The sequence below is a fragment of the Halomonas profundus genome, from assembly GCF_020865425.1.
Lineage (GTDB): Bacteria > Pseudomonadota > Gammaproteobacteria > Pseudomonadales > Halomonadaceae > Vreelandella > Vreelandella titanicae.
The window spans coordinates 4990776-5106118 of the sequence record NZ_CP086344.1 but is presented as its reverse complement, the minus strand read 5'-3'; the positions used below and the strand labels follow the sequence as shown (position 1 = coordinate 5106118).

The following is a 115343-nucleotide window of genomic DNA, read 5'->3' as shown; positions in this document are numbered from 1 at the left end:
TTAGTGATAGGCGAATCATTTGGGGAATGTGGTGTTTATCAATTGAGTAGGTAAGAACAATGGGCAGCCTGATATGGCTGCCCTTTTGTTATAGCGTCAAATCTAAACCTGACAGCTTTGCTGTAAATCCATCGCAGCTTTGTAGATGTCATTGGCGGAGCCACCAACCTCCTCCAAGTAATCATCAATGGTTTGCTGCAACACAGGGCCCCATTCAGGATCTTCGAGCGCGTCTTCGATGACGACAAACTCATGTCTGGCTTCGACGGCTTCTTCACGCCCTTGGCGTATCATCTCGTCATAAACCTCCGCCGCGCGCAGTGACCACTCCAAGCCGCTGTGGTCATCGATTACTTGCTGCAAATCGGCCGGCAGGCTGTCGTAACTGCGCTGGCTCATGGTGGCGAACAGGGAAAGGTCATACAGGGGGACTTCGGTGTGGTACTGCGCCAGTTCGTTCAGCCGGAAGGTCTTCATGCCTTCCCAGTTGAAACTGAGGCCGTCGACGACACCACGCTGCATGGAGGTAAACACATCCGGCGCTGGCATACCCACCGCTTGAGCGCCTAGGCGTTCGAACATATCACCCACCACTGGCGTGGGGCGGCGTAGGCGAAGCCCCTCTAGGTCAGCCGGTGTTTCAATCAGCTGATCCTTGGTATGCAGATAGCCTGGGCCGGTAGTGAACAAGAACAGAGGGCGCGTGTCGGCGTACTCCTGTTCAAAGTATCCCTGATCGTAAAGCGACTGGAGTATGCAGGCTCCTTGGCGGGCGCTTGATGAGACCCCCGGCAGCTCGACGACTTGCGTGAGTGGAAAGCGGCCCGCCGTATAACCTTGGGCAGAGGCGCCAATATCGGCGATACCGCTGACAGCGCTTTCGTAGGTTTGAGCCGATTTCGCTAGTGTCTGGCTGGGGAAAACTTCTACTGTCAGTTGCCCATCTGACGCCTCCTCGACGCTTTCAGCCCAGGCTTGAAACAGCTCACGGTCTATCATTGAGCCACCCGGCCAAACGTGCGCCACTCGAAGTGTGGTACTGGCTTCCACGGCAGGGACAGTGAATGAAACGGCGAGCACGCCAAACAGGGTTGCCTTGGCTAGGTGGGTGGGTATTTTATTCATTGTCGTTATCCTGATTGCTAGTCAACGGGGTACGTTTTTGTAACTGTTTTTATGTTTATTTAAAGATCCAACACAAGGGTTTTGCTCTTGGCTCTGGAGCAGCAGGGCGTGAACTGGTCGTTGGCCGCGTGCTCATCGTCATCCAGGTATAAATCCCGGTGGTCGGGTTCGCCTTCAAGTACACGGGTTAGGCAGGTGCCGCAGACTCCCTGCTCGCAGGACACCATAATGTCGATACCATTTTCAGCCAGCACTTGGTAAACCGTTTTGTCGGCGGGCACGGTAAAGGCAGCGCCGCTGCTGGCGATACGCACCTCGAAACTGCCGTCGTCTTCGCTGGTTGTTTCCGCGCCTGCAAAGTACTCGGTGTGCAGTTGATCGGCTGGCCAGCCACACTGCTTGCCTGTGGATATGACGGCGTTAATGAAACCGCTAGGGCCGCAGACGTAGACCTGGGCGTCAGCCTCTGGCTCATTAAGCAGTTTTTCCAGGTCGAGGGTTGGGGCCGCGGTGTCGTCGTCCAGGTAGAAGTGCGCTCTATTGGCAAAACTTGATGTGTTGATACGCTCGCGAAAGGCCATGCGCTCGGCAGAACGCGCGCAGTAGTGCAGCTCGAAGTCTGCCTCGGTGCGCGCTAAACGCTCCGCCATACACAGCAGCGGGGTGATGCCAATCCCGCCCGCCAGCAGGTAAGTGCGCTTTGCGGGTTTAAGCGGGAAGTGGTTTTTGGGCGCGCTGATGAGTAGCAGGTTGCCCACTTTAATTTCATCGTGCATGGCGATGGAGCCTCCTCTGGAGGCTTCATCACGCAATACGCCGATCAAGTAGCGATCCCGCTCCTCTGAGTGGTTGCACAGCGAGTATTGCCGGATTACCCCTTCTTTCACCTGCACGTCGATATGGGCGCCTGCGCTAAAGGGAGGAAGCGGACGGCCATGAGGGTCAGCAAGCTCAAAGGTGGCGATGCCAAGTGCCTCCTCATGGCGAGCTTTTACCTCGACAATAAGCGATAGAGAGGGGTGGCTCATGCCGTTGCCTCCTGGGGTTGCTCGGCCTGCTCCTCTTTTAAGATGCGATCAATAATGCGGCGCGCTTGTACGCCCCCGCCGTCAATATTGAGCTTCAGCAGTTGGCGGTCGGGGTAGAGAAGTAGGTTGCGTTGCTGTGCCTCGAGCATCTCAAGATCCTCTTCGAAGATCTTGCCCTGGCCCTCACGGATCTTGTCGGTGAGCGCCTGATCTTCCGGCTTGAAGTTGCGGGCCATTCCCCAGAAGTACCAGATAGAGGTGTCTGATTCTGGGGTGATAAAGTCGACTACGATACTTGAAGCTTTTACATTGGCCGGTGCGTTGGCCCCGCCATTGCCCGCATGGGCCACGCCGACTTCAATTAACACATGGCTGGGCGGGGTAAAGCGGCAAATCTGCCAGCGATCAACGGGTACGTCGTCGGCAAGCCCGTTACCCCTTAGGGCGGCCTGCCAGAAAGGCGGTGCAGGGATATTCTCCATCTCGCGGCTGGTGATCACTTCGCTACCGTTAACCGCCGTTTCCGGTGCGGCTTCCTCTATTTCTGGCTGGCCAATGCTGGAGGCATGCACATAGGTCTCATGGGTAAGATCCATGAGGTTGTCGATCATCAGGCGATATTCACACTGAATATGGTAGAGGCCGCCGCCATAAGCCCAGTCGGGGTTGTTGGCCCAGTGCAGCTCGGGAATCAAGTCGGCGTCAGCTTTATCGGGGTCGCCGGGCCAGATCCAGATAAAGCCGTGGCGTTCTTCAACAGGATAGGCACGATTGCTTGGGAAGCCGCGAACCCGCTGACCGGGCATGCTGTCGCATTTGCCGCTGCAGTTCATTTCAAGGCCGTGGTAGCCGCAAACCAGCTTGCCATCACGTACAAAGCCCAAGGAGAGTGGCGCGCCACGGTGGGGGCAGAAATCCTCTACGGCGGCCACGCGGTTTTCGTCACCACGGAAGAAAACTAGTTGCTTGTTGCAAATAGTTCGCCCGAGTGGCTTTTCGGTAAGCTCATCAGGGGTGCAGGCGACGTACCAAGTGTTCATTGGAAAGGGGGCTTGTTGAGTCACGGTTAACTCCTTTTTGGTTTAGTGTTGTAATTATGATTATTGGATCCAAAGTAAAGGCTAGGAAGGTTTTTGCAGTCAACCTATACTTTCGTAGAGCTCGCCAATGAATAGCAACACAGTGTTGATATGAGAGGAAAAATAAATGAGTAACAACGATAAAAGTGTCGTCAGTCGGCTGCGAAAATTGATCAGTGAGGGTGCATACGCTCCAGGGGAGCGCCTTGGTGAAGTCGCGGTTGCGGAGCAATTGGGTGTTTCGAGAACGCCGGTAAGGCTGGCTTTTCGCACTCTGGAGCAGGAGGGGTTGCTGCAGCAGGCGGGCAAGCGCGGGTTTATGGTGCGTGAATTTACCCAAGCAGATGTGCACTGCGCGGTTGAGGTTCGTGGGGTGCTGGAGGGGCTGGCCGCTCGGCATCTGGCGGAGCAAGGGCTGCCGTCTAGTGTCGATAAGGAATTGAAGTTTTGGATCCAAAAAGGAAAAAAGCTAATCGCCAAAGGATACCTTGTAGAGTCCGATATCAATCAATGGAGTGAGCTTAATGCTCATTTCCACGGCATTATCATTCATTCCATCGGCAGCGGTGTCGTAGCAGATGCCATTGCAAGAAATAATCACCTTCCCTTTGCTGCCGCCGACTCAATCATTATTGATGGCGATGACTTGGGGCGTGAATTTAAAAAATTGCAGTTAGCTCAGTTTCATCATGAGCTTATATTTCAGTCACTTAAGAGAGGAGAGGGGGCCAGGGCCGAAATGCTGATGCGCGAGCATGCGCTGATCGGGCTGCGGTACCCTGAACTACTGGCCGATTCTGAATAAAAATACCTAATAATTTAGTTATAGAGTGTAATTAAACCAAAGTATTAATTATATAAAATCATTTTTATTCAAAGGCTTATTAAATACAAAAGGTGTATGGCCTCCATTGTAATTGACAGATGGAGGTTTTTTTTGCAGCTTTGGTACGTAATGCGGATCAGAGTTCGCATTGAGAACAACTACAACTAGCCACTACGACCAAAAGCAGAGACAAACAATGAAAATTAACCACTTTGTTGCATGCGCCCTTCTCGCTCCCTGTGCGCTTGCTGCCCAGGCCCATGCGTTTGATGTTGTAGAAGCCGGACAACCTGTCGTTACCGGTGAGCCAAGCCGTGTAGGTCCGCCCTGGAATCATCGATCAACGATTAATATTCCAGGCACCAAAACAGATATTGCCTTTGGGGGGTACGTTAAGCTCGATGCGTTTTACGACTTCGACTACGACCTGGGAACATCAACTAATCCTTACGCCGTTATGAACCCAGGTAATAGAACCGATGGTCGAACCAGCTTTACGGCCTATGAGTCCCGCCTGAATTTCCGCACCCACACCGCAACTGACTATGGGCGGTTATCAACTTACTTCGAAGGGCATTTTGTTCCTGATGGTAAGTTCGGGCTACGCCATGCGTATGGCGAACTGAACGGTTTTCTCGCCGGGCAAACGTGGTCAAATTTTATGAGCTTCGTGGGCGGGACACGCACCCTGGCACTAGGAGACCCTAAGGGCTACGCCTTCGAGCGGCAGGCTCAGTTGCGCTATACGCAGCCTGTTGGGGAAGGGAGTTTCTCGGTTGCATTGGAAAACCCCACTACGGTTATTGCCCGCAATGATGCTTCAGTGGCCGATGGGGAGAGTCAGCTTCCAGATTTGACGCTGCGCTACGAATATAAGCGTTTATTTGCGCTATCGGGGATAGCGCGTCAACTTTCGACCAATAACATCACCAATACCATTGATGACGAAGTCACTGGCTATGGGGTGCAGGCGCAGTTTAATTTGCCATTTAATGCGTCAACCAGCTTGCGAGGCAGTGCCACCTACGGTGAAGGTATCGGTAACTATATGGGTAACCCTGGCAACGTAGGTCACCGTAACGCACCTGACGTCTATGTGAACGGTAACAATCTTGAGGCTATTGAAACCCGGGCATTTGGTCTCTCACTTAATCACTACTGGACGGATAGCTGGTTCAGTTCTGTGGGCGTTTCGCGTCTTGAGCAAGACCTACCCGCAGGCTATGGCGATCATTTCGAAACGCTCGACTATGGGTTTGCCAATGTGATTTGGGATGTTACCGAGCGCATGTCAGTCGGTCTTGAGTACCAGCATGCGGATATCGAACAGGTGAATGGGGTCTCCAATGATGCGAGTCGCCTTCAGGCGAGTGCCACCTTCCAGTTCTAGCGATCTACGTTTTGCAGTGACGTGAAGGTGTAAGTGATTTACTGCTGTTTCGATCACGTTTTAGGCTGGCGCTTTGCCAGCCTTTTTTGGGTCACGGATGGAAGAGAGTGCTTTCTCAAGCTGGCACAAAAGGGCGTAGATTAAAGACGTGAACGAGCGGTTTATTCGGCTGAGTGCTCAAGCAGAATGGCCATGCCTTGACCTCCGCCAATGCAAGCTGCTGCTATGCCATAGCGCAAGCCATCTCGCTTGAGTTGTCGGGCCAAGGACATTGCTAGCCGCAAGCCAGTTGCGGCCAATGGGTGGCCGATGGCGATAGCTCCGCCATGAACGTTGAGCTTGGTTGGGTCGAGATCCAACTCGCGGGCGACGGCGAGCACCTGCGCACCCTGAGCCTCGTTGATTTCTATTCGGTCGATATCATCGAGTGTGAGGCCGCTGCGTTCCAGCAGTAGCCGAATGGCGGGTGCTGGCCCAATACCCATGATCTCGGGGGCTACGCCAACCACGGCCGTGGCGCATAGGCGTGCGAGAGATGACTTGGCCGTGTGAGTACCTGCCATCACCAGTGCCGCTGCTGCGCCGTCGACAACGGCGGCGCTGTTACCTGCCGTTTGTACGCCATCGTCGTATACCGGTGGCAATTGGTTCAATACCTTCCGAGGCGAAGGCCGAATATGCGTATCCTGGTCTACGTGGGGAATTTTACGAGGTAGACGAATACCCCTATCACTATAACCGGGGAGGGAGAAGGTATCGTTTTCAACAGCAATAATATCCGCGGAGAGAATCCCTTGCGCTTGGGCTTCGACCGCCCGTGAGAAGCTGCGCTCGGCATAGGCGTCTACCTGCTCACGAGTGATGGCATAGCGCTGCGTCAGTGTGTCGGCGGTCTGAATCATCGATACATTGGGTGCCGGATCCATTAGCGCCTCCCATAGGAAGTCTTTGAAGGCCACCGGTGCGCCAAGCCCGAATCCGCCGCGATGCGTGTAGGCTGCAATCGGGTTGCGGGTCATGGATTCCGTGCCGACACACAGCACGCACCTGGCTTGTCCGAGCGCAATCTGTTCCGCGGCTTGTTTCAACAGTTCAAAGCCGGTGCCGCAGACGCGCTGCGCGTGCAGGGCAGGAACCTCCTGGGGGACGCCCGCATACAACCCAATATGACGAGGAAGTAAATAGGCATCGAAACTCGCTTGGGCCACGGATCCAGCGATCACTGAATCAACGTCTGTCGGTGCCACACCGCTCACGTTGAGCACTTCCTTGGCGACCTTGATGCCCAGGTCAGTGGGCGAGATCGCCCCCAGTGCACCGTTCAGGTCGGTGAACGGTGTGCGTACAGCGGCAACTAAATGGGTATCCTCAAATGCCGTGTAGTGCCCGCGTGTCATAGTTATTCTCCCAGATTAGCGTAGCGAGCGGCATAGGGCCGCCCATGCGCTCCAGTGGTAATGGCTGCCGTCTTGATGTTCAAAAGTCCCGCTATTAAGACGCTGAGTTAGTCGAGGGTAGGATGATGCGTGGATCCTGGGGTGGCTCAGCGTATAGGCACGCCACGAGTTCCGAGTAGCGCTCGCGCACGAGTCGTTGATTCACCGAGCCCTTGTCGGTCAGTTCGCCACGGTCAACGGAAAGCGGTTGGTCGAGTAGCAATAGGCGCTCTAAACGCATGGAGCTTGACTGGCCGCGGCAGTGGGTAGCCAGGCGCTGCGCGAACCACTGGTGCAGGCTGGCGTTGGTGGCCAGAGCATCAAGAGAGATATCCGCTGAGCCAAGCTGCTGCTCACAGGCGGGAAGGTTCAACACGACGATTCCCGTCAGGTAGTCACGCCCTTCGCCGATCACCACTATGTCCTGTACCAACGGGGCAAAGTGTTCGACAAGGTGCAGGCGCAGGGTGCCCACATTGACCCAGGTGCCGGTCACCAGTTTGAAATTCTCGCTTAGTCGGCCATCAAAGATTAGCCCCCGTTCGGGGTGGTCGGGGTCAAGAAGGCGCATGGCATCCCCGGTACAGTAGTAGCCTTCGTGATCAAACGCCTCGCTGGTTCGCTGTGTATCGCGCCAGTAGCCCGGCGTGATGTTAAGGCCCTTGAGGCGCGCCTCCCACTTATCATCCGTCGCTACCAGTTTCAGCGCCATGCCAGGTACAGGCTGCCCGATTAGTCCCGGTGTATCGCTGGGCTCTTCGGTGCAAAATGCCATGCATGCTTCGGTGGAGCCCAGGCCCGTTAACATGGGGACGGGGGTGCCGCGAGTCTGTTCGCCTAACGCTTCCAGAGCAGCGCGCACATGGGCGGGTAGCACGGCACCACCGAAGTGCAGCATTTCCAGGTCACGGAAAAAGGCTTCACGCAGGGTGTCATCATTACGCAAATGCTCGACTAGCGCTTCAAACCCTTTGGGAACATTGCAGTAAAACGTCGGCGACACTTCGCGCAGGTTCTCGATGGTTCGCTGAACCCCCTGAGCGGTGGGGTTACCGTCATCAATGTATAACGAGCCTCCGTTATGAATCGTCATCCCCAGAATCGTATTGCCGCCGAAGGTGTGATGCCAGGGTAGCCAATCGACTAGCACGGGTTTGCGCTGCTCCAAAAAGCCCAGTCGTTTCGCCAGCATGGCTTGGTTGCTACATAGCATGCGATGGGTGTTAATCACCGCCTTCGGCATGCCCGTCGACCCTGAGGTAAAGAGTAGTTTGGCGATACTGTCAGGCGTTACACGGGCGTAGGCATCGTCAACCTCAGCGCTTGCCGGCGTCGCTGCCAGTGAGTCAAACGCCAGGGCTCGCTGAGCAGGTACCTTGGCCACACAGATGACGTTATTATCGCAAATGGCCGCCAGCGCCCGACTAAAGCGCGCCTCCTCATCGACAAACAGTATCCCCGGGGTCACCAGTTCCACCACATGTCGTAGCTTAACGAAGTCCTCGGATAACAGCGCGTAAGAGGGTGACACCGGCACGTAGGGAATGCCCACATGCATGGCGGCACAGGCAAGCAGTGCGTGATCGATGCTGTTTCCCGACAGCACCATCAGCGGCCGCTCCGTCGACAGGCCATGATTAATCAGTGCTTGTGCCAGGCGGTTCACTTGTGGCATTGCTTCACCAAAGGTTAGCGTTCGCCACCCGTGCTGGCCCTTTTCGCGCTCGGCCAAAAAGGTATTCATGGGTGTTTCGCTTGCCCAATGGGTTAGGCGCTGGGTCATGCTGCTGGGATAACTGGGAACATCGCCCCCGTGTAGCCGGTACTCATGGAAGGTGGTGTTAGTAAGCGGAGGGGGGAGTGACATGAATAGCTCCATAGCGAAAAATCTTGGATTTGTTGTGTGCTGTCATCTTGGCGAATATAGTTATAGTTTTTAACTAGATGATTAGCTAGGATGCTGATTTAAGACCTTGGTTGTAATTGTTTAAATGAGATGGGAATTAACGCATGACCATATCTAAAAAAAGTACTTCTGTTCAGCAAGTTGAGCCCGACGAAAAAGAGCCGACTTCTGTCGCGGGGCTGGTTCTTGAAAATCGCCTTGGGTACGCCTTGAGAAGGGCCCAGCTTGCTGTTTTCAAACATTTTAATGAGGCCATGCAGGAGTATGAAATACGCCCTGCCCAGTTCTCTTCGCTCGTGGTGATTGAAGGCTATCCCGGTATCACCCAAACCAATTTAGCCAAGATACTGGATATTGATCCGCCCAGAATCGTTAGCCTAATTAATAATCTAGAGGAAAGAGGGCTGGCTCTGCGGGTGCGATGTAAGCGAGATAAGCGCTCCCACGGGATTTTTCTTAGCAAAAAAGGCGAAGCCTTAACCGAACAGCTAAAAGAACTGGCTGAACAGAGTGATATCAATGCAACTCAAACACTTAGCGAGATTGAACGGCGTCAGCTTCTATCTCTGTTAGTGAAAATATACGCAGCGGACACCATCGAGGAATAAAACTTTAGGCGTATTTTTGTCGGCAACGCTTGCATGCTCTCTCAAAGACAATTACTTATATTAAGTAACTAGTTTGGTTGTGACGGTCTCGCGGTGTATAGCGCAAGGTTGGTTTCAGCCATACAGCGAATTCCAAAAACAAAGAGACGAAACGATGAGCAGCTTAGCGACGGTACCGACACTCGGCACTGCATTGATGCGCCGTAGTCTTGAGACACCCTGTAGGGTTGCCGCGATAAGCGGCGGCTTGCTGGTCGCAGCACTCGCGATCATCACCGTCGTCAGCATTCTTGGCCGGTGGGTAGCCAGTGCGCCAGTATTAAGCGATATGACGATGCTGGAGTGGGTGGGCCCAATCACTGGCGATTACGAGCTGGTGGAAATGGGGACTGCCATTGCCGTTTTTCTGTTTTTACCTTACTGCCATCTTCGCGGTGGGCATGTCACGGTGGATTTACTGGTCATGCATGCGCCGCCCATTGTTCAGCGGCTGCTCGCCGTTGTCGCCGAAACGCTCTTTTTGGTGGTGGCAGGGTTAATGACCTGGCGCCTCTTTCATGGCTTGCTCGATAAACGACGCTATATGGAAACCAGCATGCTGCTGGATATACCGCTCTGGTGGGGGTACGTCGGCGGCCTGGTGGGGTTCACGCTGTTGACGCTGGTTTGTCTCTATCGCACCTGCGATGCGTTTACTTACGATCCGCTACAGCCAGGTTCTAAACAAAATAGTTCGACTCAAAGCAGCTCGGCTGAGGTTCAAGAAAGCTCCGCCCAGGGAGACCTGTGATGACACCACTCACTTTGGGCGCTAGCGGCTTTGTGGTTCTGCTATTCATGATGGCTACGCGTATTCCCATCGGCTTGGCCATGCTGGTTGTTGGTGCCGTAGGGATGATGCTGATCACCGGGCCGATGGGAATTTTAAATGGTTTAAAGACGCTCCCTTACGAACACTTTTCCAGCCATACGCTATCCATTATTCCGCTTTTTCTGCTCATGGGGCAGTTTGCGGCGAGAGCGGGTCTCTCCCGGGCCATGTTTCAGGCGGCCAACGACTGGCTGGGGCACCGCCGCGGTGGGCTGGCGATGTCCACCATAGGCGCCTGCGGTGCTTTTGGCGCTATTTGCGGCTCTTCGCTGGCTACCGCTGCCACGATGACCCAAGTGGCGCTGCCCGAAATGGAGCGGCAAGGCTACCGTGGGAGTCTGGCGACCGGCGCACTGGCTGCTGGCGGCACCCTGGGCATTTTGATTCCCCCTTCTGTGGTGTTGGTTATCTACGCAATCCTGGCCGAGAAAAACATTAATGAAATGTTTGCTGCCGCCCTGGTGCCGGGATTGTTAGCAGTGTTCAGCTATATGCTGGCCATCTCGCTCTACGTGCGCTTTTTTCCTGATAGTGCGCCGAGTAAGGCGAAAGCATCCCGGAGCGAGCGTTGGCGCTCACTGCTGGAGGTCTGGCCAGGAGCGGCGATCTTTATCGTGGTGATTGGGGGCATCTATACCGGCATTTTTACGCCTACCGAAGCTGCTGCCGTCGGTGCGGTCTCCACCGGTGCTCTGGCAATAACAAAAGGCGGATTGCGTTGGAACGGCCTGCGGGACTGCGTCCTTGAAACCGCGGTGACCTCGGCGATGATCTTCTTCATCGTGCTCGGCGCCAGTGTCTTCAATAGCTTCCTTGCCCTGACCCAGCTTCCGCAAATGACCGCCGGTTGGATAGTGGGGCTCGAGATCAGCCCCTGGGTGGTTCTGGCCGGCATTCTGTTCTGCTATTTGGTGCTTGGCTGCTTTATGGACAGCCTCTCGATGATCTTGTTAACCGTGCCTATCTTCCTGCCTATCGTCACGGGGATGGACTTCGGCATGCCCGCAACGGATGTGGCGATATGGTTCGGTATTTTAGCGCTGGTGGTCGTCGAGGTTGGCATGATCACGCCGCCGGTGGGGCTGAACATTTTCATTATCCACTCCATGGCTCCCCGCATTCCCTTAACGGAGACCTTTAAAGGCATCCTGCCTTTTTTAGCGGCCGATCTTATTCGCATTATTTTGCTGGTGCTCTTCCCCGCCATCTCGCTGGGCTTCGTCTACTTAATCAATTGATCAAGGTGGACACATGTCCCATGACGCGAGCCAGCGAAGGCTAACGCCCACCTTGATGGCGAGGAGATAGCTAATCGAAAAGTTCAGCGCTGAACAGATTGTTAAACAGTCGTTTTTGATAAGTAACGTTGTAAGTCGTTTGATAAAACCCAAGGAGCAAGAGATGAGTAACTACCAAGATCGCTGGCAAACCGTAAAAGTTAACGTTGAAGAGGGCATTGCCTGGGTGACGTTGAATCGCCCTGAAAAGCGCAACGCCATGAGCCCGACGCTCAATCGTGAAATGATTGATGTGCTGGAGACTATCGAGCTGGATCAAGAGGCCCATGTGCTGGTGTTGACCGGCGAAGGCGAATCCTTTTCGGCCGGTATGGATCTTAAAGAGTACTTCCGCGAGATCGATGCCAGCCCCGAGATTGTGCAGGTCAAGGTGCGCCGCGACGCCTCTACCTGGCAATGGAAGCTACTGCGTCACTACGCCAAGCCCACCATCGCCATGGTCAATGGCTGGTGCTTTGGTGGGGCCTTCTCACCGCTGGTTGCCTGCGATTTGGCGATTGCCGCCGATGAGTCGGTATTCGGCCTCTCAGAAATCAACTGGGGTATTCCCCCAGGCAACCTGGTCAGCAAAGCCATGGCCGATACCGTGGGCCACCGGGAAGCGCTCTACTACATCATGACCGGGGAAACATTTACCGGCCCCCAGGCAGCCAAAATGGGGCTGGTTAATAAAAGTGTACCGCTGACCGAGCTACGCGAAGCCACCCGCGAGTTGGCCGCTACGCTGCGTGACAAGAACCCCGTTGTGCTGCGTGCTGCCAAGATCGGCTTCAAAATGTGCCGCGAACTGACCTGGGAGCAGAACGAAGAGTACCTCTACGCCAAGCTCGATCAGGCGCAGCAGCTTGATCCTGAGCAGGGTCGCGCCCAAGGGCTTAAACAGTTCCTCGATGAAAAGAGCATCAAGCCGGGGTTGGAGAGCTACCAGCGGTAAGGGCTTTATACCAATATTCGACCACCCTTTTGAGGAGAGTCAGATCATGGATCTTAATCTTTTAATTGGTAGTGAGCAGTGTGCTGCTCACCAAGACGCGACCTTTACTCGAACCAACCCTCTCACCGGTGATGTCGTCACCCAGGCCGCGGCGGCATCCGCTGGGGATGCGATCCGGGCGGTTGAAGCAGCTGCGAAGGCGTTTCCAGCCTGGTCAGCGAAGGGCCCCGGCGAAAAGCGCGCCAAGCTACTCAAGGCTGCAGAGGTCATGGAAACGCGACAGGCTGAGTTTATCGAACGCATGGTAGATGAAACCGGCGCTACGCCAGGCTGGGCAGGCTTTAACGTCATGGTCGCTGCCAGCATTCTGCGCGAGGCGGCGTCGCTGACTACGCAGGTAGGTGGTGAGGTAATACCCTCCAACGTGCCCGGAAGTTTGGCGATGGGCGTGCGGGTACCCTGCGGAGTGGTGGTGGGGATCGCCCCCTGGAACGCGCCTATCATTCTTGGCACGCGTGCCATTGCGACGCCGCTGACGTGTGGCAACACGGTGATTCTTAAGGCCTCTGAACAGTGCCCTGCGACACATCACCTGATTGGGGAGGTACTGATTGAGGCGGGCCTGGGCGAAGGCATCGTTAACGTGGTGACCAATGCACCACCTCAGGCCGCCGAGGTGGTCGAGGCCTTGATTGAGCATCAAGCCGTGCGTCGTATTAATTTCACTGGCTCTACTCAGGTGGGGCGCATTATTGCCGAAAAAGCGGCGCGCCATCTTAAGCCGGTCTTGCTGGAACTTGGCGGAAAGGCGCCGTTCGTGGTGCTTGAAGATGCCGACCTGGATGCTGCCGTTGAGGCCGCCGCCTTTGGCGCCTTCTTCAATCAGGGCCAGATCTGTATGTCCACTGAGCGGCTGATTGTGGTGGATGCGGTCGCTGATGCCTTCGTCGAAAAACTGGCTCGCAAAGCACAAACGCTTCGCGCGGGCGATCCCCGAGGTGAAGGTAACGCGCTGGGTACGCTGATCAATCGCGAATCGGGCGAGAAGCTCAACGCCCTGCTTGACGACGCCCAGCAGCATGGCGCTCGTTTAGCCTGTGGCGGCAAGGCCGAAGGCGTCATTATGCAGCCGACCGTGGTGGATGGTGTTACCCAGGCAATGCGCCTCTATGGCGAAGAGTCGTTTGGCCCGGTAGTGGCGATGATGCGTGTTAAAGATGAAGAGGAAGCCCTGCGTGTGGCGAACGATAGTGAGTATGGCCTTTCTGCCGCCGTCTTCAGCCGCGACACCGCCCGGGCGATGCAGTTTGCGCAGCGCATTGAGTCGGGTATTTGCCATATCAATGCACCCACCGTTCACGATGAGCCGCAGATGCCCTTTGGCGGCGTTAAATCGAGCGGCTACGGACGCTTTGGCGATTGATGAGTTCACCGATCTGCGCTGGATGACCATGCAGCTTGGCCCGCGCCATTATCCCATTTAGCTAGTGCAAGAAGGATGTCTGGTAAGAAAGCGACGTCAATAAGAAATCCTTATGGTGGGGCGACTCGCTCGGTAGAGAAATATATCGATCTGACAAGGTAATCGTATTTTTCACACTGAAGCCGCCTTGGTGTGTTTAAAGGTGGCTTTTTTTTGGTGCTTCAGGCGATCGTTAATTGCGCTACTAGTCGCTGCTTCGACCATAGTCGTGAAGTAATATTGGAAAAGTCCAATTTTTTGTTGTCATTGTGCCTTTTGCGCTGGGGGTGTTGGCCGGAACACTGAGGATCTGAGATCGTGCGGGTGTAAAGGCTTGCTGCGGTGCTTAAACATAGACGAATGTCGATTAGCCCTACGCCTGATAGTGGACTAATGTGGTCGCATAAGGCGAACTAGTATTCGCTATGCGAACTTACAATAATCCAAAAAAGTCCTGGAGGCTCCTATGAAAATGTCCCTATCCCGTTGTGTTTTGGCAGCGGCAATTACTGGCCTGGCGGTTAGCTCGGCCCAGGCAGAGACCACCTTGCGTATGGCCCACTTTTGGCCTGGCCCTTCAGGCGTTAATGAAGATGTTTTGCAGGCATGGGCCGATACGATCGCCGAAGAATCCAATGGCGATCTAACCATTCAAATGTTTCCCGCCGGTACTTTAGCCAAACCGGATTCCATTTATGAAGCTGCTGCCAACGGTATTGCCGATATTGGTGCCACTGCCCAGGGCTATACTGCCGGTCGATTCCCTCTCTCCCAGATCGTTGAGCTACCTGGGGTAGCGAGCACGGCAACGCAAGGTGCTTGCGTACTGCAAACGCTCTATGACGACGGCCATTTGGACAGCGAATACGCAGATACCCGCCCGCTGTTTATGTTTACCACGGGCCCGGGCGGCATCCACACCATCGACACCGATGTGCAAACGCCTGCCGATCTGGAAGGGCTGCGTATACGCCGCCCCACCGCTGTGGCGGGTGAGATGCTGGAAAATATGGGCGCAAGCCCCGTGGGTATGCCAGCCCCCGATATTTACACCTCCATGCAGCGCGGTGTCATTGATGGCCTGAGTTTCCCTTGGGAAGGTTTAAAAGGCTTCCGCATCAACGAGCTGGTGAGCTACCACACCGAAGTACCGTTTTACACTTTGATCTTTGTCGCCACCATGAATCAGCGCGCGTACGATAATTTGACGCCTGAACAGCAGGCGGTAATCGATAATAACTCAGGCATGAAATGGGCTGAAAACGCCGGTGCAGTGTTTGACCGCCTAGACGTAGAAGGCAAGCAAGAAGCGACTGATGCTGGCCATACCATTCGTGAAATTGAAAATCCGCTAGCGCATCCTGATTGGCAAGAACCGCTCGAAACCGGTATTGAAAACTACCTAACGCAGCTGGAAGAGCGCGGTTTGGATCAGGCTCGAGATGTATATCAAGCAGCACTGGCAGCCAGTGAGTCTTGTGGTACCCAATAGGGGTAAGGTTTTATGAAGTCTACTCTCCGCTCTCAACAAGTTCTCTACAAGGCCAGCCACTGGCTGGCCCTCATTTGTCGCTTGATGGCTGGCATCGCACTGATTGGGTTGCTGGCAGTGACTATTGCCGATGTAAGTACGCGTTATCTATCGCGTGTAACGGAAGGTGCGATTGCACTGCGCGTTTCCGGTAGCGTAGAGCTGGTCAGCTATTTGATGCTGTTTGCGCTATTGGCCGCCATGGCCGCTAATGTGGAGAAAAGCCAAGTGGTGGTAGAGGCGTTCTCTCACGGCTTGCCGCAAGCGATAAAAAATCGCCTGCAAGGGCTCTTTTTCCTCGGCTTTATGGCGCTGGGACTGATTCTTTTTGTGGGCTTGCTGGATTCAGCCGCAGCGGCCAGTCGGCACGGTGAAATAACCCAAGACCTGCGACTGCCCATGGGGCCGATTTACCAGTTGGCAGCGGTGCTCAGTTTGCTGCTGGGAATACGTAGTTTTATTCACGCCTTGCTCGGCGTTATTTATGCAGTGGGTGAGGAGGCAGCGCATGGGGAGTGAAGCGATTGGTGCCATTGGGTTAGGGCTTTTATTGGTATTGATGATTCTGCGCGTGCCGGTTGCTCTCACGATGCTGATCGTGGGAGTGGTGGGCTTTGCCCAGATCATTAGCTGGGATGCGGCTGTCGCTCAGTTAAAAACCGTGCCGGTGGAAGTACTCTCTAACTACAGTTTCAGCGCCGTGCCCATGTTTATCTTAATGGGCGTGCTGGCTGCTCATTCGGGGATGGCCGGTAAGCTGTTTGATTCAACCCGTATTATTTGCGGTGGCTGGAAGGGTGGCCTGGCGATTGCGGCCGTGGGTTCTTGCGGCATCTTCTCCGCTATCTCCGGCTCTTCGTTAGCGACTGCGAGCACCATGACCCGGGTAGCGTTGCCGGAGATGGAGCGCTATGGCTATAACCGTGGTTTAGCAACCGGCGCGCTAGCCGCAGGCGGCACGCTGGGCATTATGATTCCACCCAGTATCGCGCTGCTTATCTACGCCATTCTTACCGAACAGTCCGTTGGCGATATGTTCATGGCGGGGCTGATTCCCGGTCTGCTGGGGCTGGTGATGTATTCACTGACCATTACGATAGTCATGTATCTGCGTCCTTCCCTTGCCGTGGCAGGTGAACCCACTGCCTGGAAAGAGAAGCTGCTCTCGCTGACCGGCTTAGTGCCCTTCTTTGGCGTTTTCCTGGTGATGATTTTAGGTATCTATTTTGGTGCCTTTACACCGACGGAAGGCGCTAGCGTCGGGGCGTTCGCCACGCTGCTTTACGCCCTGGTGAAAGGCATGCGCGGTGCGCAGCTATGGCACAGCGTACAAGAGACTTTGGCGCTCTCTGCGGTGGTGTTCTTTATGCTGGTGGGGGCTGAGACGCTGGGTTACTTCATCTCGGTGTCGCGTATTTCATTTTCCATTACTGACCTGCTCTACGGCATGGATCTAACTCCTATCGTCGTGGTGCTGTGCATCCTGGCGCTCTACTTTGTGTTGGGTATGTTTATGGATTCCATCGCGATGCTGGTAATCACCGTACCGGTGGTTTATCCGATTATTCAGGCGATGGGTATCGACCCGGTATGGTTCGGTATTTTGACCGTACTGACCGTTGAGCTGGGACTAATGACCCCGCCGGTGGGGATGAACGTGTTTGTGATTAAAGCAATGGCGCCGCACGTGGGGCTAGGGGAGATTTTCAAGGGCGTGACCCCCTTTGTTGTCTCTGATTTGCTCCGCTTGACGCTCTTAATCCTCTTCCCGGTGCTATCTACCTTTTTCTTGCTCTAACGGTATTAACGCTCTCGCGACTGACGAATTCTGAAGTCGCGAGGTGATAACGTTGTATTGCGCTTAAAAAAGCGCGTGAAGTAAGCCGGTTCAGAGAAGCCTAAGCTGTCAGAGACTTGGCCAATGGTCATATTGGTATAGGTGAGCTGGCGCTTGGCTTCCAGCAGCAAACGTTCATGCAGCAATTGCAGGGCGCTGCGCCCGGCGAGTTGGCGGCAGAGCATATTCAAGTGCGCGCTACTCACCCCAATCTGCTCGGCTAACTGTTCAATACTCGGCTGCTCGCGATAGTTCGCTTCGATTAGCGCTTGATAGTGCTCTAAATGCTGCCGACCTTTGTCACTTTGGCGGGGGCCGTAGCGCTTTGCCGTGTTGCCTGTATAAGCACAAAGGCGTGAGAGCTCTACCACCAAAGCTTGAATAAGTGCTTCGAGTAGGCTGTTCCGTCCGGGGGCGGGTTGGCGGTACTCCTGGTCGACCTGAGACACCAGCGTGGCAATTCGCTCTGCCCGGTTGGGCTGAAGTAGAGGGTAGAAGTTTGCTTTTTTTAGCGTACTGTTCTCACCCATTAACGCATGTAAGTGGTCTGCCAATGGCTTGGCCAGGGTAATGATGTGCCCCTGCACATCCGGTGAGAAGTGAAAGCCATGAATGGTCATGGCGGGCACCACGATAGCGCTGGCGCTCTGCAGCTGATGGTTCGTTCCCTCCAGTTCTAACTCAACGCTACCTTGAGAAATAAACAGAATATGCACTAGATCGGCGTGGCGATGCGGGCGTATACGCCAGTCATGTAACTGGCTGCGCTCAGGAATGGATTCGCAGTGGAGCAAGTCTGGCGTGGGCCAATGCTGCGTCTCGCCATAGAGCTTAAATACGGGCACGGACGTTGCCGACGAGGCTGGCATCACCGGTATCTCCTATACGACTAAGGTGGGGTGAAAAAGCGCTAAATGTCCAATAATTGATATAGATCATGCCTTATTATGCGACGTGTTTCATTGAAAAATACAAGTCATAAGTTTTAGATAATGACAATGATGAGGCATCCCCTATGAAAACACAGGTCGCGATTATTGGCGCTGGCCCTTCTGGCCTACTGCTGGGGCAGCTACTCCATCGCCAAGGCATTGATAATGTGATTGTTGAGCGGCGTAGCGGTGAGTATGTATTGAGCCGTATCCGTGCCGGTGTGCTTGAGCAAGGTATGGTGGACTTGCTGCGCGAAGCGGGTGTTGACCAGCGCATGGATGAAGAGGGCTTACCCCATGACGGTTTTGAGCTTGTTTTCGACAACCGCCGCGTGCGAGTCGCACTGGATGAACTGACCGGCGGCAGTAAAGTCATGGTTTACGGCCAAACCGAGGTGACGAGGGATCTGATGGAAGCCCGCGCCGCCGCTGGCGCGACAACGCTTTACGAGGCGGAAAACGTGCAGCCCCACGACCTGGAGAGCGACAGCCCCTACCTCACCTTTGAACATAACGGTGAAACGGTCAGGCTTGAGTGCGACTACATCGCCGGGTGCGATGGCTATCATGGTGTCTCCCGCCAAGCGATCCCTCAAGAGCGCATTAAAGAGTTTGAAAAGGTTTACCCGTTTGGCTGGTTGGGGGTGCTCTCGGACACGCCCCCGGTCTCTGATGAGCTGATTTACGCAAGCCACGAGCGTGGTTTCAGTCTGTGTAGCATGCGCTCTGCCACCCGCAGCCGTTACTACCTTCAAGTACCCTTGGATGAAAAGGTAGAAGATTGGTCGGACGAGCGTTTTTGGGAGGAGCTGAAGCGCCGCCTGCCTGATGACGTTGCCGCAAAGCTGGTGACTGGGCCTTCGATTGAGAAGAGCATCGCACCGCTGCGCAGCTATGTGGTCGAACCAATGCAGTACGGGCGGCTGTTCCTGGTCGGCGATGCGGCGCATATTGTACCGCCCACCGGTGCCAAAGGGCTTAATCTGGCCGCCAGTGATGTGAATACGCTCTATCGACTAATGGTGAAGGTCTACCAAGAGGGGCGCACAGATTTGATCGAGCGCTACTCGCAAACGTGCCTGAAGCGCATCTGGAAGGCGGAGCGCTTCTCCTGGTGGATGACCTCCATGCTGCATAACTTCTCTGACCAAGAGGATTTTAACAGCCGCATGCAGCTGGCCGAACTTGACTACGTCACTAGCTCAGAGGCGGGGCTGACAACCATCGCGGAAAACTATGTGGGTTTGCCCTACGAACCACTCGAGTAGCGCCTACCCGTTGTGCATTTATCCTCCTTGCCCAGGCTGACGCTTGGGCTTTTTTGTGCTTTTGGGTTCGGTTAGAAAGGTGTTTTCGGAGCCCTAAGCTAGTAATGGAGGCTGTGTTTATAACTTATGGAAGGCTTACTCTTGAATGATTGAGTCAAAAGCGAGCAGATCCACTCTAATACGCACAGCATTGGTGCTCGGTCGCTGATTTAGCAGTCTTTTTGTTATTTAGCAGGCTAGTTAATTTCCTAGATAATATTTATCTATATGATAACTGTTGTTTTAATTTTAATAGGCGAGTTTTTTGCTTATTAAGAGACGTTTCATATCTGGGCATTTACTTTACTTTTCATGTGATGTTGAATGTTTATGTCAGGCTTTTGCTGACATTCAACATAACAACAAATGGAGATAACAACGGATGACTAATATAAAGCAGCTGCGGCCCACGGCGACACAGTGGCAGAAGATGCCAACCCATCTAGGGGCTCTGTGTATCGGTGTATTATTGAGTACATCTGCAATCGCTGATGAAGTCTTGCGATTTAGCCACTCCTATACAGAAAATGATGCTCGCCATGAATGGGCGCAATTTATTGCTGACAATGTTTCGGAGAAGACGGATGGCCAAGTGACTATCAATATTTTCCCCAACCAGGAAATTTCCCGTGCTCAAGCTCAGCACAGTGCACTACGTCAAGGAAGAATTGATCTGACCATTTATCCACTGCCGTGGCTGGCTGGGATGATACCTTTAGCCGAAATTGGTGCACTCCCCGGTTTAGTTACTGCCCCCACCGATGGACTAGTATGGCGTGACAGAGCCATCTGGCCCATGTTAACCGAGGCTGTCGAAAGCACAGGAGCGATACTGGCGGGTTCAGGCTGGGCAATGGCCACCATTGGCAGCACTGGCGAAGCTGTAATATTGCCAAAGGATGTTGACGGCTTGCGAATGCGAGGGTTGGGAGCTGCTTCTGAGCAAATGTTGAATTCCAATGGAGCAACAATTACATCTTTGCCAGCGTCTGAGCTTTACCAGGCCCTTCAGACAGGGGTGCTAACCGGAGTGCTAACTCAGTTTGCCTCTTTTGAGGGTTACAACCTGGAAGAAGTTATTGAGCATCTGCAGGTCGGGCCTGGCTACATCGGTGGCATGCATACCATCTTGCTTTCTACAGATATGGAACAGCAGATTGGCAGTGAGCACTTTGACCTAGTGATGGAAGCTATCCAGGAATCAGAAGTTTGGTTTGCAGAAAAGATGATTGAGGATAGCCAGCGTATCGCCGAGGAGTTTGAGAGTGCCGGAGTACAGGTGCACGAACTTTCAGACGAGGAGGTGGCTGCCTGGGTTTCGAATGCTCGCGATACGGCGTGGCCCTACTTCATAGAGCGAGTCCCCGAGGGAAAAGCAGCCTTGGAGGCTGTAGAGACTCCCCTCTGACACTAGCCCCACTTTTATCATAATAAGGAAGAAATCTTCGGGATACTTCCAAGATCAGGACTTGTGCTTAACGAGGTAAGAATGCTTATTTTACTTAATCGGCTAAGAGTCTGGCTTGATAGGCTGAACTTCCTGATTGGCGGTATAGCAGCATGCGGCATTTTATTTGCCTGTGGTGCCATTACCTGGGCGGTGGTCGGACGAGGCTTGTTCGGTATGAATACGATCTGGGAGTTGGAAGCCAGTGTCTATCTACTGATCTATGCCGCTTTTTTGGGGCTTGCCTACTCTGATCGTGCTGGAAGCCAGATTGCTATTGATATCCTGCGTGTGCGCTTCACAGGCAAGGCTCGATTGGCGCATCGGATTGTTTTAGATTCAATAGCTTTGGTTCTGTTCAGCTTGCTGTTCTGGTCGTCGCTAGAGATGGTGCTTAATGCTTGGCATACGCAGTGGCGCTCCATGAGCCTATGGGGCCCACCTCTTTGGATCCCGTATCTGGCTATCCCGATTGGGACTGCCATTTTAATCATCAATCTCGTTTTGGACATCCTGATTCGACTACACGGTCAGGCTGTGCCTGCCGACGCCCTACAGGGAGAGCATTGATGGATCCGATACTGTTGAGCATCTTGACGGTCAGCCTGTTATTGCTGCTAATTTTCTTTGGCTTACCAATTGCCTATTCACTTGCAGTATCGACCTTAATAATGATGGTGGTCTCCGGGTCGGGAAGTGATGCATGGTACATCGCTGAATATACCTTTCAGTCACTGGACTCCATTGATCTTATAGCCGTGCCCATGTTCATCTTCATGGGCACGATCATTGCTGTTAGTCCGGCAGGAAAGGATATCTACCGAGCTCTCAGCCTAGTATTGCCCATTCCTGGGGGATTGGGGGTGGCTTCAGTGGGGGGCTGTACTGTCTTTTCGGCTATGTCCGGCTCGTCACCTGCGACTGCCGCAGCTATTGGTTCTTCCGCCATTCCTGAAATGATCTCTCGGGGCTACCCACCAGCGCTGGCTTGTGGTCTGGTGGTGGGTGGAGGAACGTTGGGCATTCTTACTCCCCCATCCATTGTGTTGTTGCTCTATGGCGTGGTAACAGGAACCTCTATTGGTAAGCTGTTCATGGGGGGAGTGGTGCCAGCGATCATGGTGGCCATCATGTTCTCCATGTACGTGATATGGCGCATGTGGCGTTATCAAAAGACCAATCCTGAAGTACTCGAAATATCGCGACGTTATGATGAGCAGGAGGGTAAGACCAAGTATCCGTTGTTACGGGTACTGCCATTTTTCCTGATGGTCGTGATGATCATGGTTGCGCTCTATGGCGGATGGGCGACGCCATCGGAACTGGCCTCTGTGGGGGCAATTGCTTCAATACTGCTTGTGTTGGTGATTTACCGTGTTACCTCCTTTGAGATTTGGTCGCGTTTGTTGCTTAAGACAGTGCGTGATACTTCCATGGTGTTGATCATTGCTGCCTTTGCTTACTATCTCGGTTCCTTCCTTTCCTATAATGGTGCTGTGACGGCGATTTCTTCCGGCCTGCTCGATCTGTTCGGCAATAAATGGCTAACACTGCTAGCGGTATGGCTAATGATGTTGGTGCTGGGCACTTTCCTGCCACCTTTTGCCATTGTCGTCATTGTGGCACCCATGTTTTTACCGTTTGCCCTGGATGCTGGTTTTGACCCCGTATGGTTTGGTGTGCTTATCACGCTGAACATGGAGCTGGGCTGCATTACCCCCCCATTGGGAATCAATTTGTTTGTCGTGAAGAGCATTGTCAATAATGTCTCCATGAAAGAGATTATGAAGGGCTCCTTGCCTTTCTTCATCATCATAGTGTTTGCATCGCTGTTACTAGTGGTGTTTCCACAGATTGTCCTGTGGTTGCCGGAAACCATGTGGCGAAACTGATTGCCTGGAGATACTAATGAACAAAAACGACCATGAGTTTATACAGCTTCGGCCGCAACGGATCGTCAAGGCCAAGGCTTGGCCGATGAATATTCCTGTCAAAGTTGAGGTGGTAGGCGTAAGCCGCACCATGCCTTTATCAGCCTGTCTGTGTGAAGTTGAGACTGAAGATGGCATCAAGGGTTATGGGTTCACCGCCATTACGGAAGAGGATGTGGTCGCTTCAGCGATCAACAATGTAATTGCACCCACAGTGATGGGGCGTGACGCTATAGCTACTGAAGCAATATGGGAAGAGCTGAACTGGGTGCTAACACCCAGGGGGCAGTCTGGGTATGCTTCCCATGCTATTGCTGCCCTCGATATTGCCCTGTGGGATATAAAAGCCCAGGCGATGGGGGTGCCGTTATGGAGGCTACTGGGAGGAGCGCGCGAGGAAGTTCCTGTCTATACCACTTTTGGTTTCGGCTTTCTCAGCCAGGAGGAACTAGTTGCCGCCGCTAAACATTGGGTGGCACAGGGCAATCGCCGACTGAAGATGACGGTGGCAGGTGAGGCCATGCGACATCGACATCGGCGAGACTTAGAAGCTGTGATTCGAGAAGACGCTGCACGCGTGATGGCTGTACGTGACGCGGTAGGCGATGAAGTCGATATCTATATTGATGCTAACTGTAATCTTGACCCCGTTCACGCCTTCAAACTGGCGAAAATGTTGGAGCCGGTTAACCTTGGTTTTTTCGAAGAACCAGTATTGCAGAATGATGTACGCCACCTGAGTGAGTTACGACGTCGCACAACTGTACGTATCGCGGCAGGCCAAAACGAAGGGCAGGCTTTTCGTTTCCGTGATTTGTTAGTAGAGCAGGCCGTTGACATTATACAGCCGAATGTAGCTATTACCGGGGGATTTACCCAATGTGTACGGATTGCTGGTATGGCTGCAGCCTTTAATACCAGCATCGCCAATGGGGGGGCCTGGCCTTTCCACAATATGCATTTACATGCTGGTCTTGCAAATGGTGGGTTGGTGGAATACCACCATCCGGCGGTACTGTTGTGTGAACAGATTTTTACTGGACTACCTGTACCAGAGAACGGAGTGCTTGCTTTGCCCAAAAGCCCAGGCTTGGGCTTTTCGCCCAATATGGATGCTGTAGAGGAATTTAGCAGAAATCCATCGGCGTGCGGGAATGGTAAAGGATAATCAGTAAAATGAAATGGGGAGGAATGATCTATGAGTACACTAAAGCCTAAGGTAGGGCTGATTGTGCCACCAGCATCCGGCGAAGTACCGCCTGAGCCGCTAGCGTTATATGGTGATAAGGTAGATTTTGTGGCAGTGGGGCTGGGTTTGGGAAAGCTTACTCCTGAAGGCTACGATGGTGTGATCGAGAGAGTTGGTGAGCTGAGTCGTTTACTTGCGGCTGACGGGGTGCAGGCTGTCTCGCTTATGGGAACCTCGCTCAGTTTTTATCGTGGCCCTAAGTATAATGCGCAGCTTGTTGAGATCATGCAGTCGGAAAGCGGGCTACCCGCTACTACTATGAGTGATTCGGTAACGAAGGCTTTTGACGCATTTGGCGCCAAAAGATTGGTAGTGGCAACGCCATATGTGTCGAGTGTGAACCGATTACTGGAGGAGTTCCTTGTTGAAAGTGGGTTCGAGGTTGTGCATCTGCATGGGCTGGGGCTTGAGCGGGTAGAGGATATCCTTGCTGTGTCACAAGATGAGCTGCGCCAATTGGGGCTTGAGGCTATGAAGAGTGCAAAAAGGGAGGCTGACGCATTATTTATTTCTTGCGGTGGCCTACGTACGGAAGTAGTGACCAGTGAGTTGGAGAGTGAACTGAATATCCCTGTTATTTCAAGTGCATTAGCCGGTGCTTGGGGGGCAGTGCGTTTATTAGGACTGTCAGGCCGGGCAGATACAGGCGGGAAACTTTTTATGTTAGATGATTAACCGCTACCTAAAGGTTTGAGTGTTAACGAAAATGCACGGTTTAGTTTCATGGTACACGTTGCTGATAGAGGTAAAACGTGACCCTGAGGGCATGCTTTGCGGCATATTGCTGCACTTTTTTGGTGCTACTCAGCCCCCTAAACGTTTACTGCAGCAGTTCGAGAGAATTGAGAGATGTAGCGTATGTTCTTAATTGATTGAAAATTAAAGATAATACGGAAGACGGTACTTATTTTGCATTTATTACTGAAGTGCATTTAAGTATTTACTTTACTTTTCATGTGATGTTGAATGTTTTCTGCTAGGCTTACCTAACATTCAACACAAAAACAAATAGGGCTAATGACCAATGACCAGCCAAAAAAAGCTGTGGCTCGAAACTTCTCGCCGACTGACACGCTTGAGCGGCGTATGCGCTGGGGTGTTACTCAGCACCAGTGCGTTAGCGGATAATATCAACCTCAGCTATGCCTTCTTTGCGCCTTCCCAAACCTTTCCTGCCGTGCAGATGGAACACTGGGCGAAAGAGCTTAACGAAAGAACCGATGGCCAGGTAAACGTCAACACCTTCCCAGGCGGAACGCTGCTGACGGCTGCCAATATGTTCGATGGCGTCTTAAACGGTGTTGCCGATATCGGTCTCTCTGCCACCTCATACGAGCCGGGACGTTTTCCGTTACTCAATTTGGCCGGAAATCTAACGGGTATCGACGTGAATTCGCAGACAGCCAGCCAGGCAGTGTACGAACTGATCAAAGAGTTCCCTGCAGAAACGCTGGGCTTGGAAGAGTTTAAAGTCATTACGGCGTTCACCTCAGAGCCAGGCTACCTACATACGCAAGAATCAGTGACTTCGCTGGAGGATCTTGAGGGCCAAGAGATCAGGGTGCCAGGCGACAGTACAGCCGTTGTTCAAGCCCTTGGTGGCGTGCCTGTGGGTCTCACCCAATCGGAAACGGGGGAAGCCCTTCAGGCGGGTATCGTTAATGGCTATGTAGGTTCACGTGAGACGCTGATGGATCTGCAGTATGCCCGCAATGTGAGCTATATCACTGACTATCCTCTGACCAACGTTGTCTTCGTTGCGGTGATGAATCAGCAGCGGTGGGACGCTTTACCTGAAAACGTTCAGCAGGAGATCGATGCATTGGGTGCCGAAATGGCCTCCTATGCAGGTAAGTATCTAGATGAACACATCCAGGAATCCTTGACGTGGGCTGCTGAGAACCATGATCTTGAGCAGCTCTCCTTGTCCGAGGAGGAGGCAGAGCGATGGTCGACCTTGCTGGAGCCCATCAATGAGCAACGGCTGGAAGAGGTGGCTGCTCAAGGGCTTCCTGCCTTTGAGTTGCGCGATCGGTTTATTGAGCTGATCGAACAAAACCAATAGTGCCGACGCTTTTTGTCTGGGCGCATGTATTTGCGCCCAGTAAGCGCCATGCTGATAGACCTAGGTAGTTACCATGAATAAATTTAATTGGGTAATTAGCCGTCTCTTACTCTATGTAGCCGGCTCGGCATTACTAATGATGGTATTTTTGGTGGTCGGTAACATCATAATGCGCCAAGTTAGCTCTTCATTTGGTGGTACCACCGAAATGGTGGGCTGGCTAACAGCAGTGGTAGTGTCGCTATCACTCGCTTACTCCCAGCTTACTAAAGCCCATATTGAGCTGGACTTGCTGGTCGAACATTTGCCCACCCGTCTGCAAAGCGTTCTCTATGTCTTGGTCTCAGGTGCAAGTTTTTTATTCTTCTCCATGGTGGCTTGGAAGCTTTGGGAGTATGGCTTTAGCGCTATGCAAAGAGGCTCTTTATCGCAAACACTGCGTATTGCGTTTTACCCCATTGTTTATCTAGTGGCACTAGGGTTTTCTGCTTTTTGCTTGGTTCTTTTAGCAGACTTTTTGAGTAGTCTAAAAAAGGTGGTAACACAATGAGTATGACGCTGGTAGCTTTGTTAGGCGTGCTCTGTTTGTTTCTTCTTATTTTGTTAAAAATGCCGATTAGCTTCGCTATGTTCATGGTGGGGTTTTTTGGCATGCTTTACATGACTAGCCCTATTGCCGCGTATAACGTTATTAGCTCAGGAATCTGGGAGCAGTTATCGGGTTACTCTCTTAGTGTCATACCCCTATTTATTTTTATGGGGGAATTACTGTTTCGCTCGGGGATAACGGAAAAGATATTTGCAGCTGCCTATGCCTGGATAGGCCATTTCCGTGGCTCCATGGCCACAACGACGATCCTTAGCAGCGCAGGTTTTGCAGCGGTTAGCGGTTCGAACACCGCCACAGCAGCCACTGTCGGCACCATTGCTCTCCCCGAAATGAAGAAATTTGGCTATAGCCGCGCGCTCAGTGCTGGCAGTGTAGCAGCGGGGGGCACCCTGGGGGTCATCATTCCACCAAGCTCTGTGCTGATTGTTATTGCGCTGCAAGCCGAGCTGGCCATTCGCGACCTGTTTCTAGCCAGTATTGTCCCTGGGCTTATCCTGGTCGTGCTGTTCATCGCGACGATTGGACTACTCTGTCGGCGTCGCCCGGATATGGGGCCAGCAGGTGTGCGTTCGAGCTGGTCTGCAAGGTGGCGTTCGCTGAAAGGTGTTATCGAAATTGGTGCCCTCTTTACACTGGTACTGGGGGGGCTATTTGCGGGCTGGTTCACCTCAACAGAAGCTGCTGCGGTGGGCTGCATTGGTGCAATGCTGATTACCTTGATACAAGGAAAGCTCTCTTGGGCAGTCTTGAGTGAGGCCATCGCTAATGCACTCAAATCATCGGCCATGATCTTGATGTTGGTTGCTGGAGCGGTCATTTTCGGGCGTTTTCTTACCATCACAAGGCTGCCTTACATGGTGGGCGAGTGGGCGGCGGCATTGCCCTTGCCAGCCATAATGGTAATGGCCTGTATTCTGCTGATCTATGTGATCGGCGGAGCGCTAATGGATGCGATGGGATTTTTAATTATCTCAATCCCGATTTTCTTTCCCGTAGCGCTTGCCTTGGGTTACGACCCAATCTGGTTCGGCGTGGTGGTATGTATCGTTACCAGTATGGGGGCGATTACACCGCCGGTGGGGGTGAACGCTTTCATTGTAAAGAGCTTGGATGCAGAGTTACGAATGGGAGAGACATTCCGTGGAGTGGGTTACTTCATACCCCCTTATCTGCTGTGCATTGCCTTGCTGTTGGTTATTCCTCAACTTGTATTGTTCGTCCTTTAGCGTTTACCCGATTATATAAATGGTTATAAATTTTATGCCTATTTACTTGAAATTTCATGTGATAAGTCTAGCGAGGTGGCTGAGGTGACTATATTGACATCGAGGTTAAGCCTGGGGCAGGGGCCACGCAAAGTGGTCGTCAAAGATACGATCGATATCGCCGGTTTCCCCACCTGCGCAGGATCCGCTGCCCTTGCTGACACACCGCCAGCCGTGGCCCATGCAGAGATCGTCGAGCGGACGCTCAAAGCGGGATACCACATCGTGGGGAAGGCCAATCTGCATGAGCTGGCGTTTGGTATGACGGGCATCAATGACTGGGCTGGCACGCCAGAGAATCCGCGCTACCCCAGCCTTATCCCTGGTGGTTCTTCCAGTGGGTCGGCCGCCGCGGTGGCCGCTGGTCTTGCCGATATTGGCATTGGTACAGACACCGGTGGCTCTATTCGCGTCCCCGCTGCTTGCTGTGGTGTCTACGGTCTTAAGCCCACCTTCGGGCGCTTGAGTCGCCAAGGTGTTATGCCAGCGGAAAGTAGCCTCGATTGCGTAGGCCCCTTGGCTTGTGACCTTCACGTACTGATAGCTTTCATGGCGGCGATTGACCCTCACTTTCAGTCGTCAATGGAGGGGGCTGCGCCTGTACTGGGGTGTATCGGCGTGAGTGCCGAGCAGGCCATTTGGGCAAGCATCGAGGAGCAGCTTAGCCTTTCTGGCTTGGCGCGTGGGGATATCGCGTTGCCGCTTATGGCCGAGGCGTTCGAGGCTGCCATGGTGATCATTAATCGTGAAACTTTCCGTGCCTGCGAAGCGTTGCTTGCCACTGGCAAGGTGGGCGCGGATGTCGATCAGCGTTTGCAGGCCGCTGCCGCGACGACCGATGCCGAGCTAAAGGAGGCAGAGTGCATACGTCGTGCCTTTACCGCCGAAGTAGATGCAGTGCTAGAGCGGCATGATGTCCTGGTGCTGCCAACGTTGCCGCATTTTCCCATGACCGTTCAGGATGCGTTTTCGGGCCACCAGGATTTGAAAATATCGTCCCTTGCGCGGCCCTTCAACCTTTCTGGGCATCCCGCCTTATCGATCCCTCTTGAGTCTCAGCAAACATTGCCTGTCTCCATGCAACTGATTGGACGTCGTGGCGATGACGCGGGTGTGTGCAGGGCTGCTTTGCAACTCATGGGCCGGGTTTCGTCAGCGGGAGAGGAACAAAAAAAGGAGTGAATCATGCAACAACACATTGATAAATCACAGTGGGGAGGCGAGGAGCGTTTTGATGCGCTGCTGGAGTCAATCCGATCCCGGCGCAAAGAGCTCGAGGAGTTGCGCCATATCCCCATGGACATCATTGACGAGTTCAAAGCCATTGGTGTCTATCGCGCCATGGTACCTGCCACCTACGGCGGTGATGAGAAGTCGCCCGCCGAGTTCCTGAAAATGGTCGAAGCGATCTCGGCGGCGGATGGCTCCTCTGGCTGGGTAGCGAGTTTTGGCATGAACCCCGCCTACTTGGCCGCGTTACCCGAGGAGACCCTAAAGAAAGTTTGGGGGGATTCCCCTGACATCGTCTTCGCTGGAGGGATTTTTCCGCCCCAACCCGCTGAGCGGGTCGATAACGGTTTCCGTATCAAAGGGAGATGGAAATTTGCCAGCGGTTGTATGGGGGCATCGCTATGTGGCGTGGGCATTCTCCCCGCCGAAGAGGGTGCTCTGCCGCGCATGGCAGTGCTGCCCCGCGACCAGGTGAAGATCGACCCGACCTGGGATATGTTGGGCATGGTAGCCACCGGCAGCCACGACCTCGTGGTCGAGGACGCCTATGTTCCAGAGGCCTGGACCTTCGTGCGCGGCGGCAAGCCCAACGTCGATACCGCCTTCTTCCGCTACCCATCACTCTCCTTCGCCGCTCAGGTACTGGCAGTGACTACCCTGGGCTTGGCCCGGGAGGCACTGGATATCGTCCGCGCCATGGCTGGTGGGCGTAAATCAGTCACCGGCGCCCCCAATCTGGGTGAGCGTGAGTATGCCCAGATTGCCCTCGGCAAGGCCGAGGCCAAAGTTCGCGCCGCCCGCGCCTTCTTCTATGAGAGTACCGACGCCGCCTGGGCAAGCATTCAGGCCGGTGGCGAGCCAAGCCGTGAGCAGGTCAACCTGCTGCGCCTCTCCACCACCCATTTGACCCACGAGTGCGCGGAGTCGATTCGCAGCGTATATCAGATCAGCGGCATGACAGGGGCCGACAACGGCCACCCCCTGTCGCGAATCCTGCGCGACTCGCAGCTGTGCACCCAACACGCCTTTATGGGCGAGATCACTTGGAAGAATGCCGGCGCCATATTCTTCGGCCACGATCCTTTACCGGGCTACCTATAACCGCCCTACGTAGTTTAACCAACGGAGATCAACACTATGCATCGCGTACTTTTCTGCATCGGTATCAATCAAAATTTCATGAATGCTACGGCCGAGGAAGGCAAACAAGTCTGGCAAGCCTTCAGCCAGATGATGCAAGGCATCGATGAACTTCCTGGCGTCACTATCCTGGGGATCATGGATGACGACCGCATCATGGTCGGCCCTTCCACCACCGCCCCCTGGACCGCCTACATCATGGCCGATGTCCCTGATTACGAGACTGTTGTAGCCGCCTGCAACTTCTTCCGCACCATCCCGGTGGGGGATGGCACCTATAAGCTCTGGAAATACGCCCGTGTCGAAGCGCGTATCGGCCGTGAGTTGGTGGTACCTGAATAAAGACAGCATTAGCTGGCTAGGCATGAGGAGAACAAAATGAACCAATTAATCGACGTCAAAAACATCGCGCTCGAACCAGATCAACTGGTCAATAACGATAAGATTGCGACCCCGATGTACACCAGCTCGGCGCTGTTTGAGCAAGAGCAAGAGAAGATTTTCCGTAACACTTGGGTATGGGTAGCGCATACCAGCGAGATCCCCGATAAGGGGTCTTTTAAGCTGTCCAAAGTAGGTCGTGAACCGGTCATCGTGGTACGTGACCGTAAGGACAATATCCATGTAATGGTTAATCGCTGCCGCCACAGGGCAGCGACGGTGTGCGAGGTTCACAAGGGCAAGACCTCATCTTTCCAATGCCCTTATCACGGTTGGGGCTATGGACTCGATGGCAGTCTGCGTGCTTTGCCGAATCCCGAACAGTATGGCGATGATTTCGATAAGTCACAGCATGGGATGCTCAAGCTACGCGTTGAAAGCTATCAGGGTATGGTCTTCGCCACTTTCAACGAGGGCATTGAGCCATTGGAAGACTTCCTGGGGGCTGCCAAGAAGTGGATCGATCTGTTTATGAAACAGGGTGGTGGATACCCCGTAAAAACCCTTGGTGAACATCAGTTTTCGGTGCCAATGAACTGGAAGGTTCAGCTCGAGAACACCACCGACGCCTATCACTTTCCGATCGTGCATAAATCCTTCCTGCAATCCCTCGATGAGGAAGCTGAAAAGACGTTCACCTTCCTTGATGGCGAAGGCTTCGTTGAAGACCTGGGTAACGGTCACTCCGTCATGGTCATGATTCCCGAACTCGTCGATCTAGAGGAGGACCTCGATCGCAAGATTCCAGAGCGTTTTGCAGAGCTGGCGCAGGAACTGCGCGACGAAGGCTACCCGGAAGATCAAGTCCGCCGCATTGTGCGCGCGGTAGGTGGCTCCGGGTTCAATCTTAATCTGTTCCCCAACGTGGCGTGCTCAATGGCCTTCTTCCGGGTATTGACGCCCGTTGCTGTCGATAAAACTGATATTCGCCACATTGCCATTGGTATGGAGGGAGGTCCCGACATCGCCAATCGCGTACGCCTACGCTTGCATGAACACTTTCAGGGTCCCATGGGTTTTGGTTCTCCCGACGATGCCGAGGTCTGGGAGCGAATCCAGCGGGGGGTCGATGGCGGTGCCGAACTGCCGATTCTGGTCAATCGTGGCATCGAGAAGGAAGTGCCGGGCGAGGCAGGGCCACGTGGTCATGTATCGGATGAAACGGGCATGCGTGCCGCCTATGCGATGTGGAAACGGATGATGCAGGAGTGAACGAAATGAACGCAATCGACAATGAAAACCTGCTCTGGCAGGTCACGCAGTTTATCTGGCACGAAGCGGCGATTCTGGACGCAAAAGAGTACGACGCTTGGCTCGATCTGTGGCAGCCAGAGGGCTTGTACATCATTCCTATCGAAGACGCCGACGATTACGCGGCAGTGCTCAACCTCTGTTACGACGATGACAAGATGCGCCGGGATCGTATTAAACGCTTCCAGGATGGTTTCTCGATCTCTTCGGCACCCCCTGCCGTCACCGTACGCACCTTGTCTCGTTTTGTGATAGATGCCGTCGATGGCAATACGGTTGTCGTTTCATGCGCGGAGCACCTGGTTGAAGACAAGTTTGGGCGTCAGCGCATTTGGGCCGCCAATGTGCGCTACACCCTCACGTCCTCCGATACCGGCTTCCGTCTTCAGGAGAAGGTGGTTCGTCTACTCAACTCTGATGGAGTGCTGAATTCGTTCAGCTATTTGTTCTGATGAGCGTACCACTACCCGACAAAATTCAGACCGCAGTGGTGACCGGCGGCGCACGTGGACTCGGGGTTCACATCGTACGCGCACTGCATAAGGCGGGGTTTCGTGTCGTTATCACCGATATCGACACCGGGCCCGCCGAAGCGCTGGCATCCGAACTCGACCTGGCCGGGGAAACCGCGGTGACCGCGACCCTCGATGTCGCCAAGCCAGAGGATTTTCAGTGCGTGCTGGACAAGATTGTCGCGCGCTGGGGAAGTTGCGAAGTGCTGGTCAATAACGCAGCCCGAACCGCTGTACAGGGAGTGTTTGATATTGACCCAGCCCACTTTAACGAAGTGATGACCACCAACGCTGGCAGTGTCTTTGCCGGTTGCCAGATCTTTGGTCGCCACTTCAGAGAGCGGGGCTATGGCCGCATCGTCAACCTGGCGTCGCTGGCAGGACAGAACGGCGGTACCGCCACTGGCGCTCATTATGCCGCCTCCAAGGGCGCCATTCTGACCTTGACCAAGATTTTCGCCCGCGATCTGGCGGCGGACGGGGTGACCTGCAACGCCATTGCGCCGGGGCCACTGGATACCCCGATGGTGCGTGAGGTACTCGGTGACAATCTGGATAAAGCGCTTGCCAATATCCCCGTAGGCCAGCTGGGCTCCCCTGAGCTGGTCGCGCAAATGGTGAGCTTTCTTGCCAGCCCTCAGGCGGCTTTTGTAAACGGTGCCTGCTGGGACGTCAATGGCGGCATTTACATGCGCTGAGCATCTGGAGATGACAATGCAAGATGACATCATGACCCTGCACGTTGTGCGCCGCGATATTCATACCAATGAGATCGCAGTGATCGATCTGGCTGCTGAGAGTGGCGCTGATCTGCCTGCCTTTGAAGCAGGCGCCCACATTGATATTCACCTTGATGAAGGGTTGGTGCGCCAATACTCGCTGAGTAACCCCCCAGGAGAGCGCCACCGGTATCGGCTCGGGGTGCTGCTTGACCCCGCTTCCAGGGGAGGGTCCAAGGCAGTACACGAACGCCTACACGAAGGTGTCCAGGTGAAGGTTGGCGTGCCACGCAATCTATTCCCACTGGATGGATCGGCACCGCATAGCCTGTTGGTGGGCGGTGGCATCGGTATTACGCCAATGATTGCCATGGCGTACGAGCTGCGCGATGCCGGACGCTCCTTCGAGTTGCATTACTGCTGCCGTGGGCGTGAAAAGGCAGCTTTTATTGATGAGCTTGAGTCTGCCTTTGGCGATGCGTTAGTGATGCACTTCGATGATGGGGAGGCCTCCCAGCGGCTGGAAATAGAGACGTTGCTGGCGTCACAACCCGCCCATACCCACCTCTATGTATGTGGCCCCACCGGTTTTATGGACTGGGTGATTAATGCTGCCCGTCAGGCGGAGTGGCCACAGAATCGTGTGCATTCAGAGTACTTCTCTGCAGAAGTGGATACCAGCGGTGCCGCATTTGAAGTTGAAGCGGTTGCCAGCGGCGTCACCGTTCAGGTGGAAGAGGGCATGTCCATCGCCCAGGCGCTCAAGGCGGCGGGCGTCAAGGTCAATGTTTCCTGTGAAGAGGGGGTTTGCGGCACCTGTATCTGCGAGGTGCTGGAGGGCACTCCCGATCACCGTGACCACTTTCTCAGCGAAGAAGAAAAGGAAGATAACGACCAGATTGCCGTGTGCTGCTCCAGGGCCAAAAGCGCACGCCTAGTCATTGACCTTTGATCCGCCAGCGTAAAGGGAAACCGCATGCATGCCGTCAAAACAAGACTATGTGAGCCGATTCTAAACCTGTGTGGCCTCTGCCTGTTACTGATCGCCTTTGTCATCGGTGCGGGGGTGTTGATGCATTTGTTTGGAGTGTCGCAACTCATTGCGTTTGAAACGCCCCATTGGCTGGTGGGGGGAGCAATTACGTTCAACTCTTTGATGGGGTTACAGGTACTGCTTTTTGCAGTGGCCATCATGATGGCCATCGCCCCGGTCTTACTGCTGGACCGGCACGTTAGGGTTGATGTGTTCCACTCCCGTTTATCGGCACGCTATCGGCATGCGATCGATATTGTCGGGCATGCACTGTTCGGTATTCCTTTCTTTGCGTTGCTACTTCTGCCCGCTTATCGATTTGTCGAGCGCGCCTACCTGACCAGTGAGCGCTCGACAGATGGGGGGCTGACGGACATATACGTTATCAAGGCCACCCTGCCTATTGGTATCACCCTGTTTTTGGCGGTGCTGGTATATCTGTTAGTGAAACGAACTTGGTTATTTATGTCAGGGAGCTCGGATCATGCTTGAACTCTGGCTGCCTCTTTCTATGGTGCTGCTGCTATTTGCGGGTATTTTGTCGGGCTATCCGGTGGCACTGGTGTTGGGTGGGGTGTCGGCCATTTTTCTGCTGTTTTCAGATCTCCCCTTGGCCTTCTCCAATCTCATGTTGACGCGCGTGTATGCGAACGCGCTGAGCAACTGGCTCTACGTTGCCATCCCGATGTTCATCATGATGGGGTTGCTGTTGGAGCGAACCGGCTTGGCCCGTGATGCTTTCCGCGTCAGCGAACGCTTGCTGCGCAGGCTCCCTGGCCATCTCGCGCTGACGGTGCTGTTCATCGGCGGGTTGATGGCAGCAACCACAGGTGTTGTTGGCGCTTCCGTTGTCCTGCTGGCGGTACTGGCGCTGCCTCGAATGCTCGATGCTGGCTACTCAGCATCGGCGTCGGCGGGGCTCATTTCAGCCTCGGGCACGCTCGCCATCCTGATGCCGCCTTCCGTTATGCTGATCATTCTATCCAGCCTGGTGTCGGTACCCGTCGGCCATCTGTTTAAGGCTGCCTTGATCCCGAGTGCTTTGTTGCTACTGCTCTACACCCTCTATTCGCTTGCCCTTGCATGGGGGCAGCGGCGTTCGCCTTTAACGGATATCAAATGCCCAGATGAGCAGCAAGGTGGCGGCGTTGGGCGCAACCTGCTGGCGTTGTTCCCTTTCCTCGTACTGATCCCCATCGTGCTTGGCACCATCGTCTATGGGGTGGCGACGCCTACGGAGGCCAGCGGTGTTGGCGTGCTGGCGGTGTTGGGGTTTGCCGGTGTCATGCAGAAAATCGATGTGGAATCGGTAATGACAGCGGCGAGAGAGACAGTTGTCTCCACTGCCATGATTATGATGTTGGTCATTACGGCGACCTGCTTCTCGCTAATTTTTAAAGGGGTCGGCGGTGATGGCTTAATTCGCAGTAGCTTGGGGCTGATGGGGGGCGGCAGCTGGAGCGTGTTAATCCTCATCCTATTGCTGGTCTTCGTGCTGGGGTTCTTCCTGGACTGGCTGGAAATATCCTTGATTCTGATGCCTATCTTTGTGCCTATCATCACCCAGCTGGAACTGTCGAATGGGCTTACCGGTGGGGCGCTACTGGTGTGGTTTGCCATTCTGTTTGCTATCAATTTGCAGACTTCCTTTCTCACTCCACCGTTCGGCGTATCGCTCTTCTATTTGAAAGGGGCCGTAGGTGATCGCGTTGCCACCCTGGATATTTATCGAGGCGTACTGCCCTTCATCGCCATCCAACTGTTCGTCTTGCTACTAATCCTGCTGTTCCCGGGGCTGCTCATGCTGTAAGCCGTTACAACCATCACCGCACAGAACTTAAGACATAGAACTTAAGACATAGAACTTAGGAAATAGAACTTAGGAAATAGAACTTACTAAACAAATAGAACAGGAGTTAACACCATGAAATTGTCTTTGAAGAGCACCATTATCGGTACAGGAGCGTCGCTACTCGCCTCTACCGCGATGGCCCAGAATTTGACCCTGCAATCCGCTTTTCCCTTCAGTCTTGAGGTCATCGATACCTCAATACATCGCTTTGTCGAGGATGTGGCCACGGCGACCAACGGGGAGCTGACCTTCACCCCTTATGATGCTGGGTCCTTTTCACCCCCGTTCGAAATTCTGGAGAACGTCGGTAACGGCAGCCTGGACGCAGGTTGGTCGGCCGCCAGCTACTGGGCAGGTCAGATTCCGGCCGCCGCGCTGTTTCAAAGCATTCCCTTCGGCCCCGATGTGCCGAAGTACCTGTCCTGGCTATATGGCGGCGGCGGTCTCGAACTGTGGGAGGCGCTGTACGCACCCCATAATGTCGTACCGATTCCCTGCGGCAGCATGATCTCTGAAGCGGGCGGATGGTTCACCGAGGAAATCACCAGTGTTGAAGACCTCAATGGCATGAGCATGCGCATTAGTGGTCTGGGTGGCGAGGTGATTAGTCGCTTGGGAGTGTCGCCGGTTTCCATTCCTGCTGGCGAGACATTTCTCGGGCTTGATACGGGGCGCATTGGCGCCGCTGAACTCAGCTTTCCCACCATTGATACCAGTGCGGGCTTCTTTGAAGTTGCCAAGCACTACTACTTCCCTGGCTGGCATCAGCCCGGCAGCCTCAATGAACTGCTGGTTAACGCTGACGTATGGGCCGGATTGGCAGAAAGCCAGCGCTTGGCCGTGCGCAATGCCTGCAGTGATTTGAGCATTCGTATGTTTGCCCACGATATGCAGGCTCAATCCGCCGCCCTGGAAGAGTTTCGCAGCGCTGGAGTAACCGTTGAACGCTTCCCTGAAGAGGTGTTGGCTGCCTTGCAGTTGGCCACAGAGGAGGTGCTGGAAGAAGCGGCTCAGCGTGATAACGACTTTGCCGACGTCATTGCGTCGTATCAAAACTTTAGCGAGCGCTATGACGAGTACCGCGAGCTGACTGCTTTTTAACAGCCGCCAGCACATCAATCTAGTGCGGATGATGAGGATAGCTATGCCTACCGTTCACGTATACATGATGTCAGGAAGAACCTCGCAGCAAAAAGAAGCGCTGATCAGCGAGGTAACCGATGCCGTAGTGTCATCGATAAGCGCACCTAAAGAGAACGTTCGGGTGATTATCAGCGAGGTGCCCAAAAGTGAGTATGGGATAGGTGGCGTCACCGGTGAAAAACTAGGCCGCTGATACTTCTCTGCAAAAATAGTACAAGAGAGACAGTTCATGAGTATTGATACCAGAGATTTTAGAAACGCCCTGGGAAAGTTCGCCACTGGCGTAACAGTGATAACCACCCGTGATACGGGAGGTGAGCACTATGGCGTAACGGCAAGCAGCTTCAATGCCGTCTCCATGACACCGCCGCTGATTCTATGGAGCATCGATAAAAGCGCCTATAGCCTGGATGCCTACTGCCAGGCAGAGCACTTTGTGGTCAATGTACTGGGCAGTGATCAGGTGCCCATCTCTAACCGTTTCGCCCAGCGGGGTGAGAACAAGTTCCAGGGGATCGACCTTGAAGAGGGGGTTGGAGGCGGCGCACGAATAGTGGGCGCTGTGGCCCATTTTGAGTGCCGCACTTGGCAGGTATACGAAGGCGGAGACCACTTCATCATCGTCGGGGAGGTGCTGAAGTATGACTACCAGGATGGTCGTGGCGCTTTAGTCTTCCACAATGGGCGCTATGCCCTGCCTGAGCCTCATCCGATGACGATTCCTCAAGAGGAGGTCGAGACGGGAGAGGGGCTTCTGGGGCATCACTTTCTCTATCTGTTGCGTCAGTCCCTGTCTGCCTATCGTAAGGATTTCTATCCTCGCCTCGAGCACATGGGGGTGGACGAGAAGGAGTGGCGAGTGCTGACCCTGCTGCTTGATCGAGGAGCGCTGCCCCTTGAAACCATTGCCCAACGTGTTGCTCAGCCCATCGAAGACCTGAAGGACACTTTAAGCGGTCTGACCCGCCGGGGGCTGGTAAGTGACCGTGATGATAACGCCGCTACCGTTGCCCTGACGAATGAGGGAGGCGAGTTGGCGCGCAAGCTGCTGCAAATGGCGCGGGAGTATGAGCAGAAGGTATTTGAAGGCGTGAGCGAGGAGGAGATGAGCATTCTGAAAGGGGGACTTGAGCGTGTTATTGAGCAGCTAGGAACCCCCTGACGAGTCACGGCGAAGAGTAGAAAATAGCGCTACCACCGGAGGAAAATGATATGACGGAAGTGTCTGCAGCAGCGTTTCAACGACTTATGGATCGCGTCGATACCCTAGAGGCCGAGTCCGAAATTCGTCGGATTCAAACCCGATATATGTTTCTTTGTGACACCCCTATGCCGGAGTACGGTATCGAGAGCGACGAGCAGCGCATTAATCAAATCATGGCGCTCTATACTGAGGATGCGGTTTGGGAGGGGGTCGGTGAGTATTACGACGGTCAGTTTGGACGTCTAGTGGGCGCTACAGCTATTCGACGCCACTTCGAGAATTTCTGGGGGCAGAAAAAAGATCCTCAATTACTCCTGAATGTGCACTACCTGACCTCTGAACAGATTCACGTCAAGGGCAATACAGCGACTGGGCAGTGGGTGCACTGCCAGCCGTGGATTTTTTCTGATGGTAGCTCGCTTCTGCGTTCATCACGGCTTAATAACGCCTTTAGAAAGCAGGATGACGGACGCTGGTTAATTACCCGTACACGGACGGAAAATGTGTTTGTAGCCCCCTTGAAAGAGGGCTGGGCAACGGACTTTCCTGCTGCGTCGGTGTTAATGAAACCCTAAGGAGGAACCTAATGCTAGCCTCCATTGCTTCTCCAAGAATAGCCATCGTGGGTGCCGGCGCCATCGGTACTACCCTGGCGGCACGCCTTGCAGTGGCAGGGTATACCGTCAGCGTGTTGGCTCGGGGTGGCACGCTGGCGGCCATCAAGCGAAAGGGTGTCTGTCTCATTGATCAGCAGGGGCAACACACCGCCAACGTCATTACTGCGGATAATTGCGGCTCACTCGGTGAGCAAGACATCGTCTTTCTATGTACTAAAGCTCACTCTATACCCTCCCTGTTGCCACAACTACAACCGCTGTTCGGCCAACATACATGCTTGGTGCCCATGGTGAACGGTACGCCGTGGTGGTTACTCATGGATGCCGTGGAGCCTTGTGCCGCCAACACAGCCCCTATGGAAACCGTCCATATAAAAGCGGTAGACCCAGAAGGTGAGCTGGTTCGCTGCCTTCCTGCCAGCGCCATCATCGGATGCGTTGTCTATATTTCGGCACATCTGCAGGCTCCGGGCATTGCGATTTCAAATACCCCGCCCCGGCTGATTGTTGGCGATATAGTCGCCACGCCCGACGCCGCGAATAGTCGTATGGAAACACTTGTTAAGGTATTGGAAAACAGTGGCATCATGACGCGCCATACAGAGAGTATTAGAGATGCCGTATGGAACAAAATCGCTGCGAATTTGACGTCCAACCCCCTCTCGGTGATGACCGGTACCACGCTGGCACAGCTGTATAGCCACCCCTCGCTGCAAAAGGTCGTAAGCCAACTTTTTGAAGAAACGCGTCTTACTGCAAAAGCCTACGGCAGTCGCCTTGATATGAAGTTACAAGAACTTCTGGATCTTGGCGCCAGCATGGGCGCTGTCAAAACTTCCATGCTACAGGACTATCAACAGGGGCGAGCCCTTGAACTCGCGGCGATCGTCGAGGGAGTGATCGAACTGGCGGACAGGAGAAGTATTCCCGTCCCCACTATCAAGTCCATTCTCCACCTTACGCGATACTTTGAAGACAGCGCTCTTCGTCAGTCCCATGCCCACGGTGGCAAGGAGAATTCTTAGATGACTATCAAGCCGTTACCCATGCCGAACAACGTTCTCAAACCTGATCACTGCAGCGACGAGGAGTGGCAGCAGCGCCTTAAACTCGCCTACTGTTATCATCTCGTCGATTTCTTCGGCTGGACCGAAACCATTTTCAACCATATCTCTGCCCGAGTGCCGGGCTCAGACAATCACTATCTGGTTAATCCCTTCGGCCTTAACTACACGGAAGTGACACCGCTTAATCTGTTGAAGGTTGACCTGGACGGCAACAAGGTCGAGGCCTCTGAGTACAACGCCAATCCCGCTGGCTTTGCTCTGCATAGCGCTGTGCACGGGGCGCGGGAGGATATCCACTGCCTGCTACATACTCATACCATACCCATCTCGGCCATCGTGCAGAAGAAAAAGGGCTTTACCCACCACGATTTCTACGGTGCCCAGCTCTATGGCCGCGTGGGGTACCATGATTTCGAAGGCATCACGCTCTTCGCCGACGAGAAAACGCGCATGCTGGAGAGCCTGGGTAACAAGCACGTGCTGGTACTACGTAACCATGGGATCGCTGTGGGCGAGTCCTCGATTGAGAAGGCGCTGTTCCTACTGTGGACCGTCCAGCGGGCGGCGGAAAACCAGTGCGCAGCAGGAGCTTTGGGTGGCGAGGATGTGGAAATCGATACCTCAATTAGTCAGAAGTGTGCAGACCTCACTGCCGAGCTGATTCGCGAAAGCGGCTTCGCCAACGAGTTCTTTGTTGCCATGGTGCGCAAGCTTAAGTCCGAGCGTCCACTCCCTTTCTAATCCACGCCCTTTCTAAAAAAGACATGCAGATGGGCTGCCTGTTTGCCTCAGGGCTGACGATGGGCGGCCCACCGATCTATGCATGTTACTGCTGGTATTGCTCGATTAACGCCAACATGCGGTCGTAAAGTTCCTCTGCCGGTAGGCCCTGCGCCGCAACCTGCTCGATACGCTGCTCATTTAGCGGTTCGATACGCCCCGCCCAGCGCTTCTGCTCTTCTTCACTCAGGGTGACAACCTCCAAATCGTGGTTATCCTGCGCCCAGATGATGGCTTCGCGAACATGATTATCAAGATAGTGCCCGGCGTACTGAGAGGCTTCAGCGCCTAGCTCATCAATGACCTGTTGGACATCTTCCGGCAGCGACTCCCAGCGTTGGCGGCTCATTACTGCCAGCATCACAACATTGGAGAGAGGGTAGTCCACTATATAGTCGAGATAGCGGGCATACTGAAGATCCATCAGGGTTTCGCGGGAGGACGCTACCCCTTGAACAATGCCGGCCTGGAGCGCTTCGCCGGTTTCAGCTTGAGACATGCCAATCGGCACGGCCCCGAGTGTGCGCAGGGAGTCGGACTCGCCCGGCACACGAATTTCCAGGCCGGATAGATCCTCAAGCGTGCTCACCTGCTCTCGCGTCTGGAGATACCCCGGCTCGGAAGTAAATACAGTAATCACTTTGAAATCCTCAAGACCGAACTGCTCTTGGGGAAACTCGCGTACCAATTGGTAGGCAACTTGGCTGGCCACTTCAGAGTTAACATCGATACCGCTGAAGTCACCGATCAGGTTCAGTAACGGAAAGCGTGCAGGCTCGTAGGAGGTTGTCGTGAGGCCAATATCAGCGACGCCATTAAGTACGCCATCCAGCATGTTGCTGGCGGTGAGTAGGGTGCCACCTGGAAAGGTGTTGACGGCGACCTTCCCCTCAGTGCGTTTTTCAAGCTCATCGGCCCAGAACTGCATCTGTACACCGGGAAACGTCTGAGCGGGAGCAAAGAAAGCGTAATTGAGGTTGATATCACTAGCCAGGGTCGCTGAACTTAGCATCACACCCGCCACGAGACTGCTTAAACGCAGCAGTGAGGGTCGGTGCTGCAAAAGCGCGTTTTTTTTGTGCATGTTGATCGTCATGGGGAACATCCTCTCTTTTGTTGTTTGTTGAATGCCGGTCATGAAGGAGCGTATAAACATTCAGCATCACATGAAAAGTAAAGTAAATTGTTAAGTGAACCACTTCCATTTGAAAGCAATGCAAGTTGAGTTCCAGTCGTTTAAAAACACCTAAATTATTATTTACTTAACGCGAGTCGAAGGTTGCTATGTTGAGTCACGGTAACCCCGCATTTCGTCACTTCTTACTGGCAAAGCACCACTCAAGCGCACCTTGGTGAATAAAGTACATACCCTTGGTGCATTCACACTCACTACCCATTAGTTCGACGCCTCGAATAGTGGCTAATTACGCATATTCCCATAAATAAGGGGGGCTTTATCGACAGACGACCAGTTTTAGCGAGCCGCTATTAGTTAGTTGCGTTTTTTGAATATCGGTTGCGTATTGTGGATATCCGTCAGTAACCCGATGGCTATACCGTTTAACGACCCTGAAGGCGTTAACAAGAAACGGAGATAAGCATGAAAGTCAGCGTTATTGGCGGTGGACATGGCTGCTACGCCGCAGCAATCGAGATGGTGGAGAAAGGTTTCGACGTAACGTTGTGGCGGCGGGATGGCAATGCTCTGCAAGAGTTGCGTCAATTGGGCCATTTGGACCTTAAGGATGCGCAGGGTGAACGGCGTATTCAGATTGGTACTCACAAGGACCAACTATCTCTAACAGATAGCCTGGAGGAGGCGACGCAACAGGCGGAGCTGCTGATTGTGCCGTTACCCGCCACCTCCCATGACACTCTAGCCGACCAACTGGGGCCGTTACTACGGGATGATCAGGTGGTTTTTCTACCCCCAGGTACATTCGGCAGCTACCTGTTCCACCGAGCGATGCGAAAAGCAGGCAACGATAGTCAAGTGGCCTTCTGTGAAACGGGAACGCTGCCCTATTTGGCGCGTAAGCACGGTGCTAATAAGGTAGTCATTAGCGTTTATGCAACCCGGCTCCCTACCGGCGTCTTCCCCAGCGAACTGTCAGCACACGCCTTCTCTGTATTGCGGGAGGCCTACCCCAGCGTTGAACCCATCGAAGATGGCCTTAGTGGCGCCTTAATGAACGCTGGCCCTATTATCCATCCGCCTTTAATTATGATGAATGCGGGGCCGCTAGAGCATTTTGATGCCTGGGATATTCACAATGAAGGAACCCAGCCCTCTATCCGCAGCGTAACCACCGCGCTAGACAATGAACGTATCGCGGTACGCGAGAGGCTAGGTTATAAGCCCTCCCATTTTCCTCTTGCTAACCACTATGCCTACGAAGGAGAGGAGTGGATGTATGGTCGTGGCGCCCACGGCAAACTGACCGATAGTGGCGATTGGCGAGAAAACATCAATCTTCATAGCCATCGTTACATGCTGGAGGACACCCGAATGGGGCTCTCCTTCATCGTGTCGGTTGGCCGCTGGGCGGGGCAGCCCACGCCAGTGGCGGAGGGGCTTTTGAGCATTGCTTCGGCGATCACAGGCCAAAATCTCTATGCCCAAGGCCGAACGCTGGAAATGCTGGGATTGGATTCGCTTTCCCAGGGGCAGATGCACTCTTTATTGACGTATGGCATTCAGGCCTGACCTATCGATAGAGGAGACCGCATCATGCAGGACAACATTATCGTCTTGGGAGCAGGAAGAATGGGAGAAGGTATTGCCCTCTCATTCATTCTGGCTGGGAAGGAGGTCGTGCTGATCGACTTCAAGTCGCGCAGCCCTGAAGAGCGTCAGCACTATTATGAGCAGGCTCGCAGTCGGCTAGTGACGGAGCTCAAGTATCTTCAGGAGAAGCGGCTCATTCAGGAAGAGCAGATCGCTTCAATGGTGAAGCAGCTTCGTATCGTGGATGACCAGCAGGTGCAGATGTTGGCGGGAAGCCGTCTGGTTTTCGAGGCGCTGCCTGAAGTCAGCGAGATTAAGCAGCAAGGGCTGGCCTGGGCAAGCCGACATTTGGATAAAGAGGCTGTTATCGCCTCAACGACGTCCACTTTTCTGGTCACCGAACTTGCCTGCATGGTTAGCCATCCGGCCCGTTTTATGAACGCCCACTGGCTTAATCCTGCCCATTTGATGCCCTTAGTGGAGGTAAGCCGGGGCAAGGATACCGAGCAGCGTTATGTCGATGCGCTGTTCACGGTGCTTAAAGGGATAGGAAAAGTACCGGTGCTGTGCGAGGCGGCGCCGGGCTACATCATTCCCCGCCTGCAGGTGCTGCTCATGAATGAAGCCGCGCGTATGGTCGAGGAGGGCGTTGCCAGTGCCGAGGATATCGATGTGGCTATTCGAGTCGGGCTGGGGTTGCGCTATTCGGTGCTGGGAGTGCTGGAGTTCATCGATTGGGGCGGTGGCGATACGCTTTTCTACGCCTCCAACTACCTGTGCGACAAGCTGGATAACCGATTCAAGTCACCTGAGGTTATTACCCGGAATATGCAAGAGAAGCGTCGAGGCTTCCAAGATGGCGTGGGCTTCTTCGACTACTCAGGGGTCGATCTGTCGAACTACCGAAAGCAGCGCTCCGACGCTTTTCTAAAGCGTCTCGAGCTGCTTGACCTGATGCCAGCAGTCACTACCCGTTATTAATCCTTCACAGCCTATAAAGCGCCTATTGGAAACCATGCTGTTCCTGTAGGCCTTCGCCGAGGATAGTCATAATGAAAACGAGTACACAGGTGGGAACGTTAACGGTACTAATAGCTGCAATGGCGTTGGTGGGGTGTAGCGATGCACAGGAGGAGGTAGTCGATGAGCCTAGCGACGAGTCCCAAGTGATTACCCTCAGCTACGCTTTCTTTGCCCCTGCGCAGAGCTTTCCGGCCATTCAGATGGAGCACTGGGCGAAAGAGCTCAATGAACGTACCGATGGTCGTGTCGAGGTCGACCTCTTCCCCGGGGGCTCCTTACTCACGGCCAGCAATATGTACGATGGGGTGTTGAATGGTGTTGCGGATATAGGGCTTTCCGCCACCTCTTACGAGCCGGGCCGTTTTCCTCTGATCAACTTGGCCGGGAGTCTGACCGGCCAGGACGTCAATTCAGAAGTCGCCAGCCGCATGACTTACCAACTGATTCAAGAGTTTGGTGACCAGATGCCCGAACTCGAAGAGTTCAAGGTCATCACGGCCTTTACATCGGAGCCTGCTTATTTTCAAACCATTGAACCGATTCATCAACTGGAAGACCTGGAGGGGCTGGAAATAAGAATTTCCGGCGATAACTCCAGGGCGCTGGACGCACTGGGAGTAACAGCAGTAGGTATGTCGCAAGCCGATGCCGGTGAGGCACTTCAATCTGGCATTATCGATGGGTATGCGGCTTCCCGGGAAGTGCTAATGGATATGCAGTTCGCGCGTTTGGCTAAGTACGTGACCGACTATCCCTTAACTAACACCATTTTTGCGGCGCTGATGTCGCGAGAGAAGTGGGAGGCGCTCCCTGCTGATATACAGGCGGTGATCGAGGAGTTGGCGCCGGAGATGGCAACCTTCACCGGCCAATATCTCGATGAGCATATACAGCGTTCACTCGAGTGGGCGCAGCAGGAAGAGGGCGTTGAAGTAATAGCGCTTGACGATGATGAGGCTAGCCGTTGGGATGACCAGCTCGCGCCGGTCAATGAAACTATCTTGTCGGATGCAGAGCAACAGGGCCTGCCCGCGTACGCCTTTGCAGAAAGAATGCAGGAGCTGATCGAGGAATATCGTACCGAGGCTGAATAAAAAGAGCAGAGGTGACAGTAAGCTCAGGGCCAGACGTTGGCCAATTCGTTACCAGTAGTATGTTCGCGGTTTGACTGCAGTGTTTGCACTGGGGTCACCCCATAGACCTCCTTGTACTGTGCGGAGAAGTGGCCAGGGCTGTTGATGCCATGTTGCATGATGACATCGGTGACGCGATGACCGCGAGGGGCATCAAGCAGCGCCTGGTGCACACTCTTCATGCGTTGCTGAGTAAAATAGGCTTTGGGCGAGAGCCCAATAAATTGTTGGAAGCCGTACTGAAGCGTGCGCTTTGATACCCCCATCATCGAGGCCAGAGTATCGAGCTCGATACCCTGCTTGAGGTTCTGGTCTATATGGGTTTTGGCGTTTTTTACATAGTGTGGCAGAGGAGAGGGGGTGCCACTCAAGCGCTGACTGTAGTTATTCATGAACAGCCCCAGCAGGCTGTCATATAAGTAGTCTTCCATCAGCTTGATCTGCTGGCGCGGAGCATTTTGCTGGTGAAGAGAGTCGGTGAGACGGGCAAAATACTTGATGGTATCCAGAAGAAAGACCGTGCCGGGGTAATGCTCGGGAAAGTAGTGGTCAAAGATGATCGGAAGATCAATGCGCTGTTCAAGTCGACACGAAAGGCGTTGTTCCAACCGGTGGCGCGGTACTCGAACGATGATGTTATGGCAGTTCGGAGAAGTTTGAATGAGAGCGCGTTGACAGGGGGATGTGACAGTAACACCTCCCTGAATCATACTGACCTGACGGTCAGCGTATACGATGGTTCCCTGGCCTTCGAGAGTGATACGAAACAGGTAAACGTTTGACTCTTCGACGGGATCAATTTCGACATTGGCACCATATTGCAATTCGATAATGGCCAATTGGTCGAAGCTGACGGCACTCAAACGTGAGGCAAGTCGCGGGCCGTCAAATAAACGCATGCGATGTGGGCAGAGGTAGTGGGTGACATGCTCACGAATGACCTCTTGTGAATCGGTGCGCAGAATAGCGTGCTTCTGCAGCAGAAACGGTGTTGTACCCATGGTTCACCTCAACAATGCACCAAGCAGGTGATGGTTTTGGGGTGTGAAGCCGAGGCAATAGCGGCTGGGCCAGTAGATGGCACGCTCTATCTCTAGAAGCTCCCAGGCGCTTACACTCGAATGGATATATGCTAGAATAATCCACTATTTTTTTGGATGGCGCGCTTCTTATGGTCGACAAGGATGAATTATCGTCTTCCTTTTTTCCTCTTGCCGATGAATTTCGCTCGCGTGATTTTCCTTTTTATTGGGTCGCGAGGCTGAATGCTAAATACAGCGCTGATGTCGATACACTACTGAAACCACTCGGGCTCAGTTCGTCTAAGTGGCGCATTCTCATGATCCTACATGAACATGGGCGCCTTAGCATGTCGGATATATCAGTACACGCTGTTGCAAAATTGTCAACTATCACCAAAATTGTATACCGAATGCAAGAGTCGGGTTTGCTTAAAACAGAGGCCAGCCCGCAGGATGGTCGCGTCACTGAAGTAGAGCTTACCGAGGCGGGTGAGGCAAAGCTGGATATTGCGCGGCAAGTTACTAGCCGTCTGGTGGAAAAAGCCTTTGCCGATTTCAGTAAACAGGACATTGTGTATATCAATCAGTGCTTGAGTAGGATGTTTCATAACTTAAACGCGCTTTAAGGTCTAGAGGGACGCTGGAATTACTGCCATCGCGGCCAAAGTGCTTACATTTGCCCTATGGGCTATCTAATAGCCCTGCCCTTTCCTGAACTACTCCTTTTTATTCAAACTTCCGCTTAGCGCTTTTGCTTAAACGTCACGCGGGTAGTGAAATTGCCACGCTTTTCGCAGTAGCCCATCCATTAGTCGTAAACTATACGTCGTAATTAAGCAGGATATTCCCTATCCCTTGTGAAAGTCACGAATAGGTCAAGTACGAAAATAGCAGCTATTTTATAGTTAAATAACTGATTTTATTGACTATATAGAGTTCTCTGTATTCATGTCAATTTACTCAGTTAGGTATGTGCATCAACCTGAGAGGTATTGGCGACTCGGCCCATCAGTCGTAACACTCACCTGCACTGTTATTGCTATGCGGGTAAAACGATCATGTCGCAAACCACAGGGGCCGTTGAACAAGCGCCCTACGCTGAAACCTCTGCTTTCAAGCCAATCTCACTTGTAATGGGTATCGTCATTGGCTTGGGTGTTTTCTTCCTTTTGCCTGAAACGCTGGCCTTCAATGCTCGTCTAGTGGCGGGCATTGCTATGCTGATGGCCACCTGGTGGATGACAGAAGCGATACCTATTCCTGCCACGTCGCTGTTGCCGCTTGTACTGTTCCCTTTTTTCGATATTGCCTCGGTCGGTGAGACCGCCTCGCCCTATGCTCACAGCATTGTCTTTCTAGTATTGGGTGGCGTACTGCTGGGCTTGGCAACGCAACGCTGGAATTTACACCGCCGCTTCGCGCTACTGACGGTGCTCACCGTGGGTACTAAGCCGGCTCAAATCGTCTTCGGTTTGATGTTCGCTAGCTGGTTTATCACCATGTGGGTCAGCAATACCGCCACCGCAGTGATCATGGTGCCCATTGGAGGCTCGATCATTGCGCTAGTGAAGTCACTGGGTAACGGTGATGACACGCCCAAGTTTTCTGCCTCTGTGCTACTGGGCATTGCCTATGCCATCACCATTGGCTCCATGGCCACATTGATCGGCCAGCCGCCGATGGCGCTAATGCGCGCCTACATGGAAGACACCCACGGGCTTAGCATCGGATTTGGTCACTGGATGCTGGTGGGTGTGCCGTTCTCATTCACTATGCTAATGCTGGCTTGGTTTGTGCTTAACAAACTGGTGTTCCGCTCGGAAGTCGAGAGCATCCAGGGTGGCCGGGCGATGATTGAGGCAGAGCTCAAGGGGATGGGCCGACTATCGCCTGAGGAGTCACGTGTATTGATGGTTTTTGCCGGGGCAGTGTTCTGCTGGGTATTCCTGCCGTTAATCGCGAGAATTCCTGTCGTGCAGAGTGCACTGCCTTGGTTGGGTAACATCAACGATACCAGTGTGGCGATTCTCTCGGCGATTCTGATGTTTGTGATTCCTGCCTCTAATGGAAAAGGGGCGTTGCTGGATTGGTCGGCTACTCGTGACGTGCCCTGGGGGGTGCTGATTTTGTTTGGCGGTGGCCTAACACTCTCAGCCCAATTCACCGCCACTGGCTTGAGTGCGTGGGTTGGCGAGAGCGTCTCGGGATTATCGGGGTTACCTCCAATCCTGATCCTAGCCATCACGGCTATCGTCATTATCCTATTGACCGAGCTAACCAGTAACACGGCGACGGCGGCTGCCTTCTTCCCGATTATGGGATCTATTGCCGTGGGGCTGGGTATTGAACCTTTCCTGATGACCATCGTGGTTACCTTTGCCGTGAGCTGCGCCTTTATGTTGCCCGTGGCGACACCTTCCAATGCAGTGGCTTTCGCAACAGGGGATCTTCCAATCAAGAGCATGATCCGAGCAGGTATCTGGCTCAACGTCATCGGTTTGCTGGTGATTATGGTCGCGCTCTACACCATTGTCCCTTTGGTATTCGATGTCTCTTTCTAAAATGTGGTTGTCAACGTCATTGGTAGCGATTCGGATTTGACGCTGGTAACGATTCGCTCTATTTTGTTCGTAATACAAATTAGTGTTCGCAATATGAACAAAGAAAGGTTTCCATGTCTCAGCCCTGTATTATTTGTGTCGCTATCACCGGCAGCCTGCCGCGCAAAGAGAACAATCCTGCCGTGCCGATTACGGTTGAAGAGCAAATTGAAAGTACTCAGGCGGCGTTCGAGGCGGGAGCTAGCATTGCCCACTGCCATGTGCGCAACGATGACCAAACGCCTTCATCCGACCCGGAGAAGTTTGGTCGCCTAATGGAAGGGCTTAAGAAGCACTGCCCTGGCATGATTATTCAGCTCTCAACCGGCGGGCGCTCCGGCGCCGGTGAGGTGCGCGGCGGGATGCTGTCGCTGAAGCCTGATATGGCCAGTCTCTCGGTGGGCTCCAATAACTTCCCCAATCGTGTTTACGAGAATCCGCCGCAACTGGTGGAGTGGCTGGCCGATGAGATGCTCACGTATGGCATTAAGCCTGAAATTGAAGCGTTTGATCTGTCGCATATCCATCAGGCGGTGAGCCTTTCCAAGCAAGGTAAGCTAAAGACGCCGCTCTATGTTCAATTTGTGATGGGGGTTAAAAACGCGATGCCAGCGGACAAACCTACCTTTGATTTCTATATCGAGACGCTCAAGCGGCTAGCGCCGGATGCGCAGTGGTGCGGCGCAGGCGTCGGCGCCAATCAATACCTGCTTAACGAGTGGTCTATTGCTGCTGGTGGTCATACTCGGACTGGGCTTGAGGATAACGTTCGCCTGGACAGTAATACGCTGGCGCCCTCCAACGCCGCGCTGGTCGAGCGCACCGTAGCTCTCTGCGAAAGGTATGAGCGCCCAGTGGCAACCTGGCAGCAGGCCCGTGAGATGCTTGGGTTATAAACACTACAAAACCGGCAATAAAACCGCAGGAGTAAAGAGATGACCAATGTTACTGTCGTAGGTGAGGCACCTGAGATCGAGGAGATCAAACGCGTTGTGCAGCTATATGTCGATGGCTTTCAAGGCGGTAGTGAAAAGCTGGAGGAAGCGTTTCATAAGGATGCGTGGATTTTTGCTGTGGACGCTGATGGTAAGCTGGCGACTGATCTGATCAGCGACCGTTTCGAGCGCTGGGCGGCTAGCCACCGTAAAGTAAAGAGCCGCTTTATTGCCGTTACCCAGGCGGGAGAAGTCGCCAGCGTATTGCTAGGATTTGATAATAGCGACAACCTAGCGGATTCCTGGGTCGATGTGATTGCCTTGGTAAAGGTCGACGGCATCTGGAAAATTACCAATAAAACGGCAGCCCATAGCACCCGCGCCGCGTGGGCGAAGCCGAGCTCCTAGGCGTTAATGACACCTATTCAGAGAACAGAGAAAACATCAGCCCACGCAGCCAGCGGTTGCCTGGGTCTTGATGAAAGCGACGGTGCCAGAAAAGATTAATCGGGATTTCTGGGAACGTTAGGGGATGCTCGCGAATGACTAACCCGAAACGTGTTCGCGTTGCCTCGGCTAATTTATCGGTGACCGTCACCACTAGATCGCTGCTGCTGACGATATAGGGAACAGCTGCGAAATGCGGCAGTGTTAACCGAACTGGGCGCACAACCCCAGCGTGCGCAAGCTGCTCTTCGATAATGCCATGCCCGGTTCCCCGGGCAACCACCACAGCGTGATGCGCTGTGCGAAACGCCTCAAGGCTAAACTCCTCTGCAGCGAGCGGGTGATGCTCGCGCATTAAGCAAACGTAGCGTTGTACAAACAGTCGCTGCTGGTAGAAGCCTGCCCCTAATTGTGGGATCAGGCCAACTGCCAAATCTATCTCTCCCTCCTCCATCTCGTTTTTCAGGTCATTATGGTGGCTGCGCACGGTGTTGAGTGAAACCCCCGGCGCATGGCGTGAAAGATGTTGCAGCAGGCGTGGGAGAAAAACTATTTCACCGATATCGGTCATGTTGATATGGAAAGTGCGCTCACTCTTAGCGGGGTTGAAATCGTCGCATAGGTTCAGCGTGTCGTTCATTCGTGCCAACGCATCCGCAATGCCGGGGTGCAGTCGACTGGCACGGGGCGTAGGTTGCAGACCTTGCGACGTGCGCTCGAAAAGTTCGTCCTCCAGCAAGTGGCGTAAACGCTTCAGTGCATGGCTCACCGCCGGTTGGGTGATACCCAAGCGCAGCGCCACCCGTTGTGTATTTTGTTCTTGGTACAACAAGTCAAAAACAACCAGCAGATTCAGGTCAATGTTGGCAAGTTTCTCCATCACCTTGCGCCTCGCAACGTATTCCACAATAGTCGAATGCAGCCGTCAGAGAGGTTTTTAACTGGTTGATTCATATTGTTATTAGCGCCGTTTATAGTCTGAATGAAGGAAGCTGTGTGGTGGCAGTTGGCGCTTCCGAATAGCGTTAGGGGAGAGCATAACGCTCAACACATAACGAATAAGCCCCTGAGCAGAGTTAAATCATGGTAGCTAACAGCACAGTAGCAAATATACAGCCAAAACGTCTTTCGATTGGCGTCGTAGGTGGTGGCATCGGAGGGGTGGCCTTCGCCGTCGCGTTGTCCCGTGATAGTCAGCTTGATGTTCAGCTTTTCGAAGCGGCTCCTCAGTTCTCAGAGATTGGTGCGGGTGTCTCCTTTGGCCCCAATGCGGTAAAAGCCATTCAGCTATTGGGGTTGGAAGACGCGTATCAGCGTATTGCCGACTCCTCACCAGCGCCCTTTGAGGATGTTTGGTTTGAATGGCGGCGTGGTAGTGATGATGGTTACTTAACCGCCAGTTTAGCCCCTGGCGTTGGCCAATCCTCGGTGCATCGTGCCGATTTTCTTGATGCGATTGTTGCCAATCTGCCTGAGGGTATCGCCCACTTCGGCAAACTCTGTATAGACGTTAAGCAAGACGCCGACAGCGCCACCGCCAGCTTCGATGATGGCACTCACTTTACTGGTGATGTGATCATCGGCTTTGACGGCATTAAGTCGGCGGTGCGCCCCCATGTGCTACCCCCGGAGCAGTACGGCGAAATTACTCCGTTCTGGAGTGGCACTTACGCTTATCGCGGCATGATTCCCACCAGGGATCTAGAGGCTGCTCTAAAGGCTAAAGGCAGCGAGAGGCGCTTGGCATTGGTGCCTCAGATGTATCTTGGCAAAGATCGCCATATTCTGACCTTCCCGGTTAAGCAGTCCCAACTCGTTAACGTCGTGGCCTTCATTACGGATCGTTCGATACCGAACCCTAAACTGCCCGAAGGCGAAGAGTGGGTTCAAGCCGTCAGCCAGGAGGAAATGCTAGAAGTATTTGAAGGTTGGAGTCCGGCTTGCCAAGCCATTCTTGAATGCATTCCTGAGCCAACGCGCTGGGCGCTGCATGAGTTACCTGAGCTTGCCCGCTACCAACGCGACCGCGTACTGATCGTTGGCGACGCCGCCCATGCATTAGTGCCTCACCAGGGGGCGGGGGCCGGTCAGGCGCTGGAGGACGCCTATGTGCTGGCGACTCTGCTGGCGGATGCCAGTTGCCGTAGCAACAACGTGAGTACTGTGTTGTCTGCCTTTGAACAAGTACGCCATAGCCGTACCTGCAAAGTGCAGCGTACCTCCCATGAGGCGGGCGATGTCTACGAATATGCAGGAGAGGGCATCGGCGACGATGAAGCCGAGCTAATTAACAATCTTGAAAGTCGCTTCGAGTGGCTCTGGAATCATGACCCGCACGATGATGTGATTGCCGCTAAAAATAGCTTGAAGTTTGAAGCAAGCGAGAACTGGGGGTAAGCCAAAAGCTACCCATTTAAAGCAATAACTTCTTTTATAAAGACGAACTACAACAAAGAGTGCAACGATGAAAACAAATAATACAACACTGACGTCGTTACTTGGAGCAGGCTTTTTGCTGGCAGGGCAACTTGCGATGGCTGAAGATGGCGAGCCTGTAAAGCTGGGGTTAATGTTGCCCTATACGGGTACCTACACGGCACTGGGCGAGGCTATTACCAATGGTTTGAAACTCGCTATTGAGCAGAATAGTGGACAGCTTGGAGGGCGTGAAGTCGAGTATGTCCAGCTTGACTCCGAGGCCAATCCCTCCAAGGCCCCCCAGAATATGAGCCGATTAGTTAACAGTGACGAGGTCGACTTTGTTATTGGCCCTGTCCACTCAGGTGTGGCTATGGGGATGCTTCGCGTTGCCAAGCAAACCGGCGCTATTACCATTATTCCCAATGCTGGTTTGGGGGCGGCAGCGAACGAACTTTGCATGCCCAATGTCTTTCGTACTTCGCATAACATGTGGCAGGACAGTTATCCCATGGGGAAAGTAGCCTATGATCGCGGTCACCGTGAGATGGTAACGATTACCTGGGATTATGCCGGTGGTAAAGAGGATATTGCTGCTTTTGAGGAAGCATTTACTGAAGCCGGTGGTGAGATTGTTGAGCAAATTCTGGTTCCTTTTCCCAGCACTGAGTTTCAAAGTTATTTGACGCAAATTGCCAGCCTCAACCCCGACGCGGTTTATACGTTCTTCGCGGGTGGAGGGGGTGTCAGCTTTGTGCGTGACTACTCTGCAGCCGGACTTAAGGATAATATTCCCCTGTTGGGCTCTGGCTTTATGACCGAAGGTAATTTGGCAGCATTGGGGGGCGCGGGCGAGGGAGTGTTGACGACGCTACACTACGCGGAAACGCTGGAGAGTGAAGACAATCAGAGCTTCGTAGCTGCTTATCAAGAGGCTTACGGCGAGATGCCTGATGCCTATGCCGTGCATGGGTATGACACGGGTGCCATGCTCATACAAGCGCTTGATGCAGTAGAAGGTGCTACCACTGACCGCGATGCACTCATTGACGCACTCGCTGCCGTTGAGCTGCAGAGCCCACGTGGGCCATTGAGCTTCTCCAAGTCCCACCACCCGATACAAAATATCTACCTGCGTGAGATCCGCGATGGTCGGCACCAGGTATTATCGGTAGCGCATGAGCTACTCGAGTCACCAGATGCTGATTGCCAGATGTAAGTGAGTTTTAAGAGAATTAGCGCCTCTTATTGTTGGCAGTATGACTAAATCGTGTGACTAGCGTCGTGCTGCCTTTCCTTTCCTTTACGCCTCATGCCTCAATGATGTGTTTTATTCTTTTGTCGTAAAAGAGATAGTCACCCAGCTGGCTGTGGCGTGGGGGCAAGTATGCCGCCACCTTAATAGTTAGTCGCAGATATTATGTACTCACCGTGTTGCTATGCCTTACCTATCATTACACCGCTCATTTATGGGTAAACCGCCGTTAAAACGCCACCGTATTTAACAATCTATTGATTAATATAGAAAATTACAGAATGTGAGTAGAGCTGGAGAAGCTGAACAGAGGGCGAGGTGGTTAAATCAAGGTAGTTACCCGCTAAAAAACAAGCAGTCATCTCCCTGTGTTGATACCTCCTCGGTATGGCTAAGCACCTAAACAATATTGGTTCCCTCTTCCTCGCGCAATCAAACTGACATCAAGTCAACGATTGCCAGACGCTGGAGCCTGCATGTCAACCGTCATTCAACATATTGAGACACTACTGGTCGATTTACCGACCATTCGTCCTCACAAACTTTCCATGACCACCATGGCCTGCCAAACCATGGTCATTGTACGCATGCGCCACTCTGATGGTATCGAAGGGCTCGGCGAAGGCACCACGATTGGTGGCCTCGCTTATGGCCCGGAAAGCCCGGAGAGCATTAAGCGCAATATTGATACCTACCTAGCACCGTTACTGATTGGTCAGCCCTCTCATAATGCCCATCAGCTGCGCGCCCGGCTCAATCGACACGCCCGCGGCAATATGATCGCCAAGTCAGCGCTAGAAACCGCGTTATTAGACGCCCAGGGCAAGCGTTTGGGCTTGAGTATCGCTGACCTTCTTGGTGGCGCTCATCAACAGCACTTACCCGTGCTTTGGACGTTGGCCAGCGGCGATACCGCCAAAGATATCGATGAGGCGCTGCTGCGTTTAGAGCAGCGTCGCCATTGCGACTTCAAACTTAAAATTGGCGCTAATCCGCTTGATCAGGACGTGCGTCATGTGGCGGCGATTAAAGAGGCGCTGGGTGACCGTGCCAGTGTGCGCGTTGATGTTAATCAGGCCTGGGATGAGTCGACTGCGGTGCGGGGTATTCAGGCGCTGCAGGATGCCGGTATTGAGTTAATCGAGCAGCCCATTGCTGCCCGTGAACACGCCGGTCTAGTTCGTTTGGCTAACCGCTTCAATGTGCCAATGCTGGCTGACGAGGCCGTGCAGGATGCCCGCGACGGGCTTGATCTCGTGTGCGGTGGCTTCAGTGGTGCCTTTGCGCTGAAGATTGCCAAATCCGGCGGTATTCACGGCGTGCTGGAACTGGCTCATGTGGCGCAAGCGGCCGGAGTTGGCCTCTATGGCGGCACACTGCTAGAGGGCACCATTGGCACCGCTGCCTCTTTACACACCTGGGCGACGCTGCCCGAGATGGCCTGGGGCACGGAAATGTTCGGCCCGCTGCTGCTGAAAGACGACATCGTCGCTGAACCCCTCAACTACACCGAGTTTGGGGTGGAAGTACCTCAAGGGGTGGGACTGGGGGTCACCTTAGATGAAGATAAATTGAATCACTACTCGCGTAAATAAACGCCACGGTAAATAGAGCCATCGTTTGCGTTCGCCCGCGATCCAATAGGAGAGACGTATGCTGTTTCAAGTAGAGATGACCGTTAAGTTGCCGACCGATATGCCAGCCGAGCAAGCGGCGAAGATTAAGGCGACTGAAAAAGCGTATTCCCAAGACCTGCAGCGTCAGGGTAAATGGCGTCACTTGTGGCGGGTAGCGGGCAGCTACTCGAATGTCAGTATTTTTGATGTGGAAGACAACGCTGAGCTGCAGGAAGTCGTCAGTAACCTGCCGCTATTCCCCTATATGGAGATCAGCGTCAAACCGCTGTGTCGTCACCCCTCTTCGGTGCGCGACGACGACAGCTAATTATCTACGTATCACGCCAGATTATATTACTAAAACAACACCCTATAACAAACAGAGGGTTTCACCATGACCGTAAAGATATTCGATACTCCCGAAGTCCAAGACTTTGTCAAAACCGTGGCCGGCTTTGATCAGTCAGGCGGCAATGACCGCGCCAAGCAGATCGTTCATCGCCTGGTGGGCGACCTGTTCAAGCTGATCGATGATTTCGATGTCACCGAGGAAGAGTATTGGGCGGGCGTTAACCTGCTTAATGCCCTGGGTAGCCAGACCCAGTTCGGGTTGCTCTCGCCCGGTCTCGGCTTTGACCACTTCCTCGATATGCGCCAGGACGCCATCGATGCCGAAGCCAAGCGCACCGGCGGCACCCCGCGTACCATTGAAGGCCCGCTCTACGTGGCCGGTGCCCCGGAAGCGGAAGGCTTCGCCCGCATGGACGACGGCAGTGACCCCGATGCCGAGGTGATGTGGCTGACCGGTCAGGTGCGCGATGTCGACGGTACCCCGATCCCTGGCGCCAAAGTTGAAATCTGGCACTGCAACTCCAAGGGCGGCTACTCGTTCTTTGATCCCTCCCAGGACGAGTACAACATGCGCCGCACGATCTACGCAGACAGCGACGGCCGCTACACCGCGCGCAGCATTATTCCCTCCGGCTACGGCGTACCCGAAGGCGCCCCCACCGATGTGGTGCTCAAGTCACTGGGCCGTCACGGCGAACGCCCGGCGCATATTCACTACTTCGTCTCCGCTCCCGGCCATCAGCACCTGACCACCCAGATCAACCTGGCGGGCGACCCCTACACCTTTGATGACTTTGCCTTTGCCACCCGCGAAGAGCTGGTCGTCCCCGCCGAGCGGATCGAAGACCCGGCCGAGATCGCCAAGCGTGACCTGGAGGGCCCGTTCTCCCACGTCGTGTTCGATGTGGCGCTGGCCCCCGTCGAGGCGCCCGAACTACAGGTGCGTCACGCCCGCCCGCGGGCCAAAGAGAACGAACAGGACCTGGCCAGCCAGCTTGCCGGTACCGCCAAGGTTTAAAAGCCCCATGACCTCGCGCTGACGATTGCCTGTCGACCACCGTCTGGCGCGTCAGCGCCTACTACCCCAGGTTATGCCTAAGTATTGAGGAGAGAGATCATGACCACCCAGCTTGATCAGCTCGAAGCCCGCGTGCGCGGCGCCGTCCAAGACGACCCCGACAATGGCATCTTCCGCTGCCACCGCAGCATGTTCACCGACCCCGCCTTCTTTGAACTTGAGCTCAAGCACATCTTCGAAGGCAACTGGCTGTTCCTGGCCCACGAGAGCCAGGTCGCTGAACCAGGTGACTACATGACCGTCACCATGGGACGCCAGCCGGTGATTATCACCCGCGATAAGCAAGGCGAGCTGCATGGCCTGATTAACGCCTGCGCCCACCGCGGCGCCACGCTGTGCCGCCGCAAGCGCGGCAACAAAGGCACCTTCACCTGCCCGTTCCACGGCTGGACGTTCAAAAACGACGGTCAACTGCTCAAAGCCAAAAACGAGAAGAACGGCGCCTACCCTGACCAGTTCAAACAGGATGGCTCCCACAATCTCAAGCGTCTACCGCGCTTTGAAAACTACAAAGGCTTCCTGTTCGGCAGCTTGAGCGACGACGTACAACCGCTCGAACAACACCTGGGCGAAACCACCAAGGTCATCGACAACATCGTCGACCAAGCCCCCGAAGGCCTGGAAATCCTGCGCGGTACCTCGTCCTACACCTACACCGGTAACTGGAAGCTACAGGCCGAAAACGGCGCCGACGGCTACCACGTCAGCTCCGTGCACTGGAACTACGCCTCCACCATGGAACGCCGCAATTACGACACCGGTGGCACCAAAGCGGTGGACGCCGACGGTTGGTCGAAAAGCAAAGGCGGCTTCTACTCCTATGAAAACGGCCACATGATGCTGTGGACCCGACTGCTCAACCCGGAAGTGCGCCCGGTCTATCAGCACAAAGAGTGGATCCAGGAGCAGTTAGGCGAGGCCCGTGCCGACTCCATCGTCAACCAAACGCGCAACCTCTGCCTCTACCCCAACGTCTACCTGATGGATCAGTTCTCCACGCAAATCCGCGTGATTCGACCGATCGCCGTGGACAAAACCGAAGTCACCATCTACTGCTTCGCCCCCAAAGGTGAAGCCGCCGAGGATCGGCGTGTGCGCATCCGTCAATACGAAGACTTCTTCAACGTCTCCGGCATGGGCACCCCCGACGACCTCGAAGAGTTCCGCGCCTGCCAAGAGGGCTACAACGGCGCCCTGGCCGAATGGAACGACCTCTCCCGCGGGGCCAAACAGTGGGTGGAAGGCGCCGATGAAACGGCTCAAGCGATCGACATGAAGCCCCTGCTCAGTGGCGCCTCCCCGGAAGACGAAGGGCTCTACGTGCTGCACCACAAGCACTGGGTCGACGAAATGCTGCGCGCCATCGACAAAGAGCGCAGCCAGTTTATCGCCACCGCGTCCGCCTAAGCGACAGAAGAGAGGAGATAAGTGCCATGAGCATTAGCTATCACGATATCCAAGCCTTCCTGTACCGCGAAGCGCGGCTGCTGGACGACCGGGAGTGGGACGAGTGGCTCACGCTGTACCGTAAAGATGCCGAGTTCTGGATGCCCGCCTGGGACGACGACGACCAGTTGACCCGTGATCCGCACAGCGAAATCTCGCTGATCTACTACCCCAACCGTGAAGGGTTAGAGGATCGCGTTTACCGGATCAAGACCGAGCGCAGCGGGGCGAGCACGCCGGAACCGCGCACCACCCACCAGGTGAACAACCTGGAGATCCTGTCGCAAGAGGGCGACACGGTAACCCTGCGGTTCAACTGGCATACGCTCAACCACCGCTACAAGAAGACCGACAGCTTCTTTGGCACGTGCTTCTACACCCTGGATGTGTCGGGGGAGAGCCCGCTGATCACAAGAAAAGTCGTGCAGTTGAATAACGACTATATCCATCAGGTCATCGACGTGTATCACGTGTGACCTGAGGAGAGAGGAGAGTTAACCATGAGTTATACCATTGCCCTCAACTTTGAGGACGGCGTGACCCGGTTCATTGGCTGTAAAGAGGGAGAAACCGTTCTCGACGCCGCTTACCGGCAAAAAGTTAACCTGCCTATGGACTGCTCTGATGGCGTGTGTGGTACCTGCAAAGGACACTGCGAACAGGGTGAGTTCGACATGGGTGATGAGTACTTGGAGGATGCGCTTTCCGATGAGGAAGCAGCTGAAGGCCAGGTACTCACGTGCCAGATGGTGCCTTCTTCGGATTGCGTTATTCAAGTGCCAGTGGCATCCACGCTGTGTAAAACACAGGTGGGCAAGGTTGAGAGCACGGTAGCAGCAGTTGAGCAACTTTCCGAAGATAGTATTGAGCTAGTCGTTGATTTGGATGATGCCGAGGGCCTCGCCTTTTTGCCGGGGCAGTACATTCATATTGATGTGCCCGGTACTGAGGTGCACCGCTCCTACTCTTTCAGCTCCTTGCCGGGGGATAAGCGCGCCACCTTCTTAATTCGCAACATCCCCAATGGGGTAATGAGCGGCTATTTAACCGAGCGCGCGGCGGTGGGCGAAAAGCTTACGCTGACCGGCCCGCTGGGCAGCTTCTACCTGCGAGAAGTGAAGCGCCCGGTGCTTATGCTTGCTGGCGGCACGGGTCTGGCTCCGTTCCTCTCAATGTTAGCGCAACTGGTCGAAAAGGGCTGTGATGCACCGATTCATATGATTTACGGCGTCAATAAAGATGACCACCTAGTCAAAACGGATGCGTTAGATGCCTTCGTAGAAAAAATTCCTAGCTTCACCTACGCCACCGTGGTGGTCGACGAGGCTAGCGAGCATTCGCGTAAAGGTTACGTGACGCACCACATGGACGCCGTGGTAATGCATGACGGCGATGTGGACGTTTACCTATGTGGCCCACCCCCGATGGTAGATGCTGTGCTGAAGTACTTCGACGCTGAAGGAATCGAGCCCCAGAGCTTCCACTATGAGAAGTTCACACCTAATCAAGTGGGAGAGAGTGCATGAGCTATCAACGTTTTGACGGCCCACGTTTTCAAGATCGAGTAATGGTGGTCACGGGTGCTGCTCAAGGAATTGGGCAGCGGGTTGCTGAGCGCGCCGCCGTTGAAGGTGCGCGCTTGGTTTTGGTAGATCGCGCTGATGATATCCACGAGATCGTTGCTGGGCTAAGCAAGCAGGGCTGCGAAGTGATTGCGGTACAAGCCGACCTAGAAAAATGGGAAGGCGCCGAGCAAGTCATGCAGGCGACGCTCTCTCACTTTGGTCGTATCGATATTCTGGTTAATAACGTTGGCGGGGCGATTAACTTCAAGCCTTTTACCGAGTTTAGCGAGGCGCAAATCGCCGCTGAGATCAACCGTTCTTTAATGCCTACACTTTGGTGCTGTCGTGCGGCGCTGCCAACAATGGTTGAGCAGGGCAGCGGTGTCATCGTCAATGTCTCTTCAGCGGCAACGCGGGGTATTCACCGTATCCCGTACTCGGCAGCAAAGGGCGGTATCAATGCGATGACTGCGTCGCTGGCGTTTGAGTATGCAGAGCACGGTATCCGTGTCGTCGCCACGGCGCCAGGGGGGACCGAAGCGCCGCCGCGGCGAATTTCGCGTGGAACGCCAACGCCCAGTAACGAGACGGAGAAGGCGTGGTTTCAGGCGCATATCGATCAGACCAAGCAGAGCTGTTTAATGAGCCGCTATGGCACCCTGGATGAAATGGTCGCGCCTATTCTATTCCTTGCCTCCGATGAGGCGAGTTATATCACCGGTAGTGTTCTGCCTGTGGCAGGCGGTGACCTTGGCTAGCAGCTGGTCGTTCCTGTTTTAGCTGAATACTGATAATTAAAATTAAAACATTAAGTTACAACTCTAAGCACAATAATACCCCCTGGAGAAAACCGTGAAACATATTGAGAAAGGCGTCAGTCTAAGGCACGCGCCCCGCGATTTTATGCGCGACCTCAATGTCGACAACGCCAGTACTGGGCTAGTGGCGGGAATTTTAGGGCTCAGTGTTGGGGTCGTTCACATTAGCGCCGGCACCTCTGCCGGCCTGGACTCCTCCTTCATCATGATTTGGGTGATCAGCTACTTGATGATCAACGGCCTATTTGGACTCTTCATGCCGGCCTATTACCGCTTGCCGTTGCCAATGGCTAACTCCATCCCCGGTGCATTGATGTTTGCAGCGGTCATCCCTGTAATCGGCTTAGAAGCTGCATTAGGCGCTAGCTTGATTGCGGGGGTTATTACGCTAGTCGCTGGTGTGACCGGGGTGATGGGTATCGTTATGCGTTTGATACCGATGCCAATAGTGATGGGCATGGTGGGCGGTATGCTACTTAGCTTTGGCCTCAACATGGTTAAGCCGTTGGAGAGCGCTATCGTGCCAGCCTCTATCATGATCCTGGCTTTTTTCCTCTCTGCTCGCCTCTTACGTAAGGTTCCGCCTCTGGTTGTGGCGATGCTGGCGGGCATTGTGTACTTGATGGCAACCGGCGTTGACCTGTCTGGTATCGAGGCGACGATCCGTTTTCCCGAGTTCATCGTTCCCGAGTTCACGTTGGGTGCCTTCCTAACCTACGGTTTACCACTTGCGATCATTTTGGTGGGTATGGAAACGCCAGCGGGCGTCGGCCTAGTGAAGGGAATGGGCTACAAAGAAGTGCCCGCTAATGCGATCACTGCGGTGGGCGGTTTAGGCACCATGGTGTCGGCTTTTTTCAATCTGCACAGTACCTGTATTGCCGCCCCCATGACCGGTGTCTGCGCCTCACCGGAAGCAGGGGCTCATGACAAACGTTGGGTAGCGGCGGTGATTGCCGGAGCTATCTTTGTGGTCGCCGCGCCTTTCTACGGCTATGTGGTCAGTCTACTGGAGGCTACGCCGCGCTACTTTATCGCCATTATCGCCGGTCTGGCACTCATGCGAGTAATTACCTCTTCAATGGCTATCGCCTTTTCAGGCAAAAAGCATGAAATAGGTGCACTGTTTGCCTTTCTAATTGCCGCGTCGGGAATTCAGATTCTCGGTATTGGCGCCACGTTCTGGGCGTTAGTTCTGGGTGTTGTTGTCTCGGCAATCTTTGAAACTAAGGACTTCGAATTTATCTTTAATCGCGAGATGGTCAGTAAAAGTGGCTGAAGCTCTTTTCTATCTATAGCACGTTAACCGTTATCCTCCTTGGCTCGTATCTGTCTACTCAGTGCGGGTCTTTTTTACTGATTGCATAAGTCTAAAAAATAAGGAATAGGTTTGTAAGGCTAGAGAGTTGACCAATAAATTAAAAATATTCAGTGTGTCTAAAAGAGTTGATGTTAATTTACATTGGCTTGCTCTATATTGAAAAGTATTATATATTTGTAAGTTCTTGATGAATAGTTTGGGTGAGCCATTGTTGGGCTACGGTATCTTCAAGTTGGTTTGCCCAATAAACGCCAACTTCAAACTTTGGAAGATCTAAGGGGATTTCCATAACCTTAGTGTTTCCATTTTTGGCGAACATTCCAGCGACCCTGCTAGGTAGGCAAGCAATTACTTCACTGTCGGGTATAATGCTAGGTAAGACTGAAAAGTGTGGAATCGTAAGGGATACATGGCGAGAAATTTCCAATTTCTTTAGTATATCTTCAACAAGTGAATGTCCTGTTGTTCGTGATACACTTACATGGTGTTCGTTAAGAAACTGATCCAGCGTAAGTTGCTTGCCGATCCGTGGGTGTTGTGCGCAGACAAGACATGTGTAGAATTCTTCAAAAATAGATAAATAATCCACTTTGCCTTTAAGAAAAGTTAGGTTTCCAACGGCTGCATCAATACGACCTTTAAATAGCCAATCCTCAACTTGGTTTACTTCCATAGAGACCACTTCAATGGAAATATTAGGTGCTAATGCACGAAATTTTTTCATTAATATAGGTAGTAGGAAGACTTCGCCTAAGTCTGATAGCGCAATTCTAAATGTTCGTCGAGACAATAATGGATTGAATTCACTCGTCGATGCAATTGCGAGTTCAATATTCATTAAAGAAGTGCGAAATGTTTCGTAAAGTTTATCTGCTGAAAAGGTGGGCTGCATTCCATCGCGTGTCCGATGAAACAAGGGATCATTTAATAGAGAACGAAGTCGGGATAGCGAATAGCTAACTGATGGTTGTGTTAGATGAATCCTTTGGGCGGCTCCACTTACACTTCCAGTTTCATATATTGCCAAAAAAATCTTAATAAGATTTAAGTCTACTTTGGGGCTCATCATGCCTTCCTGCTATATAGATGGTATCTATATAAAGTAGCAAAAAGTATTTATTTGTTCAAATTTATAGTCGGTGATATGTTGAAATTAAATAAAATAAATGAGATTAAATCTAGTGGAAAAAAATTCATATAAAACCGTAAAAGATTCTGTATATCAGATACTTAGAGAGCATGGAGTTAGCAAGATATTTGGTAATCCTGGGTCCAATGAGCTCAATTTTCTTAAGGACTTTCCAGAAAACTTTGATTACATACTTTGTCTGCATGAAGGCGTCGCAATAGGTATGGCTGAAGGGTACGCTCAGGCTACCGGGCTGCCAGGTTTCGTTAACCTGCATGCCGCGGCAGGTACTGGAAATGCTATGGGTGCTTTAAGCAACTCAGTGAATTCACATGCCCCGCTAGTGGTGACCGCCGGTCAGCAGGCGCGGACGATGGTGTATTCTGACCCATTGCTAAAAAATTCAAGTGCCGTCATGTTACCAATGCCATTGGTGAAGGATAGTTACGAACCGCTTAGTGCCCAAGAGGTGCCCCATGCCATCAGCCGTGCGCTTCACCTAGCTATGTCCCCTGCAAAGGGACCTGTCTATGTTTCTATTCCCTATGATGACTGGGATCAGCCGATTGCTCATGATGCGTTACACTTAGCAACGCGAAAAGTTGTCCATTTTGGTGCGCCCTCTCTGGATGAACTCCGGCCATTACTAGCGGCACTTGCAAAAGCTTCAAATCCAGTGCTGGTGCTGGGACCCGAAGTCGATGCGTTGCGATGTAACCGCAAAGCGGCACTACTCGCCGATAAATTGCATGCCCCTGTTTGGATAGCGCCGTCGGCCCCCCGATGCCCGTTCCCGACTAATCATCACTGCTTCGCAGGTATACTTCCTGCCGGTGAGGCAAGCCTTGCAGAAAAACTGCATGGGCATGACCTGATTTTAGTGCTTGGCGGGCCGGTCTTTCGTTATCACCAGAATGATCCGGGTACCCTTTTGCCGGAAAATTCGCAATTGTTCTTAGTGACTGGGGATGCCCAAGAGGCTGCTAGGGCTCCCGTCGGTGATGCCATGGTCGCTAATGTGGATGCCGTTCTAACTTGTCTGACAGAGCGTATAACGGATCGTGCAGGCGATTGCCCTAATTTTCGCAAGCCTATCCAGCGTGCTGAGGTTGATCACAGCCAACTTGAGTCCAGCGCTATATTCGACATTGTTGATGCAATCGCACCGCGCAATACAGTCTATTTAAATGAAGCTACCTCCACGATCGCCACGTTATGGGAAAGAGTAGGCATGGAGGAGCCAGGTAGCTACTACTTCGCCGCTGCCGGCGGGCTTGGATTTGCTATGCCAGCCGCACTAGGTGTAAAGCTGGCTGATCCGACGCGCCCCGTCGTTGCTTTTATAGGTGATGGTTCTGCTCACTACAGCATATCGTCATTATGGACAGCGGCACGTTATCAGATTCCTGTCATTTTCATCATTATTAATAACGGCGGCTACGGTGCTTTAAAGTGGTTTAGCCAACAATTCAAGATTCAAAATGTACCGGGTATCGAAATAGACGGGGTTGATTTTATGCAGCTATCTGAAGGTTACGGTATTGCAGCGCATAGGGTTTCTACTCGCGCAGAATTTTCCCAAGCTTTCGATAACGCTATCGTTAGTAATGTGCCTGTACTCATCGAAGCTACGATTGAGAGAGTGTAAGGATGTCGCGCTTAAACAAAATTTATAACATAAAAGGCATGCGCAGGGCGGCTCGGGCACGACTTCCTAAGATCGTCTTTGATTATCTTGAGGGTGGGGCAGAAGATGAGCGCGATTTAACTGAAAATAATATCAGCTATGATCGGTGGAAATTCAGGCCACGCCGCTTAGTCGACCTTACAGCGGTTGATCCAACAACGGAAATTCTCGGTAGTCCGGCGTCGTTTCCAGGTGTAGTCGCCCCTACAGGCCTGAATTCACTATTTTGGCCAAACGGTGATATAGCGTTGGCTCGTGCTGCCGCTCGTGCGGGTGTTCCCTTTGTGCTGTCAACTGCCTCAAATGACTCGCTTGAAGCTGTCGCCGCGCAAGCCGAAGGAGAGCGCTGGTTCCAGCTCTATGTAATCGAGAAGACGCTAGCAACCAGTTTGGTTAAACGTGCAAAAAGCTTGGATTACAGCAAGCTAATTATTACGACAGACGTCGTATTTAACGGTAAGCGCGAAAGGGACTTAAAGAATGGTTTTGGTTTACCCATGCGCTACAACCTAAAAACGATTTTCGATGGTCTCACCCATCCAGCTTGGACGATGGATTACTTAAAGCATGGTACTCCTAAACTTGGCAACTTAGCCAATGAGGAACTTTCTCCCGAGGCACGGGCTGCTTTACTTCGTCGATCTATGGATGCTGGCTTTACCTGGGATGATTTAGCGATGCTCCGTGATTTATGGCCCGGCCAAATTATTTTAAAGGGCATATTGCACCAGGAAGATGTTGATAAATGTCAACAATATGGCATTGATGGTGTCGTTCTTTCAAATCATGGTGGACGGCAGCTAGATACAACGATGAGCCCTGTAGATGCACTTGCAAAAATAAGCTCGCAAACCCTAGAAGGACGTATTTTAGTGGATGGAGGGATTCGCCGTGGGCGAGATATTGCCAAAGCTAAAGCGTTGGGGGCGTCCTCAGTATTAATTGGCCGTGCTGTTCTTTACGGGCTCGCTACGGCAGGCGAGGAGGGAGCTTTTAAAGCGCTGACTATCCTCAAGGAAGAGTTTGAAGGATGCATGAAGCAACTGGGTTGCTCCACAGTGAATCAGCTAACCAAAGGTTTAGTTGAACACGCCTCTCAACAATAAAACAGTAGGAGTATTTAGTTAATGAAAATTGTAGATGTCAAAGCAACAGCCGTTAATGTACCGGCAGAGTTTTCCTCCTGTGGAAAAACTAAAAAAGCCACACTCGGTATTTGCGTGGTGGAGGTAACCACGGATGATGGTCTGGTTGGCGTGGGTATGACGGCTATTACGGAAGAAGAAGTCATCGCGTTTACCATCAACAATATTATTGCACCCGCAATAAACGGTGACGATCCCCTTTGTACAGATAGAGTCTGGAATAAATTATATTGGTTGCTGACGCCACGCGGCCAATCAGGTTATGCCTGCCACGCGATAGCAGCTGTGGACATTGCGCTATGGGATATCAAGGGTCAGGCGCTACGCCAACCAATCTGGAAGCTATTAGGAGGCGCCCGCGACAAAGTCATCACCTACGCGACCATCGGTTTCGACTTCTTTGACAACGATCAGTTGGCGGAGGTCGCACAAACTTGGCAGGCAGAAGGGTTTAACAAGTTTAAAATGGTTGTGGGTCACAATGCACTTAAACGCCGCGACGAGCCAAGACCGGTATTAGAAGCTGTTCGTAACGATATCGGCCGAGTCCAAACCCTCAGGGAAGCAATAGGCGATGAGGCTGAAATTTTCCTTGATGCCAACTGTAACCTTGATCCTTACCATGCCGCTTGGCTGGCTGAACGGGTTGAAGAATACAATATCTCTTTCTTTGAAGAGCCTTTAATAGGTAATGATCCTCAGCAGCTAAACCAGTTGCGCTCTCGGACTCGCATTCCATTAGCAGGCGGTCAGAATGAAGGACAGTCATCAAAATTCAAGCAACTGCTGCTCAACGACTCCCTGGATATTCTGCAGCCCAATGTAGCCATTAGTGGGGGCTATACACAGTGCGCTAAAATTGCGGGTATGGCAGAAGCGTTTAACATCGGCATAGACAATGGGGGTGCGTGGCCCTTCCATAATCTCCATCTACATGCAGGTGTAAGAAACGGTGGCATGGTTGAGTACCACATCTTCGCCGTCAAATGCCTGGAGCAAATTTTCAATGGTTTACCAAAACCGGAGAGCGGCTTCCTGCACGCCCCCCATGATCCAGGTCTAGGTTTTACATTAAACCAAGATGCATTAAAAGAACTTGCCAAGATGCCAACTTCTCGAGGAATGGGTAAGTAACAACTAAGCGCTAGCTCAATGCTGAATGAATATTTAATAACAATAGGAAAATCATTATGAAGACTCTTACGACTGTTCTCTTAACAATAATGGTGATGACAACCGCCTCTACAGGTCTCGCAACGGAGAGTTATCCAACCCAGCCTATCAGACTGATTGTCCCTTTCGGCGCGGGGGGGGGAACCGATGGTTTGGCTCGTGCCATTCAGCTGTCTGTTAATAACAACAGTCTACTCCCGGAGCCCATTGTGGTGGCCAATGCCCCAGGGGCGGGTGGCGCTGTAGGGACGCGGCAGTTGCTCGCCTCAGCCCCTGACGGCTACACCATTTTGCAGATACACCAAGAAATGTTCGCTGCGTCCGCTATTGAGCGTGTCAATTACACACCAAAAGATTTTGAACCCATCATACAAGTCAGCGAAGCATGTATGTTTGTTGCTGTTAAAGAGGATTCTCCCTACACCAATCTAGATGCAATGATCAGTGATATTAACGAGAATCCTGGGGACTTCCGTCAGGCGGATGATATTGGCGGAGCCACCCATTTTCCTTCCGTGCAACTGATGAACGAAGCAGGTGTTCAGTGGCCGATTGTTCCAGTCGGCGCAACGTCAGCGAGGTTTACCTCATTGCAAGGTGGCTTTACACAGATGGCATTACTTTCTCCCTTATGGTTAGAGCGGGCAGCGGGAAAAATACGGCCCCTGGCGGTATTAGGGGATGAGCGTTATGACTTCGCGCCTGACTTGCCAACGGCAAAAGAACAGGGTTATGACGTAACGGCTTGTTTAAATCGGCGTTACTGGGCACCTGCTGGCACCCCACAAGAACATATTGACGTATTGGCGGATACCATCGAAGCAGCAGCTAAAAGCGAAGAAGTGCATAAATATCTAACAGAATCCGGTGAAGTATTGAAAATCGTCAGAGGAGAAGAGCTACGTGACCTTGTCGATAAGGAGTACGCTTCATTCGTTGAAGTAGCCGACACTGTAAAAGGTAGTTTATCCAATTAACTAGTAATAATTAAAAAGTGAAAGGAGGTCTGCTCCTGCTTTCACTTTATGACACAACTCCCTGGAGAGCCCAATGATAACTATATTCAGGCTCAGATATGAAATTAGTTTTTTGATTCTATCGTTGATGATAGGTGTGTTGATTTTTATCAGTGCAAGTGGACTTCCGGAGCCTACGTACGAGCCTATGGGAGCCGCCGCCTTCCCAAGTAGTATAGCCTCCATTACTATCTTTCTAGTCGCCTTAAAAGTATTCCGGCTTTTTTTTGACAAGAATACATTGTTAAGAGTTGAAAAAGATGATGAGGAAGGTCAGCTGAGCTTTTTAAAATCTTTCTGCATGTTGCTTATTTTTATCGCCTTTGTAGTCTTGGTTTGTTTTTTTAATGTGAGATTTTGGATCAGTGCTTTTCTGTTCATGCTATTAGCAATGTCTTTTCTTAAAAGACCTAATGTTTTGAGAAGATTTGCTATTCAGTGTGTGGCTTTAATGGCTTTCTCACTCATGTTGGATTACGTCGTAACCGATGTCTTGTACTTCAATTTTTAATATTATTTTTAATAGGCGATAATTATGATTGGCGCATATCTTGAAGTCTTTTCACTATCGGGCACGATGTGGGTGCTGCTCGGGACTGTGGTGGGAATATTAATAGGCTCAATACCAGGCTTATCCGGTGCGATGGTGATTGCGTTGGCACTGCCTATGACCTATTACATGCAGGCAACAGATGCTCTTATACTACTGGTTGCGATGTACATTGGCTCAACAACAGGTGGCTTAATCAGTGCCACTTTGATGCGAATGCCTGGGACTGAGTCGGCTATTATGACGACGTTAGATGGTTTTCCCATGGCGCAAAGAGGAGAGCCGGCACGTGCTCTGGGGCTTGGTGTTATCGCTTCTTTTATAGGCGGTATGTTCGCATGGCTAGTATTAACGACGTTATCGCCACTGCTTTCGACCTTAGCGGTTCGGTTCGGCCCCTATGAAATTTTTTCCATGACCGTGGTGGCCCTTACTCTCATTGCTGCTATTTCTAAAGGGAGTTTCATGAATGGACTTCTTGCAGCGGCGCTTGGTGCTTTGTTTGCGCTACCCGGTATTGATCCTATTTCAGGGTCGTTAAGGCTAACATTTAACATTGCAGAGTTAGACAATGGCTTTAATTTGTTACCCGTTATGTTGGGCCTTTTAGTTCTGGGTCAAGTAATGATCGATAGTGGTAAGAAAAGTGAAAATATTATCCAGAAGGCAAGTAGTTCTAAAAAAGTAACCTTTAGCGCCAAAGACTTTAAAGAAAACCTGTGGAATTTTGCTAGATCTTCCATTATTGGCACTTGGATCGGTATTCTTCCGGGTATTGGGGGAACGACGGCCTCAATTGCTTCCTATTCCGTAGCTAAAGGATTTTCAAAGAATTCCTCAAAGTTCGGGAGTGGTTGCAGCGAAGGTATCGTCGCCGCTGAGTCCGCTAACAATGCCGGAACCGTAGGATCCCTGGTGCCACTGATTACCTTAGGAATACCTGGTTCAGTTGTGACCGCTATTCTACTAGGTGCGATGGTAATGCATAATCTGAATCCGGGCCCTCTCTTGTTTGTTCAAAACCCGGGGGTAGCGTACACCATCATTGCAGGCGTGCTTTCAGCCAATCTCATCATGTTGGTGGTTATGTGGTTTGCCACTCCATTAATTTCTCGGATGATGTATGTTGATAAAGCTTGGCTATTACCGCCCATCATTATTTTCTGTTTTATTGGCGCTTACTCAGTATCCGGCCGTTTTTTTGATGTGATAGCGATGTGTGGCTTTGCCTGTTTAGGATACATTTTAGTGCGAGCAAAAGTTCCACTTGGCCCATTTATCATTGCCTTTATTTTAACTCCAATGGCAGAAGAGAATCTACGCAGCGGATTAGTTGTATATGGCAGTAGCTATTTACCTCTGCTGACGCGACCAATACCACTATTTTTTATCGTTATCTCTATTATCACAGCGGTATGGGCAGTTTGGTCTGAAATTGGTCAAGTTCGAAAAGCAAAAATCTAATTGATCGCTCAAACAATAGAAGGAAAAACTACAATGAATAAGTTCTTTTGCGCAGAAACGTTCAGCAACAAGATCTACCTAAATGATTGGCGTGAATCCACAGGAGGCGCCAGCGACGTTGTTGAACCAGCAACAGGCAACGTTTTAGCTAAGATTGCGCTAGGTAGTGGTGATGACATTCGTTCAGCCGTTACGGAAGCAAAGAAGCAGCAATCCCATTGGGCTAACTTATCGTTCGATCGACGAGGCAAGATTTTACGCCGAGCAGCTGAGTTGATTCTCCAGCACAAAGATACATTTATAGAGTGGAATATTCGAGAGTGTGGCTCGATTGCACCTAAAGCCGAAGCTGAACTTTATGCTACCCACGAGCAATTGAATATGGCGGCTGCCATGACGATGCAGCCTGATGGTGTAACTTTACCCTCAACGATCCCTGGGCGACGCAATACATGTCGACGTGTCCCATTAGGTGTTGTCGGTGTTATCACACCATGGAATTTTCCACTGCTGCTGGCCATGCGTTCGGTGGCGCCTGCGCTAGCAGTGGGCAATAGCGTTGTCTTAAAGCCGGATCCTCAGAGTGCGGTAACGGGAGGCCTGTTGATCGCTAGGCTTTTTGAAGAGGCCGGACTGCCTATTGGCGTTCTGCAAGTCATTCCTGGTGGTGCTATGGCTGGAGAAGCGTTAGTAGAGCATCCATTGACTGCCATGATTTCCTTTACTGGTTCGACAAATGTAGGGAAAAGGATAGGCAGAACGTGTGGAGAGTTGCTCAAAAAGTCTGCCTTGGAGCTTGGGGGAAATAATGCATTTATCGTGCTTGATGATGCAGATATCGAGGCAGCATCATCCCATGGCGCTTGGGGCGCCTATCTTCATCAGGGCCAAATCTGTATGCAGGCTGGTAGGCACTTTGTCCATGAGAGCGTTGCAGAGGAGTATATCAGCCGTTTAGCCGAGCGTGCAGAACGTCTTAGGGTAGCAGACCCATACCTTGGAGCTTCAGATATTGGACCGTTAATTAACGCTAGCCAGCTTGCAAAAATTAATAAGATCATCGCTGAATCCGTAGACGCAGGCGCTAAGCTAATCACTGGTGGTCATAGCCATGATCAGTTTTATCGGCCTACCGTGCTAAGTAATGTTCGTATCGATATGCCTGCTTGCCAGCAGGAGTTATTTGGCCCAGTGGCGCCGGTGATCACTTTCTCTAGTGAAGATGAACTGGTTGAGATGATAGCAGCTTCACCTTACGGTCTAGCCGCTGCCATTCATTCTCGTTCCATAGGCAGAGCCATGAAACTTGCAGACAGAGTGCCTGCAGGCATGATCCATATTAATGATCAAACCGTTAATAATGAGTTCCATGTTCCTTTCGGCGGCTTCGGAGATTCAGGGAACTCAGGACGATTTGGCGGCCCTGCCAATCTAGAAGAATTTACCCAATCCCAATGGGTTAGTGTGATGGATACTCCTATCTCCTATCCTTTCTAGGCACGCGCTGCTTTTCAAAAATGGCCACAATGCTAGATCAGGAGGTTAGAGGGCTTATTTTTTTGAATATGCTTCCTCCTTGGCCCGCGTCTGCTTTGCCGGTGCGGGTCTTTTGTTGTCTTACCTTGCGTTTCACAGTCCCTTTATCCTTTTGTCGCAAGTTGAAATTAATGGTTACTCCTTATGGAGCGGAGCAGATGAACGTTATGCCTCGCGAAAACCGCTATATCGGTTTAAAGGATTAATTAATGATGAGCCTCGCTGGCTATTATTATCAGAATTTTCATTAGTTTTTAACAATATCACTTTTAAAATAAAAGGTTAGCTATTTTGTGGCGGTTCCACTTAGGACACAAATATTCAAAATTGTGCCCCTCCGAGATACCTATGAAGTATGGAAAGGAACTCAAACGATATTGGTCGGGTAACCGCGATCTAGCCCATATTAGTGGCGAACACAACAACAACCGTCGTCTTTAGGCCCTAGATAGACGCACACCAATCTTACCTTGAACATACTGACGCTATCGCCGGGCACCAAGACAACGATAATAAAACCAACGATAGGGTTTCACCATGACCGTAAAAATATTCGACACTCCCGATGTTCAAGACTTCATCAAAACCGTCGCCGGCTTCGACCAAGCGGGTGGCAACGACCGCGCCAAGCAGATTGTTCACCGCCTGGTCGGCGACCTATTCAAGCTGATCGATGATTTCGATGTCACCGAGGAAGAGTATTGGGCGGGCGTTAACCTGCTCAATGCCCTGGGCGGTCAGACCCAGTTCGGCTTGCTCTCGCCCGGTCTCGGCTTTGACCACTTCCTCGATATGCGCCAGGACGCCATTGATGCCGAAGCCAAGCGCACCGGCGGCACTCCGCGTACCATCGAAGGCCCGCTCTACGTGGCCGGTGCCCCGGAAGCGGAAGGCTTCGCCCGCATGGACGACGGCAGTGATCCCGATGCCGAGGTGATGTGGCTGACCGGTCAGGTGCGCGATGTCGACGGTACCCCGATCCCCGGCGCCAAGGTTGAAATCTGGCACTGCAACTCCAAGGGCGGCTACTCGTTCTTTGATCCCTCCCAGGATGAGTACAACATGCGCCGCACGATCTATGCGGACAGCGAAGGCCGCTACACCGCGCGCAGCATCATTCCCTCCGGCTACGGCGTGCCCGAAGGCGCCCCCACCGATGTGGTGCTCAAGTCCCTGGGCCGTCACGGCGAACGCCCGGCGCATATCCACTACTTCGTCTCCGCACCGGGCCATCAGCACCTGACCACCCAGATCAACCTGGCGGGCGACCCCTACACCTTTGACGACTTCGCCTTCGCGACACGGGAAGAGCTGGTGGTGCCCGCTGAACGGATCGAAGACCCGGCCGAGATCGCCAAGCGTGACCTGGAGGGCCCGTTCTCCCACGTAGTGTTTAACGTCGAACTGGCTAAAACCGAAGCCCCCGAGCTGCAAGTGCGTCACGCCCGTCCCCGCGCCAAGGAAGACGAGCAGGATCTTGCCAGCCAGCTCGCCGGTACTGCCAAGGTTTAACCCTTCTACCTTGAGCGGGCCCTCCCCTTGGCCCGCCCGAGCCGCGCACCACCCACCAAGTAAGCAACCTGGAAATCCTGTCGCAAGAGGGGGACACGGTAAACCTGCGGTTCAACTGGCACACGCTCAACCATCGCTACAAGAAGACCGACAGCTTCTTCGGCACGTGCTTCTACACCCTGGACGTATCGGGAGAGAGCCCGCTGATCACAAGAAAAGTCGTGCAGTTGAACAACGACTATATCCATCAAGTCATCGATGTTTACCACGTGTAATCGATAGAGATAAGACAGGGATGTCACTTATTGCGGTATCCACCTTGCTAATAACCACCCAACAACAACTCAACCCTGGTGAAAATATAATGAAAACATTTAAAAAGACCTCTCTTGCCATGCTCCTAAGCGCTACTGCTATGCTGTCAGCAGGCAGTGCCATCGCCAATGAAGATCCGGTGAAACTAGGTTTGATGCTCCCTTACTCAGGTACCTATACGGCACTTGGAGAAGCCATTACTAACGGCCTGAAACTTGCCATTGAGCAAGAGGGCGGTCAGTTAGGCGGTCGTGATGTGGAATACGTTGAGCTTGATTCAGAGGCTGACCCCTCCAAAGCACCTCAGAACATGAGCCGTCTAGTTAACGGAGACGATGTTGACTTCGTCATTGGGCCCGTACACTCCGGTGTTGCCATGGGCATGCTGCGAGTGGCTAAGCAGACAGGCGCGATTACAATTATTCCCAACGCGGGGCTGGGTGCCGCTACTAATGAGCTGTGCATGCCGAATGTCTTCCGCACTTCATTCAGTATGTGGCAAGACAGCTATCCCATGGGCAAAGTGGCCTACGATCAAGGGCATCGCAAAATTGTGACGATCACCTGGGATTATGCCGGTGGTAAAGAGGATCTGGCAGGTTTCGAGGAGGCTTTTACCGCTGAGGGCGGTGAGATTGTCGAGCAGATTTTAGTTCCGTTTCCCAGTACTGAGTTTCAGAGTTACTTGACGCAAATTGCTAGCCTTGAGCCTGACGCTGTTTATACCTTCTTTGCGGGCGGTGGCGGTGTCAGCTTTGTTCGGGATTATGCCTCGGCAGGTCTTAAAGAGAGCATCCCGTTGCTGGGGTCAGGCTTCCTTACCGAGGGTAATTTAGCGGCACTGGGCGATGCCGGAGAAGGTGTGATGACTACGCTGCACTACGCCGAAACCCTCGAAAACGACGCGAATCAATCCTTCGTTTCGGCCTACGAAAATGCCTACGGTGAGCTGCCCGATACTTACGCGGTACAGGGTTACGACACGGGCATGATGTTGGTTCAAGCTCTCTCAGTACTGGGTGGCGATACCTCAAATCAGGAGCGCTTGATTGATGTATTGGCCAACGTTCAGTTGGCGAGTCCGCGTGGACCCTTGAGCTTCTCCGACTCCCACCACCCCATTCAAAATGTTTATCTGCGCGAGATCCGCGACGGCAAGCACGAAGTCGTTCGTATCGCTCATGAGAATCTAGAAGTACCCGATGAAGCCTGCCAGATGTAACAACATCTGTATGCACTCTGGGGTGGGTATGACCTGCCCCTCACTCTGATTCTCGGAGGGATCTTATGGATCTCGCATTTTTCAGCGTACAGCTACTTAACGGTCTGCAGTACGGTCTGCTGCTTTTTTTGATTGCCAGCGGTTTGACGTTGATTTTCGGCATTATGGGAATCATCAACCTGGCCCACGGCGCTATGTATATGATTGGCGCCTATTTAGCTTACGACCTGACCCTGCGCTTGGGCAATTTTTGGCTGGCGATTCTGGCGGCTATTCCTATTGCTATTGCACTGGGGCTCATCATTGAGCGGCTGTTTCTGGATACGCTCTACAAGCGCGATCACCTATATCAAGTATTGCTAACCTTCGGACTGATTTTAGTGCTCAACGAGGCGCAGCGGATTATTTGGGGAGGGGATGTGCATCGTGTTGCGGTGCCCGCGCCGTTTGATGCCAGTATTCAACTGACCGACAACCTGCAGTACTCAGTCTACCGCCTCTTTGTGATGGGCGTCTGCCTAGCATTGGCTGGAGTGATCTATTGGGTGATGCGCCATACGCGGCTGGGGATCATCATTCGGGCTGGCGCGGTTAATCGTGACATGGTTGAAGGGTTGGGAATCAATGTGCGTACCCTCTTTACGCTCATCTTCAGCGTAGGTGTTGCGCTCACTGCCTTTGCAGGGATGATCGCCGCACCGCTCACCTCTATCGCGCCAGGAATGGGCGATAGCATTCTCATCACTTGCTTTGTGGTTGTCGTCATCGGCGGTATTGGTTCCATTAAGGGGGCCTTTTGGGGGGCCATTATTATTGGCATGGCCACCACCTTTGGGGCAGTGCTCATCCCTAGCCTTGCCAGCATGGTGATCTACCTGATTATGGCAGCGGTATTGCTGGTGAAACCGCGCGGTCTTTTCGCGTGAGGAGAGTAAGAAATGTTGCATAGATATCCTAAACGCGTTGCGTTCATCATGCTGGTATTAACGGCGTTGGTGGCTGCTTTTCCTCTGTGGGGAGAAGCCGTATTCGGTAATCAGGCCAACTTCATGTTAGAGAAACTAACACTGATGTTAATCCTGGCACTGTTTGCCATGAGCCTGGATCTGTTAGTTGGCATCGTGGGCTTAGTCAGCCTGGGTCATGCGCTCTTCTTCGGTTTAGGCGCTTACACCCTGGCGTTAGCCAGCCCTGACTTTAGTCCGGCGTCAATGTGGTGGATGCTGCCTCTTGTCATGGGCGTCTCTGCTTGTGTGGGATTAGTTATAGGCATTTTAGTGATCCGCACTAAAGGTATCTTCTTCATCATGACAACCCTGGCATTTGGCCAGATGCTTTACTACTTCATCAGTACGTCTCAGTTCGCGGGGGGAACCGATGGTGTTTTTATTATGTTTCGACCGAGCTTGGCGTTAGGGGAGCGTACGCTGGTAGATCTTGATAACCCTTACAGCTTCTTTTACTTCTGTTTAGGGATGCTGCTTCTCGGCTACTTCTTTCTACGCTGGCTCACTCGCTCCTACTTTGGTCAAGTGCTCGACGGTATTCATGACAACGAGCACCGAATGCAGGCCTTAGGCTATGCCACCAGCGGCTATAAACTGGTTGCCTTTGTTATCGCTGGGGTTATGGCAGCGATTGCTGGCATGTTAGCGGCGATGCAGTACGGCTTTGCTAATCCGGCTCAGCTTGGCTGGCATACCTCTGGCGAAGTGCTAATGATGCTTATTTTAGGCGGCATGGGCACCATCTTTGGCCCAATTTTAGGCGCCTTCGCTTATGAGATTCTGCTCTATATCTACGAGCATACCACTACTCACTGGCCGATACTCATGGGGCTGACCATTATCGTTGCCGTACTGGTGCTTCCTCGCGGGATTGCGGGCTTGATTATCGCACCACCCTGGAACCGCAAGCGTCAAACGACGACTGACACCGTCGAAAATCCCAAAGCGTCTCCCTCCGTTCAACCCATTACCCACAATAAGGAGGGCTAAGCTATGCGCGATGAAGTCATCTTAGCCACGCATGGGTTGACTCGCCGATTTGGTGGTTTAGTGGCAGTCAACGACGTTGATTTTGACGTTAAATCTAATGAAATCCACGCTATTTTGGGCCCTAATGGCGCGGGTAAAAGTACGCTAATCAATCTGCTCTCTGGTGAGATCCCTCCTTCTGAAGGCCAGGTGCTCTATCGCGGTCGGCCGATCCAGGGTAAAAGCGCGCGCCAGATCGCCCGCCTGGGCATTGGCCGCAGTCACCAGAAGACGAACATATTTCCACGCCTCAGCTGCCTGCAGAACTGCGAACTGGCGGCTCGTATTCACATGGGTGGTGTGTTTGGCAGCTGGCGTTCGCGCCAAACCGCGCGGCAGGTAAGCGAGCGCGCTCAGGAGGTACTGAATACCTGCCAATTGAACCACCGTGCTTATACGACCGCATCAGATATGAGCTATGGCGAACAGCGCCAGCTGCAGATCGCGATGGTATTGGCGACGGCACCATCGCTGATGCTACTTGATGAGCCAATGGCGGGAATGGGGCGTGAAGAGACCGCTCAAGTCACCGAACTGCTCGCCAGCCTAACGGATCACTACACGCTGGTGTTGATTGAGCACGATATGGATTCGGTCTTCCGCTTGGCTGATCGCATTACCGTAATGGTCGATGGCTGTGTGTTGGAGAGTGGCCCGACAGAGCAGATACGCACCAGCGAAAAGGTACGCGATGTCTACCTGGGGCGTCATGAAGAGGGGGCAACCGCATGAGCGCAGAGCAAACCAATACGCCATTAATAGATGCCCGAGGGCTACACACTTACTACGGTGAGAGCCATATTTTGCATGGGGTGGATTTGACCCTGATGCCTGGTGAGACGCTGAGTCTGCTGGGCCGCAACGGTATGGGCAAGACAACTACGCTGAAGTCGATACTGGGGTTTGTCCCACCGCGGCGCGGCGAGGTGTTTATTAAGGGTGTCTCGGCTACCAAGCGGCGCCCCTGGCAACTGATTCGCCAAGGGATCGGCTACGTGCCGGAGGGGCGCGGTATTTTTCCAGGCGTCAGTGTGCGTGAGCATTTGATTATGGCTGCACGTCCTAATGAGCGGGGGGAGTCTCCGTGGACACTAGAGCGCGTTCTGGATACGTTCCCGCGGTTGGGCCAACGTATCAATCATGATGGCTCCTTTCTCTCAGGCGGCGAACAGCAGATGCTTTCTATTGGACGCGCGCTGACGACCAACCCCGATCTGATGATCCTTGATGAAGCGACCGAAGGTCTTGCACCGCTGATTCGCGATGAGATTTGGAAGATTATAGGTGAGATCAAAGCGACCGGCATTTCTACCATTATCGTCGATAAAAATATCGATAACCTTCTGAAGATAGCAGAAAAACACCTGCTACTCGTCAAGGGGGAAGTGGTTTATAGCGGTGATTCTCAGGGGCTAAAAGATAACCCTTCAATTCTTGAAACCCACCTCGGCGTTGCTTGAAACGGCTCCGGCAAGCAGACGCTTGCCGGAGCCGTTGGCTACTCGTTAAATACTGACACGGGGAAGTGTGTTGCATGCAATTTCACAAGCAATTGCAAAAAGACCTGTCGATTCCGGCGATCGCAGCTGGATTTGTGGCAGTGCTGGTCTCTTATTCCGGTCCTCTCGCCATCTTTTTCCAGGCGGCCCAAAGTGCCGAAATATCGAATGCGATGATGACATCGTGGGTCTGGGCCATTTCTATCGGTGCAGCAGTCTCGGGTATTTTGTTAAGTCTATGGCTGAAGGTGCCGGTAGTGACCGCTTGGTCAGCGCCTGGCACGGCACTATTAGTGACCCTGTTCCCAGGGCTGTCACTCAATGAAGCGGTGGGGGCCTATTTGACTGCAGCGGTGATCATTTTTGTGATCGGTGTTACGGGCTCCTTTGACCGAATTATTCAGATGATTCCACCAGGCATTGCTAGCGCGATGATGGCGGGCATTCTCTTTCAGTTTGGTGTGGGCGTCTTCGTCTCATTGGAGAGCGTGCCAGCACTGGCGATTGGTATGATTATCGCTTATCTCGTCTTTAAGCGGTTAACTCCCCGCTACAGTCTGGTGCTGCTATTAGTGGTTGGCGTCATGTTGGCTGTCTTTTTAGAAGGCGCAAGTTTAGAAGGCGTTTCAGTCCAGCTTGCCGAACCACAGTTTATCCGCCCAGAGTGGACCTGGAACGCTACCTTGAGCCTTGCCATCCCGCTGGTACTCGTCAGTCTCACCGGTCAGTTTCTGCCGGGCATGGCGATCATGCGAAGTTCCGGATATAACACGGCGGCCAAGCCAATTGTAACCGTGGCGAGTTTAACTTCTTTTTTTACTGCCTTTTTTGGGGGTATTACCACGGTGATCGCAGCGATTACCGCGGCAATCTGTACCAGTAAGGAAGCTCACGAAGATCCTGGCAAGCGCTATGTAGCGGGGGTAGCGAACGGGGCTTTCTACCTGATTGGTGGCATCTTTGCGGGCACTATTGTGTCTCTATTCACCTCGTTGCCGGGGGAGTTTGTGGCGGTACTTGCGGGCCTAGCGTTGATTGGTGCTATTTCCAGCAACATTAGTGCGTTTGCTGCCGAAAAGAACCACCTGGAAGCCTCCGTCATTACGTTCATTGCCACAGCGTCGGGAATCAGTTTTTTAGGACTGGGTTCTGCCTTTTGGGGGGTAATCGTTGGGGCACTTGCCTACAACCTACTGCATCGACGCTTTCGCTCGCTTGACCAGAAAACTCAAAAACAACAGTAGCTACTGTAGTGGTAGCCGGAGTGTAATCATGCAAAAGATCTTTGTGGCGATGGATGATAGTGAAGACTCCTTACGTGCTTTGGCATTTGGCCAGATATTTGCGGCGCAATTGGGAGCGGATGTAAACGTTATCTCAGTGGTGCCGATGCAGGGCGATATAGCAGCGCGGCGCTCTACGTTACAGGCGCGAATTGCGGCTCATCATCTGGAGGCGGTAGCACTCGATGTGGTTGCACATGACAGTGCCAAGGAGTATCTCGGTGATCTTGCCAGCCAAGAAAGTAGCGGTCTATGCATGATGGCGCACGGTCGGCGGCCCGTGTCAGAAATGCTAATAGGTAGCGTAACGGCGGGAGTTGTGCGCCGAGCCCACCGCCCGGTTTATTTGTGTGGCCCACGTTATGATAGTCGTGCTCACCAGCAGGTCGATGTGTTAGCCGTTTGTGTCGATGGGTCTAAGCTATCCGAGCAAATTTTGCCCCATGTAGCAGCTTTATCGAAGCGTTTGGGGGCTCGTTTGCAACTGCTGCAAGTGATGGATACCTCCGTCGCCAGAAAATCAACAGCGTTAGGCCATACTGATGTGATGGAGTCAGCCTATCTAAACGCGCTGGCGCGCCGTGTCGAGAATGAGCAAGCATTAGAAGTTGACTGGGAGGTGCTTCATGGCGACCCCGCGGACTCTATCGTCAGTTACCTGGCTGATAGCCATAATATAATGCTCGCAATGACAACCCATGGCCGCAGTGGCCTTTCGCAGGTGGTGGCAGGCAGTGTCAGCCATGAGGTGCTGCATGAAGCTTCTTGCCCTGTGGTTGTTCTGCGACCTTGAGTCACTGGCTTGCTGCAACTATGGGTAGCGCCCAGAGCGGCGATTTTCAACGAGTACTTCTAAAATAGCATTGGCTTCCTGCATTAGCGGGTAGGGTTTTTCGCCCCGCCGACGGCTGCAGATAACGGGTGATGTAATTGACTTATCGGCCAATGGCACATAGCAAATGCCATCCCGTCGAACGCGCTTAACCTGTTCAGGAACCAGCGTAATGCCAATACCTGAGGCGACAAGGCTGAGCGCCGTCTGAACCTCGTTTGCTTCCTGTACCACCTCTACCTTCAAGCCTTGGCGGCGGAAAATACCCAGCACCATATCTGCTAGGCTAGGGCGTGGCTTAGCGGGAAAGAGAATGAGTGGATAGCGGGCAAGCTCCTCGCAGGAAGGGGTAGTGCCCTCTAGTGGATGACCGCTCGAAAGGGCGGCAATCAATGGTTCATCGAAGAGAATTTCCTGCTCTACGTCGGGATCATCAATACGTAAACGCCCGAAACCCATGTCTATGCGACCCGCTTTGAGCGCCTGAATTTGTTGTACCGTCGTAAGCTCTGCCAGGGAGAGCTCAACATTATCCATGCGGCGCAAATCACGCACGAGCATTGGGAGCTGCCCGTAAAAAACGGACGGTACAAAGCCAATGCCGAACAGCGCACGCTTGCTACGCGCCATGTGTCTAGTGGCGTCGATGGTGACTTCTACTTTCTCTAATATCTGCAGAGCGTGCTGCTGAAAAAACACACCTGAAGGCGTTAGACGCAAGCCTCTAGAGCTTCGTTCAAACAGTTCAGCCCCCACCTCTTGTTCTAATTGTTTGATTTGGCGGGAAAGAGGCGGTTGAGACATATGCAATCGTTCAGCCGCACAGGTAAAGTTAAGCTCTTCAGCGACAACGCAGAAGTATCTCAGGTGGCGTAGTTCCATGATACCTCCAAGGTATGAGCGGCTACTTAAACAATATTGGCTTTGCCATTCGGTTGCTACCAAGCTGGCGATGCTCTTCACGAATTCAGACAACGTTTAAACCAGCTTAACCAAGCGCTACAACGCTACCAGCATTTAAACGTTTAAAAGCGAAATATCGACTACGACTTTAGTAATGAGCGGCAGAATAAAAGAGGGATAAACCAGTCATGTATGCGCGGATTTTAGTTCCTGTCGACGGCTCTGAGAGCGCTAAACAAGCTTTGAAGGTGGCTTGTAAGCTGCTGGATAGAGAAGGCTCAACGCTCTACTTATTACATGTACCTGAAACGCTTGCCTATACGACCACACTGGTGTGGGGCACTGGTGCTATTGATGCAGGCACTACGCTTGCTGAACGCGAGAAGGTGGGTGAACAGCTACTGGCCCAGGCGGTGAGTTCCGCGCAGGCAGAGGGCGCTAAGCACATTGAAGAGTTGCTGACGCAAGGTGACCCAGCCCGCGCCATTATAGAGGCTGCCAACGCCAATAATATCGATACCATTGTGATGGGAAGCCGAGGGTTAAGCGACTTGGCGGGGGTGGTGATTGGCAGCATATCGCACAAAGTGGGCCATTCAGCCAAGTGTCCTGTGATTACGGTGAGTCAATAAAAAGCAACGTCGATATCTGCCCGCACCTCTCCCGAAATGGTTTTCAACCTGAATAAATTTACTTGCCGTCTAACACACCCTAGCCCATGCTTTTAGCAAGACGCTATAACCTAGGGTATTGGCTAAAACGAGACGTTAGGACGTTTGAACATGGCAAAATTCTTCCAGGAATTCCGAGAGTTTGCGGTAAAAGGCAACGTCGTCGATATGGCGGTGGGGATCATTATCGGTGGGGCGTTTACGCTGATTGTGCAGAGCCTGGTGGCGGATGTGATGAACCCGCTGATTGGCTTGTTGGTGGGCGGTGTGGATTTTTCCAATCTGTTTGTAGTGTTACGCCAAGGGGCGGTGGGCGGCCCTTATGCGACGCTGGCGGATGCCCAGGCGGCAGGGGCGGTAACGCTAAACCTCGGGCTTTTTATCAATGCGGTGGTCAGCTTTATGATTGTCGCCTTCGTGGTCTTCTTATTGGTACGCACCATTAACCGATTAAAGCGCGAAGAGGCGGTAGCGCCTGCGAACCCTACGGAGCAGCCGTGCCCTTACTGTTTGATGGTGGTGCCGATCAAAGCCACGCGCTGTGGCCACTGCACAGCAATGCTGGATCAGCCAGCGGAGGCTGAAACGCCGGTTGAAGTTACCTCTGCGCCACCGCAAATGCCACCCGCCAAACCTTGAGCCACTAAAAAGGGCGCCACTGCTGAAGTGGCGCCCTTTCACGTTATACCAGCAGCAACCCTAGGCGCTTTTCTTAATGGTTTTGCTGTCTTTTTGCTTACTGCCGGGCTTTTTGCTGTCGTTAGCATCGCTGGGTTGCGGCAGCGATGGCAGCGATTTGGCCAGCATTTCGACGCTGTGGCGATAGTAGAGCTGGCTCTTATTATGCTCGCCAAGGCTTGCATAGAGACGTGCAAGTTCAGCGCAAACTTCGCCATTGGGGCGCTGCCGCTGGCTGGCTTCAAAGTACTCCAACGCCTTTTGCCACTGGCCGGTGCGCAGCGAGAGGCGACCGCAGGCGAGCAGCAGCTCGGGGTCGTTGGGGCGCTCCTGCAGCCACTTCTCGGCTTTAACTAGTTGGCGACCGGTGTTCACATTCAGCAGGCCGTAGCGTTTTACCAAGCGTGCGTCCCAGTGGTGATCCAGCGAGTGGTTGAGCAAGCGCTCGGCAATGGGCTCTTCGTTGGCTTGAATCAGCGCTTCGCTGTACAGCACGATCAGCTCGGTGTTGCCGCGCAGGTAGTCGGGCATATCAGCCCAAAGGCCACGCACCCGCTCAATGTTGGTGGGGTTTTGCGCTTCAAACACGATCAGCTCGCGGTAGGCTTTAAACTCCAACTGCTCACGCTCTTGCTGGGTAATGAGCTTCTGCGCCGCCAAGCGTGGAATCAAACGCCGTAAGCCTTCCCAATCGTTGACGCTTAAATGCACCTGTTTGAGTAGCTTGAGCACCTGCGGGTGGTTGGAGAGCTTCTTATCCAGGCGATTAAGAATCGCCAGCGCTTCTTCCGGCTGCTGACGCTCAATCATCATTTGCGCCTGCATCAAGCCAACGGCCGTATCGGCTCCGTCGGTGGTTAGCTGCGCCTGATTCAGGTGCTCCTGGGATTTCACGTGGTGGCCCTGGTAATGGGCCGCCAGCGCTGCGGATAGGTAGTTGACCAGCGGTGTGCTGGAGTCATCGGCGGCATTAACCAGGGTTTTTTCGGCTTTTTTCCAGCGTCCTTCGGTCAGTGCTACCAGGCCACGCACGGTGCGCTGCATGGCGCGACGGTTACGTGCGCGGCTGTTCCAGCTACGAAAACGCCCCATAGGGCGAATAATGCCGCTGAGCAATCGCAGTACAAAGTGTAGGACGATAAAGGCGGCAAACAGCAGCACCAGACCAAACCAAAACGATGTCTGGATGGATGAGTCGCCCACGCGGATCAGCCAATAGCCGGGCACCGACATCATCAGGTGCCCAAACAGGGCCCCGACGGCGAGGCCTGCGACAATGAGGAGAACAAGCTTTCTCATGAATCACCTCCGCTTTGGCCACGCGTCTCATAGCGGTTGTCGATAAAGCGTGCGAGTTCCTGCTGTGAAGCGCTGATATCGGGCAGCTCGGGTTTTACCTCTGCTTCCTTGAGCTCTTGAAGGCGCGTAATAACGCTTTGGGTCTCTTCACGAGTGGTGTCGTAGTAGTCGTTCAGCAGCTGTAGCGCTTTGTCGATACTCGCGTCATAAAGCTCTTTCTCTTCGTTGAGTAGAGCCAATTGAGTCTGCTCCAGCACTAAGCGCAGGCTTTGACGTAGGTAAGACTCTTGCTCTGGGGTAATCAGCGCTTCCAGCGCTTCATCGTGATGGCGAACCACTACCAGGTCTTTGAGCTCTTCACCGAAGCGCGCCAGCTGGCGCTGGAAAGTGCCGGTCGGCGGCTGCTCGATGCTGGAGGTTACCGCTTGCTCCTCAATTTCTTGAGAGAGTCGCAGAGAGGAGATGCGTTCCTGTTGGGCATTGAGCGCTAAGTAGAGGCCGGTACGGTCAACCTGGGGCACGGCGTCAAGGGCGGCTAGCTCATTGGCAATCGCTGCGCGTACGGGCGTCAACGCCGGGTTGTCAGCATCTACTAGGCGAGCATCGGCGGTACGCAGCAGCGCTGCAGCGCCGTCAACGTCGCCTTCCAGCTGTAAACGCTGATTGGCCAAACGCAGCAGGTAGGCGGCTTCGGCATGCAACCAGTCGCGCTCGTCGGTGTCCTGCTCTTGCGAGAGTTGATCCAGCACTTGGCCCAGGGTCTCATCGACGTCGCTGCGGTAGCTGTCAAATTCATCACGCAGGTCACCCAGTGTGCTCTGCAGCGCTTCATCGCGCTCGGCTTCGCCGCTATCAAGGCGTGACTCGAGGTCACTAACCGCTTGTTGTGATGCGCTCCCCTCAGCCTGCTGTGCGACTTCGTCGAGGCGTTGCTGCTGGCTCTCCAGGCGCAGCCAGCCCTGCCAAGCGATAAATGCCAAGGCAATCGCCAGGATAATCACCAGGGCAATCGCGAGGCCGCCGCTTTTACTGCCTCCGCTTTTGCCCCCACCGCTTTGGCCGTTACCGCTGCCTTTGTGGCCGGTGGGCGGCGTAGTACCCGACGATGATTTGTTGCTGGTCGGCTTGGACGAAGCGGCGCTTGACGATGGCGAACTAGAAGCCGACCCGCTTGAGGAGGATGGGCTGGGTTGAGCGGCACTCTGGGAAGGTGAGGCTGCGCTGCTGGATGTGGTATCTGCCGATTTAGCCGTGCTGGTAGTGCTGCTAGCAGCGGTTGAGCTCGCAGTGGACGAGCTCTTTCCACGCCGCCGCGACCGGCTATTTTTAGTGCCACTCTGAGCAGGTGTTGTTGAGCTCGGCGGTGTGTTCGGCTTGCTGGGCTCAGTCGCGTCGGTCGTGGAAGCTGCTTTGTCGGTCGTTTTAGGGACGCCTTGAGAGGCATCGGAGGACGTTGGTTGTACATCGTCCTGATCGTTTACTTGTTTGCTCATGTGTCGCTAGCCCTTAGTAAGTTCCTTGATCGACATCGGCACCCTGTGGGTCGCAGGTCTCCAACGCCGCTATCAACGCAGCTGGCGTAGCTCCGGACGCCACCTTGGGGTCACAAAAACCCAGTATGCCAGCCAGTGTAGCCAAACGGCGACTGGAAACGATTAGCGGTTGGTTCAAGGCCGCCTGATTGCACCATTTTGCCAGATGTTCCAGCAGTTCGCTGCTGGTGACGATCAACGCCCGGTAATTACCTGAAAAAAGGCGCGTTTGCAGAGCGGGTTCAAGGGGGTGAAACGTGCGTCGATACACCGCTACGCGAGTCACCTGCGCCCCCCGCTCGGCAAGCGTTTCAGCGAGCAGCGGGCGGCCACCTTCGCCCGCCACCAGTAGAATGCGCTGGTGCGCTAATTGCTGAAGCGAGGCAAGCGCAAGCAGTGCTTCGCTGGTATCTTCGCCCGCACTCGGCGAAGGCACATGCACGCGGACACCCAACTGATCATAAAGCGTTGCCGCGGTGGCGCTGCCAACGCTGTAGTAGTCAATGCCAATGGGCAGCTGTGGCCAGAAGCGATCCAGCGCTTCACTTAAGCAAGTGGCCGCAAAGGGGCTGATGACTATTATCTTATGGTACTGATCAATATCCAGCCAGATACGCCGCATTTCAGGGGTTTCTGGTAAGACTTCGAGTTGCATCACGTTGAGTGATTCAACGCTCTCGCCCCGCTCGCGCAGAGCAGCAGCCAGTGCTTCACCTCGCTCGCCAGGGCGGCAGATCAGTACCGGTTGGCTCATATGGCGCGGCCGTAAACCTCAGCCAAAATATCGCCAGCGCCTTGGTCGAGCAGCTCTTCGGCAATGCGAATGCCCAACGCTTCGGGCTCATGCATCGAACCACGGCCTTCGGCGCGCAGCACTTCGGTGCCCTCTGGGTTGCCCACTAAGCCGCGTAGCCAAAGGGTTTCATTTTCAATATCCAGCACCGCGTGGCCCGCAATAGGCACTTGGCAGCCGCCCTCTAAGCGCGTGTTCATGGCCCGTTCGGCGCGCACACGCGTCGCGGTATCCGCGTCATCCAGCGGGGCTAGCAACGCAATCAGCTCGGGGTCATGCAGGCGGCACTCAATGCCTAGGGCTCCTTGGCCGCAGGCGGGCAGGCACACTTCCGGCGGCAGTGCCTGGGCAATCCGCTCATCCAAGCCCAGCCGCTTAAGGCCCGAGGTCGCCAGGATGATGGCGTCAAATTCGCCCGCGTCTAATTTACCTAGCCGCGTTTGTACGTTGCCGCGCAAGTTGAGAATTTGCAGGTCGGGGCGGGCTTCACGTATCTGCAGCCCGCGGCGTAAGCTGGCGGTGCCAATACGCGCCCCTTCGGGGAGCTCATCAATGCTAGAGTAGTGGTTGGATACAAACGCATCGGTAGGGTCGGCGCCCTCTAGAATGACCGACAGGCCCAGCCCTTCGGGGAAGTGCATGGGTACATCTTTCATCGAGTGGACGGCAATATCGGCACGGCCATCGAGCATGGCGTCTTCCAGCTCTTTAACGAACAGCCCTTTACCGCCAATTTTTGAAAGCGGTGTATCGAGAATTTTGTCGCCCTTGGTAGACAGAGCGACAAGCTCGACCTCAAGGCCGCTGTGAGCCGCCATTAAGCGGTCACGAACGTACTCAGCCTGCCACATGGCCAGTTGGCTTTTACGCGTGGCAATGCGCAGTTTGGTGATTGATAGCACGTTATTCTCCCTATACCGCAGACACGGCGAGTCAAGCTATGATAAGTGTCATCATAAAGCACCGAGCGCCACAGTAAAAATAACGGAACTGATTATGCTCCCGTAACGTGCTTTATCCGTCCCCCTAGGAAATTGTATGTCCTCAGTGTTACCCCGCGGCCAGCTTGACCAGTTTTTCCTGCTTTCACGGGATCTGTTCTGCTGTATCGACTTTAAAGGCACGCTGCTGCAAGTCAATCCAGCCTTCGAGACGCTGCTGGGATATACCTCTGAACAGTTGATCGGGCGTTCCTGTGGTGTCGTCATTAACCCCCTTGACCACCCGGTGATCGAACGGGCGTTACAGCGAGTGCACCAAGGCGAAAAGGTCATTCCTTTTGAGGTGCGCGCTGTTTCCGCAACCGGCAAGCAGCACTGGTTAGAAATTTCGCCGTCATTGGGGGAGGACGTGATTTACGTAATCGCCCGGGTGATTACGCGGCGTAAAGCCAGCGAACAACAGCTAAAATTATTGGAGCGTAGCGTTGAATCAAGCACCAATGGTGTTCTTATTGTCGATGCTCAGAGCAGCGATCTGTCTCTGGTTTACGTCAACGCTGCCTTTGAGCGCATTACCGGCTATTCGCGCAACCAGGCACTGGGGCGTAACTGCCGTTTCCTACAGGGGGAAGAAACCGACCCCGCCACTGTCAAGCAGCTAAAGGTAGGGATTGCCGAGCAGCGTGAAGTACACGTGGTCATCCGTAACTATCGGCATGACGGCACGGTTTTTTGGAACGACTTGCACATTTCACCTGTACGCGATGAGAACGGCCAAGTGACCCACTTTGTAGGCGTACAGAATGATATCTCTGAACAGCGCGAATATCAGGCTCAACTTGACCATAACGCCCATCACGACGCCTTGACCGGGCTGCCCAACCGCTTGTTACTTGGTCAGCGCTTGGAAGAGGGAGGCGTGATGGCGCGCCGCTACCATCGCTATATAGCCGTGCTGTTTATCGATTTGGACGATTTTAAGCCGATCAACGATACCTTGGGCCATGAAGTGGGCGACTTTATTCTGGTTGAAGTGGCCAGGCGGTTGGAGAATGAACTGCGCCCCTGGGACACCGTCGCGCGTTTTGGCAGCGATGAGTTTGTGGTGTTGTTGCCGGATCTAGCCCATCAGGACGATGTGATACAGGTGGTCGAGCGGGTTCTCCAGGGGCTTTCGCCGCCCTACTGGTACCGCGACAGCGAGCTGCGCATCACCGCCAGTATCGGCATTGCCATCAATGACGGCAGCATGGACAACCCCCGCCAGCTTATTCAGCAGGCGGATTTGGCAATGTATAAAGCCAAACGGCGCGGGCGCAATACCTACCACTGGTATACCGAAGACTTGAACCGCAAGGTGAGCGAACGGGTTAGCTTACGCAGCGCGCTACAGCAAGCCATTGAGCAGCAGCAGTTCGAGCTTCATTACCAGCCGCAGATTCACGCGCCAAGCGGTCGCGTGGTGGGGGTTGAAGCGCTGATCCGCTGGCAGCACCCTGAGCGCGGCAATATCCCACCGTCTGATTTTATTAGCCTTGCCGAGGATACTAGTCAGATCATTCCCATTAGCGAGTGGGTGTTGGCTACTGCATGTCGCGATGCCCAGCAGCTCAATGGCCTGGGGTTAGGCGAGATCACCATGGCGGTCAATATTTCGCCTATGCAGTTTCAACGCCCTGGCTTCCTCACCTCCATTGAGCAGGTGCTGGTGAGCAGCGGTCTAACGCCAGCGTTGTTAGAGCTGGAGCTTACCGAGGGAGTGCTGATGGATAGCGCCGAACAAGCGATCCAGGCGTTAAAGAATTTGCGAGCGCTGGGAGTCCTGATTGCACTAGACGATTTTGGCACCGGCTTCTCTAGCCTAAGCTATTTAAAGCGCCTGCCGATTAATCGCATCAAGATTGACCGATCCTTTGTGCGCGATGTGATTTCAGACCGCTACGATGCCGCGATTATCGACGGCGTGGTCGCCATGGCGGGGAAAATGGGGCTCGAAGTGCTGGTCGAAGGCGTAGAAACGGCAGAGCAGTTTGGCTACCTGCAACAGCGTCACTGTGACTACTATCAGGGCTACTACTTTGCCCGCCCCATGCCCCTAAGTGCCCTGCACGAATTTCTCCACAAACCACCTGCCGTCGTAACGTCACGCTCTTAGCCGCCACAGAAATAAAAACGGCGTGCCGCTGACCGGGGCGACTCTGGTACACTTTCTGCTAACGACTCCTTTGTTTTGTCAGCAGGATATATCTTCGATGAGCCAAGCCACGAATCAGTCTTGGGGCGGTCGCTTTAGCGAGCCCACCGATGCCTTTGTTGCACGCTTCACCGCGTCAGTTAATTTCGACCAACGCCTGGCCCCCCAGGACATCCAGGGCTCCATCGCCCACGCCACTATGCTGGCTCGGGTAGGCGTGCTCACCGATGACGAGCGTGATGCGATTATTAATGGCCTGAACGAGATTCAGGGCGAAATCGAGCGCGGCGAGTTTAACTGGTCGGTGCCGCTGGAAGATGTGCATATGAACATCGAAGCGCGGCTGACCGAAAAGATCGGTATTACCGGCAAAAAACTCCACACCGGGCGCTCGCGCAACGACCAGGTCGCCACCGATATTCGCCTGTTTATGCGCGATGAGATCGATGTTATCGAAGTGGAGCTCAAGCGTCTGCGTGAAGGCATGATCGAACTGGCTGATCGTGAAGCCGAGACCATTATGCCCGGTTTTACCCACCTGCAAACCGCCCAGCCGGTCACCTTTGGCCACCATATTCTGGCTTGGCAAGAGATGCTGGCCCGGGATCACGAGCGCCTGCTGGACTGCCGCAAGCGCGTCAACGTCATGCCATTGGGCGCCGCTGCGCTGGCAGGGACGACGTACCCGATTGACCGCCACGTTACGGCAGAGCTTCTAGGCTTTGACCGTCCAACGGAGAACTCTCTGGACGCGGTCTCGGATCGTGACTTCGCTATCGAATTCACCAGCTTTGCCAGCATCCTACTAATGCACCTGTCGCGCATGAGCGAAGAACTGGTGCTATGGACCAGCGCCCAGTTCAACTTTATCGACCTGCCCGACCGCTTCTGCACCGGCTCTTCGATCATGCCGCAGAAGAAAAACCCCGACGTGCCTGAGCTGGTACGCGGCAAAACCGGGCGCGTGTACGGCCACCTGATGTCGTTGCTAACGCTGATGAAATCGCAGCCGTTGGCTTACAACAAAGACAATCAGGAAGATAAAGAGCCGCTGTTCGATGCAGTGGATACCGTGCGCGACTGCTTAAAAGCGTTTGCCGATATGGTGCCCGCCATTGAGCCCAAGAAAGCCAGCATGTATGAAGCGGCGCGGCGTGGTTTCTCTACCGCGACGGACTTGGCCGACTACTTGGTGCGCAAAGGCGTGGCCTTCCGCGACGCCCACGAAATCGTCGGACAGTCGGTGGCCTATGGCCTTAAAAGCGAAAAAGACCTGTCTGAGATGAGCCTGGATGAGCTCAAACAGTTCTCCGATACCATCGAGCAGGATGTGTTCGAGGTGTTGACCCTGGAAGGCTCGGTAGCCGCCCGGAACCATATTGGTGGCACAGCACCCAACCAGGTGCGGGCAGCTGCACAGCGAGCGCGTGAGGCGCTGAGTGCGCTCAAGGCGGGCGCATGAAAACGCTGGCAATCATGGCCCTTTCGGCGCTGCTGTTAACCGCGGTTGTTGGCTGTGGGCAAAAAGGGCCGCTTTATCTGCCGGAAGATGCACCCGCTGACGAGCAATCTGCCCAGGCGTCTGAATAGATAGCTGCAGGCCCAGGAGAAGGGGAGAGCACCATGGACTATTTTAATTACCGCGATGGCGTGCTGTACGCCGAAGACGTGCCTTTGTCACGCATTGCTGACGAGTACGGCACGCCCTGCTACGTCTACTCAAAAGCGACGTTTGAACGTCACTTTCGCGCCTATACCGAAGCACTGGGTGGCCATCCGCACCTGATTTGTTACGCGGTGAAAGCCAACTCCAACCTGGCGGTGCTGGGCCTGTTGGCCAAGCTGGGCGCGGGGTTCGATATTGTTTCCATTGGCGAGCTTGAACGGGTGCTAAAAGCCGGTGGCGACCCGGCGAAAGTAGTGTTTTCGGGCGTTGCCAAGCAGCCCCATGAAATGGTTCGTGCGCTGGACGTGGGCATTAAGTGCTTTAACGTTGAGTCACGCCCCGAACTTGAGCGCTTGAATCGTGTCGCCGGTGAGTTGGGGAAAATTGCCCCGGTCTCGTTGCGGGTCAACCCAGACGTGGATGCGGGTACTCATCCGTATATCTCCACTGGTTTGAAGGATAATAAGTTCGGCATCCCGGTGGATGAAGCGCTGGCGGTTTACGAACTAGCCGCAAGCCTGCCCAATTTGCAGGTGAAGGGGCTCGACTGTCACATCGGTTCACAGCTAACTGAAACCGCACCCTTCCTGGATGCCCTTGATCGCTTACTGGTGCTTATGGAGCGGCTGCGTGAGCGGGGCATCGAAATCGAGCACCTTGATTTAGGTGGCGGTTTAGGCGTGCCTTACCGCGATGAAAAACCGCCCCAGCCGTTTGATTACGCTAGCCAACTGTTGGCGCGGCTTTCGCGTTGGGAAGGTGGCGAAGCGCTTACGTTACTGTTTGAACCCGGTCGTTCCATCGCCGCCAATGCGGGTGTCATGCTCACTCGGGTAGAGTTTCTCAAGCCTGGAGAGACCAAGAACTTCGCCATTGTCGATGCGGCCATGAACGACCTGATTCGCCCGGCGCTGTACCAGGCCTGGCAGGCGATTGTGCCGGTGGATACTCGTCAAACACGCGAAAGCGCCCTTTACGACGTAGTGGGCCCAGTGTGTGAAACGGGTGACTTCCTGGGTAAGGAGCGCGAGTTGGCGATTGACGAAGGTGATCTGCTAGCAGTGCGTTCGGCGGGGGCCTACGGCTTTGTCATGGCGTCGAACTACAACAGTCGCCCTCGCGCCGCTGAGCTAATGGTTGATGGCGACAGCTGCCATGTGGTGCGCGCGCGGGAAACCGTAGCCAGTCTGTGGGCGGGTGAAGCGCTGCTGCCCGAAGGGGGGCGTTGATGCTGTTACACTTCACCAAAATGCATGGCCTGGGTAATGACTTTGTCATGGTGGACCTGGTCACTCAGCGCGCCCGGTTGGACGAAGCTCAGATTCGTGCACTGGCAGACCGACGTTTCGGCATTGGCTTTGATCAGTTGTTGCTCGTCGAACCGCCCCGGGATCCAGAGATGGATTTTCGCTACCGCATTTACAATGCTGACGGCAGTGAAGTGGAAAATTGTGGCAACGGCGCACGCTGCTTTGCCCGCTTCGTGCGCGATCAGCGATTGACCCACAAGCATGAAATCCACGTAGAAACCGCCGGGGGCCCGTTAGTGCTGACCGTGCAGCACGACGGCATGGTGCGAGTGGATATGGGTCGCCCGCGGTTTAGCCCTTTGGCGCTGCCGTTCGATGCCCCTGGGGATCAACCCCTGCATCCGTTACAAGTGGGTGATGAAACGCTGCAGATCGGCGTGGTCTCTATGGGCAACCCACATGCTGTGATGCAGGTTGAGAGCGTTGATAGCGCCCCGGTGGAACGCCTCGGGCCGTTGGTCGAGGCGCATCCCCGCTTTCCCAAGCGTGTTAACGTGGGCTTTATGCAGGTACTCTCGCCCAGTGAGATTCGTTTGCGCGTGTATGAGCGCGGCAGTGGCGAAACGCTGGCCTGCGGTACTGGTGCCTGCGCTGCAGTGGCCAGCGGTATTCGCCAGGGGCTGCTGAAAAGCCCCGTAAAAGTCCATTTACCCGGTGGAGAGCTCAGCATTGAGTGGCCTGACCCTGAAGGGGCGCTAACGATGGTGGGGCCAGCTACACGCGTCTTCGATGGCCGCGTAGCACTTAATTAATTCGAGGAGAACGGCGATGTCACAAGCCCCTGAACCCCGCAAAACGCTCGAGCCTGATCAAGTGGCGTTCTGGCTGGCGCGTCATCCCGATTTTTTCGTCGGTCGTGAAGGGTTACTGCAGCAGCTGCAGGTGCCCCACCCGCATATCGACGGGGCGGTGTCACTGCTAGAACGCTTGGTGTTAGACCTGCGCAAGCGCGCGGAAACCGCCGAGGGCCGCCTGGAGCACCTGCTGGAAACCGCTCGCCATAACGAGTCCCAGTACCGCCGGCTGCGGGAAACGTTGATAGCCCTGGTGGAAGCGCCGGATCGCGATGCGCTGGCGCAAGCATTGGCCACTCAGCTTAGCGAGCGCTTTGAAACCCCGGCCATGGCGCTGTGGTGTCCGGCCACGTTAAGCGATAGTGAACCGACGCCGCCTCAACCGCCACGGCACGTGCTTGATCAACATGCCAGCACACGGCTGTCGGCGCTGCTGGATGGCCGCACTAGCCGCTGTGTGAAGCTTAGCGTCAGCGACTGGAAGTGCTTGCTGCCCCATGTCAAAGCGCCGCGCAAAGCCGGTTCCTGTGCGATTTCACGGCTCTCGGCGGGTGACCCTTTGGGCTATTTGCTGCTGGCCAGCCCCAGCCCTGACGCCTATCGGGCCAGCATGGATACGCTGTTCACTGAGTACTTGGGTGATATCGTCGCGCGCCTGCTGGTGCGCCTGGGCGACTATGGCTGAAGCTCTTCCAACGGAAATAACGATAGCCAAGCGCGTTGAGGCTTTTTTAGCGGCGCTGGCATACCATGCTAGCCCTGCCACGGTGGCGGCTTATCAGCATGATTTGGCCGCACTGTGTAACTTCACCGAGCGACGCGATGTGACAAATCCTGCAGCGTTAGATACCGCTCTGCTGAGGGCTTTTCTGGGGTCGGAGCGTAGCCGGGGGCTGGCGCCTAGAAGCCTTGCCCGGCGGCGGGCGGCACTTTCCCGCTTCGCCGATTACCTGGTCAAGCAGGGTGTGCTGGTCGATAACCCGGTGGGACTACTGCGTACGCCCAAACAGCCCAGCCACCTGCCGCGCCCGGTGGATGTCGATGCCCTGGCGCGCTTTCTCGATACCCCCCACGATGGCTCGCCGCTGGGCGTGCGAGATCAGGCTATTCTTGAACTGTTTTACTCCAGTGGCCTGCGCTTAGCGGAGCTGGCGGCGCTTGATTTGGGCGATTTGCAGAATAGCCGGGTAAGGGTGATCGGCAAAGGCGGCAAGCCGCGTCAGGTGCCGGTAGGGCGCCGCGCCCAGCAGGCGCTGGCTGAGTGGCTGGGATGTCGCTCAGCGCTGGCACCTATTACTGAGCAGGCGCTATTTGTGGGCCAGCGCGGGCAGCGCTTGGGCCATCGTGCCATTCAAAAGCGTTTAGCTCAGCTGTCGATTGCCCGTGGCTTGCCCGAACACCTGCACCCGCACCGTTTGCGGCACTCCTTTGCCAGTCACCTGTTGGAGTCGAGCCAGGATCTGCGCGCCGTGCAAGAGCTGTTGGGGCACGCCAATCTATCGACCACGCAAATCTACACCCGGCTTGATTGGCAGCATCTGGCGACCAGCTACGACGCAGCGCACCCCCGTGCTAAACGAGGCCCCAACGACAGTAAGAATAGCCCCAGGAGCAAACCATGACGATGCTGCAGGCCATTACCTTCGATTTGGACGACACCCTATGGGACAACCACGGAGTCATGGCGCGTACCGAAGAGGGCCACTACCGCTGGCTACTGGAGGCACTTGAGGCATGGCGAGCGGCACGCCAGGAAACAGCGCTGGCGTTATCCCACGAAAGCGGCGGGCTGGATTATCTGCAGCGCCGTCAACAGTTGGCAAAAGAGGTGCCCGAACGGCGCGGCGACTTCACTTGGCTACGTTTGCGCTCACTGGAGGCCCAGTTAGAACACGCAGGTCTGCACCGCAGTGCTGCGTTGATGTGGGCAGCAGCAGCGATGAATGAGTTTCACCGCCTGCGCGTGCAGGTCACGCCCCATCCAGAAGCGGCCGGACTGCTGGCTGCCCTGGCAGAGCGCTATCAGTTGGCGGCGATCACCAACGGTAATATTCATCTTCAACGTCAGCCGCTGGCTGGCTACTTTCCGGTGGCCATTGCCGCGGGCGAGTTACTGGCGCCCAAGCCTGATCCGATGCCGTTCCTCACCGCGCTGTCGCGCTTAAACGTCGCCCCCGAGTGCGCTATGCACGTGGGCGATTCGTGGCAGGAGGACGTGCTCCCTGCCCAGCAGCTGGGCATGCACGCGGTATGGATTTCTGAAACAGAGGATCAGCCGCTCCCCCCGCGTGTGCATCGTATTGCCCATATTAAAGAGCTGCCCAGCATTCTCGAGAAGTTAGAGGCGCATCATTCTGGCGGTGTATACAGCCACTGATTGAGTTTCTGGGACAGCGTATCGACGCCGTCGCGCTTGAGTGAAGAGAACAGCTGAACAGAGACGAGGTCTTCCCACTCTTTCAAGCGTGAGCGCACTTTTTGCAACGCAGCGCTGGCAGGGCCTTTTTTCAGTTTGTCGGCTTTGGTGAGCAAAATATGCACCGGCATGCCGCGCTGGTCAGCATAATCGAGCATCATTTGGTCGAACTCGGTGAGCGGGTGGCGCACGTCCATTAGCAGTACTAAGCCGCGTAGACTGAAACGGTTGCGCAGGTACTCGGCTAGGTGCTTTTGCCACTCTAGCTTGACCGCCTCCGGCACCTTGGCGTAACCGTAGCCGGGTAGGTCGACCAAACGCCGCGACTCGTCGTTCATAACGCTGAAAAAGTTGATCAGTTGGGTGCGCCCCGGTGTGCGCGAGGTGCGCGCTAACGCATTTTGTTGCGTTAATGCGTTGATAGCACTGGATTTGCCCGCGTTTGAACGCCCGGCAAAGGCTACTTCTGCGCCGGTATCATCCGGGCACAGGGCCAGGGTGGGGGCGCTGATAAGAAAACTTGCCGTCGGGTAGTTCAGCCGAGGGACTGGGCTATCATGGGGGGTAGTCATTGGGTTGATCCTGAAAAACGAACATAAAAGCGGCCTACTCTGCGCACTATCACCTCTCTATCGCTTCGATAAAGTAGAACGCATGATAGCGACTCATGATAGAGAATTGAGAGCAGTACCGCGACGAATTACCCCTAAAGCAGTCCAGCACTTGCATTCCCGCCGCTGGGGTGATTCGTTATAATGCAAGCGGTTTATATCTGCGACCTGGGGCGCTAGTGTACCATCGCGATACGTTGTTGGTATTAGCGAAGGTTGGTATTGGCGGAGCTAACCCTGGTAACTTGTGAAACCTGGGAAGCGCCCAGGGTGCGTACCAGTCAAACATAAAACGGCATAGTGGAATAGCAATGAGAAAGTTACTGGCAAGCCTAGCAATTACCATGGGCGCCGTTGGCATCGCCCACGCTCAAACGGACTATCAAGCTGATGCTGACGCATCCGCTGGCCAGGAAATGGCCCAGACCTGTGCCGCCTGTCATGGGCAACAGGGCATTAGCCCATCGGGCGCTTTCCCTAATCTAGCGGGTCAGCAGATGTCCTATCTGGCGAAACAGATTATGGATATCCGCGACGGCAACCGCATGGTTCCCCAAATGGCCGGCCAAGTGGATGACTTCTCCGACCAGGATGCCTGGGATGTGGCAGCACACTTTGCACGCCAGGATGCCAACTTGGGCCAGACCAGCGACGAAGACGCTGAGTTGCTGGCTCGCGGTGAAGAGCTTTACCGCGCTGGTGATATGTCCAAGGGCATTCCTGCCTGTTCAGCCTGCCATACGCCAACGGGTGTCGGTATCGGCAGCGCCGTTTACCCCGGTCTATCTGGGCAGCACGCTCAGTACACGGTCTCAACGTTGCAGGCATTCGCCTCAGGTGATCGTAACAATAGCCCCAATAACATCATGGGCGACATCGCTTCAAAAATGAGCGACAACGATATGGAAGCAGTGGCTAACTATGTCTTGGGTTTGAACTAACGTTTTAACCCTGGGCGTTTAAAACCACACATAGACAGCCTACATACTTCCTTATGCCGTTTGCGGGTTCTCACTAGGCAACGTTCTTGGCAACGTTTGCTAACTGAGGGAACCCGCTAATGTATCCACGGTCTCACCCTTCGCTTACCCATGGAGAAACTTTTACAATGTCTAAAACGCGAGCGATGTTTAAAACGTTAATGGTCGCACTGGCCGGTTTGGGGCTTTCTGCGGCAGTGAGTGCCCAGGAAGTGGTTGAAGGCCAACATTATGAGCTGCTTGAAACGCCGGTAGAAACCCAGGTTGATGACGGGCAAATTGAAGTCACCGAAGTATTTTGGTTTGGCTGCCCGCACTGCTACCGCCTGCAAACGCCGATTAATGAGTGGTACGAGACCCTGGACGATGACGTTAGTGTCGTCAAAATGCCCGCCACCATGGGTGGGGATTGGAATACCCACGCTACAGCATTCTATGCAGCTGAGTCGCTGGGTATCGAAGAGGAGCTACACGCCGACTTCTTTAACGCCATTCATCAGGAAAATCAGTCGCTCACAGAGCCCGATGAGATTGCTGCTTTCTTTGCCAACTACGGCGTCAGCGAAGAAGAGGCCAAGCAAGCGCTGACTGACTTTAGTGTGCGTAGCGAAGTGAATGATGCCAATAACCGTATGCGCAAAATGAAGTTAATGGGTGTGCCTGCCCTGGTGATTGATGGCCGTTTTCTGGTGACGCCGAGCTCAGCCGGTAGCCTGGAAAACATGCCGAAAGTCGCTGAAGCGTTGGTTGAGCAGGTGCGTGAAGAGCGCGCAGAGTAACCGTGTTGCGTGAAGCGAGGGAGCGTGACACAACAGCCATCAATGGCTCACGCTCGACGCTGTTTGAAGATGGGCACTTGCGTTTGCTGACCTTTAATTTGCAGGTGGGCATCCAGACCTCGGCGTACCATCACTATCTTACGCGCAGTTGGCAGCACCTACTGCCCAACCCGCGTCGCCAGAAGCGGCTGGACGTGATGGGCGAAGTGCTGAGCAAGTTTGACGTGGTGGGGCTGCAAGAGGTCGATGGCGGTAGTTTTCGCTCAAGCCGCGTCAATCAGGTGGAGTATCTCGCTGCCCAAGCAGGGTTTCCCCATCATGTTCAGCAGCTCAATCGCAATCTGGGGCACATTGCCCAGCACAGTAACGGTTTACTCTCGCGCTTGGTACCCAGCCAAATAGAAGAGCACCGTTTGCCGGGGGCAATGCCAGGGCGCGGTGCGATTCACGCCCGCTTTGGCGAAGGGCCTGATGCGCTGCATATCTTTGTTGCCCACCTGGCGCTAAGCCACCGCGGCCGGGTGCGTCAGCTCAACTACTTAAGCGATATCATTCAACCACTGCGCCACGTGGTGGTCATGGGGGATCTCAACTGCACCCCTGACCAACTGCACGCTCACGAGCGTTTTAGTGCGTCGCTACCGCTGCACCCGGTTAAACCCCTGTTCAGTTACCCCTCCTGGCAGCCGCGCCATGCGTTGGATCATATTCTGCTTTCGCAATCGTTAGAGGCCGCCGAAGTGCGGGTGCTGGATCATCTCTTCTCTGACCACCTGCCGATTGCTGTCGATTTACCCTTGCCCGAGGCCTGTTTAGCGGCAATTCGTTCAAGCGTTTAATAATAAGCACGCTGTGCACTCCGTGAGCGCTGCATTGTCCGCGTATATGCGCTATTGTCTGGGACGCTGATCCCCTTAGCCGTTTTACGCGAGACACTCCCATGTCGGACACAACACAACTACCTGCTTTTATTGGTGCGCTGGACCGCGCTTCCGAATGGTTCGGGCGTACCCTTGCGTGGCTGATCATCCTTATGATGTTGATTCAGTTCGCGATTGTACTGCTTCGCTATGCCTTCAGTGTGAATAGCATCTTCATGCAAGAACTAGTGATGTATATGCACGCCAGCGTGTTTATGCTCGCTGCCGCCTATACGTTTCGCCACGACGGCCACGTGCGGGTGGATATCTTCTATCGAGGCATGACCCCGCGTCGCCAGGCGTTAATCAATGTGGTGGGCATTATCACGCTATTGATTCCAGTGATGGTCTTTATCATCGCTTCCAGTCTGGGCTACGTGGCCAACTCCTGGCGTATTCTGGAGACCTCCTCCGATTACGGCGGTATTCCGGCAGTCTACGCTCTGAAAACCTTGATACCGTTGTTTGCCGTGCTGATGATCGTGCAAGGCGTGATTGAAATTGTGCGCAATGGCTACGTGATGACCGGGCGGATAACGCCGGGAGCTGCTGGTGGCAATCACCTTGAGGAGCGTGTTTGATGCTGGAATTTATGCCAGTTATTTTATTTGCCGTTATCTGTATTGTGTTGATGTTCGGCTTTCCCGTGGCGCTTTCGCTGGCGGGCACGGCGCTGCTGTTTGCCGGAATGGGACTCGGGTTGGAAGCCATCGGTATCGACGCTAACTTTGATAGTGGCTATCTTGCCGCCTTGCCCAACCGGCTCTACGGCATAATGACCAACCAAACGCTGTTGGCGGTGCCGCTATTTGTCTTGATGGGCGTGTTGCTGGAAAAATCCAAAGTGGCTGAGACGCTGCTGGATGCCATGGCCCTGCTGTTTGGTGCCATGCGCGGTGGCCTGGGTATTTCGGTGACCCTGGTGGGTATGCTGATGGCTGCCTCTACCGGTATTGTGGGGGCCACGGTGGTCACCATGGGGCTGATGTCGCTTCCCACCATGCTAAAGCGTGGCTACAGCACCTCGTTGGCAACCGGCACCATCTGCGCCACCGGCACTCTGGGGCAGATTATTCCGCCTTCCATTGCCTTGGTACTGCTTGGTGATGTGCTGTCATCGGCGTATCAGCAGGCGCAGTTGGATATGGGTATCTTCAGCCCTAAAACGGTCTCCGTGGGCGACCTGTTTATGGGCGCGCTGGTGCCTGGGCTACTTCTGGTCGTGATGTACATGGTCTATGTGGCCCTGGTGGCCTGGTTGCGTCCGCATATGGCGCCTGCTGCCGACCGTGAAGAGTTGATGGCCGAGCTTGGTCATACCTCAGGGATTGGCATGCTACTGCTCAAAGGGCTGGTGCCACCGGTGGTGCTGATTGTGGCGGTACTGGGCTCGATTCTTAGTGGTTTTGCCACGCCGACCGAGGCTTCAGCGGTAGGCGCCTTCGGCGCTTTAGTACTGGCGCTGGCTTATCGTCAGCTCGATTGGGCGACGTTGAAGGACGTGCTGCGTTCGACCACTCACGTGACTACCATGGTGTTTTTGATCCTGATCGGTGCAGCGCTGTTTTCGCTGGTGTTTCGCGCTTACGGCGGCGAACACATGGTGACCGAACTGTTCGAGGGTATGCCTGGTGGGGTGGTCGGCGCGACGATCATCGTTATGCTGGTGATCTTTTTGCTCGGCTTTATTCTCGACTTTATCGAAATCACCTTTGTGGTGGTGCCCATTGTCGGGCCGATCTTGCTTGCCATGGGCCTTGACCCGATTTGGCTGGGCATCATGATCGCGATTAACCTACAAACGTCGTTCTTAACGCCGCCGTTCGGCTTTGCGCTGTTCTATCTGCGTGGCGTAGCGCCGCCATCTGTATCTACCTCGGCTATTTACCGTGGCGTTATCCCGTTTATCCTAATGCAACTGGGTATGTTGCTGATGCTAACGTTCTTCCCGCAGTTGGCAACGTGGCTGCCAGCGCAGTTTGGCTAATAAAGGGTTAGTTGAAAAACATCGCTGCTATCAACGTTAAGAAGTGGCAACCTAATTAATAAGCAGTAAATAGCCATTAATGGCCTGAAGTAAACCGCCTAGTGTTCTACGCTAGGCGGAGTATTCCCTACTCATAATAGTAATAATAGAAAGTAAGAGGGTTATTGTATGAAAGCCAAGACACTCCCTACCGCCATCGCCATGACGACTGCACTTTCCGCCAGTTTGTTGGCAGTCTCTAGCGTTGATAATCACGCCCAGGCGCAAGAGGAAGAATTCCGTTGGAAAATGGTCACCTCCTGGCCGAAAAATTTCCCAGGTGTTGGTCAGGGACCCGAGCGGTTATCCCAGCTGGTCGATGAAATGTCGGATGGCCGCCTGACCATTGAAGTCTTCGGTGCTGGCCAGTTGGTACCGGGGTTTGAGGTGTTTGACGCCGTTTCTGACGGTACCGCTGAGCTAGGCCACTCCGCCTCCTACTACTGGAAAGGCAAAGCGCCTGCTGCGCAGTTCTTTGCTGCCGTGCCGTTTGGCATGAATGCACAAGAGATGAACGCTTGGCTAAGCTATGGCGGCGGTATGGAGTTGTGGAACGAGCTCTACGATGACTTCGGCGTTGACGTCATGGTGGCGGGTGCCTCAGGCGTGCAGATGGGCGGCTGGTACAACAAAGAGATCAATTCGGTTGCCGACCTCGACGGACTGAAAATGCGTATGCCGGGCCTGGGTGGCGAAGTGATGAGCCGCATGGGGGTCGCGATTGTGAATATGCCGGGTGGCGAGATCTTTACTTCGCTGCAATCCGGTGCGATTGACGCAACAGAGTGGATTGGCCCTTACAACGACCTGGCATTCGGACTACATCAAGCCGCCGACTATTATTACTACCCAGGCTGGCACGAGCCGACGGTCATGTTTGAGGCGATTGTCAACGAAGAGGCTTTCGCGGAGCTGCCAGCGGATTTGCAGGCGATCCTGCGTACCGCTATTAGCGACATTAACCAGAGCGTACTGGATGAGTACACCGCACGTAACAACGATGCGCTGGAAACCCTGGTGAACGAGCACGATGTTGAGCTACGCCGCATTCCCGATGACGTACTGGCCCAGGCGCGTGAGCACTCTCAAGATGTGGTCGCCGAGCTGGCTGAATCGAGCGAATTAGCTACGCGTATCTATGACTCCTATCAAGCGTTCCAGGAGAAGGTCGAGGATTACCACGCCATCTCCGAGCAGGCGTATTACAACGCCCGCAACCCGGAAGGTGACACCGCGCAATAGTTTGCCGTGCTTGATACACACTAACGAGCCGCCTTCGGGCGGCTCGTTAGTGTGTTTGGTATGTACGTTTTCGGCAGCATAAGTCGCCCAGCTTGGGTATCCTAGGCGTACAGTGACGTTTTTGCCGTGAAGGAGCCCCATGTCTACCCATTCCCGTCTTCGCAATGTGCTTACCATCGCCGGCTCCGATCCCTCGGGGGGCGCCGGGCTGCAGGGAGATCTAAAAACCTTTTCAGCCCTTGGCGTTTACGGCACCAACGTGATTACCGCGGTGATTGCCCAGAATACCTGCAGGGTGGCCTCGGTGTACCCCGTTTCGCCTCAGGCCATACGCGAGCAGTTGGAACACCTGCTGGATGATGTGGTGATAGACGCGGTTAAAATTGGCATGGTGGCGAGCCGTGAAGTCGCCGAGGTTATTGCTGATGTGCTGCGTCAGCGCCGCCCACGCTGGATTGTGCTCGACCCTGTGATGGTCGCCAAGAGCGGGGATGTTCTGGTCGACGACGCCGGTATTCATGCAGTCCGCGATATTCTCGTGCCGCTAGCCGATGTGATTACCCCCAATCTGCCGGAAGCCGCTGTATTGCTCGACACGCCGTCGCCCACCAGTTTAGACGCCATGGAAGCGATGCTGCCGGGGTTAACGCAATTGGGCGCGCCCTATGTGGTGCTGAAAGGCGGCCATCTGCGCGGGGAAACCTGCCCAGACTTGCTGGCAACCCCCAATGGTCATGAGTGGTTGCCCGCCTCGCGAATCGATACCGACAATTTGCACGGTACCGGCTGTGCGCTCTCCTCAGCGATCGCCGCCTGCTTGGCGAAGCTACCCGTGGATGCCGAAGGGGATGCCCCGGTAGCCGCTATCAGTGATGCCAAGCAGTGGCTGCACGCAGCCCTGGAGGCGAGCGTGCGCTTAAACGTGGGGAAAGGACGCGGCCCGGTGCACCATTTTCACGCTTGGTGGTGATGCTAGCTGTAGCCAGTGGCATTTGGGCAACAGTGCTTGCGAGAATGGACATTGCACACCATGCTAAGGAGTGTTTGCTTAACGGCTTGTAAGGCTGAGCTGCTCAGCCGAGGAGCGTTTCGCCATGCCTCGCACCATTCTGTTTGCCACCGATCTTTCCGCTGATAATCGCGCCGCTTTTGCTCGGGCGTTACGTTTGGCCTATGCCCAGGGTGTTCAGCTAGACGTGCTGCACGTGTTGGATCCTTACCTACCCAGACGTGTGCTGCTGGATGTCGAGAGCGCGGTAGTGGAAGACATCACTACCATGTTGACGGATCTACGCGAAGACTACGCCCTAGAGGCGCCGAAAACGCTGATCCAGACCGTGACCGGCTCGCCTCACGTTGAAATCGTCCGCGAAGCTCATGAGCGCAACGCCGAGCTGATTGTGCTGGGCATGCATCGCAAGCGCGGGCAAAAAGACCTGCTGGCGGGTACCACGGTAATGCGCGTGCTGCGCAGTGCACCATGCCCTGTGGTGGTCTCTTCTCACCAGCCGACCCAGCCCTGGCAGCATATTTTGGTGCCCATCGATTTTTCACTGACGGCGCGGCATACCTTGAAAGAGGCGCTGATTCGCTTCCCTGAAGCCACGCTGACACTGTTGCACGCCTGGACACTGCCCGGCGAGCGCGAGTTGGGTTCGCAAGCCTATTACGCCCATTGGCGTGAACATGAAGTGCAGCGCCTGCGTGAGCAGTTGAGTAACGAAGTCGATAGCCTGATGCGCGAGTTAGAAGGAGTTCCCGATGTGGAGTTGGTGTTAGAACAAGGCGCGCCCTGTGATGTGCTGCAAGCATATATGAAGCGCCACACGCCCGATCTCGTGATGATCGGCAGTCGCGGTCAGCCCCACCACACCAGCCAGCTAACCGAGATGCTCCTGTGTGAACCGCACTGCGATTTAATGCTCTGCCGTGCCTGGTAAGTGGGTGGTGTTAATAATCAGTAGTGAACGGCCAATCATATATATTGTACGGAACCTTTATATGGTGTGTTGGTATGTATAGATATACTGCCATGAGGAGGTTCTATGTCTATATGCTTATTAGGGGCTAGGCGCGCCATACAATGGTCACTGCTGTTAGCTGGCCTATCGCTAACGCCTTGGGCGATGGCCAACAGTGTGACGGAAAAAGGCGAAGTGTTTGAGCGCACGGTAGAGGAGCACGGCCAGCGCTATAGCCTTATTGGTAGTGGCGTGTTTCGCTACATGATCTGGACGGCCTATGCGGGCGCCTACTACCAGGCAGGCGAATCCGAGCCACAGCCGTTGAGTGACGTTCCAAGGCGTTTGGAGCTTGCTTATTTCCATGCCATCGACGCCCCTGACTTCTCTGAAGCCACCACAGAAAGCCTTCAGAAGAGCCTCACCGCCTATGAATTTTCCCAGTTGGAAGCAGAGGTTGAGGCATTTAACCAAAGCTACCAGGACGTCAAGCCGCAAGATCACTATGTGCTAAGTTGGGACGGTGACACGCTGCGCCTGGCGCTAAACGGCGAAACATTATATGAGGGTGGTAACGCAGAGCTGGCTAGCGCCATGTTCGGTATCTGGCTGGGTGAGCGGCCTTTGGGTGAAGATTTTCGCAATGCCCTGCTAGGGAAAAATTAACGAGCGGTCGTTATAATGGCCGTTTGCTAGTGGGGAGAGAGACGTTTTGAAGGCACTCATTCAGCGCGTGAAGCGCGCCAGCGTGGAAGTGGAGGGCGAAATCGTCGGCAGTATCGACCATGGACTGCTGGCGCTGATAGGAGTGGAGAAGCACGATGACGGGACTAGCGTGGAAAAACTGCTGCACAAGCTCCTCCACTACAGGGTATTCAGCGACGCCGAAGGTAAAATGAATCACAACCTGCAGCAGGTGAACGGTGGTCTGTTGCTCGTCTCCCAGTTCACCCTGGCGGCGGATACCCGTAAGGGGCTGCGGCCGGGCTTCTCCAGCGCCGCTCCTCCCGCCCAGGGTGAAGAGCTGTTCAACTTGCTGGTTACCCAGACCCGTACTGCCTGGCCGCACGTCGCCACCGGTGAATTTGGCGCCGATATGCAGGTGGCGCTAATTAACGACGGCCCGGTAACGTTTTTGTTGGAAAGCTAGTTGTTTACTTTGCAAATATCCTTCGCTGGAAAGGAGAGTCGTCATTACATCGAATACTCAGCCACCCACTTGCTGGATCGTTGCTGGGCCTAATGGAGCCGGTAAGACGACCTTCGCACTTCATTATCTCTCTCAGGTAGCGCATTGCTCCCGGTTTATCAATGCTGACTTGATTGCTGCAGGGCTCTCTCCGCTGGCGCCAGAGCGGGAGCTACTAACCGCTAGCAGAATTTTCTTGGGCGAAGTTCAACAGGCAATTGAGGAAAGGGATGACTTTGCCTTTGAAACAACGCTATCTGGACGAGGCTATATGCGTCTGGTGAAACAACTGCTATCAGAGGGTTGGCGCGTAGAGTTAGTTTATCTAGCCCTACCTTCCGTCGAAATGTCACGTCTACGCGTTGCAGAGCGTGTTTCACATGGCGGCCACGATATTCCTTCGAAAGACATTCAGCGCCGATTTCCGCGAAGTTTGCGCAACCTATTAACGCTATTTGCGCCATGTGTTACTCGCGCTCGTTGTTTTATGAATGATGGCGATATGCCAGAACTTGTCTTTGAGCAGCGTGGAAGCAAACGAGATATAATCAATGATCCGTATTTTCAATTAATCTGTAAGGAGTCAGCGTCATGAGCCAGCTTGCACCCGACACGCAGGAAATGCTCAACAGCCTTCGTGCCGCTGTGACAGAAACATTGGAGCGTAAGCGTCGACTTGGCCAGTACGCGGTTATTTGGAAAGACGGCAAACCTGAGTTGGCAGGTGGTGACGCTCCCGAGAACCAAATAGACATCTCACATCCCCAGGGTTCCTCTACGAGCTAATGATCAGGCATTCCAATTCCACGACGGCCCGGTAACGTTTTTGTTGGAAAGCTAGCCCTATTGTTGAGTATTCGCTTTCCGCTAGCTAGCCGTCTCTTCACTGGCGAGCAGTTCTGCTTCCATTGTCTCCAACGCCTCTTCGGCGCTGAGCCACTGCCGCTCTGATTCATCCAGGCGCGCTTTAATCTCTGCCTGCTGACTCAGCGTCTTGGTCAGTTCGGCTTTGCGGCTGCTGTCAGTGTAGAGCTCAGGGTCTGCCAGCACTTGTTCCACCTTATCAAGCTCGTGCTGGGCCTTCTCCATGGCTTTTTCTGCCTGGTCGCGCTGCTTTTTCAGTGGGCGCAGCTTCTCGCGCAGTTCGGCAGCCGCTTTGCGGGATGCTTTACGCGCTTCTCGGCTGTCGCCGCTAGGCTGCTGGTTCTGGCGCTCGGCTTTTTCACCGCGGGAATCCCGACGGCTCTCTTCCAGGCGCGCTTTAAGCCAAGCCCGGTAATCTTCCAAATCACCATCGAAGGGCTCGACACGGTGATCCGCCACCCGCCAGAACTCATCGACCGTGGCGCGCAGTAAGTGACGGTCGTGGGAGACCAGAATAACCGTGCCTTCGAAGCTTGCCAGCGCTTGGGTCAGCGCCTCGCGCATCTCTAAGTCCAGGTGGTTGGTGGGCTCATCGAGCAGCAGCAGGTTGGGTTTTTGCCAAGCGACGAGGGCCAGCGCCAGGCGGGCTTTCTCACCTCCAGAGTAGTTGGCGACTGTGCCGAAGGCGTCATCGCCCTTAAAGCCAAAGCCGCCCAGGAAGTTGCGGATATCCTGATCGCTGGCGGTGGGCGAGAGGCGCTGGACATGCACAAAGGGCGTCGATGAAACATCCAGGCTCTCAAGCTGATGCTGAGCAAAATACCCAATCGCCAAATGCTCGCCGGGTACGCGCTTGCCGTTAAGCAGCTCAAGCTCCCCGGTGAGCGACTTAATCAGCGTCGATTTACCCGCCCCGTTGGGGCCTAACAGGCCAATGCGGCTACCGGGCAGCAGGGTGACGTTGACCTTGTCTAGTTGAATGTTGTCGTCACTGCCGTCGCCCTTTTTACCGCGATAGCCTAGCTGCGCCTGGTCAAGCACCAGCAGAGGATGCGAGGTTTTATCGGCGGCGGGCAGCGTAAAGTGGAAGGGGGAGTCCACATGGGCGACGGCGATATCTTCCATGCGCTCGAGCATTTTTACCCGGCTTTGTGCCTGCTTGGCCTTGGTCGCCTTGGCTTTAAAGCGGGCGATAAAGCGTTCGATCTCTTCCCGGCGAGCCTGCTGCTTGGCGGCTTCAGCCTGCTGCAGAGCAAGCTTTTCGGCGCGAGTGCGCTCGAATTGGGAGTAATTGCCGCGGTATAGCTCCAGGGTTTGGTGGTGCATATGCACGATGTGATCGCATACGGCATCTAAAAAGTCACGGTCGTGGGAAATCAGCAGCAGGGTGCCAGGATAGCGGGTTAGCCACTGCTCCAACCACAGCAGGGCATCTAGATCCAGGTGGTTGGTAGGCTCATCCAGCAGCAGTAGATCGGAAGGCATAAACAGCGTACGAGCAAGATTGACCCGCATCCGCCAGCCGCCGGAAAACGCCGAGAGCGGGCGGGCGAGGTCAGCCTGGACGAAGCCCAGCCCCACCAGCAATTGCGCCGCACGCGACTCCGCACGGTAGCCATCCAGGGTCTCAATCAAACCGTGCAGTTCGGCTTCGCGGTGGGCTTGCCCGGCTTCCTGGGCGGCCAATAAGTCAGCTTCTGCTTGGCGTAGCGCCAAGTCGCCATCGAGTACATACTCGATAATTGGGCGGTCGAGGGCGTCAACTTCCTGGGCCATATGCGCAATGCGCTGGCCGCCACTCATCTCGACATCGCCCTGGTCGGGCGCAAGCTCGCCGAGCAGCAGTTTGAATAGGCTCGATTTACCGGCGCCGTTTGCCCCGATAATCCCGGCCTTTACCCCGTTATTAAGGGTAATGTCCGCGTTGTCGAGTAGCGTTTGCGTGCCGCGTTGCAAGGCGACTTGGCGCAGTGCGATCATGCCTTCTCCCGAAGAAAGTGGGTCATTTGATGCGAGATTCTATTACGCTTGATTCTACCCGATTGCAGCGCCTACAGCAGACACCGTTATGGGATTTTGCACTGACGCTCTACGCTAGACCCGGCGTTGAAGCGGCCTGCCTGAAGCTTCAAGAGGAGGCCGGGCTGGATGTGTGCGAGATGCTGTTGCATTGCTGGCTCTACTCTTGCGGTCTGGAAGCCGAACCTAGAGCGCTGGCTTACCAGCGTGAGCAGCGTCACCTTTGGCAGTGCCATGTAACGGAGGTATTGCGTGGGTTACGCCAAGACTTAAAAGCCTCAGCGGCAGCAAGCGAGTCCGTAAAAGCGCTGCGCGAGACCATCAAACAGGCCGAACTGATGGCTGAGCGTGAGAACCTTCAACGTTGGCAAGCGTGGGCTTCGGCCTCGCCCAGCGATGAGGAACGTGTGGTTAACGTTGTTGAAATGTCGCTAGATGTAGATAAGTGGCTGCTAAAACAACTGTTTTTAGGAAGGTGTGCCCGTCAAGGCGAGGGGAGTATAAAGGAGCAAAATGAGTGGCTTGATTCGCTACAAACGCTTACTTGCCAGCTTGACCCTCACCAAGGAGCGCGCTAGCCTGAAATTAAGCTGTATTTGAAATACCTAGCGCTATTCGCCCGCTAGAACGCAGTATAGAGCAGCACCATTGCCGGTTGGCGAACACCGGTTAGCGAACAACAGTGTCGTGTTGAGATACGCGAGGCTTATCCAGGTTCTTGCGCACTCGTAAAGCGCGCTTACCACTGCAAGGGGAACACCGCATGAAGGCAAGCAAATTCGTTTCTACACGTTCTGTAACTACAAAGTCTGTAACTACAAAGTTAATGACCACGGCAAGTGTGGGTGCACTGCTGTTTGGTCTAAGCGCCGCTGCTCAAGCAGACAACTGGCGCTATGCTCACGAGGAGTATGAAGGCGACGTTCAAGATGTCTTTGCCTATGCTTTTAAAGAGTATATTGAAGATAACTCAGACCACACCGTGCAGGTTTACCGCTTTGGTGAGCTGGGTGAGTCTGACGACATTATGGAGCAGACTCAGAACGGTATCCTGCAGTTTGTAAACCAGTCGCCTGGCTTTACCGGTGCGCTCATTCCGGAAGCACAAATCTTCTTTATTCCTTACCTGCTACCGACCGACGAAGAGACCGTACTGACGTTCTTCGACGAAAGTAAGGCTATCAACGAGATGTTTCCTGAGCTTTACGCCGAGCAAGGCCTAGAGCTGCTGAAGATGTATCCGGAAGGCGAAATGGTCGTGACGACCGACGAGCCGATTAGCTCACCGGAAGATATGGATAATAAGAAAATCCGTACCATGACCAACCCGCTGCTGTCGGAGACCTACGACGCCTTTGGTGCAACGCCGACGCCGTTGCCTTGGGGTGAAGTCTACGGTGGTCTGCAGACCGGCATCATTGATGGTCAAGAGAACCCGATTTTCTGGATTGAGTCTGGCGGTTTGTACGAAGTGTCTCCGCACCTGACGTTTACCGGTCACGGCTGGTTCACTACTGCGATGATGGCCAACCAGGACTTCTACGAAGGTTTGTCTGAAGAAGATCAAACGTTGGTGAATGAAGCCTCTGAAGCTGCCTATGACCACACTATCGAGCATATCAAAGGCTTGGCTGAAGAATCATTAGCGAAAATTCAGGAAGCATCTGATGAAGTGACGGTGACACGTCTCGACGAAGAGCAAATTCAAGCTTTCCGTGAGCGTGCCCCGCAGGTTGAAGAAGCCTTCCTGGAAATGACTGGTGAAGGTGGTCAAGAGCTGCTCGAGCAGTTTAAAGCTGACCTTGAAGCCGTAACAAACGAGTAATCATCCTTAAAGCCGCATTGGCGAACGGTTGATTGATCAAGGGGCAGCAAAGGCTGCCCCTTTTTGTTTTGCGGCGGTTAGGCGGGGGCTACTCGGGCTGGGGTTTGACATCGTTACCGTTGGGTTACGTACATCTAGCGTTGAATCATCGGCGGCCGCAAGCCGTTACGCTTTAGTTAACTCCTCGCCTTGCACGAGGTAAGACTTGTCTAGCAGCTCTGGTTTAGGCAAGTTGGGAAATAGGCGGGTTTTGACGAGATAGCTTGGATTGAGATAGCTCTGGAATAACGCTGTGTTTATTGTGCCTACGGCACGTAACTGTTGCCGTTAGAGCCGTTCAAAAGGAGTCCGGCCATGACCGATGACGAGATGGAAAAGAGTTACCGTTCCGGCTTGCCGGGGGTACTAGGCGTGATCGACACTGCAATTAGCAAAATAGAAGCCGTGATTCTCGCGATGGGTGTTTTGCTAATGGCGCTGAATACGGTCACCAACGTGGTTGCCCGCTTTGTATTTGGCAACAGCATCATGTTCTCCGGTGAGCTAAACCGCATTTTGATCATCATGATTACCTTTGCGGGTATTGGCTATGCAGCCCGTCATGGTCGTCATATTCGCATGTCGGCTATCTATGATGCGCTGCCGGTAGGTGGGCGCAGAGCGCTAATGATCTGCATCGCGCTGTTCACATCGCTAGTGATGTTTTTCCTGCTCTACTATTCGATCGTTTATATCCTGGATCTGCATAGCAAAGGCAGGGTGTTGCCCTCCTTGGGCTTGCCGGTGTGGATCATTTACCTATGGGTGCCGATGGGCTTTTTAATCACCGGTATTCAATACTTGCTGACCGCGGTTAAAAACTTCACGTCCCACGATGTCTATCTCTCGACGGGCGTGGTGGATGGATATAAAGACACCGAAACAGAAGTCTAACGCGGGGCATTGCACCCTAGGGGAACAGCTATGACGACAATAATGGTCACCACCATGATTGCCCTGCTGCTGCTGGGCTTTCCAATGATGATTCCGCTGATTACCGCTGCGGTAATCGGCTTCTATATGATGTTTAACGGCTTCGGCCAGATGGATACGCTGATCCAGCAGATGATGGCGGGTATACGCCCAGCCTCACTTATTGCGGTTCCCATGTTTATCCTTGCCGCTGATATCATGACCCGCGGGCAGTCCGCTAACCGATTGATTGATATGGTGATGGCGTTTATCGGCCATATTAAAGGCGGCTTGGCGGTGAGCACGGCGGCTTCTTGTACGCTGTTTGGCGCCGTATCTGGCTCTACCCAGGCAACCGTGGTCGCTGTCGGTTCGCCGCTGCGTCCGAAAATGCTCAAAGCGGGCTACTCAGACTCTTTCACGCTGGCGCTGATTATCAATTCCAGCGATATTGCGTTTTTGATTCCGCCTAGTATCGGCATGATCATTTACGGGGTTATCTCGGGCACCTCTATCGGCGAGCTATTTATTGCCGGGATTGGGCCAGGGTTAATGATCCTGGTTATGTTCTCGATTTACTGCATTATCTACGCCATCGTTAAAGATGTACCTACTGAAGCAAAATCGAGCTGGAAAGAGCGCGCAGTAGCGGTTCAGCAGGCTCTTTGGCCTCTTGGCTTTCCGGTCATTATTGTGGGTGGTATTTACGGCGGTATCTTCAGCCCGACTGAAGCTGCTGCAGCTTGTGTGCTGTATGCCATTTTGCTTGAGTTTGTGGTCTTCCGCTCACTTAAGATGAACGACATTTATGCCATCGCCAAATCTACCGGCTTGATTACCGCCGTTGTCTTTATCCTGGTCGCGGTGGGTAATGGCTTCTCATGGATCATTTCGTTTGCTCAGATTCCGCAAATGATTCTGGAGGCGGTGGGTGTCAACGAAGCTGGCCCCACGGGCGTATTGATTGCTATCTGTATCTCCTTCTTTGTGGCCTGTATGTTTGTTGATCCGATAGTGGTCATTCTGGTGCTAACGCCTATTTTCGCACCCGCCATTGCGGCGACTGGCCTGGATCCTGTGTTGGTGGGTATTTTGATTACCTTGCAGGTGGCGATAGGGTCGGCAACCCCGCCCTTTGGATGCGATATTTTCACCGCTATTGCGATTTTCAAGCGCCCCTATTGGGATGTGATCAAAGGCACCCCGCCGTTTATTTTCATGCTGATTTTAGCGGCTGCACTGCTGATCATGTTCCCGCAAATTGCGCTGTTCCTGCGCGATGTCGCCTTCCGCTAAACAGCCACAAGGAGTACGCGAATGTTTAATCGCATTTTAGTCCCGGTGGATGGTTCAAAAGGCGCCTTAAGGGCGCTGGAAAAAGCGGTGGGTCTGCATATGCTAACCGGCGCTGAGCTCTATTTGCTGTGCGTGTTTAAACACCACAGCTTGCTGGAGGCCTCGCTCTCTATGGTGCGGCCCAACCAGCTGGATATCCCTGACGATGCGCTAAAAGAGTACGCCACCGAGATCGCTGTGCACGCAAAATCTCATGCGATTGAGCTTGGCGCTGACAGTGCTCGCGTGCGTGCTTTTGTGAAGGGCGGGCGACCCTCGCGCATTATTGTGCGCTTTGCCCGTAAGCGGGAGTGCGATCTGATCGTGATTGGTGCCCAGGGCACCAATGGCGAGAAGAACCCGCTGCTAGGCAGCGTTTCTCAACGGGTGGCGGGTGCAGCACACTGCCCCACGCTGGTGGTCTAAATCCGCTAAACCTCTCTCCCATTTTGTGGTCTTATTGGCGCCCACCTCCCCGAAGATGCAGCTCGGGGCGGTGGGTGTTAGTCTTTATATGACACTGATCGGCGTACGGCGCCGCTATAAAAAGGATCTTTCATGAAACAACTGCTCTCTACTACAGCTCTGACAGGTTTGCTTTTGGTTGCCCCTTTTGCCGCGGCAGCGCCCGAAACCGATGAACAGCGCTTGGCTTACAGCCTGGGTGTGACCCTGGGTGAAAGCATGCAGGCAGACATCGAAGACCTCGACTTGGATGCGTTCCACGACGGCATGAGCGATGTGTTTGAAGGTAATGACCTGGCGCTCAGTGAAGAAGAGATGACCGAAGCGTTGATGGCGTTCCAAGAGCAATCCATGCAAGCGCGTGAAGCGGAAGCTGAAGAGATGGCACAGAAAAACCTCGAAGAGGGCGAAGCTTTCCTAGCCGAGAACGCTGAGCGCGAAGAAGTGACCGTGACTGACTCTGGCCTGCAGTATGAAGTGCTTGAATCTGGCGATGGTGCCACGCCTGGCCCTGAAGATACCGTCGAAGTGAATTACGAAGGCATGCTGCTGGATGGCACCGTTTTCGATAGCTCTTTTGAGCGCGGTGAGTCCGTCAGCTTCCAGACCAATCAGGTGATCGAAGGCTGGCAGGAAGCGCTGCAGATGATGAGCGTTGGCGATAGCTGGATGCTCTATATCCCTGCGGATATTGCTTACGGCAAAAATGGTCAAGGGCCGATCGGGCCTAACGAAGTACTGACCTTCCGCGTTGAACTGCTAGGCGTCGAATAAGGGATGACTTCAACCCCCTCTTCTAACCTGCATTCTCTCGCTCAGGCACTGGTTTGCTTAGGTCTATGCACGCCGCTGCTAGCGCAGGCAGAGACGGACAGTGAGCCTGAGGATTTGCCCGCCCTGAGTGCTGCGAGTGAGCAGGCCAGCGTAGTGGGAGTATCGTCGGGCGGTTATATGGCGACCCAGCTAGCGGTGGCTTGGCCCGAGCGGTTTAGTGGCCTAGGTGTACTGGCAGCAGGGCCCTGGAGTTGCGCGCAGGGCTCGCTGAGTTTGGCGCTTAATCAATGCATGATGACCCGCCGTGGCGTGCCTTCGCTGGATGAATTGGAGGCTCGCCACCAGCGCTATATTGAGCTTGAACAGGTTGGCAGCACTGAGGCGCTTAGCCAGCTCAGGGCCTACTTATGGCACGGTGAAGAGGATGAAGTGGTTGAGCCACAGCTCGGCGACCTGCTTGCTGAGCAGTGGCAGCAGTGGCTTGCTTCGCCTGATCAGCTACGCGTTGCGCGCAGTGAAAATGCGGGACATGGCTGGCCGATACGCTTACCCAGTGAAGCGGCTCCCGGGCCCCAGGAGTGGGGCGATTGCCGACAGGGTGGCGGTAGTTTCCTGTTATCCTGCGATGACGATATTGCTGGAGAAATGCTGGATTGGCTCTACCCCGAACGAGCAGCCTCGGACGCTGGCGAGTCTAGTCGTGAGCCAGAGGATGAGCAAGGGGGCGAACTAGTCGCGTTTGATCAGTCAGAGTTTGCGGTCAAGGGCCTAGCGGACACCGGCTATGTGTTTATACCTGAAGGCTGTGATGCGGGGGAGTGCCCGGTAACGCTGGCGCTGCACGGCTGCCAAATGAACGCAGAGGCCATTGGCGATACGTTCATACGCTACACCGGGCTTAATGCCTGGGCGGCAGCGCATCAG

At 53.9% G+C, this 115343-nt stretch carries 111 protein-coding genes and 2 pseudogenes (1 of these 113 only partly in view); 96 read left to right on the top strand and 17 right to left on the bottom strand.

Translation table 11 applies throughout. From position 1 onward, the window contains the following. Nucleotides 1-102: 102 nt before the first annotated feature. From LMS44_RS23255 to LMS44_RS23245, 3 genes are read right to left on the bottom strand one after another with little or no spacing between them, the layout of a single operon-like run. Nucleotides 103-1125, bottom strand: coding sequence for a TRAP transporter substrate-binding protein (locus LMS44_RS23255; RefSeq protein ID WP_089691318.1), 1023 nt, complete (start codon nt 1123-1125; stop codon nt 103-105). A 59-nt stretch (nt 1126-1184) separates the two neighbouring features. Continuing rightward, on the bottom strand, nt 1185-2153 hold the full coding sequence (locus LMS44_RS23250; RefSeq protein WP_041157385.1) for a PDR/VanB family oxidoreductase: 969 nt from the start codon (nt 2151-2153) through the stop codon (nt 1185-1187). Then, complete coding sequence (locus LMS44_RS23245; RefSeq protein WP_041157384.1) at nt 2150-3193, bottom strand: aromatic ring-hydroxylating dioxygenase subunit alpha; 1044 nt, start codon at nt 3191-3193, stop codon at nt 2150-2152. Before LMS44_RS23245 ends, LMS44_RS23250 begins: the two co-directional genes overlap by 4 nt. Nucleotides 3194-3359: 166 nt before the next feature. On the opposite strand from LMS44_RS23245, the gene LMS44_RS23240 reads away from it, so the two are divergent. Further along, complete coding sequence (locus LMS44_RS23240; RefSeq protein ID WP_041157383.1) at nt 3360-4037, top strand: GntR family transcriptional regulator; 678 nt, start codon at nt 3360-3362, stop codon at nt 4035-4037. Between the two features lie 217 nt (nt 4038-4254). Continuing rightward, nucleotides 4255-5448 carry a DcaP family trimeric outer membrane transporter gene (locus LMS44_RS23235; RefSeq protein ID WP_041157382.1) on the top strand — a complete coding sequence of 398 codons (1194 nt, stop codon included), beginning with the start codon at nt 4255-4257 and terminating at the stop codon, nt 5446-5448. A 161-nt stretch (nt 5449-5609) separates the two neighbouring features. Here LMS44_RS23235 and LMS44_RS23230 read toward each other — a convergent pair whose 3' ends face one another. Further along, nucleotides 5610-6845 (bottom strand): thiolase family protein, encoded by a 1236-nt coding sequence (locus LMS44_RS23230; RefSeq protein WP_041157381.1) that lies wholly within the window; start codon nt 6843-6845, stop codon nt 5610-5612. A 94-nt stretch (nt 6846-6939) separates the two neighbouring features. Next, a complete protein-coding gene (locus LMS44_RS23225) occupies nt 6940-8751 on the bottom strand; it encodes a feruloyl-CoA synthase (RefSeq protein ID WP_258955981.1) in 1812 nt (603 codons plus the stop codon). 143 nt (nt 8752-8894) lie between these two features. Here LMS44_RS23225 and LMS44_RS23220 point away from each other — a divergent pair, with 143 nt between their 5' ends. The 8 genes and pseudogenes from LMS44_RS23220 to LMS44_RS23185 all read left to right on the top strand — a co-directional run bounded on the left by LMS44_RS23220 (nt 8895) and on the right by LMS44_RS23185 (nt 17292). Further along, nucleotides 8895-9398, top strand: a complete 504-nt coding sequence (locus tag LMS44_RS23220; protein WP_041157380.1) for a MarR family winged helix-turn-helix transcriptional regulator — start codon at nt 8895-8897, stop codon at nt 9396-9398. Between the two features lie 154 nt (nt 9399-9552). After that, nucleotides 9553-10188, top strand: a complete 636-nt coding sequence (locus LMS44_RS23215; protein ID WP_084625221.1) for a TRAP transporter small permease — start codon at nt 9553-9555, stop codon at nt 10186-10188. Further along, the gene (locus LMS44_RS23210) at nt 10188-11507 is read left to right on the top strand and encodes a TRAP transporter large permease (RefSeq protein WP_041157379.1); all 1320 of its coding nucleotides are present in this window, start codon (nt 10188-10190) and stop codon (nt 11505-11507) included. Before LMS44_RS23215 ends, LMS44_RS23210 begins: the two co-directional genes overlap by 1 nt. 163 nt (nt 11508-11670) lie before the next feature. After that, nucleotides 11671-12501, top strand: a complete 831-nt coding sequence (locus LMS44_RS23205; RefSeq protein WP_089691324.1) for a p-hydroxycinnamoyl CoA hydratase/lyase — start codon at nt 11671-11673, stop codon at nt 12499-12501. 46 nt (nt 12502-12547) lie between these two features. Further along, nucleotides 12548-13985 (top strand): annotated as a pseudogene (locus tag LMS44_RS23200) (aldehyde dehydrogenase). Nucleotides 13986-14429: 444 nt separating this feature from the next. Further along, a complete protein-coding gene (locus LMS44_RS23195) occupies nt 14430-15455 on the top strand; it encodes a TRAP transporter substrate-binding protein (RefSeq protein WP_041157377.1) in 1026 nt (341 codons plus the stop codon). 12 nt (nt 15456-15467) lie between these two features. Beyond that, nucleotides 15468-16013, top strand: a complete 546-nt coding sequence (locus LMS44_RS23190) for a TRAP transporter small permease (RefSeq protein WP_041157376.1) — start codon at nt 15468-15470, stop codon at nt 16011-16013. After that, entirely contained in the window at nt 16003-17292 is a 1290-nt protein-coding gene (locus LMS44_RS23185) for a TRAP transporter large permease (protein WP_041157375.1), read from the top strand. Before LMS44_RS23190 ends, LMS44_RS23185 begins: the two co-directional genes overlap by 11 nt. Nucleotides 17293-17297: 5 nt before the next feature. Here the strand turns inward: LMS44_RS23185 and LMS44_RS23180 are convergent, their stop codons facing one another. Beyond that, on the bottom strand, nt 17298-18200 hold the full coding sequence (locus LMS44_RS23180; RefSeq protein ID WP_041157374.1) for a helix-turn-helix domain-containing protein: 903 nt from the start codon (nt 18198-18200) through the stop codon (nt 17298-17300). 146 nt (nt 18201-18346) lie between these two features. On the opposite strand from LMS44_RS23180, the gene pobA reads away from it, so the two are divergent. The 24 genes from pobA to LMS44_RS23060 all read left to right on the top strand — a co-directional run bounded on the left by pobA (nt 18347) and on the right by LMS44_RS23060 (nt 41087). Then, complete coding sequence (gene pobA / locus LMS44_RS23175; RefSeq protein ID WP_041157373.1) at nt 18347-19531, top strand: 4-hydroxybenzoate 3-monooxygenase; 1185 nt, start codon at nt 18347-18349, stop codon at nt 19529-19531. Nucleotides 19532-19952: 421 nt separating this feature from the next. Further along, the gene (gene dctP / locus LMS44_RS23170) at nt 19953-20978 is read left to right on the top strand and encodes a TRAP transporter substrate-binding protein DctP (protein WP_041157372.1); all 1026 of its coding nucleotides are present in this window, start codon (nt 19953-19955) and stop codon (nt 20976-20978) included. Nucleotides 20979-21059: 81 nt separating this feature from the next. Beyond that, nucleotides 21060-21587, top strand: a complete 528-nt coding sequence (locus tag LMS44_RS23165; RefSeq protein WP_041157371.1) for a TRAP transporter small permease subunit — start codon at nt 21060-21062, stop codon at nt 21585-21587. Then, entirely contained in the window at nt 21587-22909 is a 1323-nt protein-coding gene (locus LMS44_RS23160; RefSeq protein ID WP_041157370.1) for a TRAP transporter large permease, read from the top strand. Before LMS44_RS23165 ends, LMS44_RS23160 begins: the two co-directional genes overlap by 1 nt. A gap of 16 nt (nt 22910-22925) precedes the next feature. Next, a complete protein-coding gene (locus LMS44_RS23155) occupies nt 22926-24116 on the top strand; it encodes a mandelate racemase/muconate lactonizing enzyme family protein (RefSeq protein WP_089691327.1) in 1191 nt (396 codons plus the stop codon). Nucleotides 24117-24146: 30 nt separating this feature from the next. Beyond that, nucleotides 24147-24872 carry an arylmalonate decarboxylase gene (locus LMS44_RS23150; protein WP_041157369.1) on the top strand — a complete coding sequence of 242 codons (726 nt, stop codon included), beginning with the start codon at nt 24147-24149 and terminating at the stop codon, nt 24870-24872. A gap of 349 nt (nt 24873-25221) precedes the next feature. Then, a complete protein-coding gene (locus LMS44_RS23145) occupies nt 25222-26262 on the top strand; it encodes a TRAP transporter substrate-binding protein (protein WP_041157368.1) in 1041 nt (346 codons plus the stop codon). Between the two features lie 73 nt (nt 26263-26335). Then, nucleotides 26336-26812 carry a TRAP transporter small permease gene (locus tag LMS44_RS23140; RefSeq protein ID WP_041157367.1) on the top strand — a complete coding sequence of 159 codons (477 nt, stop codon included), beginning with the start codon at nt 26336-26338 and terminating at the stop codon, nt 26810-26812. Beyond that, the gene (locus LMS44_RS23135) at nt 26809-28098 is read left to right on the top strand and encodes a TRAP transporter large permease (RefSeq protein WP_041157366.1); all 1290 of its coding nucleotides are present in this window, start codon (nt 26809-26811) and stop codon (nt 28096-28098) included. Before LMS44_RS23140 ends, LMS44_RS23135 begins: the two co-directional genes overlap by 4 nt. A gap of 84 nt (nt 28099-28182) precedes the next feature. After that, on the top strand, nt 28183-29319 hold the full coding sequence (locus LMS44_RS23130; RefSeq protein ID WP_041157365.1) for an amidase: 1137 nt from the start codon (nt 28183-28185) through the stop codon (nt 29317-29319). 3 nt (nt 29320-29322) lie between these two features. Continuing rightward, nucleotides 29323-30468 carry an acyl-CoA dehydrogenase family protein gene (locus LMS44_RS23125; RefSeq protein WP_052475473.1) on the top strand — a complete coding sequence of 382 codons (1146 nt, stop codon included), beginning with the start codon at nt 29323-29325 and terminating at the stop codon, nt 30466-30468. Nucleotides 30469-30504: 36 nt separating this feature from the next. Then, entirely contained in the window at nt 30505-30849 is a 345-nt protein-coding gene (locus LMS44_RS23120) for a hypothetical protein (RefSeq protein ID WP_041157364.1), read from the top strand. A 36-nt stretch (nt 30850-30885) separates the two neighbouring features. After that, nucleotides 30886-32160, top strand: coding sequence for an aromatic ring-hydroxylating oxygenase subunit alpha (locus LMS44_RS23115; RefSeq protein WP_041157363.1), 1275 nt, complete (start codon nt 30886-30888; stop codon nt 32158-32160). Between the two features lie 5 nt (nt 32161-32165). After that, nucleotides 32166-32651: an aromatic-ring-hydroxylating dioxygenase subunit beta gene (locus tag LMS44_RS23110; RefSeq protein ID WP_041157362.1), complete on the top strand. Its 486-nt coding sequence runs from the start codon at nt 32166-32168 to the stop codon at nt 32649-32651. Beyond that, a complete protein-coding gene (locus LMS44_RS23105; RefSeq protein WP_041157361.1) occupies nt 32651-33409 on the top strand; it encodes an SDR family NAD(P)-dependent oxidoreductase in 759 nt (252 codons plus the stop codon). The genes LMS44_RS23110 and LMS44_RS23105 overlap by 1 nt, the downstream gene beginning before the upstream one ends. 16 nt (nt 33410-33425) lie before the next feature. After that, nucleotides 33426-34382 (top strand): PDR/VanB family oxidoreductase, encoded by a 957-nt coding sequence (locus LMS44_RS23100; protein ID WP_041157360.1) that lies wholly within the window; start codon nt 33426-33428, stop codon nt 34380-34382. A gap of 24 nt (nt 34383-34406) precedes the next feature. After that, the gene (locus LMS44_RS23095; RefSeq protein WP_041157359.1) at nt 34407-34955 is read left to right on the top strand and encodes a TRAP transporter small permease subunit; all 549 of its coding nucleotides are present in this window, start codon (nt 34407-34409) and stop codon (nt 34953-34955) included. Next, complete coding sequence (locus tag LMS44_RS23090) at nt 34948-36273, top strand: TRAP transporter large permease (RefSeq protein WP_041157358.1); 1326 nt, start codon at nt 34948-34950, stop codon at nt 36271-36273. The genes LMS44_RS23095 and LMS44_RS23090 overlap by 8 nt, the downstream gene beginning before the upstream one ends. Nucleotides 36274-36387: 114 nt before the next feature. Then, the gene (locus LMS44_RS23085; RefSeq protein ID WP_041157357.1) at nt 36388-37416 is read left to right on the top strand and encodes a TRAP transporter substrate-binding protein; all 1029 of its coding nucleotides are present in this window, start codon (nt 36388-36390) and stop codon (nt 37414-37416) included. 43 nt (nt 37417-37459) lie between these two features. After that, the gene (gene thmT, locus LMS44_RS23080) at nt 37460-37651 is read left to right on the top strand and encodes a 2-hydroxymuconate tautomerase (RefSeq protein WP_035565068.1); all 192 of its coding nucleotides are present in this window, start codon (nt 37460-37462) and stop codon (nt 37649-37651) included. Nucleotides 37652-37687: 36 nt separating this feature from the next. Further along, a complete protein-coding gene (locus LMS44_RS23075) occupies nt 37688-38620 on the top strand; it encodes a flavin reductase (protein ID WP_041157356.1) in 933 nt (310 codons plus the stop codon). Nucleotides 38621-38670: 50 nt separating this feature from the next. Further along, nucleotides 38671-39237: a nuclear transport factor 2 family protein gene (locus tag LMS44_RS23070; protein ID WP_041157355.1), complete on the top strand. Its 567-nt coding sequence runs from the start codon at nt 38671-38673 to the stop codon at nt 39235-39237. 11 nt (nt 39238-39248) lie between these two features. Beyond that, on the top strand, nt 39249-40304 hold the full coding sequence (locus LMS44_RS23065; RefSeq protein WP_041157354.1) for a ketopantoate reductase family protein: 1056 nt from the start codon (nt 39249-39251) through the stop codon (nt 40302-40304). After that, nucleotides 40305-41087 (top strand): class II aldolase/adducin family protein, encoded by a 783-nt coding sequence (locus LMS44_RS23060; RefSeq protein ID WP_089691332.1) that lies wholly within the window; start codon nt 40305-40307, stop codon nt 41085-41087. It begins immediately after the preceding gene. Between the two features lie 85 nt (nt 41088-41172). Here the strand turns inward: LMS44_RS23060 and LMS44_RS23055 are convergent, their stop codons facing one another. Continuing rightward, entirely contained in the window at nt 41173-42222 is a 1050-nt protein-coding gene (locus tag LMS44_RS23055; protein WP_052475472.1) for a TRAP transporter substrate-binding protein, read from the bottom strand. 504 nt (nt 42223-42726) lie between these two features. On the opposite strand from LMS44_RS23055, the gene LMS44_RS23050 reads away from it, so the two are divergent. The 3 genes from LMS44_RS23050 to LMS44_RS23040 all read left to right on the top strand — a co-directional run bounded on the left by LMS44_RS23050 (nt 42727) and on the right by LMS44_RS23040 (nt 45971). Continuing rightward, nucleotides 42727-43833: an NAD/NADP-dependent octopine/nopaline dehydrogenase family protein gene (locus tag LMS44_RS23050; RefSeq protein ID WP_041157353.1), complete on the top strand. Its 1107-nt coding sequence runs from the start codon at nt 42727-42729 to the stop codon at nt 43831-43833. A gap of 24 nt (nt 43834-43857) precedes the next feature. Next, complete coding sequence (locus tag LMS44_RS23045) at nt 43858-44835, top strand: 3-hydroxybutyryl-CoA dehydrogenase (RefSeq protein ID WP_041157352.1); 978 nt, start codon at nt 43858-43860, stop codon at nt 44833-44835. A 71-nt stretch (nt 44836-44906) separates the two neighbouring features. Continuing rightward, nucleotides 44907-45971, top strand: a complete 1065-nt coding sequence (locus LMS44_RS23040; RefSeq protein WP_041157351.1) for a TRAP transporter substrate-binding protein — start codon at nt 44907-44909, stop codon at nt 45969-45971. Between the two features lie 23 nt (nt 45972-45994). Here LMS44_RS23040 and LMS44_RS23035 read toward each other — a convergent pair whose 3' ends face one another. Then, on the bottom strand, nt 45995-47011 hold the full coding sequence (locus LMS44_RS23035) for an AraC family transcriptional regulator (RefSeq protein WP_041157350.1): 1017 nt from the start codon (nt 47009-47011) through the stop codon (nt 45995-45997). Nucleotides 47012-47181: 170 nt separating this feature from the next. Between LMS44_RS23035 and LMS44_RS23030 the strand changes: the two genes are divergently transcribed. The 4 genes from LMS44_RS23030 to LMS44_RS23015 all read left to right on the top strand — a co-directional run bounded on the left by LMS44_RS23030 (nt 47182) and on the right by LMS44_RS23015 (nt 50975). Continuing rightward, on the top strand, nt 47182-47658 hold the full coding sequence (locus LMS44_RS23030; RefSeq protein WP_041157349.1) for a MarR family winged helix-turn-helix transcriptional regulator: 477 nt from the start codon (nt 47182-47184) through the stop codon (nt 47656-47658). A 432-nt stretch (nt 47659-48090) separates the two neighbouring features. Further along, entirely contained in the window at nt 48091-49593 is a 1503-nt protein-coding gene (locus tag LMS44_RS23025; protein ID WP_041157348.1) for an SLC13 family permease, read from the top strand. 113 nt (nt 49594-49706) lie between these two features. Next, on the top strand, nt 49707-50528 hold the full coding sequence (locus tag LMS44_RS23020; protein WP_041157347.1) for a 3-oxoadipate:acetyl-CoA acetyltransferase: 822 nt from the start codon (nt 49707-49709) through the stop codon (nt 50526-50528). A gap of 39 nt (nt 50529-50567) precedes the next feature. Further along, on the top strand, nt 50568-50975 hold the full coding sequence (locus LMS44_RS23015; RefSeq protein WP_041157346.1) for a nuclear transport factor 2 family protein: 408 nt from the start codon (nt 50568-50570) through the stop codon (nt 50973-50975). A 13-nt stretch (nt 50976-50988) separates the two neighbouring features. On the opposite strand, the gene LMS44_RS23010 is transcribed toward LMS44_RS23015, so the two are convergent. Continuing rightward, on the bottom strand, nt 50989-51894 hold the full coding sequence (locus LMS44_RS23010; protein WP_041157345.1) for a LysR family transcriptional regulator: 906 nt from the start codon (nt 51892-51894) through the stop codon (nt 50989-50991). A gap of 203 nt (nt 51895-52097) precedes the next feature. On the opposite strand from LMS44_RS23010, the gene salA reads away from it, so the two are divergent. The 10 genes from salA to LMS44_RS22960 all read left to right on the top strand — a co-directional run bounded on the left by salA (nt 52098) and on the right by LMS44_RS22960 (nt 62840). Beyond that, nucleotides 52098-53411, top strand: coding sequence for a salicylate 1-monooxygenase (gene salA / locus LMS44_RS23005; protein WP_052475471.1), 1314 nt, complete (start codon nt 52098-52100; stop codon nt 53409-53411). Nucleotides 53412-53478: 67 nt separating this feature from the next. After that, nucleotides 53479-54651 carry an ABC transporter substrate-binding protein gene (locus LMS44_RS23000; RefSeq protein ID WP_498946517.1) on the top strand — a complete coding sequence of 391 codons (1173 nt, stop codon included), beginning with the start codon at nt 53479-53481 and terminating at the stop codon, nt 54649-54651. A 512-nt stretch (nt 54652-55163) separates the two neighbouring features. Beyond that, nucleotides 55164-56282: a muconate/chloromuconate family cycloisomerase gene (locus tag LMS44_RS22995; RefSeq protein WP_041157343.1), complete on the top strand. Its 1119-nt coding sequence runs from the start codon at nt 55164-55166 to the stop codon at nt 56280-56282. A gap of 58 nt (nt 56283-56340) precedes the next feature. Then, on the top strand, nt 56341-56631 hold the full coding sequence (gene catC, locus LMS44_RS22990) for a muconolactone Delta-isomerase (RefSeq protein ID WP_041157342.1): 291 nt from the start codon (nt 56341-56343) through the stop codon (nt 56629-56631). A gap of 66 nt (nt 56632-56697) precedes the next feature. Continuing rightward, a complete protein-coding gene (gene catA / locus LMS44_RS22985; protein WP_041157341.1) occupies nt 56698-57672 on the top strand; it encodes a catechol 1,2-dioxygenase in 975 nt (324 codons plus the stop codon). A 99-nt stretch (nt 57673-57771) separates the two neighbouring features. Then, complete coding sequence (locus LMS44_RS22980) at nt 57772-59139, top strand: Rieske 2Fe-2S domain-containing protein (RefSeq protein ID WP_041157340.1); 1368 nt, start codon at nt 57772-57774, stop codon at nt 59137-59139. Between the two features lie 26 nt (nt 59140-59165). Next, nucleotides 59166-59654, top strand: coding sequence for a benzoate 1,2-dioxygenase small subunit (benB, locus tag LMS44_RS22975; protein WP_041157339.1), 489 nt, complete (start codon nt 59166-59168; stop codon nt 59652-59654). A gap of 24 nt (nt 59655-59678) precedes the next feature. Further along, nucleotides 59679-60704, top strand: a complete 1026-nt coding sequence (gene benC, locus LMS44_RS22970) for a benzoate 1,2-dioxygenase electron transfer component BenC (protein WP_041157338.1) — start codon at nt 59679-59681, stop codon at nt 60702-60704. Next, on the top strand, nt 60701-61501 hold the full coding sequence (benD, locus tag LMS44_RS22965; protein WP_041157337.1) for a benzoate diol dehydrogenase BenD: 801 nt from the start codon (nt 60701-60703) through the stop codon (nt 61499-61501). Before benC ends, benD begins: the two co-directional genes overlap by 4 nt. A 94-nt stretch (nt 61502-61595) precedes the next feature. Further along, nucleotides 61596-62840, top strand: coding sequence for a benzoate/H(+) symporter BenE family transporter (locus tag LMS44_RS22960; protein ID WP_041157336.1), 1245 nt, complete (start codon nt 61596-61598; stop codon nt 62838-62840). A 208-nt stretch (nt 62841-63048) separates the two neighbouring features. On the opposite strand, the gene LMS44_RS22955 is transcribed toward LMS44_RS22960, so the two are convergent. Further along, the gene (locus LMS44_RS22955; protein ID WP_041157335.1) at nt 63049-63948 is read right to left on the bottom strand and encodes a LysR family transcriptional regulator; all 900 of its coding nucleotides are present in this window, start codon (nt 63946-63948) and stop codon (nt 63049-63051) included. 100 nt (nt 63949-64048) lie between these two features. Between LMS44_RS22955 and mdlC the strand changes: the two genes are divergently transcribed. The 16 genes and pseudogenes from mdlC to LMS44_RS22875 all read left to right on the top strand — a co-directional run bounded on the left by mdlC (nt 64049) and on the right by LMS44_RS22875 (nt 81242). Continuing rightward, nucleotides 64049-65659: a benzoylformate decarboxylase gene (gene mdlC / locus LMS44_RS22950; protein WP_041157334.1), complete on the top strand. Its 1611-nt coding sequence runs from the start codon at nt 64049-64051 to the stop codon at nt 65657-65659. 2 nt (nt 65660-65661) lie between these two features. Then, nucleotides 65662-66804, top strand: coding sequence for an alpha-hydroxy-acid oxidizing protein (locus tag LMS44_RS22945; RefSeq protein WP_041157333.1), 1143 nt, complete (start codon nt 65662-65664; stop codon nt 66802-66804). Nucleotides 66805-66825: 21 nt separating this feature from the next. Then, nucleotides 66826-67977 (top strand): mandelate racemase/muconate lactonizing enzyme family protein, encoded by a 1152-nt coding sequence (locus LMS44_RS22940; protein WP_041157332.1) that lies wholly within the window; start codon nt 66826-66828, stop codon nt 67975-67977. Between the two features lie 56 nt (nt 67978-68033). Further along, complete coding sequence (locus LMS44_RS22935) at nt 68034-68993, top strand: tripartite tricarboxylate transporter substrate binding protein (RefSeq protein WP_041157331.1); 960 nt, start codon at nt 68034-68036, stop codon at nt 68991-68993. Nucleotides 68994-69066: 73 nt separating this feature from the next. Then, on the top strand, nt 69067-69543 hold the full coding sequence (locus tag LMS44_RS22930; RefSeq protein WP_041157330.1) for a tripartite tricarboxylate transporter TctB family protein: 477 nt from the start codon (nt 69067-69069) through the stop codon (nt 69541-69543). Between the two features lie 24 nt (nt 69544-69567). Further along, nucleotides 69568-71046: a tripartite tricarboxylate transporter permease gene (locus LMS44_RS22925; RefSeq protein ID WP_041157329.1), complete on the top strand. Its 1479-nt coding sequence runs from the start codon at nt 69568-69570 to the stop codon at nt 71044-71046. Nucleotides 71047-71079: 33 nt separating this feature from the next. Beyond that, the gene (locus tag LMS44_RS22920) at nt 71080-72543 is read left to right on the top strand and encodes a benzaldehyde dehydrogenase (RefSeq protein ID WP_041157328.1); all 1464 of its coding nucleotides are present in this window, start codon (nt 71080-71082) and stop codon (nt 72541-72543) included. Nucleotides 72544-73119: 576 nt separating this feature from the next. Beyond that, nucleotides 73120-74094, top strand: a complete 975-nt coding sequence (gene catA, locus LMS44_RS22915; protein WP_041157327.1) for a catechol 1,2-dioxygenase — start codon at nt 73120-73122, stop codon at nt 74092-74094. A gap of 47 nt (nt 74095-74141) precedes the next feature. Beyond that, nucleotides 74142-74369: pseudogene (locus tag LMS44_RS22910) on the top strand (aromatic-ring-hydroxylating dioxygenase subunit beta); the annotation flags it as partial. A gap of 89 nt (nt 74370-74458) precedes the next feature. Continuing rightward, nucleotides 74459-75631: an ABC transporter substrate-binding protein gene (locus LMS44_RS22905; protein ID WP_041157491.1), complete on the top strand. Its 1173-nt coding sequence runs from the start codon at nt 74459-74461 to the stop codon at nt 75629-75631. A 65-nt stretch (nt 75632-75696) separates the two neighbouring features. Beyond that, on the top strand, nt 75697-76557 hold the full coding sequence (locus LMS44_RS22900) for a branched-chain amino acid ABC transporter permease (RefSeq protein WP_027958003.1): 861 nt from the start codon (nt 75697-75699) through the stop codon (nt 76555-76557). 12 nt (nt 76558-76569) lie between these two features. Further along, nucleotides 76570-77628, top strand: a complete 1059-nt coding sequence (locus tag LMS44_RS22895) for a branched-chain amino acid ABC transporter permease (RefSeq protein ID WP_041157325.1) — start codon at nt 76570-76572, stop codon at nt 77626-77628. 3 nt (nt 77629-77631) lie between these two features. After that, on the top strand, nt 77632-78399 hold the full coding sequence (locus LMS44_RS22890; protein WP_041157324.1) for an ABC transporter ATP-binding protein: 768 nt from the start codon (nt 77632-77634) through the stop codon (nt 78397-78399). After that, entirely contained in the window at nt 78396-79127 is a 732-nt protein-coding gene (locus LMS44_RS22885) for an ABC transporter ATP-binding protein (RefSeq protein WP_022521209.1), read from the top strand. Before LMS44_RS22890 ends, LMS44_RS22885 begins: the two co-directional genes overlap by 4 nt. A 74-nt stretch (nt 79128-79201) precedes the next feature. After that, entirely contained in the window at nt 79202-80410 is a 1209-nt protein-coding gene (locus tag LMS44_RS22880) for a benzoate/H(+) symporter BenE family transporter (protein WP_041157323.1), read from the top strand. 28 nt (nt 80411-80438) lie between these two features. Further along, nucleotides 80439-81242, top strand: coding sequence for a universal stress protein (locus tag LMS44_RS22875; RefSeq protein ID WP_089691339.1), 804 nt, complete (start codon nt 80439-80441; stop codon nt 81240-81242). Nucleotides 81243-81260: 18 nt separating this feature from the next. Here the strand turns inward: LMS44_RS22875 and LMS44_RS22870 are convergent, their stop codons facing one another. After that, nucleotides 81261-82163 (bottom strand): LysR family transcriptional regulator, encoded by a 903-nt coding sequence (locus tag LMS44_RS22870; RefSeq protein ID WP_022521212.1) that lies wholly within the window; start codon nt 82161-82163, stop codon nt 81261-81263. 209 nt (nt 82164-82372) lie between these two features. Between LMS44_RS22870 and LMS44_RS22865 the strand changes: the two genes are divergently transcribed. Further along, nucleotides 82373-82816 (top strand): universal stress protein, encoded by a 444-nt coding sequence (locus LMS44_RS22865; protein ID WP_041157321.1) that lies wholly within the window; start codon nt 82373-82375, stop codon nt 82814-82816. A 150-nt stretch (nt 82817-82966) separates the two neighbouring features. Beyond that, nucleotides 82967-83494, top strand: a complete 528-nt coding sequence (mscL, locus tag LMS44_RS22860; RefSeq protein WP_022521214.1) for a large-conductance mechanosensitive channel protein MscL — start codon at nt 82967-82969, stop codon at nt 83492-83494. 60 nt (nt 83495-83554) lie between these two features. Here mscL and LMS44_RS22855 read toward each other — a convergent pair whose 3' ends face one another. The 4 genes from LMS44_RS22855 to hemC are packed head-to-tail and all read right to left on the bottom strand — an operon-like array spanning nt 83555 to nt 88059. Then, complete coding sequence (locus LMS44_RS22855; RefSeq protein WP_041157320.1) at nt 83555-84832, bottom strand: heme biosynthesis HemY N-terminal domain-containing protein; 1278 nt, start codon at nt 84830-84832, stop codon at nt 83555-83557. Further along, nucleotides 84829-86325, bottom strand: a complete 1497-nt coding sequence (locus LMS44_RS22850) for a uroporphyrinogen-III C-methyltransferase (RefSeq protein ID WP_041157319.1) — start codon at nt 86323-86325, stop codon at nt 84829-84831. Before LMS44_RS22850 ends, LMS44_RS22855 begins: the two co-directional genes overlap by 4 nt. Before the next feature lie 13 nt (nt 86326-86338). Then, nucleotides 86339-87118 (bottom strand): uroporphyrinogen-III synthase, encoded by a 780-nt coding sequence (locus LMS44_RS22845; RefSeq protein WP_041157318.1) that lies wholly within the window; start codon nt 87116-87118, stop codon nt 86339-86341. Next, nucleotides 87115-88059, bottom strand: coding sequence for a hydroxymethylbilane synthase (gene hemC / locus LMS44_RS22840; protein ID WP_041157317.1), 945 nt, complete (start codon nt 88057-88059; stop codon nt 87115-87117). Before hemC ends, LMS44_RS22845 begins: the two co-directional genes overlap by 4 nt. 136 nt (nt 88060-88195) lie before the next feature. On the opposite strand from hemC, the gene LMS44_RS22835 reads away from it, so the two are divergent. The 8 genes from LMS44_RS22835 to LMS44_RS22800 all read left to right on the top strand — a co-directional run bounded on the left by LMS44_RS22835 (nt 88196) and on the right by LMS44_RS22800 (nt 96439). Beyond that, on the top strand, nt 88196-90253 hold the full coding sequence (locus tag LMS44_RS22835; RefSeq protein ID WP_278369759.1) for a sensor domain-containing protein: 2058 nt from the start codon (nt 88196-88198) through the stop codon (nt 90251-90253). A gap of 97 nt (nt 90254-90350) precedes the next feature. Beyond that, nucleotides 90351-91754 carry an argininosuccinate lyase gene (gene argH, locus LMS44_RS22830; RefSeq protein ID WP_022521219.1) on the top strand — a complete coding sequence of 468 codons (1404 nt, stop codon included), beginning with the start codon at nt 90351-90353 and terminating at the stop codon, nt 91752-91754. Beyond that, the gene (lptM, locus tag LMS44_RS22825) at nt 91751-91882 is read left to right on the top strand and encodes an LPS translocon maturation chaperone LptM (protein WP_022521220.1); all 132 of its coding nucleotides are present in this window, start codon (nt 91751-91753) and stop codon (nt 91880-91882) included. The genes argH and lptM overlap by 4 nt, the downstream gene beginning before the upstream one ends. Nucleotides 91883-91915: 33 nt before the next feature. After that, nucleotides 91916-93187, top strand: coding sequence for a diaminopimelate decarboxylase (gene lysA, locus LMS44_RS22820; RefSeq protein WP_089691342.1), 1272 nt, complete (start codon nt 91916-91918; stop codon nt 93185-93187). Continuing rightward, nucleotides 93187-94020: a diaminopimelate epimerase gene (dapF, locus tag LMS44_RS22815; protein ID WP_089691345.1), complete on the top strand. Its 834-nt coding sequence runs from the start codon at nt 93187-93189 to the stop codon at nt 94018-94020. The genes lysA and dapF overlap by 1 nt, the downstream gene beginning before the upstream one ends. 16 nt (nt 94021-94036) lie before the next feature. Beyond that, the gene (locus LMS44_RS22810; RefSeq protein WP_022521223.1) at nt 94037-94747 is read left to right on the top strand and encodes a DUF484 family protein; all 711 of its coding nucleotides are present in this window, start codon (nt 94037-94039) and stop codon (nt 94745-94747) included. Further along, entirely contained in the window at nt 94740-95684 is a 945-nt protein-coding gene (locus LMS44_RS22805; protein ID WP_022521224.1) for a tyrosine recombinase XerC, read from the top strand. The genes LMS44_RS22810 and LMS44_RS22805 overlap by 8 nt, the downstream gene beginning before the upstream one ends. Further along, nucleotides 95681-96439, top strand: coding sequence for an HAD family hydrolase (locus tag LMS44_RS22800; protein ID WP_039857690.1), 759 nt, complete (start codon nt 95681-95683; stop codon nt 96437-96439). Before LMS44_RS22805 ends, LMS44_RS22800 begins: the two co-directional genes overlap by 4 nt. Here LMS44_RS22800 and yihA read toward each other — a convergent pair. Next, nucleotides 96412-97050, bottom strand: a complete 639-nt coding sequence (gene yihA, locus LMS44_RS22795) for a ribosome biogenesis GTP-binding protein YihA/YsxC (RefSeq protein ID WP_009286228.1) — start codon at nt 97048-97050, stop codon at nt 96412-96414. The two genes, LMS44_RS22800 and yihA, sit on opposite strands and share 28 nt — an antisense overlap. A gap of 350 nt (nt 97051-97400) precedes the next feature. Here yihA and LMS44_RS22790 point away from each other — a divergent pair, with 350 nt between their 5' ends. The 12 genes from LMS44_RS22790 to LMS44_RS22735 all read left to right on the top strand — a co-directional run bounded on the left by LMS44_RS22790 (nt 97401) and on the right by LMS44_RS22735 (nt 106972). Next, nucleotides 97401-98030 (top strand): c-type cytochrome, encoded by a 630-nt coding sequence (locus LMS44_RS22790; protein WP_022521226.1) that lies wholly within the window; start codon nt 97401-97403, stop codon nt 98028-98030. Between the two features lie 185 nt (nt 98031-98215). Continuing rightward, on the top strand, nt 98216-98848 hold the full coding sequence (locus tag LMS44_RS22785) for a thiol:disulfide interchange protein DsbA/DsbL (RefSeq protein WP_027957988.1): 633 nt from the start codon (nt 98216-98218) through the stop codon (nt 98846-98848). Between the two features lie 5 nt (nt 98849-98853). Further along, nucleotides 98854-99687 (top strand): endonuclease/exonuclease/phosphatase family protein, encoded by an 834-nt coding sequence (locus LMS44_RS22780; RefSeq protein ID WP_089691363.1) that lies wholly within the window; start codon nt 98854-98856, stop codon nt 99685-99687. A gap of 101 nt (nt 99688-99788) precedes the next feature. Then, on the top strand, nt 99789-100349 hold the full coding sequence (locus tag LMS44_RS22775; protein WP_009286227.1) for a TRAP transporter small permease subunit: 561 nt from the start codon (nt 99789-99791) through the stop codon (nt 100347-100349). Continuing rightward, nucleotides 100349-101755, top strand: a complete 1407-nt coding sequence (locus LMS44_RS22770; protein WP_022521229.1) for a TRAP transporter large permease — start codon at nt 100349-100351, stop codon at nt 101753-101755. The genes LMS44_RS22775 and LMS44_RS22770 overlap by 1 nt, the downstream gene beginning before the upstream one ends. A gap of 168 nt (nt 101756-101923) precedes the next feature. Further along, nucleotides 101924-103036: a TRAP transporter substrate-binding protein gene (locus tag LMS44_RS22765; protein ID WP_009286225.1), complete on the top strand. Its 1113-nt coding sequence runs from the start codon at nt 101924-101926 to the stop codon at nt 103034-103036. 139 nt (nt 103037-103175) lie between these two features. Further along, nucleotides 103176-104006 carry a bifunctional hydroxymethylpyrimidine kinase/phosphomethylpyrimidine kinase gene (gene thiD, locus LMS44_RS22760; protein ID WP_009286224.1) on the top strand — a complete coding sequence of 277 codons (831 nt, stop codon included), beginning with the start codon at nt 103176-103178 and terminating at the stop codon, nt 104004-104006. Nucleotides 104007-104130: 124 nt separating this feature from the next. Then, a complete protein-coding gene (locus LMS44_RS22755) occupies nt 104131-104976 on the top strand; it encodes a universal stress protein (protein ID WP_027957986.1) in 846 nt (281 codons plus the stop codon). A 105-nt stretch (nt 104977-105081) separates the two neighbouring features. Beyond that, entirely contained in the window at nt 105082-105663 is a 582-nt protein-coding gene (locus LMS44_RS22750) for a chalcone isomerase family protein (protein ID WP_009286223.1), read from the top strand. A 46-nt stretch (nt 105664-105709) separates the two neighbouring features. After that, the gene (dtd, locus tag LMS44_RS22745; RefSeq protein WP_027957985.1) at nt 105710-106147 is read left to right on the top strand and encodes a D-aminoacyl-tRNA deacylase; all 438 of its coding nucleotides are present in this window, start codon (nt 105710-105712) and stop codon (nt 106145-106147) included. Between the two features lie 25 nt (nt 106148-106172). Next, nucleotides 106173-106781, top strand: coding sequence for an ATPase (locus LMS44_RS22740; RefSeq protein WP_498947310.1), 609 nt, complete (start codon nt 106173-106175; stop codon nt 106779-106781). Further along, nucleotides 106778-106972 carry a hypothetical protein gene (locus tag LMS44_RS22735; protein ID WP_022521249.1) on the top strand — a complete coding sequence of 65 codons (195 nt, stop codon included), beginning with the start codon at nt 106778-106780 and terminating at the stop codon, nt 106970-106972. The genes LMS44_RS22740 and LMS44_RS22735 overlap by 4 nt, the downstream gene beginning before the upstream one ends. Nucleotides 106973-107053: 81 nt before the next feature. On the opposite strand, the gene LMS44_RS22730 is transcribed toward LMS44_RS22735, so the two are convergent. Next, nucleotides 107054-109030 carry an ATP-binding cassette domain-containing protein gene (locus LMS44_RS22730; protein ID WP_022521250.1) on the bottom strand — a complete coding sequence of 659 codons (1977 nt, stop codon included), beginning with the start codon at nt 109028-109030 and terminating at the stop codon, nt 107054-107056. 29 nt (nt 109031-109059) lie between these two features. Between LMS44_RS22730 and LMS44_RS22725 the strand changes: the two genes are divergently transcribed. The 7 genes from LMS44_RS22725 to LMS44_RS22695 form a co-directional block, all read left to right on the top strand. Then, entirely contained in the window at nt 109060-109647 is a 588-nt protein-coding gene (locus LMS44_RS22725; protein ID WP_039857680.1) for a TIGR02444 family protein, read from the top strand. A 185-nt stretch (nt 109648-109832) separates the two neighbouring features. Then, complete coding sequence (locus tag LMS44_RS22720) at nt 109833-110894, top strand: TRAP transporter substrate-binding protein (protein ID WP_022521252.1); 1062 nt, start codon at nt 109833-109835, stop codon at nt 110892-110894. Nucleotides 110895-111248: 354 nt separating this feature from the next. Further along, nucleotides 111249-111827, top strand: a complete 579-nt coding sequence (locus LMS44_RS22715) for a TRAP transporter small permease (RefSeq protein WP_022521254.1) — start codon at nt 111249-111251, stop codon at nt 111825-111827. Nucleotides 111828-111857: 30 nt separating this feature from the next. Then, complete coding sequence (locus LMS44_RS22710; protein ID WP_022521255.1) at nt 111858-113141, top strand: TRAP transporter large permease; 1284 nt, start codon at nt 111858-111860, stop codon at nt 113139-113141. A 21-nt stretch (nt 113142-113162) separates the two neighbouring features. Continuing rightward, nucleotides 113163-113606, top strand: coding sequence for a universal stress protein (locus LMS44_RS22705; protein ID WP_022521256.1), 444 nt, complete (start codon nt 113163-113165; stop codon nt 113604-113606). A 132-nt stretch (nt 113607-113738) separates the two neighbouring features. Continuing rightward, nucleotides 113739-114419 carry a BamJ family beta-barrel-assembly machinery protein gene (bamJ, locus tag LMS44_RS22700; RefSeq protein WP_009286218.1) on the top strand — a complete coding sequence of 227 codons (681 nt, stop codon included), beginning with the start codon at nt 113739-113741 and terminating at the stop codon, nt 114417-114419. A 3-nt stretch (nt 114420-114422) separates the two neighbouring features. Continuing rightward, on the top strand, nt 114423-115343 hold the 5' portion of the coding sequence (locus tag LMS44_RS22695; protein ID WP_089691351.1) for an alpha/beta hydrolase family protein. It continues 186 nt past the right edge of the window; only the first 921 of its 1107 coding nucleotides appear in the window; the start codon lies at nt 114423-114425; its stop codon lies off the right edge, out of view.

Coding starts and splice junctions, on each gene's coding strand:
- LMS44_RS23255 (WP_089691318.1), bottom strand. CDS start 1,125: ATGAATAAAATACCCACCCACCTAGCCAAGGCAACCCTGTTTGGCGTG.
- LMS44_RS23250 (WP_041157385.1), bottom strand. CDS start 2,153: ATGAGCCACCCCTCTCTATCGCTTATTGTCGAGGTAAAAGCTCGCCAT.
- LMS44_RS23245 (WP_041157384.1), bottom strand. CDS start 3,193: ATGAACACTTGGTACGTCGCCTGCACCCCTGATGAGCTTACCGAAAAG.
- LMS44_RS23240 (WP_041157383.1), top strand. CDS start 3,360: ATGAGTAACAACGATAAAAGTGTCGTCAGTCGGCTGCGAAAATTGATC.
- LMS44_RS23235 (WP_041157382.1), top strand. CDS start 4,255: ATGAAAATTAACCACTTTGTTGCATGCGCCCTTCTCGCTCCCTGTGCG.
- LMS44_RS23230 (WP_041157381.1), bottom strand. CDS start 6,845: ATGACACGCGGGCACTACACGGCATTTGAGGATACCCATTTAGTTGCC.
- LMS44_RS23225 (WP_258955981.1), bottom strand. CDS start 8,751: ATGTCACTCCCCCCTCCGCTTACTAACACCACCTTCCATGAGTACCGG.
- LMS44_RS23220 (WP_041157380.1), top strand. CDS start 8,895: ATGACCATATCTAAAAAAAGTACTTCTGTTCAGCAAGTTGAGCCCGAC.
- LMS44_RS23215 (WP_084625221.1), top strand. CDS start 9,553: ATGAGCAGCTTAGCGACGGTACCGACACTCGGCACTGCATTGATGCGC.
- LMS44_RS23210 (WP_041157379.1), top strand. CDS start 10,188: ATGACACCACTCACTTTGGGCGCTAGCGGCTTTGTGGTTCTGCTATTC.
- LMS44_RS23205 (WP_089691324.1), top strand. CDS start 11,671: ATGAGTAACTACCAAGATCGCTGGCAAACCGTAAAAGTTAACGTTGAA.
- LMS44_RS23195 (WP_041157377.1), top strand. CDS start 14,430: ATGAAAATGTCCCTATCCCGTTGTGTTTTGGCAGCGGCAATTACTGGC.
- LMS44_RS23190 (WP_041157376.1), top strand. CDS start 15,468: ATGAAGTCTACTCTCCGCTCTCAACAAGTTCTCTACAAGGCCAGCCAC.
- LMS44_RS23185 (WP_041157375.1), top strand. CDS start 16,003: ATGGGGAGTGAAGCGATTGGTGCCATTGGGTTAGGGCTTTTATTGGTA.
- LMS44_RS23180 (WP_041157374.1), bottom strand. CDS start 18,200: ATGCCAGCCTCGTCGGCAACGTCCGTGCCCGTATTTAAGCTCTATGGC.
- pobA (WP_041157373.1), top strand. CDS start 18,347: ATGAAAACACAGGTCGCGATTATTGGCGCTGGCCCTTCTGGCCTACTG.
- dctP (WP_041157372.1), top strand. CDS start 19,953: ATGACTAATATAAAGCAGCTGCGGCCCACGGCGACACAGTGGCAGAAG.
- LMS44_RS23165 (WP_041157371.1), top strand. CDS start 21,060: ATGCTTATTTTACTTAATCGGCTAAGAGTCTGGCTTGATAGGCTGAAC.
- LMS44_RS23160 (WP_041157370.1), top strand. CDS start 21,587: ATGGATCCGATACTGTTGAGCATCTTGACGGTCAGCCTGTTATTGCTG.
- LMS44_RS23155 (WP_089691327.1), top strand. CDS start 22,926: ATGAACAAAAACGACCATGAGTTTATACAGCTTCGGCCGCAACGGATC.
- LMS44_RS23150 (WP_041157369.1), top strand. CDS start 24,147: ATGAGTACACTAAAGCCTAAGGTAGGGCTGATTGTGCCACCAGCATCC.
- LMS44_RS23145 (WP_041157368.1), top strand. CDS start 25,222: ATGACCAGCCAAAAAAAGCTGTGGCTCGAAACTTCTCGCCGACTGACA.
- LMS44_RS23140 (WP_041157367.1), top strand. CDS start 26,336: ATGAATAAATTTAATTGGGTAATTAGCCGTCTCTTACTCTATGTAGCC.
- LMS44_RS23135 (WP_041157366.1), top strand. CDS start 26,809: ATGAGTATGACGCTGGTAGCTTTGTTAGGCGTGCTCTGTTTGTTTCTT.
- LMS44_RS23125 (WP_052475473.1), top strand. CDS start 29,323: ATGCAACAACACATTGATAAATCACAGTGGGGAGGCGAGGAGCGTTTT.
- LMS44_RS23120 (WP_041157364.1), top strand. CDS start 30,505: ATGCATCGCGTACTTTTCTGCATCGGTATCAATCAAAATTTCATGAAT.
- LMS44_RS23115 (WP_041157363.1), top strand. CDS start 30,886: ATGAACCAATTAATCGACGTCAAAAACATCGCGCTCGAACCAGATCAA.
- LMS44_RS23110 (WP_041157362.1), top strand. CDS start 32,166: ATGAACGCAATCGACAATGAAAACCTGCTCTGGCAGGTCACGCAGTTT.
- LMS44_RS23105 (WP_041157361.1), top strand. CDS start 32,651: ATGAGCGTACCACTACCCGACAAAATTCAGACCGCAGTGGTGACCGGC.
- LMS44_RS23100 (WP_041157360.1), top strand. CDS start 33,426: ATGCAAGATGACATCATGACCCTGCACGTTGTGCGCCGCGATATTCAT.
- LMS44_RS23095 (WP_041157359.1), top strand. CDS start 34,407: ATGCATGCCGTCAAAACAAGACTATGTGAGCCGATTCTAAACCTGTGT.
- LMS44_RS23090 (WP_041157358.1), top strand. CDS start 34,948: ATGCTTGAACTCTGGCTGCCTCTTTCTATGGTGCTGCTGCTATTTGCG.
- LMS44_RS23085 (WP_041157357.1), top strand. CDS start 36,388: ATGAAATTGTCTTTGAAGAGCACCATTATCGGTACAGGAGCGTCGCTA.
- thmT (WP_035565068.1), top strand. CDS start 37,460: ATGCCTACCGTTCACGTATACATGATGTCAGGAAGAACCTCGCAGCAA.
- LMS44_RS23075 (WP_041157356.1), top strand. CDS start 37,688: ATGAGTATTGATACCAGAGATTTTAGAAACGCCCTGGGAAAGTTCGCC.
- LMS44_RS23070 (WP_041157355.1), top strand. CDS start 38,671: ATGACGGAAGTGTCTGCAGCAGCGTTTCAACGACTTATGGATCGCGTC.
- LMS44_RS23065 (WP_041157354.1), top strand. CDS start 39,249: ATGCTAGCCTCCATTGCTTCTCCAAGAATAGCCATCGTGGGTGCCGGC.
- LMS44_RS23060 (WP_089691332.1), top strand. CDS start 40,305: ATGACTATCAAGCCGTTACCCATGCCGAACAACGTTCTCAAACCTGAT.
- LMS44_RS23055 (WP_052475472.1), bottom strand. CDS start 42,222: ATGACGATCAACATGCACAAAAAAAACGCGCTTTTGCAGCACCGACCC.
- LMS44_RS23050 (WP_041157353.1), top strand. CDS start 42,727: ATGAAAGTCAGCGTTATTGGCGGTGGACATGGCTGCTACGCCGCAGCA.
- LMS44_RS23045 (WP_041157352.1), top strand. CDS start 43,858: ATGCAGGACAACATTATCGTCTTGGGAGCAGGAAGAATGGGAGAAGGT.
- LMS44_RS23040 (WP_041157351.1), top strand. CDS start 44,907: ATGAAAACGAGTACACAGGTGGGAACGTTAACGGTACTAATAGCTGCA.
- LMS44_RS23035 (WP_041157350.1), bottom strand. CDS start 47,011: ATGGGTACAACACCGTTTCTGCTGCAGAAGCACGCTATTCTGCGCACC.
- LMS44_RS23030 (WP_041157349.1), top strand. CDS start 47,182: ATGGTCGACAAGGATGAATTATCGTCTTCCTTTTTTCCTCTTGCCGAT.
- LMS44_RS23025 (WP_041157348.1), top strand. CDS start 48,091: ATGTCGCAAACCACAGGGGCCGTTGAACAAGCGCCCTACGCTGAAACC.
- LMS44_RS23020 (WP_041157347.1), top strand. CDS start 49,707: ATGTCTCAGCCCTGTATTATTTGTGTCGCTATCACCGGCAGCCTGCCG.
- LMS44_RS23015 (WP_041157346.1), top strand. CDS start 50,568: ATGACCAATGTTACTGTCGTAGGTGAGGCACCTGAGATCGAGGAGATC.
- LMS44_RS23010 (WP_041157345.1), bottom strand. CDS start 51,894: ATGGAGAAACTTGCCAACATTGACCTGAATCTGCTGGTTGTTTTTGAC.
- salA (WP_052475471.1), top strand. CDS start 52,098: ATGGTAGCTAACAGCACAGTAGCAAATATACAGCCAAAACGTCTTTCG.
- LMS44_RS23000 (WP_498946517.1), top strand. CDS start 53,479: ATGAAAACAAATAATACAACACTGACGTCGTTACTTGGAGCAGGCTTT.
- LMS44_RS22995 (WP_041157343.1), top strand. CDS start 55,164: ATGTCAACCGTCATTCAACATATTGAGACACTACTGGTCGATTTACCG.
- catC (WP_041157342.1), top strand. CDS start 56,341: ATGCTGTTTCAAGTAGAGATGACCGTTAAGTTGCCGACCGATATGCCA.
- catA (WP_041157341.1), top strand. CDS start 56,698: ATGACCGTAAAGATATTCGATACTCCCGAAGTCCAAGACTTTGTCAAA.
- LMS44_RS22980 (WP_041157340.1), top strand. CDS start 57,772: ATGACCACCCAGCTTGATCAGCTCGAAGCCCGCGTGCGCGGCGCCGTC.
- benB (WP_041157339.1), top strand. CDS start 59,166: ATGAGCATTAGCTATCACGATATCCAAGCCTTCCTGTACCGCGAAGCG.
- benC (WP_041157338.1), top strand. CDS start 59,679: ATGAGTTATACCATTGCCCTCAACTTTGAGGACGGCGTGACCCGGTTC.
- benD (WP_041157337.1), top strand. CDS start 60,701: ATGAGCTATCAACGTTTTGACGGCCCACGTTTTCAAGATCGAGTAATG.
- LMS44_RS22955 (WP_041157335.1), bottom strand. CDS start 63,948: ATGAGCCCCAAAGTAGACTTAAATCTTATTAAGATTTTTTTGGCAATA.
- mdlC (WP_041157334.1), top strand. CDS start 64,049: ATGAGATTAAATCTAGTGGAAAAAAATTCATATAAAACCGTAAAAGAT.
- LMS44_RS22945 (WP_041157333.1), top strand. CDS start 65,662: ATGTCGCGCTTAAACAAAATTTATAACATAAAAGGCATGCGCAGGGCG.
- LMS44_RS22940 (WP_041157332.1), top strand. CDS start 66,826: ATGAAAATTGTAGATGTCAAAGCAACAGCCGTTAATGTACCGGCAGAG.
- LMS44_RS22935 (WP_041157331.1), top strand. CDS start 68,034: ATGAAGACTCTTACGACTGTTCTCTTAACAATAATGGTGATGACAACC.
- LMS44_RS22930 (WP_041157330.1), top strand. CDS start 69,067: ATGATAACTATATTCAGGCTCAGATATGAAATTAGTTTTTTGATTCTA.
- LMS44_RS22925 (WP_041157329.1), top strand. CDS start 69,568: ATGATTGGCGCATATCTTGAAGTCTTTTCACTATCGGGCACGATGTGG.
- LMS44_RS22920 (WP_041157328.1), top strand. CDS start 71,080: ATGAATAAGTTCTTTTGCGCAGAAACGTTCAGCAACAAGATCTACCTA.
- catA (WP_041157327.1), top strand. CDS start 73,120: ATGACCGTAAAAATATTCGACACTCCCGATGTTCAAGACTTCATCAAA.
- LMS44_RS22905 (WP_041157491.1), top strand. CDS start 74,459: ATGAAAACATTTAAAAAGACCTCTCTTGCCATGCTCCTAAGCGCTACT.
- LMS44_RS22900 (WP_027958003.1), top strand. CDS start 75,697: ATGGATCTCGCATTTTTCAGCGTACAGCTACTTAACGGTCTGCAGTAC.
- LMS44_RS22895 (WP_041157325.1), top strand. CDS start 76,570: ATGTTGCATAGATATCCTAAACGCGTTGCGTTCATCATGCTGGTATTA.
- LMS44_RS22890 (WP_041157324.1), top strand. CDS start 77,632: ATGCGCGATGAAGTCATCTTAGCCACGCATGGGTTGACTCGCCGATTT.
- LMS44_RS22885 (WP_022521209.1), top strand. CDS start 78,396: ATGAGCGCAGAGCAAACCAATACGCCATTAATAGATGCCCGAGGGCTA.
- LMS44_RS22880 (WP_041157323.1), top strand. CDS start 79,202: ATGCAATTTCACAAGCAATTGCAAAAAGACCTGTCGATTCCGGCGATC.
- LMS44_RS22875 (WP_089691339.1), top strand. CDS start 80,439: ATGCAAAAGATCTTTGTGGCGATGGATGATAGTGAAGACTCCTTACGT.
- LMS44_RS22870 (WP_022521212.1), bottom strand. CDS start 82,163: ATGGAACTACGCCACCTGAGATACTTCTGCGTTGTCGCTGAAGAGCTT.
- LMS44_RS22865 (WP_041157321.1), top strand. CDS start 82,373: ATGTATGCGCGGATTTTAGTTCCTGTCGACGGCTCTGAGAGCGCTAAA.
- mscL (WP_022521214.1), top strand. CDS start 82,967: ATGGCAAAATTCTTCCAGGAATTCCGAGAGTTTGCGGTAAAAGGCAAC.
- LMS44_RS22855 (WP_041157320.1), bottom strand. CDS start 84,832: ATGAGAAAGCTTGTTCTCCTCATTGTCGCAGGCCTCGCCGTCGGGGCC.
- LMS44_RS22850 (WP_041157319.1), bottom strand. CDS start 86,325: ATGAGCAAACAAGTAAACGATCAGGACGATGTACAACCAACGTCCTCC.
- LMS44_RS22845 (WP_041157318.1), bottom strand. CDS start 87,118: ATGAGCCAACCGGTACTGATCTGCCGCCCTGGCGAGCGAGGTGAAGCA.
- LMS44_RS22835 (WP_278369759.1), top strand. CDS start 88,196: ATGTCCTCAGTGTTACCCCGCGGCCAGCTTGACCAGTTTTTCCTGCTT.
- argH (WP_022521219.1), top strand. CDS start 90,351: ATGAGCCAAGCCACGAATCAGTCTTGGGGCGGTCGCTTTAGCGAGCCC.
- lptM (WP_022521220.1), top strand. CDS start 91,751: ATGAAAACGCTGGCAATCATGGCCCTTTCGGCGCTGCTGTTAACCGCG.
- lysA (WP_089691342.1), top strand. CDS start 91,916: ATGGACTATTTTAATTACCGCGATGGCGTGCTGTACGCCGAAGACGTG.
- dapF (WP_089691345.1), top strand. CDS start 93,187: ATGCTGTTACACTTCACCAAAATGCATGGCCTGGGTAATGACTTTGTC.
- LMS44_RS22810 (WP_022521223.1), top strand. CDS start 94,037: ATGTCACAAGCCCCTGAACCCCGCAAAACGCTCGAGCCTGATCAAGTG.
- LMS44_RS22805 (WP_022521224.1), top strand. CDS start 94,740: ATGGCTGAAGCTCTTCCAACGGAAATAACGATAGCCAAGCGCGTTGAG.
- LMS44_RS22800 (WP_039857690.1), top strand. CDS start 95,681: ATGACGATGCTGCAGGCCATTACCTTCGATTTGGACGACACCCTATGG.
- yihA (WP_009286228.1), bottom strand. CDS start 97,050: ATGACTACCCCCCATGATAGCCCAGTCCCTCGGCTGAACTACCCGACG.
- LMS44_RS22790 (WP_022521226.1), top strand. CDS start 97,401: ATGAGAAAGTTACTGGCAAGCCTAGCAATTACCATGGGCGCCGTTGGC.
- LMS44_RS22785 (WP_027957988.1), top strand. CDS start 98,216: ATGTTTAAAACGTTAATGGTCGCACTGGCCGGTTTGGGGCTTTCTGCG.
- LMS44_RS22775 (WP_009286227.1), top strand. CDS start 99,789: ATGTCGGACACAACACAACTACCTGCTTTTATTGGTGCGCTGGACCGC.
- LMS44_RS22770 (WP_022521229.1), top strand. CDS start 100,349: ATGCTGGAATTTATGCCAGTTATTTTATTTGCCGTTATCTGTATTGTG.
- LMS44_RS22765 (WP_009286225.1), top strand. CDS start 101,924: ATGAAAGCCAAGACACTCCCTACCGCCATCGCCATGACGACTGCACTT.
- thiD (WP_009286224.1), top strand. CDS start 103,176: ATGTCTACCCATTCCCGTCTTCGCAATGTGCTTACCATCGCCGGCTCC.
- LMS44_RS22755 (WP_027957986.1), top strand. CDS start 104,131: ATGCCTCGCACCATTCTGTTTGCCACCGATCTTTCCGCTGATAATCGC.
- LMS44_RS22750 (WP_009286223.1), top strand. CDS start 105,082: ATGTCTATATGCTTATTAGGGGCTAGGCGCGCCATACAATGGTCACTG.
- LMS44_RS22735 (WP_022521249.1), top strand. CDS start 106,778: ATGAGCCAGCTTGCACCCGACACGCAGGAAATGCTCAACAGCCTTCGT.
- LMS44_RS22730 (WP_022521250.1), bottom strand. CDS start 109,030: ATGATCGCACTGCGCCAAGTCGCCTTGCAACGCGGCACGCAAACGCTA.
- LMS44_RS22725 (WP_039857680.1), top strand. CDS start 109,060: ATGCGAGATTCTATTACGCTTGATTCTACCCGATTGCAGCGCCTACAG.
- LMS44_RS22720 (WP_022521252.1), top strand. CDS start 109,833: ATGAAGGCAAGCAAATTCGTTTCTACACGTTCTGTAACTACAAAGTCT.
- LMS44_RS22715 (WP_022521254.1), top strand. CDS start 111,249: ATGACCGATGACGAGATGGAAAAGAGTTACCGTTCCGGCTTGCCGGGG.
- LMS44_RS22710 (WP_022521255.1), top strand. CDS start 111,858: ATGACGACAATAATGGTCACCACCATGATTGCCCTGCTGCTGCTGGGC.
- LMS44_RS22705 (WP_022521256.1), top strand. CDS start 113,163: ATGTTTAATCGCATTTTAGTCCCGGTGGATGGTTCAAAAGGCGCCTTA.
- bamJ (WP_009286218.1), top strand. CDS start 113,739: ATGAAACAACTGCTCTCTACTACAGCTCTGACAGGTTTGCTTTTGGTT.